The organism is Streptomyces sp. NPDC041068, from assembly GCF_040647455.1.
Classification (GTDB): Bacteria; Actinomycetota; Actinomycetes; order Streptomycetales; family Streptomycetaceae; genus Streptomyces.
On record NZ_JBEZCG010000010.1, the window covers coordinates 284,468 to 395,894 of the forward strand.

Consider the following 111,427-nt stretch of genomic DNA (forward strand, 5'->3'; position numbering starts at 1 on the left):
ACCCGCAGTGCGAAGGTCGCGATGACGATCGAGCCGATGACGACGAGCACGCCGGCCGCGGAGGCCAGGCCGTTCTCGTGGGCCTGGTAGAAGCTCTGGTACACGGTGTAGGGCAGGTTGGCGGTGCCGAGGCCGCCCGAGGTGATGGTGAAGACGGCGTCGAAGTTCTGCACGATGTAGATCGAGCCGAGCAGGGCGCCCAGTTCGAGGTAGCGGCGCAGATGCGGAAGCGTCAGATGGCGGAAGACCTGCCAGTTGCCCGCGCCGTCCATGCGGGCCGCCTCGACGAGTTCGGGGTCACGGCTCTGCAGCCCCGCGAGCAGGATCAGCATCATGAAGGGCGTCCACTGCCACACCAGGGAGGCCTCGACGGCAAGGAGCGGGGTGTTGGAGACCCAGTCGGGCTGGGCCGCGGAGTCCCCGCCGATCCAGTGCAGCAGGCCGTTGAAGAGCCCGTACTCGGGGTTGTAGAGCACGTGCTTCCACAGCAGCGCGGCGGCCACGGGGACCAGCAGGAACGGCGCGATGAGGAGGGTGCGCACCAGTCCGCGCCCCCGGAACTTCCGGTTCAGGAGCAGCGCGAGGCCGAGGCCGAGCACCAGGCTCGCGAGCACCACGGAGACGGTGAGCAGGATCGTGGTCAGCACGGACTTGCGCAGGTCCGGGTCGGTGAGGACCTCGGTGTAGTTGGCGAATCCCGCGAAGCTGCGGGCGTCCGGGTAGAGGGCGTTCCAGTCGAAGAAGGAGATCACCAGAGTGGCCACGAACGGCAGTTGGGTCACGGCGATCATGAAGACGAGGGCGGGCAGCAACGGCGCCCTGGTGGCCCAGGTGCGCAGTCGTCCCGGCGTTCCCGGTGACCCCGGCTTGTGGGCGTCGGGCACGCGCGTGTGCCCGACGGCGGTGGTGCTCGCGGTGGCGGTCATCGTCCCTCGTACTCCTCGGAGATCTTCTCGGCGAGCCGCTGCGACTTCTCCAGGGCCGATTCGACGGACTGCCGTCCGGCGATGGCCGCGCTGATCTCCTGGGAGACCTTGGTGCCGAGGTCGGTGAACTCGGGGATGCCGACGAACTGGATGCCGGGCGCGGGCCGCTCCTGTACACCCGGGTCGCGGGGCCTCGCCCCTTCGACGGCGGCGCGGGTGACGTCCTGGAAGGCGGCGGCTTCCTTGCGGTAGTCGGGGTTCGCGTAGGTGGAGGCGCGCTTGCCCGCGGGCACGTTCGCCCAGCCGATCTTCTCGCCGACGAGCTCCTCGTACTCCTTGCTCGACGCCCAGGAGATGAACTCCCAGGCCTTGTCCGGGTTCCGCGAGGCCTTCTGCAGGCCCCACGCCCAGGTGTAGAGCCATCCGGAGCTCTTGGTCCGCGCCACGGGGGCGGACACGTAGCCGATCTTTCCCTTGACCGGGGACTTGGCGGACTCCAGCGAGCCCGCGGCGGCCGTCGCGTCGTACCACATGGCGGTCTTGCCCTGGGTGAGGTTGTTGAGGCACTCGGCGTAGCCGGACTGAGCGGCACCGGACTCGCCGTGCTTGCGAACGAGGTCTACGTAGAAGCGAGTTGCCTTTTCGAACTCGGGGGAGTCCAGGCGGGCCTTCCAATCCTTGTCGAACCAGGTGCCTCCGAAGGTGTTCACCACGGTCGTCAGCGGCGCCATCACCTCGCCCCAGCCGGGCAGGCCGCGCAGACAGATGCCCTTCATCCCCCGTTGCCTGCCGTCCACTTGGGCGGCGAGCTCCGCCACCTGTTGCCAGGTGGGGTGCTCGGGCATGGTCAGGCCCGCCTTCTTGAAGACGTCCTTGCGGTACATCAGGAAGGACGACTCTCCGTAGAAGGGCTGTCCGTAGAGCTTGCCGTCGTCGCCGGTGAGGGACTGGCGCATGGGCGGCAGGACGTCCTTCTCGTCGTACGCCTTGTCCTCGCGGGCGTACGAACCGACCTCGTGGAGCCAGCCGTTGCGGGCGTAGATCGGTATCTCGTAGTTGCTGAGCGTCGCGACGTCGTACTGCCCCGCCTGGTTGGCGAAGTCCTGGCTGATCTTGTCGCGGACGTCGTTCTCCGGCAGGACGGTGAAGTTCACCTCGATGCCGGTCTTCTTGGTGAAGTGGGCGGCGGTGAGCTTCTGCAACTCCACCATCTGCGGGTTGTTCACCATGAGGACGTTGATGGAGTCACCGCCTGAACCGGTCCCACCGGCACCGGCCCAGCAGCCGGCGAGCAGCGGGGCGAGCAGCGTCCCTGCGGCGGCCGCGACGAGCGCGCGCGGCCTCCGTCGGCTCGGGGTTCGCATGAATCGCTCCTGAACATAGGGGTCTTTTGGGGACGTTCGGGGCACGTCAGGGCATGCGGAAGCCCGGGACGTACGCAGAGGAGATCGAAGGACGGAGAGGGAGCGGGGGGGGAGAGAGGGGGAGGGAGCGGGGGGGGAGGGGGCGGGGAGGGAGAAGAGGCGCGTCAGGCGCGGATGACCTGCGGGCCGAGGAGTGAGTAGCGGTGCGCCTCGGACGCGGGCAGGCGGTTGCTCGTGACGATCGCGTCCAGGTCGCAGATCCCTGCGAACCGGCAGAAACTGCTCGCCCCGAACTTGGTGTGCACGCCCAGGAACACGGTGCGCCGCGAGGCCCTGATGGCCTGCGCCTTCACCTCGCTGACCGCGGGGTCCGGCGTCGTCAGGCCGTGCTCGCGGGAGATGCCGTTGGCGCCGATGTACGCCAGGTCGATGACGAAGCCGGCCAGCATGCGGGTGGTCCAGTGGTCGACGGTGGCGAGCGTGCCGGGGCGCAGGCGGCCGCCGAGCAGCAGCACGGTGATGTTGTCGGCTTCGGCGAGAACGCCCGCGGTGGCCAGCGAGGCGGTGACCACGGTCAGCGCGCGGCCCGCCGCGGCCTCGGGCAGCGCCTCGGCGATCAGCTGGGGCGTGAACCCCTCGTCGACGAAGACGGTCTCGGCGTCGCCGAGCAGCTCGGCCGCGGCGGCCGCGATGCGCCGCTTCTCCGGGACGTGCATGGTCGTACGGAAGGCGAGGGTGGTCTCGAAGCCCGCGCTCTCCACGGGGTAGGCGCCGCCATGGGTGCGGCGGACCAGGCCGTGGTCCTCCAGGGCCCGCAGATCGCGGCGGACGGTCTCCTTGGCGACGCCGAGCTGGGCGGCGAGCGCCGTCACGTCGACGGAACCGGAGTGGCGGGCCGCGTTGACGATCCGCCGCTGACGTTCTTCCGCGGTCATCGGCGCCACCTTCTTCCCCTGGGTCGTGCGGTGCCCGTTCGGGCTCTCTGGGGAAGTTCTACAGCCAGGGCAGGGGCGTGACCAGGCTCGCAGCGGGCACGATGCTGCCCGTATGTGCCCGCTTGGCGGGGCGACTGCCTGTGCCGCGGGGTGCGGGCGTGCCCGTTTCAGGGGTGCGGAGTGCCCGTTCCGTGCCCGAACGGGTCGGTGCGTCAGTAGGGCCACACCGGAGGGTTGGCGCAGAAGTGCCCACCCAGGTGTGCGTGGTCCGGGTTCGCCGGGTCCAGCTCGCCCTGTTCGGCGACGAGCTTCTCCGCGTACTGCTCGGAGTCGTCCTGGGGGTCGTAGCCGAGCGCACGCGCGGAGGAGAGGTCCCACCACAGGCGGGTGTTGGCGGACGAGCCGTAGGCGACGGTGTGCCGCACGTCCTGTGCCGTGAGCGCCGCGTGGAAGAGACGGGCCCCGTCGCCGGGGCTCAGCCAGACCGACAGCATCCGCACGCTGGAGGGCTCCATGAAGCAGGACCCGATGCGGACCGAGACGGTCTCGATGCCGTGCTTGTCCCAGTAGAGCTGCGCGAGGTCCTCGCCGAAGGACTTCGACAGGCCGTAGAAGGTGTCGGGGCGGCGCGGGGTGTCGACCGGGATCAGCGGGTCGTCGCCCTGGGGGCGCGGGGTGAAACCCACCGCGTGGTTGGAGGAGGCGAAGACGACGCGCCGCACGCCCTCCTCGCGGGCCGCCTCGTAGAGGTTGTACGTGCCTTCGATGTTGGCCCTGAGGATCTTGTCGAAGGTGGACTCCAGGGAGATGCCCGCGAGATGGAGGACGGCGTCGACCCCGCGCACGGCCTCGCGCAGCGCCTCCTTGTCGGCGAGGTCGGCCGTGACGGCGTCCGGCTCGCCCGCCACGGGGCGCATGTCGAGCAGGCGCAGGTCGTATCCGTAGGCGGGCAGGAGTCCGCGCATCAGGGTGCCGAGACCGCCTGCGGCGCCGGTGAGCAGGACGGTGCGGGGAGCGGGCATGCGGGGTCTCCTCGGGCGGAGTGGCGGGCATGGCTGTGCGGTTGTGTGGCTCGTCAGTCGTACTCATTCGCGTACAGAATTCACATCCGTGGACAAGCTAGGGATCCCGACCGCGCCGCGTCAAGAGCGCCGCGGAGGCGGTAAATCCGCTCCTGGGTGGGGAGTTCACCGGCTTGACCGGGTCCAAGAGGGCACCTTAGCGTGGTCGTGTTCAGGGATATGGACATGAATCAGAAACGTGCACGCCTAGGGAGAGCCCGTGACGTCAGCCCCTCTCGCTTCCCGACTCCGCGTCCCCAGCGGGCCGCTGTTCTTCCCGGTCACCGCGTACGGACCCGACGGCGCGCTCGATCCCGACACCTTCCGCGCCCATGTGCGCGCCGGCATCGAGGCCGGGGCGGCGGCCGTGTTCGCCTGCTGCGGCACGGGCGAGTTCCACGCCCTGACACCCGAGGAGTTCCAGGAGTGCGTCGCCGCCGCCGTCGACGAGGCGGCGGGGCGGGTGCCGGTGGTCGCGGGCGCCGGGTACGGCACCGCGCTCGCCGTGCGGTACGCGCGCCTGGCCGAGGCGGCGGGGGCCGACGGGTTGCTCGCCATGCCGCCCTATCTCGTCGTCGCCGGGCAGGAGGGGCTGATCCGGCACTACACCGAACTGGCCGCGGCCACCTCCCTGGACGTCATCGTCTACCAGCGCGACAACGCCGTGTTCACCCCGGAGACCGTCGTCGAACTCGCCCGTGCCGACGGCGTCATCGGCTTCAAGGACGGCCTCGGCGACATGGACCTGATGCAGCGCACCGTCAGTGCCGTGCGCACCGAAGTGCCGGGCGACTTCCTGTACTTCAACGGCCTGCCGACCGCCGAGCTGACCGGCCTCGCCTACCGCGGCATCGGCGTGAGCCTCTACTCCTCGGCCGTCTTCTGTTTCGCGCCCGACATCGCGCTGGCCTTCCACCGGGCGTTCAACGCCGGGACGCCGCAGGGCGATGCCGTCGTGAACCGCCTCGTCGACGGCTTCTACCGGCCCTTTGTGGAACTGCGCGCCCTCGGCCGCGGCTACGCCGTCTCCCTCGTCAAGGCGGGCGTGCGGCTCGGCGGCCTTGAGGTGGGCACCGTGCGGCCGCCGCTGCACGAACCTGCCGACGAACACGTCAAGCGCCTGGCCGAACTGCTCGAACGCGGGCGGGAGTTGCTCGGGGACGCCCACATGGGAGGAGGCGACACCACCCACCTGGGGGCGGGTGACATCCATCCGGGAGCGGGCGACATCCGCCCGGGAGCGGGCGACATCGGCCCGGGAGCGGACGCGTGAAGGCCGCCGCGTTCCTCTACCCCTGGGACGTCGTCGGCGACCCCGAAGCGCCCGCCCGCCTCGTCGCCCTCGGCATCCGGCAGGTCACCCTCGCCTCCGCCTACCACTCCACGCGCGCCCTGACCCCGCGCCACCCGCGCCACCGCGTCGTGACGGCCGAGCACGCCGCCGTGCTCTACCCGCCGGGCGAGCGGTGGCGAGGGCGCGTGCCACGGCCGTACGCCGCCGGGGAGTGGGCGCCGGGCGATGCCTACGGAGAGGCGGCACAGGCCCTGGGCGACGCAGGGATCGCCGTGCACAGCTGGGTCGTCCTCGCCCACAACTCCCGCATGGGCGCCGAACATCCGGCCACCTCCGTGGTCAACGCCTACGGAGACCGCTACCCCTGGGCGCCCTGCGTCGCGCAGCCCGCCACGCGCGCGTACCTCGTCGACCTCGCCGCGGAGGCCGCCGTGCGCCCCGGGACCGGCACGCGCGGGGCCGAACTGGAGTCGTGCGGCTGGTACGGCCTCGCGCATCTGCACGCCCACGACAAGACCGCGGGCGTCGCCCTCGGCGAGGCGGGCCAGTACCTGATGTCGCTCTGCTTCTGCGCCTCCTGCCGTGAGGGGTACGCCGAACAAGGCCTCGACCCCGACACGTTGACGGCCGCAGTGCGGCGCGCCCTGGAGCCCGTGTGGCGCGGGGAGGAGCCCGCGGGCGGGTGGGAGGCCGTAGAGAAGCTCCTCGGCGCCGAGATGGCGGCCGCCACGCGCGCGTGGCGCGAGCAGACGGCCCGCACCCTCCAGGAGGCCGCCGTCGCCGCCGTACGGAAGTCCGCCGCAAGGGAGCGCGCCGTACCGAAGCCCGCCGCAAGAGAGCGCACCGTACCGAAGTCCGCCGCAATAGAGTCCGCCGCAAGAGAGCACGCCGTAAGAGAGCCCGCCCCGCAGGACTTCCGCGTCCTGCTCCACGCCGACCCGCTGCCCTACCGCTGCGGCGCGAACGTCGGCGTCGACCCGGCGCACATTCTCTCCGTGGCCGACGGCGTGGTCGTGCCCTGCACCGGCGGCGCACAAGCACTCGCCCCGTTCCACGCGCACCGCTCCCCGGGTGCCGTGCTCGCCGCCAACTTCACTGTCGTGTCCGGCATGGGCGGCCGCCCCGCCGCGCTGGCCGACGACGCCGCCCGCGCGGCCGCGCTCGGGGCGGACGAACTGCGCCTCTACCACGCGGGACTGGCCTCCGACGCCGACCTCGCGCACGTCGCCGCGGCCCTGTCACGCGTGGAGTGATCGCCGATACGATCCGCGCACCACAAGCGTCGCTCCCGGTACCAGGTGACCGCCGCGTACCAGGGGACAGAGGGAGGCAAGGTGCGCAACAAGGGGATATCCGCGCTGGTCTGCGCCGGGCTCATGGCGGGTGCCGCGGTGCTCGGAGGCACGGTGCCCGCCGCCGCGCAGGGGGCGGCGGGCACCGCGCCCCGGGGCCAGGACATCCGTGAACGGCTCGAGCGGATACCGGGGATGACGGTCGTCTCCGTCGCCGACAAGGAGGGCTTCCCCCTCTACACGCTCACGTACGAACAGCCGGTCGACCACCGCAAGCCGGGCGGCGCCACCTTCACGCAGCGCGCCACGCTCTGGCACAAGGCCACGGACAAGCCGACCGTCCTCTACACCGGCGGCTACACCCTCGCCGGTGGCACCACCGCCGTCACCAAGCTGATCGACGGCAACCAAATCAGCCTGGAACACCGCTACTTCGGGAAGTCGCGGCCCACCGGGGCGGCGGGCGACGACTGGTCCAAGATGACGGTCGAGCAGGAGGCCGCCGACGAGCACCGGCTCACCCGGGCCCTGCGGGCCATCGAGAAGGGCAAGTGGCTGGGCACCGGCGCCAGCAAGGGCGGCATGACGGCGACGTACCACGAGCGCCTCTACCCCGAGGACCTCGACGCGGTCGTCGCGTTCGTCGCGCCCAACGATGCGAACAACCGCGACGACAGGGGGTACGAGCGCTTCTTCGCCAACGTCGGCACGAAGGAGTGCAGGGAGGGCCTGAACGCCGTGCAGCGCGAGATGCTCGTGCGCCGCGACGCACTGCTCCCCAGGTTCGAGGCGGATGCCGTGAACAACGGCGACACCTTCGAGGAGACCCTCGAAACCACCGACCGTGCCTATGAGTTCGCGGTCCTCGACCAGGTGTGGAACTTCTGGCAGAGCGGCACCGAGGCCGACTGCGGATCCGTCCCCGACGCGAAGAAGGCCACCGACACCGAGCTCTACGACTGGTCCAAGGAGCACGGTTTCAGCGTCTACCGCGACGAGGACCTCGGCATCAACGGCCTGGGCCCCTACTACCGGCAGGCCGCCACCCAACTCGGCTGGGCCGACCTGAAGTTCAAGCACCTCAAGGGCGTGCGCCACTACCCCGACCTCTACCAGCCCAACTCGGTGCTGCCCGCCGGTATGCGCGGCACGTACGACAACAGGACCATCGCCGACGTCGACCGCTGGGTGAAGACCCGCGGCGAGCGGATGATGTTCGTCTACGGCGAGAACGACCCGTGGAGCGCCGAGCGGTTCACGCCGAGCCACCGCGACTCCTACCGCCATGTGGTGCCGGGCTCCAACCACGGCGCCTCCATCGCCAAGCTGCCCGCCGCCGAGCAGGCACAGGCCGTCGCGACCATCAAGCGCTGGGCCGACGTGAAGTAGCCAGCGCCTCGGGCCGCAGCAGGGGTACGGCGATCAGCAGCCGTACCCCCGCGAGGACCGGGAGCAGCACACGGATGTCGACGCTCTCCACGAGGGCGGCGCCGGCCGCGATGCCGATCGCGGTCGGCGCGAACATCAGCGTGTTCGCGGTCGCCGCCACCCGCCCGACCAGCGCGTCCGGCGTCTCGCGCTGCACCGCCGTGAGGCCCGCGATCAGCGCGCAGGGCAGCCCGACGCCGTTCGCGAAGCTCCCCGCGAGGACAGCGGCGTCGTTCGGCACCGCGGTCAGCACCAGGGACACACCCGTAAGGACGATCCCCGCGGCCCCGAACCTCCGCGCGCCGAGCCGTCGCAGCAGCGTTCCCGACGTCACACCCACCGCCACCGAGCCGGTGCCCTGCACCACGTACATCGCACCCGCGTACGACGGCGCGTGGCCGAGCCCCTCGACGACCGCGTAGAGCGTCGCGCCGCTGATGCCCGACGTCAGCATCGTCAGACCGCCCGCCACCACCAGCGGCCGCAGCCGCCCGTGCCCCCACAAGTACCGCACGCCCTCGGCCGTCCGGTCCCGCAGCGACGCCTTCTCCCGCACCGGCACGGCCTCCCGCACCCGCAGCATCGCGAACATCCCCGCGGCGAGTACGAACGTCATGGCGTCCAGGAGCGCCACCTCGGGGCCCCCGTACGCGGCGAACAGGCCCGCCCCCGCGAGCGGCGCCACCAGCTTCATGCCCTCGTTCGCGGACATCCGCAGGCCGTTGAAGTCGCCGAGCAGCTCCTTGTCCACGGCCGTCGCGACCAGGGCCGCCTCCGCCGCGTCGGTGACGACGCCGCCCGCCCCGTACACCACGAGCACCGCGAAGAGGATCCAGAGGCGGCCCGCGGTGTCGACGGTGAACAGGGACAGGAGCAGCGCGCCGAGCGCGAGGTTGACGGCCACGAGGAGGGGCCTGCGGCGCGTGCGGTCGGCGAGCGTGCCGAGCAGCGGGCCGATGAGGGTGGGCGCCCACAGCGCGAACTGGCAGAGCGCGGCGAGCCCGTCGGACCCGGTGAGCTCCTTCACCCAGATCCCGGAGACCAGCCACAGCGCGGAGGTCCCGAAGCCCGAGACCACCACCGCCCCCAGATAGAGACCCGCGTTGCGGTCCCGCAGGACGCGCCCGATCGTCGATGTCATGCCAGGTGATGCTGGTTTCTAAGGCCCCTGCGGCGGAATCGGGCGGATTCCCTAAGGACCGGCGATGAATTCGCGACGCGGCCGGGGTCTACAGGGGGGACGTACCGACACCGCTGCCTTAGTGGAGGCCCCCATGCCCGACGACATCCTCGACCTCGGCCCGCAGGCCCGCCTCGTGGCGCGCGTCGCCGAAGGCATCACGGACGAGCACCTCGCGGCGCCCACGCCCTGCCCCGCGTACGCGGTACGGAACCTGCTCGGGCATGTGATCGGCCTCGCCGAGGCCTTCCGGCTGGCCGCGCACAAGGAGTTCGGGCCGACGCTCGACACGTCACCCGGCAGTCTCGCCCCGGACGTCACCCCCGGATGGCGCGGTGAGCTGCCGAAGGCCTTGGACGCGCTCGCCGAGGCATGGCGGGACCCGGCGGCCTGGCAGGGCATGACCCGCGCGGGCGGCATCGACCTGCCGGGTGAGGTGGCGGGCCTCGTCGCCCTCGACGAACTGGTCGTCCACGGCTGGGACTTGGCGCGGGCCACAGGTCAGGAGTACGCGCCCGACGAGGCGAGCCTGGAGGCGGCGCGGGCGCTCCTGACGCCCACCGGAGAGGCGGACGGGGAGTCCGGAGGCCTGTTCGGCGAGCCTGTTCCGGTGCCGGACGGCGCGCCGCTGCTCGACCGGGTGATCGGCCTGAGCGGCCGCGATCCGGGGTGGCGGGCCGAGGGCTGAGAACCCCGGATCAGGTATCGATCGGGTAAAGGGTCTCCCCACGGTCTCCCCAGGCGCGGGTTGATGCGCGTAGACAAGCCATGACCTGCCCGAACCCTGAATGCGAGACGCACCCTATGCGGAAGTCCCTACGCGTGGCCGGCCTGGCCACCGCCTGTACCGTCGCCGGCGCCGCCCTGTACGCGACCGGTGTCGCCAGTGCCGACCAGGACCGCCCCCGCGCCACCAAGGAGCCGCACAACATCGGCCTCCTCGTCGGTGAGATCGATGCCTACTACGGCGCGACCAAGGGCGCCGACGGCGTGTGGAAGTCCTCGCCCGACAGCCCGTACGCCAAGGACCTGGCCCGCATCCAGGCCAAGGCGAAGAAGGACATCAAGAAGGCCGCGCACCACGGCAAGCACGGCAAGAAGAAGCCCGCGATCGTCCTCGACGTCGACGACACCGCGCTGCTCAGCTTCGACTACGAGAAGTCCACCAACTTCACGTACAACAACGACACGTGGGACGCCTACGTCAAGGCGGCCAAGCGGCCTGCCGTCTTCGGCATGCCCGAGCTCGTGAAGTACGCCAAGAGCAAGGGCGTCGAGGTCTTCTTCCTCACCGGCCTCGCCGAGTCGCAGCGCGAGGGCGCGGTGGCCAACCTCGCCAGGGCGGGCTACGACACGCAGCTCGACCGCACCCACGTCTTCACCAAGAACAAGACGAACCCGCCGGCGTACCTGAGCCACTGCGCCACGCCCGCCGCCTGGAAGTGCGACACCGTCCAGTTCAAGGAGGGCACCCGCAAGTACATCGAGTCGACCGGCTACGACATCGTCGGCAGCTTCGGCGACCAGACGTCCGACCTCGCGGGCGGGTACGCCGACAAGACGTACAAGCTCCCGAACCCGACGTACTACGTGGGCTGAGCCGCGTACTACGTGGGCTGAGCCGCGCGAGCCGGGCGCCGGGCACTCTGGGAGTCGGCATCGCGAGATAGGTTGCATTCCTGACTAGGTCGCCATACGGTCTAGGTAGCTCAGACGCTCAGGGGCCGCGCGGCATGCGTTCGCATGCGCCGCGCGGCTCCTTCGGGACAGGGGGACCCCATGACCATCTCGCCGGACTTCTCGGCCGCTTCGACGGCGGTCACCGCCGTGCTCGCCGCCTATCTGCTGCTCGGCGAGCCCTTCGTGGGCCGACGCGTGTACGGCTCGCTGGCCCGCCGCAGGGACACCGAACCCCGCGCCCTGGTTCGTTACTTCGGCCTCACGATCACGCTGTGGTGGGCCTTCGCCGGACTCGCCGTCGCGGCCCTGCTGCTCTCGCCGGGCCTCGACGCCGCCGACCTCGGCATCACGGCGCCCGAAAGGCCCGGCTACACCGTGGCCTTGATCTGCGTGTTCACGGCGATCGCCGTGGCGACGGGGCGCAACTTCCGCGGCCTCGCCGAGCAGGGCAAGAACGTGCCGGGGCTCTCCTCCATCGAGGCCATGCTGCCGCGCACCACCGAGGAGCGCAGGCTCGCCGTCGCCCTCGCCGTGACCGACGGCATCTGTGCCGAACTGGTCTACCGCGGCCTGCTCATCGCCTTCGGCGTCGGCGCCCTCGGGCTCAACCTCTATCTGGCCGTGGGCCTTTCGGCCCTCGTCCACGCGGCCGCCGGGTTCTACCAGGGCCGCCAGGGCATGGCTCTCTTCGGCCTGTTCGGCGCGGTGTTCGGCGGCCTCTACGTCGCCACGGGCAGCCTGCTGCTTCCCGTCGTGGCGCACGTCGCCCTCTCCGTGCGCGACCTGACGCTGCCCGCGCCGGACAAGCTCCGCGCCGTGCCCGCCGCCTGACCGCAGACCGTGCCGAAGAAAGGCGATCCCCAGTGACCGACCGCCGCGCCAGCTGGTTCAAGGGCGTACTCGACCTCCTCGTGCTCGCCAGCCTCACCGACGGCGAGAGCTACGGCTACGAGATCGCCAAGCTGCTCGGCGCCGCGGGCTTCGGCCAGATCAAGGGCGGCACGCTCTACCCCGTGCTCAACCGCCTGGAGGAGGCGGGCCTGGTCGCCGCCGAGTTCCGCGCCACCGAGAAGGGGCCGGGGCGGCGCTACTACCGGCTCACCGACGAGGGCCGCGAGACCCTCGGCGAACAGGGCGGCCTGTGGCTCGCCTTCGACGCATCCGTACGAGAGGTCCTGTCGAAGGCGGGAGTGGAGACACGATGAACTCGGCGGACGCCACGAACGCGCAGTACGAGCAGGACGGTTACCTCCTCGACCTCGCCGATCTGCTGCGGGCGCACGGACTGCCCGCCGATCGGATCGAGGCGACCGTCGCGGACCTGTCCGCGCACCTGGACGAGGCGGGCGGCGACCCGTCGCAGGAGTTCGGCCCGGTCGACGAGTTCGCCCGGCAGCTGGTGCCCGCCACGGGGGAGCGGGCACCGCGGGTTCCGGCCGCAGCCGACGCGGAGACGTGGCGCTGGACCGCCGACACCTACGTCGACGAGGAGCTCCTGAACCGCTTCGGCGACGAGGGCTGGGAGGTGGAGCGGGTCGACGCGCTCGGCCGCTTCGTCAGCCGCCGTGACACCGAACGGCCGCAGCGCTGGGAGTACCGGCGGGAGCTGGTCACGCGCGGGCGCGAGGGCCTGGACGAACGCCTGGCGCCCGACGGGTGGGAGGCGTGCGGGACCTGGATCGTTTACACGTGGTTCAAGCGGCCGAAGGCGGCGAGCCTCGGCCCGGCGGCGGAGCTGTCCGCCGCGCCGCCGGTGCCGGAGCGCTCCCGCTTCTTCAGCCGCAAGTTCTACGCGCTGCTCGCCGCCCTCGCCGTGGCCCTCACCGCGGCGGGCGTCTCGGCGGCCAGGGAGGACGGCGACGCGGGCTCGGGCCTGGGCTTCGTGGTGGGCCTGCTGGCGGGCGCCGCCGCGATGGTGGCACTGGCCTGGGCACTCCAGTGGCGGCAGTCCCGCCGCAGGTAGGGGGCGCGGGTCCGCGACACATGCGGCTCCGTCGCGCGGGCGCGACCAGCCACGAACCACCCGCGGCCGATGGAGCTGGGCCCGGACAAGCCTCAGCCCTTCAAAGCCGCGGCCATCATCGCCTTCGCGATGGGCGCGGCAAGGCCGTTTCCGCTGACCTCGTCCCGTGCCGCGCTGGAGGACTCGATCATCACGGCGACGGCGACCTCCTTGCCGTCGCTGCCCTTGGCGTAGGACGTGAACCACGCGTACGGCGTCTTGCTGTTGTTCTCGCCGTGCTGCGCCGTACCCGTCTTGCCGCCGACCGTCGCGCCGTCGATCTGCGCGTTCGACCCCGTGCCCTTCTCGACGACCGTCTGCATCGCGGACTGCAGGCCTTCGGCGGTGGACGAGCTCATCACCCGCTGGGAGTCGCCGTCGTCGTACTTCTCCAGGACGTCGCCGTTGGAGTCGGTGACCTGCGAGACCATGTGCGGCTTGGCCAGCTCGCCGCCGTTGGCGATGGCCGCCGACACCATCGACATCTGCAGCGGCGTGGCCGTCACGTCGAACTGGCCGATGCCCGAAAGGCCCGTCTGCGCCTTGTCCATGTCGGAGGGGTACACGCTCTTGGAGGCGCGCACCGGCACGTCCAGCTTGTCCGCGTTGAAGCCCATCTTCTCCGCCATCGCCTCGACCTTGTCCTGGCCCAGGTCGACGGCCATCTTCGCGAAGACGTTGTTGCAGGAGTACTGCAGGCCGGTGCGGATCGTCGCGTTTTCACAGGGCGCCGACTGGTTCTCGTTCTTCAGGACCGTCGCCGTGCCGGGGAGGGTGTAGGGGTTCGGGCTGTCCGTCTTCGTGTCCACGGAGTTGTAGAGCCCGTCCTCCAGGGCGGCCGCCGCGACGACCAGCTTGAAGGTCGAACCGGGCGGCAGCGGCTGGCGCAGCGCGCGGTTGACCATCGGCTTGTCCTCGTCGTCGGTCAGCTCCTTCCATGCCTTGGAGTCCCTGGAGCCGCTGATCTTCGACGGGTCGTACGACGGGGTCGAGACCATGCCGAGGATCTTGCCGGTCTTCGGGTCGATGGCGACAGCGGCGCCCTTCTTGTCACCGAGCGCCTTGTACCCGGCCTTCTGTACCGCCGGATCGATCGTCGTCACCACGTCGCCGGGGTCGGCCTTCTTGTTGGTGACCGTGTCGAGCGGGTTCTTCAGGCGGTTGTCGGTGCCGTCGAGGACGTCCTTGTAGATGCCCTCCAGCTGTGTGGCGCCGTACACCTGCGAGCTGTAGCCCGTCACGGGTGAGTACAGCTCGCCGTTCTTGTAGGTGCGTTTGTACGCGAGGTCACCGCCGTTCGTCCGCGCGGAGCCGGTGATGGCCTCACCGCCCACGATGATGTCGCCCAGCGGGTTCGCGTACTGCTCGATCACGTTGCGCCGGTTCAGCTTGTCGTCCGCGAGCGCCTTCGAGTCGTAGAACTGCACCCACGTCGCCCGCACGAGCAGGGCGAGCACGAGTATCAGCGTGAAGACCGAGGCGTGCCTGATCGTCTTGTTCATCCCACGAAAGGACGAACGGAGCCGAAGGTTTCGTTCCCTTCTGGTCCGGTTGTGACCGTTTTCTCAGAAAGTCCTCATGAACCGCGAGCGCCTCGGCGGCGAGGTTCGGGCGGCCTCTCGGTGGCGGGCTCAGGCGGCCTCCATGAAGCCCGCCTCGTACGCCGCGATCACCGCCTGCGTGCGGTCCCGCGCCCCCGTCTTGGCGAGCACGGACGCCACATGCGTCTTGACCGTCGCCGCGCCCACGCCCATCCGCCCGGCGATCTCCGCGTTGGTCAGACCGCCGGCCATCAGCCGGAGCACCTCGCTCTCGCGGCCGGTGAGCCGCGCCACCCAGGCGGGCGGCGCGGGCTTGGCCCTGCCGTGCTCGGCGGCCAGGGCGCGCACGGCCGCGGGGAAGAGCAGCGAGTCGCTGTGCGCGACGATCCGCACCGCCTGGACGAGTTCGTCGGCGTCCGCCCGCTTGAGCAGGAACCCGGAGGCCCCCGCGCGCAGCGCCTCGTACACGTACGCGTCGTTCTCGAAGGTCGTCACGACCACGATGCGCGGCGGCTCCGGCATCGTCTGCAGGATCTGCTCGGTGGCGCGGATGCCGTCGATCTCCGGCATGCGGACGTCCATCAGGACCACGTCGGGCCGCAGCTCCCGCACCACGGACACCGCCTCCGCGCCGGTCGCGGCCTCGCCGACGACCTCGATGCCCGCCTCGGCGGAGAGGATCGCGCGCAGCGCGGTGCGCACCATGCGCTCGTCGTCCGCGAGGACGATCCTGATGCCGTTCGCCGTCATGCGTGTCCCTTCAGGGTCATGGCTGTGCCTTCAGAGGAAGTCGTACGTCCAGTCGCCACGTCCCGTCCACGGCACCCGCGTCCGCCGTGCCGCCCAGGAGCCGGGCCCGGTCCGCGATGCCGCGCAGGCCGTGGCCGCCGCCGGGGCGGGTGCCCGGGGAGTGGGGCGGCAACGGGTTCTGAGCCGTGACGGCCAGGTCCGGCCCCTCGCAGACGATGCGCAGGGTGACCGAGGTGCCCTCGCCGCCGTGCCGCAGCGCGTTGCTCAGGGCCTCCTGCACGATGCGGTAGGCCTCGCGGGAGACCAGCGGGGGCAGGGCCTCCGGGTCCATGTCGACGGTGGCGTCCACGCGCAGGCCGCCCGCCCCGGTGCGGCGCAGCAGGCCGTCGAGGTCGGCGGCGAGCGTGGGCGCGGGCGCCGTGGAGCGGGCGTCGTCGGCTTCCCTCAACACGCCGAGTACCGCGTCGAGTTCGCCCACCGTGCGGCGCGTGGTGTCCTCGATGGCGGCCAGCGCCTCGCGCACGAACTCCGGGTCGCGGTCGAGGACGCGCCGTGCCGCGCTCGCCTGGAGCGTGACGGCGCTCAGCGCGTGGCCCACCGAGTCGTGCAGCTCGCGCGCGAGGCGGTTGCGCACGGCGAGGTCGGCGGCGCGCTGCTCGGCGGCCGCGAGCCGGTCGGCCGGTGTCGGCCCGAGCAGTTCGGGCGCCCAGCGCGCGAGCAGCCCGCCCGCCGCGGCCGCGCACGCCGCGAGCGCCGCCAGCGCGGCGAGGCCCACGAACGGCGCGAGCGCGAGCCACCAGGTTTCGTGGAAGAACGCGGGCGCCCCGCTGCTGTCGTCCCGCAGCGAAGGGAAGAACGGCAGCGCGATCAGGAAGACCGCGAACGGCGGCAGCGCGAGCGACATCCCGCTGATGACCCCGCCGAAACCGAGGTGCAGCGTGAACCACGCGACGGTGCGCCCCCGCGCGGCCCTGCTCCGCGCGGGCCCCTCGGCGAGGGACTCGTCCGGCACCGCGCACAGCGCCCGCACGGCGGCCACCGACATCGGCCGGGTCAGCGGGAACAGCGCGGTGATCGCGGCGAGCGGCAACCCGACCGCGAACGCGCTGAGTTGGGCGGTGATCGAGCCGAAGAACCGGGTGTCGCCGATCAGCGGCCCGACGATCACGGAGCCGACGAAGACGTACGGCATGGCGAGGGCGCCGCCGAGGATCAGATGGATCCACCGGCGGCGCGTCCGTCGCCCGAACAGGGCCGTGCCCAGCGCTCTCACCTCGGGGACACCGCCCGCTCCCGGAAGAAGCGCACCCCTGCGCTGGCGACGAGCAACCCGATGATCATCTGCACAGAGTAGGTCAGAAGCATCGTGGTGGTGGGCCGGTCGGCCAGGTCGTCGGCGGGGCCGAGCAGCGAGGCGAGCAGGAGCCAGCCGCCCCAGCAGGCCACCGCGCCCGAGCCCGCCCAGGCCAGCGCGAGCGGCACCTTCACCGGCAGCGCGGGCAGCCGCCGGAAGGCGAGCACCAGGGCGCCCGCGACGGCGGCCACGACGTAGAGGACGTCCAGGGCCTCCAGGAGGTGGAAGTCGGCCGTGCGGCCCTCGGCCCGCCCCGGGGAGAGTCCCGCGGTGGACCCCGCCGCCCACAGCGCGTGCGTCGTGACGGGGACGAGCGCGAGCAGCGCGGCGACGACCGCGGCGATCCGCGGGCCGCGGGCGGCGGAGGGCGCCAGGTCCCGGATCCGGCCGCGCCACAGGTGGCCCCAGCGGTCCCGCGCGTACAGCGCGAAGAGGGAGCCGAGCGCGATGCCCTGCAGGATGAAGCCGCAGTACACGACGCCGAAGACCCAGTCGTCGAGGAACGGCTCGTCCGCGCCGCCCGTCGAGGGGCCCTCGCCTCCGGTGCCGAACGCCTTGAGCGCCAGCTGCAGCGGGTACCCGGCCATGATCGGCGCCAGCAGTCCCGTGGCGACCCACATCGGCACCGCGAGCAGCCAGGCCGGGGCCCGCAGGCCCCACGGCCGGGTCAGGACCAGCACGAGCACGAGGACGGTGGCGTCCATCAGGACGGTCAGGCCGTTGGCGAACGCCATCAGCGCGCGGTGGTCGAGGAGCGGGCTGCCCTCGGGGATCCCGATGCGACTCCCGCAGATCCAGGCGACCTTGAGGGAGAGATACGGGACGCTGGCGAGGCCCGCGACGAGCCGCAGCGCCCGCCGGGTGCGGCTGAGGGAGGGCGGCGCGACGGGCGTGGGGCCGCTGTGCGCGGTCGGCGGGGCGGAGGACAGTGTCTGCGTCATGCCTCCACGTTCCCGCCGGCGCGCTCGCCGCACCTCCTGCGCCGCGACGATCCGCCTCCGCCGCGCGGCGGAGGCGGCAGGCGTGTGCGGGTGGAGCCAGATGTGTGCCGGTGGAGCCGGGTGTGTGCCGGTGGAGCCACCAGACGTGTGCCGGTCGGCTCAGGTGTCGGCCAGGACGAGTACCACCTCGTCGATCTCCGCCCCGCGCGCGGGCGCGAAGCCCCGCCCCCGCGCGGACTCACGGAACCCGCACTTCTCCAGGACCCGGAGCGATGCCGCGTTGTCCGCGGCCGCGCGGGCGTACAGCGGGCGCTCCGGGATCAGCGCGAGGAGCTCGCGCAGCGCGGCGGTGGCCAGGCCCCGACCCCAGTACGCGCGGTCGATCCAGTAGGTGACCTCGCGCTCGCCCGGCTCCCCGTACACCGCGGCGTTGCCCACCACGTCGCCGTCGGCGAGGACCGTGCGCACGTCGACGGTGTCGTCGCGGCGCATCTTCGTCCATTGCGCGTCGAAGCGGTCCCGGTCGGCCGGGTCCTCGGGCGTGAAGGCGGCCATGCGGCTGGACTCGGGGTCGTTCAACTGCCGGAAGAAGACGGGCAGATCACTGTCGTGCACTTCGCGCAGGCTGACATCCATGGGTCAGAGCCTACGAGTTGCCAGTGTCAGTCGGTCCCGCGCGTCGAACAGCGCGTCCTTCACCATCTGTTCGTGCGCGGGCGTGAGCCGCGCCACCGGCACCGAGCAGCTGATCGCGTCCCGCGCCGGGGTGCGGTAGGGGATCGCCACGCCGAAGCAGCGGAGCCCGAGCGTGTTCTCCTCGCGGTCCACCGCGAAGCCCTGCTCGCGCACTGTGTGCAGCTCCTCGATGAGCTTCTCGCGGTCGGTGATGGTGTTCTCCGTGAGCGCGGGCAGCGTCTGCGGCAGCAGCTTGCGGACCTGCTCGTCGGTGTGCGTGGCGAGCAGCGCCTTGCCCAGCGAGGTGGAGTGCGCGGGCAGCCTGCGGCCCACGCGCGTGAAGGGGCGCAGATAGTGCTGCGACTGGCGGGTGGCCAGGTAGACGACGTTCGTGCCGTCGAGGCGGGCGAGGTGGATGGTCTCCGTGGTGTCGTCGGAGAGCCGGTCCAGGGTCGGCCGCGCGGCGGCCACGACCTCGTCGCCGTCGATGTACGAGGTGCCGACGAGCAGGGCGCGTACGCCGATGCCGTACCGCGTACCGGTCGCGTCCGTCTCGACCCAGCCGAGCTCGACCAGGGTGCGCAGCAGCATGTAGAGGCTCGACTTGGGGTAGCCGACGGCTTCCTGGACCGCGGCCAGGGAGTGCATTCCGGGACGGCCCGCGAAGTACTCGAGCAATTCCACCGTCCGCACCGCGGACTTGACCTGCGCACCGCCTCCGGTCTCGCCAGCCGACATCGCCCTTGACCCCTTAGATCGCCGAGAAATAGTCTCCGAAGTCCCCGCTCATTCACCAGTGGAGACAACGTTCAGCATATCGAACGACCCTGGTGAGTGACGGCTGTCCGGCAAGACCCGGCAAGACCCGGCAGCACCTCTGGCAGTTCCGGCAGCACCTCTGGAAGCAGTACCTCTGGAAAGGGAATCCGCGGTGGCAGCAGCACCAGTCTGGAGTGTCGACCCCCGAACCGGGAAGCAGCGCGAGCAGGTTGCGGTGGAGGCCACAGCCGACGAGATCGACCGCGCGGTCCGCGCCGCCGGGGACGCGGTCGCCGCGCTCGCCGACCGCGCCGTACGCGCCGCCTTCCTGCGCACCGCGGCCGACCTCCTCGAAGAGGCGGAGGGCCACCTGGTGGAGGCCGCCGACGCGGAGACCGCGCTCGGCCCGGTCCGGCTCACCGGTGAACTCGCCCGCACCTGCTACCAGTTGCGGTCCTGCGCGGACATCGTCGACGAGGGCGCCTTCCTCGGCGTCGTCATCGACCACCCCGACGCCACCGCGACGCCGCCCGTCCCCGACCTGCGCCGCTACAAGATCCCGCTGGGCGTCGTCGCCGTCTACGCCGCGTCCAACTTCCCCTTCGCCTTCTCCGTGCCCGGCGGCGACACCGCGAGCGCGCTCGCCGCGGGCTGCCCCGTCGTGGTCAAGGCCCACCCCGACCACCCGGCCACCTCCGAACTGGTCGCGTCGGTGCTGCGCAGGGCGGCCGCACGGCACGGCGTCCCCGAGGGCGTCGTCGGCCTGGTGCACGGCTTCGACGCGGGCGTGGAGCTGGTGAAGCACCCGCTGGTGTCCGGTGCCGGCTTCACCGGCTCCGTCCGCGGCGGGCGCGCCCTCTTCGACGCGGCCGCCGCCCGGCCCGTGCCGATCCCCTTCCACGGCGAACTCGGCTCCCTCAACCCCGTCGTCGTCACCGAGGCCGCGGCCGCCGAGCGCGGCGAGCGGATCGGCACCGGGCTCGCGGGCTCGATGACGCTCGGCGTCGGCCAGTTCTGCGTCAAGCCCGGCCTGGTGCTCGCCCCCGAGGGCGCGGGCGGCGACCGGCTCGTGAAGTCGCTGACCGAGGCGGTCAGCGACACCGAGGCCGGGGTGCTCCTGGACCACCGCATGCGGGACAACTTCGTCGCGGGGGTGCGCGAGCGCGCCGAACTCCCGGACGTGGAGAGCCCGGTGACCCCCGGCGCGGGCGGCGAGCACACCGTCAGCGCGGGCTTCCTGACGGTCCCGGCGGCGCGCCTGGCCGAGGCGGGGGCGTACGACCTGCTCCTGGAGGAGTGCTTCGGCCCGGTCACCGTCGTCGCGCGCTACGCCGACGACGTGGAGATCACCGCCGTCCTCTCGCGCCTGCCGGGCAACCTCACCGCCACCGTCCAGTTGTCGACCGCGGAGGCGGCGGGGGAGAGCGGCCGGGGCGCCGAGCTGCTCGCCGAACTCACGCCGCTCGCCGGGCGCGTCCTGGTCGACGGCTGGCCCACCGGTGTCGCCGTCGCGCCCGCCCAGCACCACGGCGGCCCCTACCCCGCGGCCACGTCGACCTCGACCTCGGTGGGCGGCACGGCGGTCGAGCGCTGGCTGCGCCCGGTCGCGTACCAGAACACCCCCGAGCCGCTGCTCCCGCCCGAGCTGCGCGACGCCAACCCGCTGGGCCTGCCGCGGCGTTACGACGGGCGGCTCGAACAGGGGAACCCGGAGAGCTGAGCGTCCTGGCGCCTGGAACACTGACGCCATGGACGTCACCATCCCCGAACTGCCCTTTCCGCTGCGCACCTACGGACCCGACGGCCACTGGTCGCACGAGGACGGCGTGCTCTCCGGCTGGGCGGGGGCTCGCCAGGACCGCTTCGTGCCGCCGACGGGCGAGGCGCTGGAGCCCGCATCCGACGCGCCCCGCCTGCTCGGCGCGCCCGAGGGCGACTTCCAGCTGATCGCCCGCGTCACGGTGGGCTTCGCCGCCGCCTTCGACGCGGGCGTGCTCTATCTGCACGTGGGCGAGCGCGAGTGGGCCAAGCTCTGCCTGGAGCGCTCCCCGGACGAGCCCACGATCTGCACGGTCGTCACCCGCGGCCGCTCCGACGACGCCAACGCCTTCGTGGTGGACGGGAGCAGCGCCTGGCTGCGCATCAGCCGTACGGGTACGGCTTTCGCCTTCCACGCCTCGACGGACGGCGAGCACTGGACCTTCGTACGGATCTTCTCGCTCGGCGACGAGCGCGCGGCGGGCGCGGCCCTCGTCGGCTTCATGGCGCAGTCGCCCGTGGGGGAGGGCTGTGTGGTGACGTTCGACCACGTCGAGTTCCGCCCCAACTGGCCGAAGGGGCTGAGGGACGGCTCCTGAGGCGCGCTCCCCGGGCACGGCCCTCAGAGCGTGACCCGCGTGCCGGTCGAGGCCGAGCGCTCGATGGCGTCGAGCAGCCGCTGGCGCCGGACGGCGTGCTCGAAGTCCGGTGCCGACACGCTGCCCCCGGTGAGATCGGCGAGCACCTGGGCGTACTGCACCCCTACGTTGTACGAGGGGAGTCCGCGTACGTCGTCGAGCTCGGGCACGTCGAAGTAGCGGACGGGCACCGGGAGTTCGGCCACCGACGTGTCCGTGCCCCGGCCGCCCCGCACGGTGAGCGCGGCCTGCTGCAGATGCCCGGAGTCCCCGGTGATCACCAGGTCGCCCTCGGTGCCGTTGATCTCCCAGTGGAAGTCCGTGCCCCGCGAGAGCCCGGCCCGGAAGTGTGCCGAGACGACGGCCCCCGAGCCGAGTCGCCCGCTCACCGCGATCTGGTCGTCGACGGTCATGGCGGCCGGGCGGCCTGTGCCCTCCTCGTGCACGACGGGGCGCCGCACGGCCAGGGTCGAGGAGACCTCGGTGAACTCGCCGAGCGCCATGGTGACGGCGTCGATGGTGTGCCCGAAGGGGATGGTCAGCATGGTCCCGCCGTTCCGCTTGTCCAGGAGGTACTCCCCGGACGGCTCGAAGACGGGACCCCAGCGCCGCCCCGACGCGACGAGGCTGCTGGACAGGACCTCGCCCACGTAACCGTCGGCGACGAGATCGCGGACGAACCGCACGGCGGGCGCCGAGCGGGCCTGCAGCCCCGCGAACGTCCGCACGCCGGCCCGCGCGGCGGCGCCCGCGAGCTCCTCGGCCTCGGCGAGGCCGTTGCCGAGCGGCCACTCGCAGAGCACCGCCTTGCCCGCGCCGAGCGCCGCCAGGATCACCTCGCGGTGCAGCGGCACGCGCACGCTCACCACGACGAGGTCGACCTCGTCGCTGCGGACGAGCTCCTCGGTGGAGCCGAAGGCCAGTGGCACCCCGTACTTCTCGCCCGCGGCCCGCGCGGAGGCGTCGCCGGACGCCGACAGGGCGCGCAGGTCGTACCCCTTGAGGCGGGTCAGCGCGGGGAGGTGGGACTGGGGCGCCCAGCCGCCGCGGGCGGAGAGCCCGACGAGGCCGACGCGGACGGGGGCGGAAGCAGTGGGAAAGTCCATGATCGGCACAGTAGGAGGGAGGGCCTGATCACCCGCAAGGGCCATAGCTATATTTTGGAAACCATGACTGGTCAGAGCCGCAAGGACAGCCACGACAACCTCAGCAGGCACGACATCTACGGCCTGCTCTGCCCCGGCCGCGCGGTCTTCGAGCTCCTCGTCAACAAGTGGACGGGCCTCGCCATCACCGCCCTGGAGGACGGCCCGCGCCGCTTCGGCGAACTGCGCCGCAAGCTGGAGGGCGTCAGCCCCAAGGTGCTCACCCAGACCCTGCGGCGCCTGGAGGAGAACGGCCTGGTCGTGCGCACGGTCTACGCCGAGGTGCCGCCCCGCGTCGAGTACGGACTGACCGAGCTCGGCCGCGGCGCCCTGGAGCCCCTGGCCCAGCTGCGGACCTGGATCAGGACGAACACGGGAAAGTTCACGGCGGTGGAATGAGCTGTCGGGGAATGAGGCGCTTTGCCCGTACGTTGACGGACTGAGCGGAGGCACCCTCCGCACCGACTGCTTCGTACCGTACGACCTGGAAAGAGCCACACATGCGCGTCGAGATCTGGAGCGACATCGCCTGCCCCTGGTGCTACGTGGGCAAGGCCCGCTTCGAGAAGGCCCTCGCCGCCTTCCCGCACCGCGACGGCGTCGAGGTCGTGCACCGCTCCTTCGAGCTGGACCCCACCCGTGCCAAGGGCGACACCGGCCTGGTGATCCCGATGCTCATGCAGAAGTACGGCATGACCGAGGAGCAGGCCCGCGAGGGCGAGCGGCGGCTCGGCGAGAACGCCGCCGCCGAGGGCCTCGCCTACCTCACCGAGGGCCGTGACCACGGCAACACCTTCGACATGCACCGCCTGCTGCACTTCGCCAAGGAGCAGGGCAGGCAGGACGAGCTGATCGGTCTGCTCTACCGCGCGAACTTCGCCGAGGAGCGGTCGGTCTTCACCGGCGACGCGCGCGTCGTGGAGCTCGCCGTCGAGGCCGGCCTCGACGCGGACGAGGTGCGGGCCGTCCTCGACGACCCCGACGCGTACGCGGACGCGGTGCGCGCCGACGAGCGCGAGGCCGCCGAACTGGGCGCGAACGGCGTGCCGTTCTTCGTCCTCGACCGCAAGTACGGCGTCTCCGGCGCCCAGCCCGCCGAGGTCTTCTCCCAGGCCCTGGAGCAGGCGTGGGGCGAGCGCTCGCCGCTGACCAGCCTCGCGCAGGCCGACGGCGGCGACGCGTGCGGGCCCGACGGATGCGCGGTTCCGCAGGCCTGAACGGCCGCCTAGGTTGATCCCCATGACCTTCATGGGGATCAGCGACCGCATCCGCCACGGCGGCGAGTTCGCGCCGACGACGACGTACCTCAACACCGCGACCTACGGTCTGCCGCCGCGCCGCGCCGTCGAGGCGGTGCGGGCCCTGGCGGCGGAGCTCGGCACGGGCGAGCGCGGCGGCTCGGGCGACTTCGGGAAGATCGAGGAGGCGCGCGACTCCTTCGCGCGGCTCGTCGGCGTGGACTCCGCGCGGGTGGCGGCCGGCGGCTCGGTCGCCGTGCACGTCGGCCTGATCGCGGCGTCCGTCCCCGCGGGCGCCGAAGTCCTGTTCCCCGAAGGGGACTTCTCGTCCTTGCTCAACCCCTTCGTGCTGCGCGGCGACCTGAAGCTGCGGTACGCGCCGCTGGAGGGGCTCGCCGACGCGGTCGGGCCGCAGACCGCGCTGGTCGCGTTCTCCACCGTGCAGTCCGCCGACGGCCGCACCGCCGACTGCGCGGCGATCCGTGCCGCCGCGGCGGCCGTCGGCGCGCGCACCCTTGCCGACGCCACGCAGTCGGCGGGCTGGCTGCCGTTCGACGCGGGTGCGTACGACTACACCGTGACGGGCGCCTTCAAGTGGCTGCTCTGCCCGCGCGGCACGTCCTTCCTCACGGTGGGCGAGGCGGCGCAGGAGTCCCTGGTGCCGCTGCACGGCGGCTGGCTGGCCGCGGCCGACAGCTGGCACTCGACGTACGGCCCGATCGGTGAACTCGCCCCGGACGCCCGCAGGTTCGACGAGCCGACCGCCTTCCTCGCCTACCACGGGGCCGCGGCGGCGCTGCCCTTCGTCGAGGAGCTGGGCATTGAGGCGATCCACGCCCACGACACCGCGCTCGCCGCCCGCTACCGCGCGGGCCTCGCCGAGCTCGGGCACACCCCGGTGCCGGGCACCTCGCCCATCGTCTCCGTGCCCGGACTGGGCGAGCGCGAGCCGGAGTTGCACCGCGCGGGCATCCGTGTGGCGGCGCGGGCGGGACATCTGCGCGCCACGTTCCATCTGTACAACACGGAGGCGGACGTGGACCGGCTCCTCGACGTGCTGTCCTGCTGAGGCCTGGCGCGGCGGGCCCCGGGGCGCCAGGCTTGGCAGGACGAGGTGGCCGCGCGAGGTGGTGGTGCCGGTGGAGCCGTCCGCCGACAGGTCAGACAAGCAGGACCGGCCGGGCGCGCAGGGTGCGCCGGGCATGCCGGACGGCCCCGACAGGCCGCCGGTCGACGCCGACCTGCACCGCCGTCTCGTCTACGGCGAGGAAGCGGCCCTGGCCGAGGCCTATGCTGCGTACGGCTCGCTGGTGCACCGCGTCGCGGTGCGCGTCACCCGCAGTCACGTCGCCGCGGAGGACGTGGCGCAGGAGGTCTTCGCCCACCTGTGGACCAGGCCGTACGCCTTCGACGTACGCCGCGGCAGCCTGCGCACCTGGCTCTCCATGCTCGCCCACCGGCGCGCGGTGGACTGGGTGCGCGGTGAGGAACGGCACCGCAAGGCGGTCCATGCCGACGAGACGGCCCTGCGGACGGTACCGGCACCGGGCCCGTCCCCCGACGAGGCTGTCCTGGAGCAGGAGCGCTCCCTGCTCCTGCACTCGGCCCTGGCCCGACTCCCGCTGCCCCAACGGCAGGTGGTGCACCTGGCCTACTTCGCGGGCCGCAGCTACCGCCAGGCGGCGGTCGAACTGGGGATCCCCGAAGGCACGGCGAAGACCCGCCTGAGAACGGCCCTGCGCACCCTGGCGGAAACCTTGGCGGACCCCCCTCTGAGAGGCGAACTCCCGTGACGGCGAACGGCACTCCCGGCGACGACGAACGGCAACCTCGGTGACGACGAACGGCAACCCCCGTGACGACGAACGGCACCCCCAGTGACGACGGACGGTGAACTCCGGTGACCACCAAGCACGAAGCGGTGCCTGAGCCGCTGGGGCGCGGGCGTGTGAGGGTTTCTCGGGCGGGTGCGCGCCGCTGCCGTGGTGTCTCTTTCCGCTGCTGCGCGTGGAGTGTGCCCGGTGCGACGGGCGAGGAGGGCGGGTTGTCGTGACCACCGATCACGAAGCAGTCCGTGAGTTGCTGGGTGCCTGGGCCGTGGGGGCTCTCATGGTGGGGGACGAAAGGGGCGTCGAGCGGCATCTGGTGGACTGTGCCGAGTGCGCCGCCGAGGCCGCTCGGCTGCGGGCCACCGTGCGGCACCTGGACGGGCCCGCCCTGCCCGAAGCGGCGCCCGGCGGGAACCCGGGGGCGCACGGGCTCTCCCTCGCGCTGCGGACCCGCGCCCCCGCCCTGCGCACCGCCCCGCACGCCGCGCCCTACGCCGCCGCGGTCGCCGGACTCCAGGCGCTCCTCGGGGAGTTGGACGGCCAAGGCCTCTGGGAGACACCCGTGGTGCACGACTGGGACGTGCACGACACCGTCGCCCATCTGATCGCCGCCGACGAGCCGCTCGCCCTGCGCCTCGGCCTGCACGCGCGCGTGCCCACCTCGCGCGCCCCGGACGGCATGCCATGGCGTACGGCATGGGAGGCGCGTACCAAGGAAGTGATCCGTCACGAGCGGCGCCGCACCCCGGCGCAGACCCTGGCCGCCTGGCGGGCCCAGGCCGCGGGGCTGCTCTCCGCACCGGCCGCCCACAACTCCGAACTGGCCGCCCGCGCCACGGTGTTGATGGGCGCACGCCTTCCCGTCGCCGACCACTTCCTGGCCCGCGCCTTCGAGACCTGGGTGCACGCCGACGACATCGGCAGGGCCCTCGAACGCGTCGTGCCCCCGCCGCCCTCGCCGCACCTGTGGCAGCTCGTGCGCCTCGCCGTACGCATCCTCGGCCGGGCCCTCGGCACCCAGGCCCCGCCCGTCGCGCTCACCGTCGCCGGGGACGGCGGCGAGACCGAGTGGGTGCTGGGCAGCGCCGACGAGCCGGTGCGGGCCGAACTGGTCCTGGATCCCGTCGACTTCTGCCTGCTGATGGGCGGCCGTCGCACGCCGGACGAGGTGCCGCGCGGCACGGCGGGCGACGCGTCCGCGGCCCGGCGGGTCCTGACGCGGGCGGCTTCACTGGCCTGGCTGTAGCTGTAGCTGTAGCTGTAGCTGTAGTTGCGGCCCGGCCCGGCGGCTCCGCCGGGCCGGGCCGCGAAGCCCTGCCGGTCCTGCCCGCGCGGCCAAGTGCGCTCGCTCAGGGCGCCACTACCACAGTCACATGGACCGCGGTGGGATTCCTGCGCGGCCGGGCACGGACATCGGCGTTTCACGGCGGGCCGCCACCTTGATGAGGTAGGCAGGGGGTAGCACTCAGGTCCCGGCTGGTACGGCCGGGGCGGCATGATCACCCTCCTCCGCTCGCAGCGGAGGGGGGGCGGTGCGTGGGCCGTGCGGTGAGGACGCCGCGCTTCGACGAGCGCCTCGAACGCCCTCGCCGGGAGCCGTAGCGCCCGCCAATTGGGACGTGCGCACGTCAAGCGCCCCTGGACGCGCCTTTGCAAGCCCGGCGCGGCGGACCAGGCTCTTCAGGGCAAGCCGCCGTCGGCGTGTTCTTCCGCAACTCCCGCACCGGCAGGGTGGGTTCGGCTCCCGCCCAGGCCTGCCCGCTCGCGGCACATCCACCGACCCCCCACCCATTTCCTTGCTCGTTGAGCTGCTCGCTGAGCCCGCTGGATTCGTATCGGCCGTGCTTGCCCTGGTTCCTGGCGATAAGGAAGTGCCCGATGAGTACTCCTCCGCGCGACCTCCCCACCCCGACGGATCTGGCCGATCCGTCCGGCACGTCGGACAAGGACATCCCGTACGGAACGCAGAGTTCTCCGCGTCCGGGCAGAGGGCCACGTCACGTCGCGTTCATAGTGGACGGCAACCGCCGCTGGGCGCAGGCCCACGGCCACCCCGTCGAGCAGGGCCACAAGGAAGGCGCGGACAACGTCTGCCGGGCCGTTCACTGGTGCGAGGCCGTAGGCATAGAGACCACCACGTGGTGGCTGCTCTCCACCGACAACCTCAACCGCGCCGCGGGCGAGCTCCACAAGCTCCTGGACATCATCTGCGAACTGACCGACCAGCTGGCGTCGGCCGGACACTGGCGCATGCGCCACCTCGGGGACCCTCGGCTGCTTCCCGGCTCTGTGGCGACCGCGCTGCGCGAGGCGGAGACCGCCACCTGCCGCAATCAGGGCCCTCAGATCAACTTCGCGGTCGGCTACAGCGGCCGGGAGGACATCCTCGCCGCGGCGCGGCTCATGGCCCACCAGGCGGTCGAGTCCGCGGGCTTCTCCGTGTCCGAAAGGTCGTTCGCCCAGGCTCTGTCCACCAGCGGGTTGCCCGACCCGGACCTGGTGATCCGCACCTCCGGTGAACAACGCCTCTCCGGATTCATGCTCTGGCAGGCGGCCCTCTCGGAACTCTATTTCTGCCCTGTCCTGTGGCCCGACTTCACCCAGTCCGATCTGCACCGCGCCCTGGCCTTCTACGGCAACCGTCAGCGGCGTTTCGGCAAGTAGACGTTTCGGCACGTAGAGCGGGAAGGAACTCTCAGCATGCTCCAGAGGCCTCTTCTGTTCCCCGACCCCAAGACGCCCGGCCCCAAGGCGCCTAGCCCCAGGACGCCCGATCCCAAGGCGCCCGATCCCAAGGTGCCCGGCCCCAAGGCGACGGACGACATCCCCGGCTTCTATCGCCCCCTCAAGCCCTGGCTGCTCGCCCATCTGGGAAAGGGGCGTGAGACCTACCCCGCCCACCCGTGGACCGACCAACTCGAGTCCGCCGTTCTCGCCTGGGCGGCAGACCTGGGAATGAGTAAGGAGCACATCAAGGTAACGGCCCAGGCGACCCCCGGACATCTGGTCGGGCTCTTCGCCCCGCAAGCCCCGTGGAACGTGCTGTTCCCCCTGGCCAAGCTGCAGATGATCCTGTTCTGGCTGAACACCGTCGACCTGGGCAGCGATCAGCCGGTCGGTCGTCTCGTGGAGCCCGTGAGGGAAACCCTGGAGAGGGGGCATGTGCCGTCCGGCGGGCCGGAGATCCTCAGGCCGCTGGCCAGTCTCCGCGACGACGTCGTCGCGGCGGGAGGGGCCGAACTGATCGCCGGCTTCACGGACCTGCTGCTGGGATTCCTGCACGAGTACACGGCTCGGCAGGCGTGGGAGAGCGGGGAACCTCTCCCCAGCCTGGACCGGTACCTGAGGCACAGGACGCGTACGGCGGGAATCGTTCTCGGCATGTGGATCCAGCGTCTTCAGCCGGGCCTCGTAGGGCCGGGCGAGAAGCTTCCCGAGCCACTGCTCCAACTCATGAAACAGGGAAGCCTCCTCGTCGGTCTCGACAACGACCTGCACAGTTGCCATGTGGCCGCCGAATCGGGAGAACGGCTCAGCCTGATCGGCGTCATATGTCAGGAGTACGGAATATCCGTGGACGCGGCCTTCTCCTGCGCGCTCACCCTCAACGCGGCCATGCGCTACGAGAACGCCAACACCGCCGCCGCGATCGCTGCGGACACCTCCCTGCCCGCCGCGGTCAGGAAGCACGCCCAGGCGATCTTCTACTGGGTCGACTCCGTCTACACGTGGTCACTGGAGACGCCCCGCTACGGCTTGCGGAGCACCGATGCCCAAGTGCCCGCGCCTCGTTCGCGTCCGGCGGGGGAGTGAGCGGCCATGACGAGCCCGCGTTCGGTCCCCGTCGCCCCCAAGGCACTTCCCCTCGTCGGCCATCTGATCCCGATGCTGCGGAATCCGCTGGAGTTCATCAACTCCCTTCCCGCGCACGGGGAGCTCGTCCGCATTCAGGTGGGCCCCTTCACGCTGGTGATGATCTGTGATCCGGAACTGACCCGGCAGGCCCTGGTCGACGACCGCGTCTTCGACAAAGGCGGCCCGATCTTCGACCGGGTACGGGAGGTCGTGGGTGACGACGGTCTTGCCAGCTGTCCGTACAGCACGCACCGGCGGCTGCGCCGACTGGCCCAGCCCGCCTTCCACCCGGCACGGTTCCCCGGCTACGCGAAGGCCATGAGCACCTGCATCGAGGACGTGACCGGGTCCTGGCACGCCGGGCAGATCCTGGACGTGCCCACCGAGATGATGACCATCACGTCGAGGATCACGGCCGCCACCCTGTTCTCCGGCGCGCTGCCTCCCGGCGAACTCGGCCCGGTCCTCGACGACGTGAAGACCTTCTTCGACGGCTTCTACCAGCGCATGTTCATGGTCCCCCCGCTGGACCGGCTGCCCACCTCGGGCAACCGCTCCCACGTGCGTGCGCGCACCCGCCTGCGCGCGGCCTTCGACCAGATCATCGCCCGGCGCCGTGCCGAGGGCGTCGACCACGACGACCTGCTCTCGGCGCTGCTCGCGGCCCACGACGCCGGAGGTGACGGTCACGGCATGACCGACGCGGAGATCAGCGACACGGTCGTCACCTTCTTCCTCGCCGGTACGGAGACCACGGCCGCCCTCCTGGCCTGGGCCCTGGACCTGCTGGCCCGGCACCCCGGGATCGAGCGGCGGCTGCATGCCGAGGTCGACGCCGTCCTGGACGGGGGCAGGGCCACCCACGCCGACCTGCCACGCCTGGAACTGACGCACCGGATCATCACCGAGACCCTCCGGCTCCGCCCGCCGGGCTGGATCTTCACTCGTACCGTCACCGCCGACACCCGCCTGGGCGGGCACCTGCTGCCCGCCGGGAGCAGCGTCGTCTACAGCCCCTACCTCATCCACCACCGGCAGGACCTCTACGACGACCCCGAGGCCTTCGACCCCGACCGCTGGGATCCGAAGCGCCCCCAGCCGCCGCGCCATGCCCTCCTGCCCTTCGCCTCCGGCGCCCGCAAATGCATCGGCGACACCTTCGGCATGACGGAGGCCGTTCTCGCCCTCGCGACCATCACCGCCCGATGGCGCCTGGAGCACCGGCCCGGCCACCAACGGGTCCGCCCCGCTCTGGGGTTGGCGTTGCGGCCCCGCAGTCTGGACATGCGGGCGGAGCCCCGCGGCCGCGCGGACTGAAAAGACAGGGGGGGCGTCGGGGCCGGGCTGTCACCAGATGTCAGAGCTGGGCAGCCCGGCCCTGCCGCTCCGGGCAGTCCGCCGTCTCCGTGCAGAGGTTCGTCTCGACCTTGGCGAGGAGTCTGGCGAGGTCCGCCCGCTCGGCCTCGTCGAGCCCGGCGAGCGTATGCCCCTCCAACTCGCCCCAGGCGCGCTCCACTTGGGTCAGCAGCCCACAGCTTGCGTTGCTCGCCTCGACCAGGACCGCCCGCCGGTCGGACGGGTCGGGGCGGCGGCGCACGTGCCCGGCCTGCTCCAGGCGCTGCAGCATCTTCGTGACCGTCGAGGGGTCCAGGTCGACCGCCTTGATCAGCTCGGACTGCCGCACCGGGCCCGCGTCCCACAGGTGCATCATCACGAACTCCTGGCCGGGGTAGAGGCCGAGCCCCTTCAGGAGCTTGCCCGCGGCGATGCGGTGCAGCCTCGCCACCCGGCTGACGGCGAGGCTGACGGGCCCCGCCTCGGCGACGCCGGACGCCCCGGGCCTACAGACGGGGTCGACGGGGGCGGCCTGTGCGGTGTCGGCCTTCATCACGAGCTCCTGCTGGTAGCGACCTGGATGTCTTCCGGAAGATTACCTTGGTCGGCCAAGGAATGGGTTACAGTGGCATCCGGCGCACTTCATTGGCCGACCACATAAATTCCGTCCGGGAGTCCTGATGACCACCGCTTTCGAATCGATCGACCTGTCCGGCACCCAGCTCGGCAACCGCATCGCCATGGCCCCCATGACGCGAAGCCGCGCAGGTGAGGGCGGTGTCGCCACGGATCTGACCGCCGAGTACTACGCCCAGCGGGCCTCCGCGGGCCTGATCATCACCGAGGGCATCCAGCCTTCTGTGGTCGGCCAGGGATACCCGGACACCCCGGGCCTGCACAGCGCGGAGCAGGTCGCCGCCTGGCGCAAGGTCACCGACGCCGTGCACGCGGCCGGCGGCCGGATCTTCGCCCAGATCATGCACACGGGCCGCATCGGCCACCCCACCCTGCTCCCCGAGGGCCTGGTCAACGTCGGGGCCTCGCCCGTCGCCGCCAAGGGCCAGGTCTACACCGCCGAGGGCCCCAAGGACTTCGTCGCCCCGCGCGAGCTGACCGGCGCCGAAGTCCGCGCCACCATCGCCGACTTCGTCACCGCCGCCCGCAACGCGATCGACGCGGGCTTCGACGGCGTCGAGCTGCACGGCGCCAACGGCTACCTCATCCACCAGTTCCTCGCGCCCGGCTCCAACCGGCGCACCGACGAGTGGGGCGGCTCGGTCGAGAACCGCATCCGCTTCGCCGTCGAGGTCGCCAAGGCCGTCACCGCGGAGATCGGCGCCGCCCGCACCGGCTTCCGCATCTCGCCCGGGAACCCCTTCAACGACATCTCCGAGCCCGACCCGGAGGCGACGTACACCGCCCTGGTCAAGGAGCTGGCCGCGCTCGACCTCGCGTACCTGCACGTCATGGAGGTCGGCGACATCCGCGAGCTCTCCACCCGGCTGCGCCAGGACTTCGGCGGCACGTTCGTCCTGAACCCGCAGACCGAGGGCCCTACCGGCCATGACGCGCTCGCCCTGATCGAGGACGGCACCGCGGACGTCATCGCCTTCGGCGCGCTGTTCCTCGCCAACCCCGACCTGCCGGCCCGCCTGAGGACCGAGGGCCCGTACAACACCCCCGACCAGTCGACCTTCTACGGCGGCACGGAGAAGGGCTACACGGACTACCCGACGCGCTGAGCACATGACGACGAGTCGGCCCGGCACCCACAGGGGTGCCGGGCCGACTCGCGTACGCGTTACCTCACTTGACCGGAGTGAAGTCCCGCGCCCCGATGTACTCCGGGCGCCGCACCGGCGCCGCGAACGGCTCCACCGCGGCGTTCTCCACGCTGTTGAACACGATGAAGACGTTCGACCGGGGGAACGGGGTGATGTTGTCGCCCGAGCCGTGCATGGCGTTGCAGTCGAACCAGGTGGCCGAGCCCGCCTCGCCGGTGAACAGGCGGATGCCGTAGTCCGACGCGAGATGCGTCAGCGTCCCGTTCGACGGGATGCCCGCGTCCTGCATCTGCAGCGACCGCTTGTAGTTGTCCTTCGGCGTCGCGCCCGCACAGCCGAGGAACGTCTTGTGCGACCCCGGCATGATCATGAGGCCGCCGTTGGTGTCGTGGTTCTTCGTCAGCGCGATCGACACCGAGACGGTCCGCATGTTCGGCAGGCCGTCCTCCGCGTGCCAGGTCTCGAAGTCCGAGTGCCAGTAGAAGCCGGAGGCGCCGAAGCCGGGCTTCACGTTGATCCGCGACTGGTGGACGTAGACGTCCGAGCCCAGGATCTGCCGGGCCCGGCCCACCACGCGCGGGTCGGCCGCCAGCTTCGCGAAGAGCTCGCTGATCCGGTGCACCTCGAAGATCGACCGGATCTCCTGGGAGCGCGGCTCCACGATGGAGCGCTCGTTCTCCCGCATCGCGGGATCATTGATCAGCCGCTCCAACTCGCCGTGGTAGACGGCCACTTCGTCCGGGGTGATCAGCTGGTCGATGGCCAGGAAACCGTCCCGCTCGAACCCCGCCAGATCCCCGGCCCCGATCGGCCCCTCGGCACCCGGCTCGGACCACACCACGGGGTCCTTGCGTTCGATGAGCACCTCCTCGGCGCCTCGGGTCGGGTACAGGTCAGTGGTGCGTTCGGGTGCGGTGGTCATGGTGTTGCCTGCCTCTCCTCTCGTACGGCCCTGTTCGGGATGCAGTCGGCGATCAGCCGGTGATCAGTCGGTGATCAGTCCGCGTCCGGCTCCGTGAGCAGCGGGTACACGCCGTTCTCGTCGTGGTCCTCGCGGCCCGTGACGGGCGGGTTGAAGACGCACAGGCAGTGGAAGTCTTCCTTGATCCGCATGGTGTGCTTCTCGTGCCCGTCGAGCAGGTACATGGTGCCGGGCGTGATCGTGTACTTCTCGCCGGTCGTGTCGTCGGTCAGCTCGGCCTCGCCCTTGGTGCAGACGACAGCCTCGATGTGGTTGGCGTACCACATGGACGTCTCCGTCCCCGCGTACAGGATGGTCTCGTGCAGCGAGAATCCCACGCGCTCCTTGGCGAGGACGATGCGCTTGCTCTCCCAGGTACCGGATGCGGCCTTCACATGCCGGTCGGTGCCTTCAATGTCCTTGAACGAACGGACGATCACGGTGAGTCGGTTCCTTTTCTCTTACGTTGCCGAGGACTGGGCGGTGCGCTCGCTCAGGCGGTCTCGCGTACCGCGCGGGCGAGCGTGCGCAGCCCCTCGTCCAGCTCGTCGGGCGTGATCGTCAGCGCCGGAAGGAGCTTGACGACCTCGCCCTCGGGGCCGGAGGTCTCGATGAGCAGGCCCAGTTCGAAGGCCCGCTTCGCCACGGCGCCCGCGCGGTCCTTGTCGTGGAACTCGACGCCCCACACCAGGCCGCGGCCGCGGTACTCCTTGATCGCGTCACGGTTCTCGTCGACGATCGCGACCAGCGCCTGCTCCACCTGCTCGCCGCGGGCGCGGGTCTGCTTCTCCATCGCGGGGCCGTCGGTCCAGTACGTCTCCAGGGCGGCGGCGGCGGTCACGAACGCGGGGTTGTTGCCGCGGAACGTGCCGTTGTGCTCGCCCGGCTCCCACACGTCGAGCTCCGGCTTGAACAGGCAGAGCGACATGGGCAGGCCGTAGCCGCTGATGGACTTCGACACCGTCACGATGTCCGGCGTGATGCCCGCTTCCTCGAAGGAGAAGAAGGCGCCGGTGCGGCCGCAGCCCATCTGGATGTCGTCGACGATCAGGAGCATGTCCCAGCGCTCGCACACCTCGGCCAGCTTGCGCAGCCACTCGGCGCGGGCCACGTTGATGCCGCCCTCGCCCTGCACCGTCTCGACGATCACGGCGGCGGGCTGGTTGAGGCCCGAGCCCTGGTCCTCGAGGAGGCGCTCGAACCAGATGAAGTCGGGGGTCCTGCCGTCGAGGTAGTGGTCGAACGGCATCGGCGTGCCGTGCACCAGCGGGATGCCGGCGCCCGCACGCTTGAACGCGTTTCCGGTCACGGCGAGCGAGCCGAGCGACATGCCGTGGAAGGCGTTCGTGAACGACACGATCGACTCACGGCCCTTGACCTTGCGGGCCAGCTTCAGCGCCGACTCCACGGCGTTGGTGCCCGTCGGGCCCGGGAACATGACCTTGTACGGCAGGTCGCGCGGGCGCAGGATGATGTTCTGGAACGACTCCAGGAAGGCGCGCTTCGCGGTCGTCGACATGTCGAGGCCGTGCGTGACGCCGTCGCGCTCCAGGTAGTCGATGAGGGCGCGTTTCAACACGGGGTTGTTGTGGCCGTAGTTGAGGGAACCGGCACCGGCGAAGAAGTCGAGGTATTCGTGGCCGTCCTCGTCGAACATGCGGCTGCCCTGCGCGCGGTCGAAGACCGTAGGCCAACCGCGGCAGTAGCTGCGCACCTCCGACTCCAGGGTCTCGAAGACGCTCAGGTCGGGCTGGGTGATGGTCACAGCGAATCTCCTGGGAGATGAAGAAGTGCGAGGGAGGTGGGGGGTGTTGAGGGAAGACCGGGATACGGCGGGTGTCCGCCGCCCGCCGTCCGCCGTCGCTCAGCGCGGCAGCGGCTCGGTGACGCTCAGTGCGGCAGTGGCTCGATGACGTAGAGCACCTCTGGCTCGTGCCCGTCGTCGGGGAACAGACCCGCGTCGAACAGGACCGTGCGCGCGACCGATGCGCCGTGCCGCCTCGCGTACGAAGTGAAGAGCGCGTCGGACGCCGTGTTGTCGGGCGAGATGGTCGTCTCCAGGGAGTCGATCACGTGCCCGGCGGCCACCTTCGCGGTCAGCCCGTCGAGGAGGGCGGCCGCGAGTCCCTTGCCACGGTGCGGGTGGTCGACGGCCACCTGCCAGACCATCAGGGTGCGGGGCCGGTCGGGCCGGATGTAGCCGGTGATGAAGCCGGCCACCTCGCCGTCGGCGTCCCGCGCCACGACGGAGGTGCGCGCGAAGTCGCGACACCACAGCAGATAGCTGTACGAGGAGTTGAGGTCGAGCACCTTGGAGTCGCGGGCGATCCGCCAGATCGCGGCGCCGTCGGCGACGGCGGGGCTGTCGAGTCGCAGCCCCTCCGGCATTTTCAGGAATTTCGCTTGCAGGTCGGTCGGTAGATCGGCTTGTGCAGCGGTCATGCGGATTGAATTTACCGAGCAATTCCTGGGATTGCATCGGGGGAAGGGGTTACGCCAAAGCGTGTCGTGTGTTATCACGCGGGGGTGCGCGCCCGCATGAGGCCCCTTGGATTTATGGTGATTTGCCCAGCCCATAGCGCACATATCGGGCGCGATGTGGAGTACGTCACAGAGCCGTAACTCCGGCGAGACGTGCCCGAATTACGTGGTTTGGTGCTGTCGAAATCTTTGTGTTTAGGTCCCGGGAAAGCGGGCAGAAGAATACGGGAAGCTGTGCTGATAAAGACGCCGATAAAGAATTCGTGAGAATGCGCCGAGAAAAGGCGGGGAGGTGCTCGAAGGGCGCCGTGAACGCCACATTGGATTCACGTTCCGGTTACGCCGTCGATACGCTCCCGCAAGAGATCCGCATGGCCGTTGTGGCGCGCGTACTCCTCGATGAGATGGATCAGGATCCAGCGGAGGCTGACCACGTCGTCGCCCGTGACCGCCGCCTCCTCGGGGCCGAGCCGACCCGTCTCGTTCGGCGAACGGCCCGCGCAGATCTCGCGGTTCACCGCGACCTCCCGCTCCCACACCGCGAGGACCTCGGCGAACGTCCGCGTCCGGTCCAGGGTGTAACCGCTCCGGTCGCCGTAGAGCGGTGGGACGTCCCGCCCGGCGAACACGCGCTGGACCCAGTTCCGCTCCACCTCGGCGAGGTGCTGCACGAGGCCGAACAGCGTCAGCGAGGACGGTTCGGCGCTCGCGCGCAGCGTCTGCTCGTCGTCGAGGCCCGCGCACTTCAGCGCCAGCGTGGCGCGGTGCATGTCGAGCCAACTCGCCAGCATGGCGGGCTCGTCGGCGGTCAGGGGCGGGATGGTGCGGCCGTCCGGAAGTGTCGTCATGGCGGGCACGCTGCCATGACGAGGGGACGTCCGCAGGGGTTCAGCCGGCGGCGAACCGGCGGCCGGCGAGGGCTGCGGGCCGACTTCCGCCCGGGGCCGCGAACCGGCCGACTTCAGGAGCGGCGGGTGTGCCGCTGTCGTGGACTGTTTCAGGAGCGGGGGTGTGTCGCTGTCGTGGACTGTTTCAGGAGCGGGGGTGTGCCGCTGTCGTGGACTGTTTCAGGAGCCGGGGATGCGTCGCCGTCGCGGGCTGAGCGGGCTTGGGGAAGCCCGCTGCGGTTCGCCCGTGCCCCGAAGGGGCGCGGGGCTCCGACCCATGCCGCTCCGCCGCGCGGGCGCGACCGGCCACGACGCGCCCGTGGACGTCCGACGGCGGGACGTGGCATCCCCGGCGGAGCGCTCAGCGCCAGGCGTCCGTCACCGCGCGGCGGGCCGCCTCCAGGTCCACCGAGAGCCCCGCCTCGCCCATCGCGGCGCCCAGGGCGGCGAGGGAGGCGTGCACGACGCCACGGGTCGCGTCCGGGCCGTAGTGGTTGACCCGGATCATCTCCTTGGCCAGCGCGCCGCCCCCGGTGACCAGCGGAAGCACGGGGTCGGCCGCGAGCGCCTTGGCGACGAGCTCCGAGGCGTCGACGTCCGAGGGCGCCCGCAGGGTCGTGGCGACCGGGGCCGCGTCCTTCGCCTCGTACACGTACGGCTCCAGGCCCCCGCCGAGCGCCAGCGCGCCCGCGCGGGTCGCGGCGGCGGCGGTGGCGTGCCGCGCCATCAGGGCGTCGAGGCCCTCCGTCTCGATGCGCTCCACGCACGCCTCGAGCGCCAGCATCTCCAGCTGGGCGGGCGCGTGAAGCAGGGCCTTGCGGCCGCCGTCGATCCAGCGCTCCTTCCAGTCCAGGAGGGAGAGGTAGGAGCGGCGCGGCGCCTGCGGGTTGGCGGCGATGCGCTGCCAGGCCCGCTCGCTCACGGACACCGCGGAGACGCCCGCGGGGCCGCCCATCGCCTTCTGTGCGCCGATCACGCACAGGTCCACGCCCCACGCGTCCGGCAGCAGCGGCTCGGCGGCCACCGAAGCGACGGCGTCCAGCATGAACAGCGCGCCGTGTTCGCGCACCACCTCGCCGATCTCCGCGACGGGGTTGGTGTTGCCGGTCGCCGCCTCCGCGTGCACCAGCGAGACGAAGTCGATCTCCGGGTGCTCGGCGAAGGCCTGGCGCACCTGGTCGGCGGTGACGGCGGTGTGGAACGGCACGGCGAGGTCGATCACCGTCGCGCCGCAGTCCCGCAGCCAGTTGCCGAAGGTCTGGCCGTACGGTCCCGTGATCACGTTCAGCGCGGTCGTGCCCGGCCGCGCGGCGCCCCGGATGCACCCCTCCAGGGGCAGCAGGGCCTCACCCTGCATGATCACGACGTCCTGCTCGGTGTCGAGCAGCCGGGCCACCTGCGCCTCGATGGCGGCGAAGTGCTGGGCGCTCAGCGGCGCCAGGTCCAGAAAGGGGTGCGTCACAGTACTGCTCACGTCACTGCTCACTTCGCTCACGAGTTCGTTCGGGCTGCGCTACCGAGCGTACCGGCCGCCTTTTAGGCTGCTGCTCATGAGCGATCACGCGGTGCTGCACGTGAAGGGGCGGGTGCTCGTCGGGCCCGAGGACGTACGGGACGAACTGTGGGTGGTCGGGGGGAGGGTGACGTACGACCGCCCGGTCGCCCCGGCGACGGAGACGGTCACCGTGACGGGCTGGGTGCTGCCCGGTCTGGTCGACGCCCACTGCCACGTCGGCCTGGACGGGCACGGCCCCGTCGACGCCGCCACCGCCGAGAAGCAGGCCCTCACCGACCGGGAGATCGGTGCCCTCCTGATCCGCGACGCGGGCTCGCCGTCCGACACCCGCTGGATCGACGACCGCGAGGACCTCCCGAAGATCATCCGCGCGGGCCGCCACATCGCGCGCACGCGCCGCTACATCCGCAACTACGCCCATGAGATCGAGCCCGAAGACCTGGTCGCGTACGTCGCCCAGGAGGCGCGCCGCGGCGACGGCTGGGTCAAGCTCGTCGGCGACTGGATCGACCGCGAGGTCGGCGACCTGACGGCGTGCTGGCCCCGCGAGGCGGTTCGGGCGGCGATCGCGGAGGCGCACCGTCTGGGTGCCCGCGTCACGGCCCACTGCTTCGCCGAGGACTCGCTGCGGGATCTGGTCGAGGCGGGCATCGACTGCATCGAGCACGCCACGGGGCTCACGGAGGAGACCATCCCGCTCTTCGCCGAGCGGGGCGTCGCGATCGTCCCGACCCTGGTCAACATCGCCACGTTCCCGGACCTCGCGGCAGGTGGCGAGGCGAAGTTCCCGCGCTGGTCGCAGCACATGCGGCGGCTGCACGAGCGCCGCTACGACACGGTGCGGGCCGCGTACGACGCGGGCGTTCCGGTCTACGCGGGCACGGACGCGGGAGGTTCCCTCGCACACGGCCTGGTGGCCGCGGAGGTCGCCGAGCTGACTCTCGCGGGCATCCCCGCGGTGGACGCCCTCTCGGCGACGACGTGGGGTGCGCGGGAGTGGCTGGGGCGGCCGGGGCTTGTCGAGGGGGCGCCGGCGGACCTCGTGGTGTACGAGGCGGATCCGCGGGAGGACGTGCGGGTGCTCGCGGCGCCGCGGAGGGTGGTGCTGAACGGGCGGGTGATGGGTTGACGTGCGCGTAACGGGGGGTTGGTGTCGGTCGTTGAATCTCGCCCGATTCGTTCGTGCGTCAACGGCCGCATTCGACAAGGGGAGTTGTCAGGGGGGTAAGAGGGAACGCATGTGCCGGAGGATTCGAAAGCAGGGGCGGAAACCTCCCGTTGGAGTGAACTCACGCCAGGTTGCTGTCCGTTCACTCTGAGTGCGTAAAGATTCCCGCGTCGCCCTCCGTCGAGGGAGGGCGACGCCTTCGGTGCGCACGCGATGTCCCCATGTGGCGTGCGCCGCCGGTGGCTCCGTTTCTCTTGTGGGGGTTCCACCACTTTGAACAGCAACACGTTCCGCATGCCCGCGCGCCGCCTCTCCGTCGTCGCGATCGCCACCGCCCTGGCCGCCGGTCCCGCGGCCCTCGTCGGCGCCGGGTCCGCGCAGGCGACCGGGGGCGGCGGTGACGGTGCGCGCGGCGGACGCGCGGACGCCGTCGTGCTGCGGACCGGGCTCGACGTCTCCCTGCTCAACAAGACCGTGAACGTTCCGCTCAAGGTCGCCCTGAACGAGGTGCAGGCCCCCGCGAGTGCCGAGAAGACGGCGCTGACCGCTCGGTTGGACGGGGTCGACGGCGGGCGGCCGTTCAGCGTGCTGCGGGCCGACGTGGCCACGGCCAGGGCGACCGTGGAGGGCGGCAGGGCGGAGGGGTACAGCAACATCGCGCGGGCCGAGGTGCATGTGCCGGGACTGCCGCTGCTGTCCCTCGTCGAGGTCGGCCAGGTGACGTCGAAGGCGGTCTGCGAGGCGGGGAAGCGGCCGGTCGCCGAATCGAATCTGCTGGGCGGGGTGACGGTGCTCGGCAAGAAGGTCACGTTGACCGCGGGCGGGACGAGCGAGGTGAAGGTGCCGGGGGTCGGCGATGTGAGCCTCGCCCTGTCGAAGACGCGGACGACCTCGCGCACGGCTGCGGCGTCCGCGCTGGAGCTGAAGGTGTCCGTGAACCCCCTGAAGCTGAACGTGGCGGAGGTCGAGGGCACGGTGACGCTGGCGGGGGCGGGGTGCGAGACCCCGGCCAAGGAGAGCGGGACGAAGCCGAAGCCGCAGGGGGAGCGGTCGGAGCCGGTGGAGTCCAGGACGGAGCCGAAGACCGCCCCGAAGGAACCGAAGGCCACGGAGGCCAACCTCGCGGAAACGGGCGGCAATTCACTGACGCCGTACATCGCGGGCGGCGCGGTGGCCCTGCTGGCGGCGGGCGGCGGAGCGGTGGCGCTGGCGCGTCGTAGCCGGGGCTAGTCTCGGCCGGCGGGGGGAGGCAGCCACGCCGCCTCCCCCCCCCGTCCACCGGCTCCTGCTGCTACGGGCGAGTCCGCGGTCTCCCTGGTCCACCGGCTCCTGGCTCCTGCGAGCACGAGTCCACGGCCTTCTCGCCCGCCCGCTCCTGGCTCCTGCGGGCGTGAGTCCATGGTCTTCCCGGTCTACCGGCTCCTGGCTCCTGCGGGCGTGAGCGCATGGTCTTCCCGGTCTACCGGCTCCTGGCTCCTGCGGGCGTGAGCGCATGGTCTTCCCGGTCTACCGGCTCCTGGCTCCTGCGGGCGTGAGTCCATGGTCTTCCCGGTCTACCGGCTCCTGGCTCCTGCGGGCGCAAGTCCGCGGTCTTCCCGGTCCACCGGCCCCTGCTCCTACGCGCACGAGTCCACGGTCTTCTCGCCCGCCCGCCCCTGCTCCTACTCGCACGAATCCACCGCAGGGCAAACGGGCGGGTGGGTGGGAGACATCCGCCGCGGAGCGGCGGGCAAGGGGATACCGCCGGGCAACCGATACACCAGACCCCGCCCCGCCCCCGCTACGGCAACAACACCTCCGTCAACGTGGACAAGAAGCGGTCGGACGTGCCGCGGTCCCTGACCGCCAGGCGGATCCAGTCAGGCCCCAGGCCAGGAAACGTATCGCCACGCCGCACCGCGAACCCCCGCTCCCGAAGCCGCTCCCGGACCACCGCGGCCCCCGGCACCCGCACCAGCAGAAAGGGCCCCTCCGCCGGGGTCACCACCGACACCCCCGCATCCGCCAACTCCCCCAACCCCGCAAGGAGATGCCCCCGATCCGCGGCGATGCGATGCGCCGCATGCCCCGCCTCCGCCACCGCCCGCGGCCCCACACACGCCCCCGCCGCCACCAACGCCGGCGTCGACACCGGCCACAACGGCTGCGCCTGAGAGAGAGCGGAAATCACGTCCGGGGCGGCGAGGACGTAGCCGATCCGCAGGCCCGCAAGCCCCCACGTCTTCGTGAGGCTCCGCAGGACCACAAGGCCCGGCACGTCCGTCCGCCCCGCCAACGCCTCCCGCTCACCGGGCACCGCGTCCATGAACGCCTCGTCCACCACCAAGACCCGTCCGGGCCGCGCCAGTTCGGCGATCGACGCCGCCGGGTGCAGCACGGACGTCGGGTTGGTCGGATTGCCGATCACCACCAGATCGGCCTCCTCCGGCACCGCCGCCGGGTCCAGACGAAACCCGTCCTCCGGCCTCAGCAGCACCCGCCCCACCTCATGCCCGGCATCCCGCAAGGCCGCCTCGGGCTCCGTGAACTGCGGGTGCACGACATAGGGATGACGTACCTTCAGCGCCCGCGCCAACAGTACGAACGCCTCCGCCGCCCCCGACGTCAGCAACACCCGGTCCGGTGTCACCCCGTGCCGCTCCGCCACCGCCGCCCGCGCGGCCCGCCCGTCCGGATACGCCGCAAGACCGTCGAGGGACGTGGCGATCACCTCCTTGAGCCAGGCCGGTGGCGTGTTTGCCCGTACGTTCACCGCCAGGTCGGTGAGCTCCGCGCCGTCGTCCCGCACCTCCGCGTCCCCGTGGTGCCGCAGGTCGTGACCCCCGGCATCCGCCCGAGGCCGGCTCGCGACCGCGCACGTAGCCATCGGCGGCCGCCCCGCCGGCGCCGACTTCCGCTTGGGCACGAGGAGTTCACCGCCCGCCCGCAACGCCGCCGCCTCCGCCACGGACGGCGTCCCCACGGCCGCACGGGACCGCGCGGACGGATTCGGCACCGTCACCCGCGCGAGCTCCGCCGCCGGATACGCCACCAGCGGCACCCCGAGCCGCGCCGCCGCCCCCACGATCCCCGGCTCCCCGGCCTTCACGTCGACCGTCGCCAGCTCGGCCACCGCCTCCTCGGGAAAGCCCGCCTCGCGGACCGCGTCCCGTACGAGCCCGAGCACCTCCTCCACAGGAGCGTCCTCACAGGCGCCGACACCGACGACGAGAACGGCGTCCTTGGCGAACGGCACCTTTCCGGCATCGGATGCGGCCATGGGGAGGGTCCTTTCGTACGAGATGGGGGAGAGGGAGGTGGATGTGCGCGGCAGGGGGTCAATCGGTTAGCAAGGGCCCATGGCGGTGTTCGTGGCGCTTGGCGCCTTCCTCATGACCCTGGTGGGCGGCTGGACGGCCCAGCGGGTCACCGACCGGCGCCACCTCGTCCTGGGGCTCGCGGGCGGCCTGATGCTGGGCGTCGTCGGCCTCGACCTGCTGCCGGAGGCGCTGGACGCCGCGGGCGGGCCCGTCTTCGGCGTCCCCGCGGCCCTGCTCCTGTTCGTGGCCGGGTTCCTCGTCGCTCATCTGGTGGAACGCCTCCTCGCGGGCCGCCGCGCCGCGCACGGCGCCGACGAGCACGACCACGGCAGAGTCCCCGAGGTGGGGCTCACGGCCGCCGCCGCTATGGTCGGGCACAGCGTCATGGACGGCGTCGCGATCGGCGCCGCCTTCCAGGTGGGCGGCGGCATGGGCGTGGCCGTGGCGCTGGCCGTCATCGCGCACGACTTCGCGGACGGCTTCAACACGTACACGCTCACCAGCCTGTACGGGAACGCCCGCCGCAAGGCCATCGCGATGCTGTTCGCGGACGCGGCGGCCCCGGTGGTGGGCGCCGCGTCGACCCTGCTCTTCACCATTCCGGAGCAACTGCTCGGCGGATATCTGGGCTTCTTCGGCGGCGCGCTGCTCTACCTCGCGGCGGCCGAGATCCTGCCCGAGGCCCACCACGACCATCCGGCACGCTCGACCCTGCTGTGCACGGTGGCGGGCGCGGCGTTCATCTGGCTCGTGGTGGGCATCGCCGACTGAGCCGACTCGGTCGACTGAGCCGACTCGGTCGACTGAGCAGACTCGGCCGACCGAGCCGACTCGGCCGGCCGAGCCGCGGCTCGTGCTCACGGCGTGCATCGCTCGACGAAGCGGCGCGCGACGCCCGGCTCCGCCGCCCAGTGCGTGTGCAGATAGCTGGCGTGCACGTTCCGCTGAACGAAGCCCTCGACGCGCCGCTCGGGCTTGTGCAGCCCCCAGGCGGGCGCGGACCCGGCCCCCGGCTCGACGACCGTGCGGTGGAACTCGTGCCCCCGCATCCGTGTCCCCGCCGCCGCGAGCACGCTGTCCGACACGGCGACGGCCTCGCGGTACCCGAGCGTCAGCCGCTCCGACATCCGCGCCCCGGCGTCGAGCACCCCGCACATCGGCTTCCCGTCCAGCTCCCGCGAGAGATACAGCAGCCCCGCGCACTCGGCGGCCACGGGCGCCCCGGAAAGGGCGAGCTCGGCCACGGCCTTGCGCAGCTGCTCATTGGCGGACAGCTCAGGCGCGTACACCTCGGGAAACCCGCCCCCGATGACCAACCCGGCGGTCCCGTCGGGCAGTTGCTCGTCGCGGAGGGGGTCGAACGGCACGACCTCGGCCCCGGCCGCGGCGAGCAGTTCGGCGTGCTCGGCGTAGGAGAAGGTGAAAGCGGCACCGCCGGCGACGGCGATGACGGCCCGTCCGGCGTTCGAGGACGAACTCGGCGAAGCCGGTGATCGACCGAGCCCCGTGCGAGGGTCCCACGCCTCACCCGGCAGGGACGGCGCACTGCGCGCCAGCGCGAGAAGCCCCTCCAGGTCACACCCTTCCCGCACCCGCGAGGCCAACGCTGCCACCGACTCCACCGCGTCGCCCCGCCGCTCGGCAACCGGCACAAGTCCCAAGTGCCGTGAAGGGGCCTGCACTTGAGCGGCACGGCGCAGCGCACCGAGCACCGGCACCCCCGCCTCGTCCAACGCCTCCCGCAGCAGCGCCTCATGCCGATCGGACCCGACCTTGTTGAGGATGACGCCCGCCACCCGCACCTCGGGGTCCCACGAGGCGAAGCCATGCACCAGCGCCGCCACCGACCGCGACTGCGACGACGCGTCGACGACCAGCACGACCGGCGCCCGCAGCAGCTTCGCGACATGTGCCGTGGACGCCAACTCGCCCTGCCCCGCCGCCCCGTCGTACATCCCCATCACGCCCTCGACCACGGCGAGATCGCACCCGGCGGCCCCGTGCGCGAACAGCGGCGCGATCAGGTCGGGCCCGCACAGATACGCGTCGAGGTTGCGACCGGGGCGCCCGGTCGCGAGCGCATGGTAGCCGGGGTCGATGTAGTCGGGCCCGACCTTGTGCGGGGAGACGGCGAGCCCGGCCGCCGCGAAGGCGGCCATCAGGCCCGTCGCGACGGTCGTCTTGCCGCTGCCCGACGACGGCGCCGCGATGACGAGGCGAGCTACCACTCGATGCCCCTCTGGCCCTTCTGTCCGGCGTCCATCGGGTGCTTGACCTTGGACATGTCGGTGACCAGGTCGGCGAAGTCGATCAGCTTCTGCGGGGCGTTCCGCCCGGTGATGACCACGTGCTGCGTACCGGGACGGTTCCGCAGCACCTCCACGACCTCGTCGGTGTCGATCCAGCCCCAGTGCATCGGGTAGGCGAACTCGTCGAGGACATACAGCTTGTACGTCTCCTCCGCGAGGTCGCGCTTGACCTGCTCCCAGCCCTCGCGCGCCTTGTCCTCGTTGGTCAACTCGCCCTCGGCGGGGGCGCGTTGGATCCAGGACCAGCCCTCGCCCATCTTGTGCCAGGCGACCGTGCCACCCTCGCCGGAGGCGCCGAGCACCTTCAGCGCGTTCTCCTCGCCGACCTTCCACTTCGCCGACTTCACGAACTGGAAGACCCCGATCGGCCACCCCTGATTCCAGGCCCGCAGCGCGAGCCCGAACGCGGCGGTCGACTTGCCCTTGCCGATGCCCGTGTGGACGAAGACGAGCGGGCGGTTGCGGCGCTGGCGCGTCGTGAGCCCGTCGTCCGGTACGACACTCGGCTGTCCCTGCGGCATTTAAGCGGCCCTCCTCGAAGCCGAACCTGCATGCGTTCCCTGTACGTCCTTGACGAGGCCGGCGATGGAGTCCGCCCGCAGTTCGTCGAGGGTCACGGCCGTCCCGCCGAGCTCGCCCGCCAACTGCCGGGCCAGACCGAGCCGTACGTGGCCCGTCTCGCAGTCGACGACGACCGAGGCGACGCCTTCGGCCGCGAACAGCCGCGCCGCGCGCCCGGCGCGGGCCACGGGCTCGACGCCTCCCGTGGCGCGCCCGTCGGTCACGACGACCACCAGCGGGCGCCGCGCGGCATCGCGCAGCCGCTCGATCCGCAGCACGTCGTGCGCCTTCAGCAGGCCCGCGGCCAGCGGCGTACGGCCGCCGGTCGGCAGCGATTCGAGCCGGGCCGCGGCCGCGTCCACCGACGACGTCGGCGGCAGCGCCACCTCGGCCTGAGAGCCCCGGAACGTCACGAGCCCCACCTTGTCGCGCCGCTGGTAGGCGTCGAGGAGGAGCGAGAGCACGGCGCCCTTGACGGCGCTCATCCGCTGCCGCGCCGCCATCGAACCCGAGGCGTCCACGACGAACAGCACGAGGTTGCCCTCACGGCCCTCGCGCGTCGCCTGCCGCAGGTCGTCACGGCGTACGACGAGCCCGGCGCCGGAGCGCCCGCGCGCCTTCTGGTGCGGGGCGGCGGCCTGCACCGTCGCAGCCAAGTGCAGCTTGGTCAGGGCGCCTTGGGGGCGCCGCGAACCCGTCGTGCGGCCGTGCTCGGTGCGGGCCCGCGAGCGCCGCCCGGCCGCGCCCTCGCCGATGCCGGGCACGCTCAGCATCTTCGTACGGAAGGGCTCGGCGGCGCGCACGGCCTGCTGCTCACCCGCGCCGCCGGTCGCGGGGGCGGGCGCGGGCGCGGGCTCCTGCGGGGCCGGTGCCTCGTCGGTGCCCGAACCCTGGTTCTGCGACGGCAGTTCGGGGGAGTCGGGTCCTTCCCCGGCCGGGGGCTGTCCGCCGCCTCCGTCGGGACCTCCGTCCGGACCGCCGCCGTCCGGGTCGTCGTCGCCCTCGGGCGGCTCGGGGGTCTCGTCCTCGCGCGCCTCCTCCAGCGTCTCGTCGAGCTTGTCCTCGTCGAGGCCCGGCGCGTCGAAGGGGTTGCGGCGCCTGCGGTGCGGCAGTGCGAGCAGCGCGGCCTGGCGCACGTCCTCGCTCTGGACGTCGGTGCGGCCCGCCCACGCGGCCAGCGCCGTCGCCGTGCGCGCCATCACGATGTCCGCGCGCATGCCGTCGACCTCGAACGCCGCGCAGGTCGCCGCGATCTGCCGCAACGCCCCGTCGCCGAGGACGACCTGGGGGAGCAGCGCCCGCGCGGCCACGACGCGCGCCCGCAGCGCGGACTCGTCGTCGGCCCAGCGCCCCGCGAAGCCCTCGGGGTCGTCGTCGTAGGCGAGCCTGCGCCGCACGACCTCGACGCGCTGGTCGGTCTCGCGCGACGCGGCCACCTCGACGGTGAGGCCGAACCGGTCGAGCAACTGCGGCCGCAGCTCGCCCTCTTCGGGGTTCATGGTGCCGACGAGCAGGAAGCGCGCGGCGTGCCGCACGGACACACCCTCGCGTTCCACGTACGAGGCGCCCATCGCGGCGGCGTCCAGGAGCAGGTCGACCAGGTGGTCGTGGAGGAGGTTGACCTCGTCGACGTACAGGATCCCGCGGTGCGCGTCGGCGAGCAGTCCGGGCTCGAAGGCCTTCACGCCCTCCGCGAGCGCCCGTTCGATGTCGAGGGCACCGACGAGCCGGTCCTCGGACGCGCCGACGGGCAGCTCCACCATGCGGGCGGGCCGCGCGGTGTCGCCGCCCGACTCGTGCGGCCCGTCGGGGCAGCCCGGGTCGGCGGCCGCGGGGTCGCACGAGAAGCGGCACCCGGCGACGACCGGCACCTCCGGGAGCAGCGCCGAAAGGGCGCGTACGGCGGTGGACTTGGCGGTGCCCTTCTCACCCCGCACGAGGACGCCGCCGACGGCGGGCGAGACGGCGTTCAGCAAGAGCGCGAGCCGCAGGTCGTCCTGCCCGACGAGGGCGGTGAACGGGTACGGGGTACTCACAGGGCCTCCTTGGCACGTTCTGGTGCTGCCGACGGCGCGGGCGGCGCTCCGGGCGCGATGAACGGCAGGCCCCCCGGCACGCCGTTCTCGATCAAGCCCAACAGCGCGTCCGTGTCCGCGTGTTCTTCGATCAGGTCGCCGAGCAGGTCGAGCTGCTCCTCGCGCAGCACGCCGAAGCTGGTGTCGGGCGCGGGCACGAAGCGCCGCCCGGCCGCGCGCGCCACCTCGGTCAGGAACCGGCGCCGGAACGCGTCGCTCTCCAGCGACCCGTGCCAGTGCGTGCCCCACACCTCGCCGACCCGGCACCCGTCCAAGAAGGCTTCCCCACCGGCGACTTCGGCCACGCCATGGTGGATCTCGTATCCCTCGACGCGCTCCCCGAGTGCTTCACCCACCGGCCGCGCGAGGGTCTTCTCGCGCGCGAACCGCACCCGCACCGGCAGCAGTCCGAGCCCGTCCACGGACCCCGCCCGCGACTCGACCTCGTCCTCGATGTGCTCGCCGAGGACCTGGAATCCGCCGCAGATCCCGAGCACGGGCCGCCCCTCGGCGGCCCTGCGCGCCAGCGCGTCCGCGAGCCCGCGCTCGCGCAGCCACCGCAGGGCGCGGACGGTTCCCCGAGTCCCGGGTACGACCACGAGGTCGGCGTCGACGAGCTCCTCGGCCCGGTCCACGAACCGCACGACGACACCCGGCTCGGCGGCCAGCGCGTCCACGTCCGTGAAGTTGGACATCAGCGGTACGGCGCACACGGCGACCCGCAGCACGTCCTCGCCGACGGGCGGCGCGACGACGGACTCCCGTACGGCGCCCCGCAGGGACACCCGCAGCCCGTCCTCCTCGTCGATCCCGAGCCCGTGCTGGAACGGCAGCACACCGAACGTGCGCCGCCCGGTGAGCCCGTGCAGCATGTCAAGGCCGGGTTCGAGCAGCGACACGTCGCCGCGGAACTTGTTCACCAAGTACCCGGCGACCAGCTCCTGGTCCTCGGCACTGAGCAGCGCGGTCGTCCCGAAGAACGAGGCGAAGACCCCGCCCCGGTCGATGTCCCCGACCACGAGCACGGGAAAGCGGGCGGCGCGCGCGATGCCCATGTTCACGATGTCGGTACGCCGCAGATTGATCTCGGCGGGACTGCCCGCTCCCTCACAGATCACGGCGTCATAGCTGCCCCGAAGCTCCTCCAGGCATCCCACGACGGTGTCGAGCAGCGCCGCCTGACGCCCCCCGTGATAGCCGCGCGCGCTCATCTCGCCCACGGGCTTCCCCATGAGCACGACCTGACTCGACCGGTCGCTGCCGGGCTTGAGCAGTACGGGGTTCATCAGCGCGCTCGGCTCGACACGGGCGGCCTGCGCCTGCATGGCCTGCGCCCGCCCGATCTCGGCACCTTCGCGCGTGACGAAGGAATTGAGGGACATGTTCTGCGCCTTGAAGGGCGCGACGGACACACCCTTGCGCACCAACCACCGGCAGATCCCGGCGGTGACGACACTCTTCCCGGCATCGGAGGTGGTCCCAGCAACAAGCAGCCCACCACTCATGAATATCTCCCAGACTGACGCGACTGTCCTGGTCCTGGCTGTGCTGGTCCTGGCTGTCCGGACCACTCTGGCCGCTCTGGCCGTCCTGGCCGCCCCGGCTGTGCCCACCCGTTCCGCAGGGCGGAACGGGTGGGCACAGCCCCAACCGCCGGGCGCCGTGTCAGCCGAGCAGCAACCGCGACTCCGAGAGCCAGCCAGCTCACCCGCCGAGAAAGCTTCACAGCCCGCTCGATGTCCTCGACCCGCACATCGCGCCCGTCCCCATTCAGAACAGGCCGATGCTCAACCCGACCCCCATAAGAAAGCGTCCCCCCGAGCCGAACCCCCAGCGCCCCCGCGAAAGACGCCTCGACGGGCCCGGCATTGGGACTCGGATGCTTCGCCGCATCCGCCCGCCAGGACCGCAGGGCCCCCCGCGGCGAGTCCCCGGCGGCAGCCGCCAGCACCGCGGTGAGCCGCGCCCCCGGCCACCCGAGAACATCGTCCAGCCGGGCGGCAGCCCACCCGTACCGCCGATACCGCGCCGACTTGTGCCCCACCATGGCGTCCAACGTGTTCACGGCCCGGAACCCGACAAGCCCGGGAACCCCGCCCACCGCACCCCACACCAACGCCCCGACCACCGCGTCGGACGTGTTCTCGGCGACGGACTCGACCACGGCCCGCGCGATCCCGTCCGCGTCCAGGGCCTGCGGATCCCGCCCGCACAGATGCGGCAGCCGCTCCCGGGCGACCTCGATGTCCCCGGCCTCAAGGGCCCCGCCGATGGCCCGCGCCTCACGCCCGAGGGAGGTCCCGCCGACCACGGACCAGGTCGCGGCGGCGGTCAGCGCGACGGATCCGGCGCGTGAACGGCGTACGAGAGAAGAAGCGAGGGCGGCGGCACCCGCCGCGCCTCCGGCGCACACCACGGCGTGCAGCGCGCCCCACCCGCGGTGGTCACGCCACAGCACCCGCTCGACGGCACCCGCGGCACGCCCGAACGCGGCGACCGGATGCCCCCGGCGGGGATCGCCGAGCAGCAGGTCGCCGATGAGGCCGGCGGCGGCGCCGTACGCGAAGTCGCGATCGGCACTCACGGGCTCAGCCCGCAGCCGTACTGAGGAGAGAACTCGTACTCAGGAAGGGAACCGGCACCGGGCGGCCGAGCATGGCGATATGTCCTCACTCAGGGTGTCCGCGCCCTGGTTCGACGTGATGCGGCGGCGAGAGTTCCTGGCTTGCGGGGAGCGTCTCCCCGATGACAGTGGCGGGACCGCGCCGGATTCGCACCGGCTTCCTCTTCTGCCGCCGTAGTTGGCCCCGGCAGTCCACCACGCCCCGCGAACGCCCGTCAACTCGCCGTTGACCTGCGGCGGGAGAGTGTGTTGGGACCCACACGGGACCGGATTGCCTCTGGCCGATCGGATCCGCCCGCCCTAGTCTGAAAACGAGAATCGGAGAGCGGCAGAAGCACGGCAGCTGCCTGGTTTCGGACATGTGAGGCCGTTCGTCCCGGCGCCCTGTGCTGCGGTGTGTGACGGCGCTAGGGTCGTCGGTCACGGTGGGACGCCCCAGTGGACGCCGCCTCTCGATCTGAGGAGGTATGCGTGGTCGACGGGGGCCCATCCGCGCAGCAGTGGCGCACGAGCAGTCGCTCGGAGAATGGGAACGAGTGCGTGGCCGTGCGTTTCGCCGGGGAGGGGGTGATGGTTCGTGACTCCAAGGATCCGGATGCGGCAAGGCTTGCCTTCTCCCGCGGCGCGTGGCGCGGCCTGCTCACCGCTCTCAAGTCCGGGAGTTTCCACGGCGCATAGCGTCCGGGCCTGAACGGGGGAGAGGTCGATGAGCGTCGGTGAAGGGAGGGGAACGCCGCATCTCGACGGCGCCTCTCCTTGGGGGTACTCCCTGCTGTGCGGCTTGTTGGCGAATGTCGTGGGGGCGGCGGCCTCGCTGCTGGTGGACGGATCCCGCGGCAAACTCGTCGTATGGCTGGTGACGGCGGCTGTGGTCGCCCTGGCCATCGGACTGTGGTCGGCGGGGTACGGCCCGGTCAGGGCGTACCGCGCGGAGTCCGTTCGTCTGGTGAGCCAGGGGCGTCGCCGGGAGCGGGACCACGGTTGAGCCGGGTGGCGGCACGGCCACGGAGGAACGCTCCGAGTCGCCGCCCTGCCCAGGTGAGCAGGGCGGCGCCGACGATGCTGAGGGGCATCCACACGCCCTTGGGAAGACTGACCCGCACGCCACGTGCGGCGTGGACGAGCAGGGCGAGGGCGAGGATCACGAGGACCACGGCGCAGCCACCCCAGAGCATCGCGACCTTGAACCGGGCTATCGCGTTGTCTGAGTGCGCCTTTTCCATGCCCATCTCAAGCTCCTGCTCGGCAGCCAACAGCTTGAGGTAGCGATCGGTGGTCTCCTCCTCCTTGATCACCAGGCCCCGCAGGTCGTTGTCCGACAGCGCAGGCGGACGATCGTCCTCCGCCACCTCCGCCCCCTGGAAGACCGTGCGGAACCAGTCCCGTACGGCACTCCAACCGCTCGGTCCGGTGGGCGGCATCGTCCCTCCCTGCGTGCCTGGCAGCTCCCTGCTCCCAGGCCTAACTGGTGGCGAAGTCCTCGGCGGCGACCCGGTCGATGAAGCGGATCGCGTCGTCATCGCTGAGCGCGAGGTCGTTGATGGTGCCGAAGCACTCCTGGTACCGGGCCAGGAGCGCGTGATCGTCGCGAATGGCGAGCGAGCCCGCCGCGTGCTCCACCCACAGCAGGTCGTCGTCGTCCTTGAAGCCGAGGAGGACGAAGCTGCCCAGGGTGCTGTAGTGCGCGCCTGCGGAGAAAGGGAGGATCTGGACGGTCACTCGGGGGAGCTCCATCATCTCCTTGAGGTGCTGGAGCTGATGGCGCATCACCGCGGGTGTGCCGATGCGACGTCGCAGGGCCGCCTCGTCCACGATCAGGAACGTCTCGGGGGTGTCGTCGCCTTCGAAGAGGCGCTCCTGGCGGGCCGTCCGCAGTTCGACCACGCGCCGGGCGCGCTCCTCGGGGACGCGGGGCGCGAGCAGCGCCTCGGCGTAGTCCTCCGTCTGCAGATAGCCGGGCATCACGATCGGGTGGTAGGTGCGGATGGAGTTGGCGGCGCTCTCATACCCCAGGTACTGCGTGAAGGTCGGGTTGAGGACGTCGGAGAAGTCCGTCCACCAGCTCTGCCCCTTCGATCCTCGGGCCGCCTCCTCCAGTTCGGCGACGAGTTCGGGGGAGTCCACGCGGTAGTGCTGCAGCAGTGCGCGCAGATCGGTCACGGAGACACTGACGGTGCCCGCCTCGATACGAATGATCTTGGAAAGGGACCACTCCAAGGCGTCGGATGCCTCGCGCTGGGTCAGTCCGGCCTTCTCGCGGGCCTTGCGCAACTCGATTCGGAGCCTGCGTCGATTGAGACTCGGGTCAACAGCCCTGGGCATCCTGCTCCTTCTTCCGTCGAACGGGGTCCTGTAGTAAGCCTGGCGATACGCCATATGCTTACGGACCCTATCAGGAAGCCGTCAGCAGTATGCTATGCGCTCTCCGCCCAGAGCCAAGAGCTCACACCAATCTGACATGTGTCGTTTCTCTGGAGTCACGGGAGCGCCGGGAGACGCAGAACGCGCGCGGGGCCGGGAAGCGATGTGCTTCCCGGCCCCGCGCGCGTTGCGCGTTTTTGCTGTGAGCCCGTGCCGGGCCCTCGTCAGGCGACGATCAGATAGATCCCGTACGCGACGGCCGCCGCGCACAGCGCGAAGCAGGCGTACGCGCCGGTGCGGGCCAGGGCCGCGGAGCCGCCGCCGGAGGCCGACGCCGTCTCCTGCTTGGAGAGGCCGACGATGCCGAGGGTGAACAGGCCCACCAGGGCCACCGTCACCGCGAGGCTGACTCCGAAGACGGAGCCGAGAGCTGCCCAGTCGATGCTCATGCTGATCTGTCCTTACACCGTCGCGGGCCTGGCGGGGTCCGCCATGGCGCCGGTCGTGGTCGTGGTCGGGGCCGTGGCGGCCTTGACCGGGTCGTCGGAGGAGGCGCCCGCGGTCGCCATCGCGCCCGCCGGGGGCGGCGTCACGGCGGCGATGGCGGTGGTCACGACGCCCGCGGGCTCGGCGCCCTTGGTGTCGTCGTGGCGGATCTCGTCGTCGGTGACGTTGGTGTGGTCGATCGCGTTGCGCCGCGAGAGGGCGTAGATCACGGCGGAGCCGCCGACCAGGATCGCGGCGGTGACCGCGATGCCCCAGGTGCCCTGCTTGGTGAGGAACTCGGCGCCCGCGCCGACCAGGCCGGCGGCCGGCAGGGTCAGACCCCACGCGACGAACATCCGGGTCGCGGTCGACCAGCGGACCACGCCGCCCTTGCGGCCGAGGCCCGCGCCCATCACGGCGCCGGAGCAGGACTGGGTGGTGGAGAGCGAGAAGCCCAGGTGCGAGGAGGCCAGGATGACCGTCGCGGCGCTGGTCTGGGCGGCGAAGCCCTGCTGCGGCTGGAGGTCGGTGAGGCCCTTGCCCATGGTGCGGATGATGCGCCAGCCGCCGAGGTAGGTGCCGAGCGCGATGGCCACACCGGCGGAGACGATGACCCACATCGGGGGGTTCGCGCCGGGGTTGAGGACACCGCCGGTGACCAGGGCGAGCGTGATGATGCCCATGGTCTTCTGCGCGTCGTTCGTGCCGTGGGCGAGCGAGACGAGCCCGGCGGAGGCGATCTGGCCCGCGCGGTAGCCCTTGGCGGTCGCCTTGGTGTCGGTGTTGCGGCCGATGCGGTACGTCAGGCGCGTGGCCACCATCGCGGCGAGACCCGCCACGAGCGGCGCGGCGAGCGCCGGGATCAGGATCTTGGTGACGACGGTGCCGCCGTTGATCGACGACCAGCCCATCGACATGACCGCGGCGCCGATGAGGCCGCCGAAGAGAGCGTGGGAGGAGCTGGAGGGCAGGCCCACCAGCCAGGTCAGCAGATTCCAGAGGATCGCGCCGACGAGCGCGGCGAAGATGACCTCTGTCTTGAGGCCGTCCTCGTTGACGATGCCGCCGGAGATCGTCTTGGCGACTTCCACGGAGAGGAAGGCGCCGACGAGGTTGAGCACGGCGGACATGGCCACCGCCGTCTTGGGCTTCAGAGCGCCGGTCGAGATGGTCGTCGCCATCGCGTTGGCAGTGTCGTGGAAACCGTTCGTGAAATCGAACACGAGAGCGGTGACGATCACGATCCCGAGGAGAAGCGTGATGTGTTCCATTTACCCAGGCTTCTGTTGGACGTCAGTGGCATGTGGAACGTAGGCAATCTGGGTGAACGGAAAGTGAACTCGGTCGGGCCGTGCAGTGACCCGAAGTGGAGTGCCGTCACCCCGTACTTGCCAGGTGCCCGACGAAGATCGTACGGAGTGACGGCGCGAGGCCCGAAATCTGGGCGGAGTGTCGCCTTCCGCCCTCCTCCGGCTACCCCCGGGCGAACCGCTTCAACTGGTTCGTCGAGCCGTTGAAGAGATTCTGATCACCCGGCAGGCTGCCGCTGTTGTCGTACTGCCAGAACGTCCAGTACGCCCAGCCCCTGGGCAGCGATCCGGCCGACTGCGACCAGCGTGCGAGCCACAGGGCGTGGTTCGACGCGAAGGCCCGGCTGCCGCCGGTGCAGTCGTTCCACCACTTGGTGGTCGTGTAGATCACCGGGCGGCGGCCCGTCTGCCGCTTGACCTCGTCGCTGAAGGACCGGATCCAGTTCACCGTCCTGGTCTTGCTGAGCCCGTAGCACTTCTTCCTGCCGTACGGGTTGTGCTCGATGTCCAGCGCGGGCGGCAGCGTCCAGCCGTCCGCGCGCCACCGGCCCCCGTGGTTCATGAAGTACTCGGCCTGGGCCCTGCCGGAGGACTTGTGCGGCAGGGCGAAGTGGTACGCGCCGCGGATCAGGCCGGCGTTGCGGGAGCCGTTGTACTGCTGGGTGAAGTACGGGTTGCGGTAGGTATGGGACTCGGTCGCCTTCACGTAGACGAACCGCGCGCCCTTGCTCTTGGCCTTCTGCCAGTTGACGTTCTTCTGGTGCGAGGACACGTCGTGCCCCCGCGGCTTGCCCGCGGCCGAAACCGGAATCTCGGCGAGGGCGGTCCCCCCGATGGCCACGGCCGCCACGGATGCCGTGATGAAGCGGCTGCGACGACGGGACGGTTTGTGATCACGAGCCATGGTTCCCCCCGGAGATGGCGACGTGCACGGCAAATCTCCCAGAGGGTACTGGAAGATCAGCCGATGCCCGTCGATCGCCAGCCAATCATTGCCAGAGGGGGATGTATGCCCATATGCGGCCCTGCGGACTCCCTCTGTACGGACTCCCGGGCACAGGTTCCGGCTGGCAGGATCACCGCATGACTGAGCAGCGGGGCAGGGAGCGGGACGCGATCGGGCAGGCCTGGCGGGAGCTGGTCGACGCGGCGTGCAGGACGGTGAAGGACGGCCTGGTCGTCGGCACCTCGGGCAATGTCTCGGTACGGGTCGGCGACACGATCCTGGTCACTCCGAGCGGAGTCCCCTACGACCGGCTGCGGCCCGAGGACGTGGTCGGCGTCGACATCGAGGGCCGGCGGACCATCGGCGAGCTCTCGCCGACCAGCGAACTGCCCATGCACCTGGCGATCTACCGCGCCACGGACGCGGGGGCGGTGGTCCACACCCACGCGGTGCACGCCACGGCGGTCTCGATGCTGGTCAGGGAGCTCCCGGCGGTCCACTACATGACGGGTGTCCTCGGCGGCCCGCCCCGGGTCGCGCCGTACGCCCTGTACGGCACCGAGGAGTTGGCCGAGAACATGCTCAGGGCCCTGCGGGACCGCACGGGATGCCTCCTCCAGAACCACGGAACGGTCACATACGGAGACACCCTGTCCCAGGCGTACGACCGTACGGCCCAACTGGAATGGATGTGCCACCTCTGGCTCACGTCGAGCAAGGTCCCGGGCCACACCCCGACCCTCCTGTCCCCGGCCCAACTGAGGGAAGCGGAACAAAAACTCCGGGGCTACGGCCAGAAGCGGGACTGACCCCCTGCCCCAGCGCGTCCTGTTCGTGGGCAGGCGTTCCGCACGACGCTTCCCACTTCCGGGGGCCTCGGTCCGCCCCGTTTGTGGCCAGGCGTTCCGTACGGCGCTTCCCACGCTCCCCGGGGCTTCAGACCCCCCGTTCGTGGGCAGGCGTTCCGCACGGCGAGTGGGGTCTCCCCTGCTCGAGCGGAGCCGAGAGCTTGGGGAAGGGTGGGCACAAGCGCCCACGGCCTGCGGACGAACAGGGGTCCGGGGCGAAGCCCCGAAGTGCGGCGCCGGATCACTCCACAGCCCCGGCCCACTGGCCTACTTCGCCCCGCCCCCGGACACTGGACCCGTGCGCCCAGCCAAAGTGACGGCAGCAGCCGTAACCGTAGCCACCGGAGTCACCGCTGCTCTCGGCGCGGCCGCAGTCGCGGCGGGCCGATTCGCCAGCGACGTCGCCCTCAAGGCCCCCGCGGGCCGCCCCCTGCCGACGGAGCCCCGCCTCACCGTCCACGCCACGGCCGCAGGCCAGATCACCCTGACCCGCGCCCTCGCCAGCCTCCGCCCCGGCACCTACGGCCTCAGCGGCAACGGCACCCACGCGATCGTCGGCCCCGTCCTGGACTCCGCCCCGCACGAGGCCGACACCGTCGTACGCCGCCTGGAGGCCGTCACCCACGGCTCCATGGACCCCGGCGCCCGCGTCTGGCTCACCCCGCAGGTCCACATCGGCGACCCGCACGCCGCCCTCGGCATCGACCACGCCGACGTCGACATCCCGGGCGAACTCGGCGCCCTGCCCGCCTGGTTCGTGCCCGGCGCGAGGGACACCTGGGTGATCACCGTGCACGGCCTGGGCACGACCCGCGAACACCCCATGGTCGTCATGGACTTCCTGCACCGCCTCCAGCTCCCGATCCTCGACCTCGCCTACCGCGGCGACCTCGGCGCGCCCCGATCCCCGGACGGCCTCGGCCACCTCGGCGAGACGGAGTGGCGCGACCTGGACGCCGCCATCCGCTACGCCGTGCGCTACGGCGCCGAGCGCGTCATCCTGCACGGCTGGTCCACCGGCGCGGCCATGGCCCTGCACGCCGCCGCGCACTCCGCGCTGCGCGACCGCGTCAGCGGCCTCGTCCTCGACTCCCCGGTGCTCAACTGGGAGACCACCCTGCGCGCCCTCGCCGCCGCCCGCCGCACCCCGGGACCGCTCCTTCCGCTTGCGGTCCGTGCGGCCCAGGGGCGCACCGGGCTGCGCGGCGACCGCATCCTGGAGGCCGCGGACCCCGACGTACTGAAGGTCCCGACCCTCCTGGTGCACGGACCCGACGACGTCGTCGCGCCCTGGTCCCTCTCCCGTCGACTGGCCGAACAGCGCCCGGAACTGGTCACGTTGCACCCCGTCCACGACGCGCCGCACGGCGCCATGTGGAACGCCGACCCGGCGGGGTACGAAGAGGCGCTGCGCCGCTTCCTCACCCCTTTGATGTGACCGTTCGGGACCCCTCTCGTACGCCCCGCACGCCCCTCGCACACGGCACCCCGCAGGCCCCCGCCGTCATTCCGTTTGGGTTTTCGGACCGTCAACAGGAAGACTGCTCCCGTGACGTCCCGTACCCCGCGCGACTCCAGGCTCCGACTTGTCCGCGCGCCCCACCCGAGGGCCGAAAAGCGAGGAGAGACCCAGCGCGACCCAGCGCGACCGCTGTCCGCAGCCCCCGGCGCGGTGAGCAACCGCCGCGCGCGCCGGTCCGCGCCCCGTCCCCCCGAGGGCACGCCCGCGCCCGCGGAGCTGGCCAGGGGAGCGCGTGCCGGCCTCGCCGACGCCGTACGGGTGGCCCGCTGGGCCGACGACGCCCTGCGCCCCGGCCCCGGCCGCACCGGCGCGTCGCCCGACGGCAAGGGCACACTCTCCGACGCCACCGCCGAACGGGCCGCCGCCGAGCTGGGACTGACCCCCGGTCAGGTCCGCGCCGACTGGGACACCGCACGCCTCGCGGGCCTCATCGAGGTGCACGGCGACAGCGCACGCCCCGGCTGGCGGCTGCGCGCCTGGAACCGCGACGACACCGCCGTCCTGCGCGGCTGGGTCGCCCTCTTCGACGCCTGGTCGCTGGCCCACCCCGCGCCCGACACCCTCGCACCCGCGGCGGTCGCCGAGGTCGTCGAGGCCATGCCGCAGGTCCTCTCCTTCCTGCAGCTGTCGGCGGGCCCCGTCCCCGTGCCGCAACTGCTCGACCTCCTGGACCAGCGCGTCACGGAACTGCGCACCGAACGCTGCGAGATCCCCTACAACCCCCAGCCGGAGCCGGCCCCCGCCGCCGACTGCTTGGAGGACGCGGCCCCGCTCCCCGACCTCCTCGACTGGGCCCTGCACGGCCTCGCCGCCGTCGGCGCGCTGACCTACGCCGAGGGACAGGCCACGCTCACCCCACTCGGCAGCTGGGCGGTCTGGGTCAAGCTGGAGCAGATCTGCGTCGCCGCGCAGAGCCCCGCGGGGCACTTCGAGCAGTCCGCCGAGGACATGCTGCGCGGCTGCGCCCGCCTGCGGCCCAACGCGGCCCGCGCCGAGTACCGCGCCTGGCTCGCCGCCCGCCCCGTCGGCAGCGCCGTCACCGACCTCCTGGCCGCCGCCCGGGGCGAGGACGCCCTGCTGCGCGGCCTCGCCTTCGAGGCCCTGCGCGTGGTCGGCGCCCCGGCCGAGGCGGAGGTCAGGGCCGTCGTCGACGAGGCGTCCCTGCGTCCCTACGCCCTGCTGTGGCTCGCCGAGCAGGAGGGCACCGACCCCGAGGACGTCCACTACGTACTGACGCGGGAGGAGTCCACCTGGCTGTGGATCGACACCGCGGCGGCCGTCGCGGACCACGGGGAGGCCCAACTCCTCGTCCGGCACCTGGAGTCGGCGGTCCAGCCCACCGTGCCCGCCCTGCTCGACGAGGTGCGGCGCGCGGGGCACCCCCGCACCGTCCAGGTCCTGGTGGCCCTCGCGGCGGCCCACCCCGACCCGGCGCTCGCCAAGGCCGTGCGCCGCGCGGCCTTCCAGGTGCACACCGGCGGGGAGTGACGGAACACCGAAGGGACCCGGGCCCCGCCCGCGGGGCTCAGGTCCTTATCTCGGGGGCGTACGTGCCGAAACTCCATACGTTGCCCTCGGCATCCCGTGCCATGTAGTCCCGCGAGCCGTAGTCCTGGTCGGTCGGGGGCATCAGGATCTCCGCGCCGTGCTCCTTGGCGCGCTGGTGGTGGGCGTCCACGTCGTCCACGACGATGTACACCCCGCACGGCCCGGCGTCCTTCATCGCCTGGTCGTAGGCGCTGCCCGTGCCCTTGGAGCCGAGCATCACCGCGCCGTTCCCCTGGGCGAGTTCGGCGTGCACGATGCTGCCGTCCTCGCCCTCGTACACACTCACCTCGGTGAAGCCGAAGGCCTCCGTCAGCTGCTGGACCGCGGCTTTCGCGTCCGCGTACAGCAGCGTCGGGAAGACGCTCGGCCGTCCTCCGTCGTCGCCTGCCATGCCGATCACCCCGATCAGATCCGTGACGTGCCGTGCCGAGACGTGGAATGTGACCTGCTCCACATCTGCTCCCAGTCTGGCACCGGGGTCCGACAACGCCCGGCCGAAGCCCGCGACCGCTCAGCGGAAGGTGTTGCACTGCCCCATGTCGCCGGTGCGATAGCCCTGGTAGAACCACTGCTGGCGCTGTTCGGCCGAGCCGTGCGTCCAGGACTCGGGGGTGACCCGGCCCTGGAACTTCTCCTGGATCCGGTCGTCGCCCACCGCTGCCGCCGCGTCCAGGCCCTCCCGGATGTCGGCCTCGTCGAGGCTGCTGATCAGCGGCTTGCCCGTGCGGTCGTCCGGACTGCGGGTGGCGTGCCGCGCCCAGACCCCGGCGTAGCAGTCGGCCTGCAGCTCGACCTTCACCGCGTTGCTGTCGCGGCCCGTGCGCCCGTCCTGGGAGCGCCGCAGGGTCCCCATCAGGTTCTGCACGTGGTGCCCGTACTCGTGGGCCACGACGTACGCCTGCGCGAAGGGCCCGCCTGAGGAGCCGAAATTCGTCCGCAGCTCGTCGAAGAACCCCAGGTCCAGATAGACCTTCCGGTCGCCGGGGCAGTAGAAGGGGCCGACAGCCGACGTCGCCGCGCCGCAGGCGGTGCCCACCCGGTCGGTGAACAGGACGGTCTGCGCGGGGGAGTACGAGGCCTGCCTGCGCTGGAACTCGGGGCGCCAGAAGTCCTGGACGCTGTTGACCACCGCCACGATGCGGCAGTCGTCCTTGGTGTTCGCGTCCCGCCCCTTGCGACAGCTCTGCTGGACCTGTGCGAGGGACGAGGACGAGGCGGCGGGCTCCTCGTTGCCGGAGGAGAGCCCCAGTTGCTCGGGGCCCACTCCGAAGAAGAGGCCGAGGAGCAGCGCGATCAGGCCGGCGATGCCACCGCCGACGGTCGCCCTGCCGCCGGGGATCCGACTGCCGCGCACATCCTGCACCTCCGAGGTGTCCAGGTCGGCGTCGTCGTCGAACTGCATGGGCGCACCCCTCTGCCTGGCATCCGGGACGGCACGTGTCGCCCCGCACCGAGCTGTCGTTCCCTTCATCCTGATATGGCCGCCCCCACCGGGCGCCGGACGGAGGTCCGAACGGGGGACGCGGACCGCTCCCCGCGCCGTGTCGCCCCGTCACGCGGCGACCGCCCCGACCCCCGCGGCTACGCTCTGCGCCTGATCCGTGGGCCCGTGGTACCGAAGGGGGGCGTCATGTCCACTCACCCGCTCCAGACGACCGCTCACCCGCTCCCGGCGACCGCTCACCCGCTCCCGGCGACCGCTCACCCGCTCCCGGCGACCGCCCTGCCGCCCGGGACGGCGGCCGCTCCGCCCGTCGCGACCGTCCGGCGCGGCACCCGGATCGCGCTCCCCTTGGCCCTCGCCCTGCTCGCGCTGCCGCTCATCACCGCCGCCCACCACTCGCGGCCCGCCCCCTACGGAGACCACCTCACCGTCCACGCGCGCGTGGCGGCCGCGGGCCCCGCCGCGGACCCAGGGCTGCGCACGAAGGGCCGGGCCGTGGAGGCGTACGACAGCAAGAGCGGCACCCCGCGCTGGACGTACACGCGCGAAGGGCGGCGCCCCGTCACGCTCCTGCCCGCACCCGGGCACGCCTTCACGCTCTGGAGCGACGGCCTGGTCACCGACACCGCGCGCGCCGACGGCAGCTCCGTGCGCTGGCACCGCGCCATCCCGGCGAGCGCCGACTGGCTGCGCACCCCGGCGGCCCGCGACGGCGCCGGAGTCCTCCAGCCGCTCACCCCGGGCGCCCGCATGCTGGCCGTCGTCACTCCGCACCGCATCGCCGCCTACCGCACCGCGGACGGCGACCTGCGCTGGGTACTGCCCGCCCGCCCCGGCTGCGCGTTCGAACCCGCACGCTCCGTGCGCCGCGGCGGGGCCCTCCTGGTCGCGCAGCCCTGCGCGGGCCCGGCCACCCCCTGGACCGCCCAGGTCATCGCGGTCGACGACTACGGACGAATCGTTCCCGGCCGCACTCCACTGGGCAACGGGGACACCGAGCACGGCGCCCGGCGCGGCGGCGCCCAGAAAAACTAGTTGCGGTGGCCCGTTAGACTGGCTGCCATGGCAGCTCCTCTTCTCAGTTGGACGGCATAGACACCGGTCCCGAGCACCTCAGTCGTCCCTCTCGCCGTCCACTCTGTCTCAGGAGTACCCCGTGATCACCGCTTCCGGCATCGAGCTGCGCGCCGGCGCCCGCATCCTCATCGAGAACGCCACCTTCCGTATCGCGAAGGGCGACCGCATCGGCCTCGTCGGCCGCAATGGCGCGGGCAAGACCACCCTCACCAAGTGCCTGGCGGGCGAGGGCATGCCCGCCGCCGGCACGATCGCCCGCTCCGGAGAGGTCGGTTACCTCCCGCAGGACCCCCGCACCGGTGACCTCGACGTGCTCGCCCGCGACCGCATCCTCTCCGCGCGCGGCCTCGACGTACTGATCCGCAAGATGCGGGAGAACGAAGAGCGCATCGCTTCCGGCAAGGGCTCCACCCGCGAGAAGGCCCTCAAGCAGTACGAGCGCCAGGAGACGGAGTTCCTCACCAAGGGTGGGTACGCCGCCGAGGCCGAGGCCGCCACCATCGCCGCCGCGCTCAACCTCCCCGACCGTGTGCTCGGCCAGCCCCTGCACACGCTCTCCGGTGGTCAGCGCCGCCGCATCGAGCTGGCCCGCATCCTCTTCTCGGACGCCGACACGCTCCTCCTGGACGAGCCGACCAACCACCTCGACGCCGACTCGATCGTCTGGCTGCGGGACTACCTGAAGACGTACCGCGGCGGCTTCATCGTGATCTCCCACGACGTCGACCTCGTCGAGACGGTCGTCAACAAGGTCTTCTACCTGGACGCCAACCGCTCCGCGATCGACGTCTACAACATGGGCTGGAAGCTCTACCAGCAGCAGCGCGAGTCCGACGAGAAGCGCCGCAAGCGCGAGCGTCAGAACGCCGAGAAGAAGGCCGCGGCGCTGCACTCGCAGGCCGACAAGATGCGGGCCAAGGCCACCAAGACCGTCGCCGCGCAGAACATGGCGCGCCGCGCCGACAAGCTCCTCGCGGGCCTGGAGGAGGTGCGCCAGAGCGACAAGGTCGCCAAGCTGCGCTTCCCCGAGCCCTCGCCGTGCGGCAAGACGCCGCTCATGGCCGAGGGGCTCTCGAAGTCGTACGGCTCCCTGGAGATCTTCACCGACGTCGACCTGGCCATCGACAAGGGCTCGCGCGTCGTCATCCTCGGCCTCAACGGCGCGGGCAAGACCACCCTGCTGCGGCTCCTCGGCGGCGCCGAGAAGCCCGACACCGGCCAGGTCATCGAGGGCCACGGCCTCAAGCTCGGCTACTACGCCCAGGAGCACGAGACCCTCGACCCCGAGCGCACGGTCCTGGAGAACATGCGCTCGGCCGCCCCCGACCTCGACCTCGTCGAGGTCCGCAAGACGCTCGGCTCGTTCCTCTTCTCCGGAGACGACGTCGACAAGCCGGCGGGTGTGCTCTCCGGCGGTGAGAAGACCCGGCTCGCGCTCGCGACCCTGGTCGTCTCCTCGGCCAACGTCCTCCTGCTCGACGAGCCCACCAACAACCTCGACCCGGCGAGCCGCGAGGAGATCCTCGGCGCCCTGCGCACCTACAAGGGCGCGGTCGTCCTCGTCACGCACGACGAGGGCGCGGTCGAGGCCCTCCAGCCGGAGCGGATCATCCTGCTGCCGGACGGCGTCGAGGACCTGTGGGGCCAGGACTACGCCGATCTCGTCGCGCTCGCCTGAGGCCAGGGACCGCCCGGGACCGCCGGGCGGGAACGGCGGCGGTGACGTCCATGTTGCTTGATCGAACCACTGATCCACTGCGTATGGATCATTCGGCCGATCCGTGATCCCTCATCTGTGTGAGCTGTCCTCGTACCGAGGTGTGTCATACACGGATTTTGGCGCCGAGCTGCGATGAGGCTTGCCTCATCGCCCGCCACGGCGCTGACCTGGCACTTCGTCGCGCAACCCGTTCGGCCGTATGTAAATCCGCGTGCGGAATCGTTAATTCCGCTCGTGATGGCCGCTTCTGGAGAGGCAAACCCAGTCGTACGGACCTTGCCGAATGGGTGGCCAGGAAGCCCATGAGGGGTGATCATGAGAAGTCCAGAGCGCACTTCCCATGAGGAGGCACGGGTGGCCGAGACTCTGAAGAAGGGCAGCCGGGTTACCGGCGCCGCGCGCGACAAGCTCGCGGCAGACCTGAAGAAGAAGTACGACGGCGGTGCGAGCATCCGGGCGTTGGCCGAAGAGACCGGCCGCTCGTACGGTTTTGTGCACCGGATGCTCAGCGAGTCCGGAGTCACGCTGCGGGGACGCGGCGGGGCGACGCGCGGCAAGAAGGCCGCCGCCGGCTGACAGCAGGCGGCACGCTGTCCAGTGGGTCCGATGGTGACCACCCGGTCGGAAGGCTGATCGGCCGGGTGGTTACTGTGCAGTCACTTACGGGCGCTTCCATGCGTCCGGTCCGACTGCATCCCATCGGAGGCACCCATGGCTTCGTCCGACAGCGAGCTCGCACCGGTTCTCGACAAGGACGGCGTACGCCTCACCATCGACGAGGCCGTCGCCACGGTGACGCTGACCAATCCGGCCAAGCGCAACGCCCAATCTCCCGCGCTGTGGAGGGCGTTGACCGAGGCAGGCCAGCTGTTGCCCGGCAGTGTCCGCGTCGTGGTGCTGCGCGGTGAGGGCAAGTCCTTCTCCGCGGGCCTCGACCGGCAGGCGTTCACGCCCGAGGGCTTCGACGGCGAGCCGTCCTTCATCGATTTGGCACGCGGCGAGGACGACGTTCTCGACGCGACCATCGCCGAGTACCAAGCGGCGTTCACCTGGTGGCGGCGCAGCGACATCGTGTCCGTCGCCGCCGTCCAGGGCCATGCCATCGGTGCGGGGTTCCAGCTCGCGTTGGCCTGTGATCTGCGGATCGCCGCCGACGACGTGCAGTTCGCCATGCGCGAGACCAGCCTGGGCCTGGTCCCCGACCTCACCGGCACGCATCCGCTCGTGGGGCTCGTCGGCTACGCCCGCGCGCTGGAGATCTGCGCCACCGGGCGCTTCGTCCACGCGGACGAGGCCGAGCGTGTGGGCCTCGCCAACCTCGTCGTGCCCACGGACCAACTCGACGCCGCCGCCAAGGACTTGGCCGCCGCGCTCGTCGCCGCGCCCCGAGACGCGGTCATCGAGACCAAGGCGCTGCTCCAGGGCGCCACGGGCCGTTCCTACGAAGACCAGCGCGTCGCCGAGCGCGCCGCCCAGGGCCGACGCCTGCGCGACCTCGCGGGGCTCGGCGACTGACGTACGGGAAAGACCCTCGGCGACCGACGTACGGGAAAGATCTAGTCCAGCGCGGTGACGAGCACGGCCACCGAAGGGTGGTCCCGCAGGGCGTCACCGACCGCCGCGCGGACCGCGAGCGCCACGTCCAGGGTGCGGTGCCCGCGGTCCGCCGCGAGCTCCACGCGCGCGTGGCGGCGCGGCAGCGTGTCCGTCGCCGGATGCCGCTCGATGTGTACGGCCCGGCCGAGTACCCCGGTCAGCCGGGTCACACCCGGCACCGACAGGGCGGCCCGCGCGGCGCGCGCCTCGTCGTCGTCGCCCTCGGGCGTCTCTGCCGCCTCCGCCTCCTGCGTGCGGCTTTCCCCCGGGTGGACGTCCTTGAGGGCTTCGCCCTCGTCGAGCAGGGCCGTCACCCGCAGGTCCACGTCGTCGACCACGAGGCCGAGCCGGACCGCGGCGCCCACCAGCGCGGCGCGCAGCCGGTCCGCCGCCGCGGGCAGCGGCTCGGTGGTGGCGGCCTCGAAGCCCGCGGTGATCCGCAGCGGTCCGGGCGGCAGCGCGCTCGGCGGTGCCGGCACGGCCGCGACGTACATCCCCTCGGGATCGGCCAGGGCGATGCGCACCGTGCCCAGGCGCACGCCGGTGAGCTGTCGCACCGCATGGCGCAACGCTGTGTCCGCCGCCGACTCCGTCACCCATGTGCCGTCTCCCGCGCCGCCCAGTGGCAGCACCCGCCCCAGGCCGAGCTGTCGGCGCACCGCCTGGGTCCAACCCTCACCCGTCATGGCTCCAGCCTGCCGCATCCCTGGCGCGCTGCCGAGCAACCGCACTTAGTGTGGGCAAAGGAGCAGCTCCTCTCGAAGGAGAAGATCCCCTTTCGAAAGGCACGGGACGGCGATGACCGACACCGGACAGCGGAAGACGTCTCAGACGCTGGAGAAGGAGTCCCCGGACGAGACCGCGGCGAAGACCGCGACCCGGCGGGGCGGCGGTGACCCCGGGAGCCGGGGCCGCACCACCATCGCGGACGGCGTGGTCGAGAAGATCGCAGGGCTCGCCGCACGCGACGTCGTCGGCGTGCACGCCATGGGCGGCGGCCTCGCGCGGACCTTCGGCGCCGTGCGCGACCGGGTCCCCGGCGGCTCGAAGTCCGTGACGCGCGGCGTGAAGGCCGAGGTCGGCGAGGTGCAGACCGCGCTCGACCTGGAGATCGTCGTCGAGTACGGCGTGTCGATCGCCGATGTCACGCAGGACGTACGGGAAAACGTGATCGCGGCCGTCGAGCGCATGACCGGGCTCGAGGTCGTCGAGGTCAACATCGCCGTGAGCGATGTGAAACTGCCCGACGAGGACGACGACGAGCCTCAGGGACGCCTCCAGTAGGACGTCTCGCCAAAGCGCTAAGGAGCGCACGATGAGCATGGCCGTGATCGGCATGGTGGCCGGAATGGCACTTGGCTTCGCCGGATACTTCGGTGGATTCGGGGCGTTCCTGCTGGTGGCCGCCCTGGGCGCCATCGGTTTCGTGGCCGGCAGGTTCCTCGAGGGGGACCTGGAACCCGGCGACTTCTTCCGCGCCCGCGGCGACCGGCGGCGGTGAGCGGTGGCGGCACAGGTCGCGCCCGGGGAGCGCGGCGCGACCCGGATCGCCGACCGGGTCGTCGCGAAGATCGCCGCACGGGCGGCGCGCGAGGCCGTGGCGGCCGTGCCGGTCGACGGCTCCCCGCCGCACGCCACCGTCTCCGTCCACCATGAGACCGCCCGCGTCCGCATCAGCCTGGAGCTCGACTACCCCTGCGACATCGGCGGCCAGTGCGGCGCCGTGCGTCGCCATGTCGCCCAGCGGGTAAAGGCGTTGGCGGGGATGGACGTGCCCGAGGTGGCCGTCCAGGTGGAGCGGCTGCACTCGGCGCAGGTACGCGCCGCGGCACAGGGGAGGACACGGTGAGCGAACCCCAAGGGGGCGGCGGCACCCAACCGCTGCCGGTCATCGAACAGGCGGAGAGCGAGTTCGGTCAGTCGGCCTCCGCGGCCGCCTACCAGCCGTTGCCCACTCTGACGCAGGACGACGACAAGTCCGGCCGCTTCTGGTCGCCGCGCCGCGTACCGGCGGCGCTCATCTCACTGGTGGTCCTCGGCGGCGCGGGACTTCTGCTGTACGACGTCGTCGCCGTGCGCGCCGACCACCCCGCGATGCGGTGGCGGCGCGAACTGGCCCACCAGCTCGGCGAGCGGCCCCTCGACGACACCGCCGTCCTCGCGGGAGCGGCCGTCGCCGCCCTCGCCGGGGTGTGGCTCCTCGTGCTCGCCGCGACGCCCGGACAGCGCGCGATCCTGCCCATGCGGCGCACCCACTCCGACGTACGCGCCGGTCTGCACCGGGGCGCCGCCGCCATGGTGCTGCGCGACCGGGCCATGGACGTGTCCGGAGTGCAGTCCGTAAGGGTCCGCATGACGCGCTCCAAGGTGGACGTGCGTGCCGTGTCCCACTTCCGTGAACTCGACGACGTACGCGGCGACCTGGACGCGACGCTGGCCGACGGCATCCGCGATCTGGGCCTCGCCCGCGCCCCCGGACTCTCGGTCCATGTGGCGCGGCCGGGGAAGAAGGGGTGAGCGCGATGCTGCGGACCGTGAACCGCGTGGTGCTCGGCCTGGCGGGGCTCGCGCTGCTCGTCCTCGGCGGTTCGGTGCTCGCCGTCGGGCTCGGTGTCTCCCCGCCCTCGTGGTGGATCCACGACGGGCGGCACGACGTGCTGGTCAGCGCCGCGGACCGGGCGCGCCGGCGCGACGACGGATGGTTCTGGCCGACCGTCATCGGCGGCCTCGCCGTGACCGTACTGCTCGCGCTGTGGTGGCTCTCCGCGCAGCTGCGCAGGCGCCGCCTCACCGAGGTCCTGGTGGAGACCGGGGACGGCGAGGGCGCGTTGCTGCGCGGGCGCGCCATGGAGAACGTACTGACCGGCGAGGCCGAGACGCTGGAGGGCGTCGAGCGCGCCCAGGTCGTCCTGACCGGACGGCGCAGCACGCCGCAGGCGCGCGTGGAGCTCGTCCTCGAACCCCACGCCACGCCGTCCGACGCGCTGCACCGGCTCTCCGCGGAGGCCCTCGCGCACGCCCGTGACTCGGCGGGCCTGGCGAGCCTGCCCGCCACGGTGCGGCTGCGCGGGGTCAAGCACCGCGCCGAACGCGTGAGTTGAGCCGTGCCGCCGAGGCCTGCGGTGGCGTCAGAAGCCGCCGCGCGCCCCGCCGTCCACCGGCACCATGATCCCCGTCAGGTACGAGGCCGCGGGCGAGAGCAGGAACGCGGCCGTGCGGCCGAACTCCTCCGGCGTGCCGTAGCGGCGCAGCGGAATGCCGGCCTCGTTGGCGGCGCGGGTGGCGTCCGGGTCGGGGGAGAGGCCGTCCAGCTGGCGCATGCGGTCGGTGCCGATCCGGCCGGGGAGCACGCCGAGCACGCGGATGCCGCGCGGGCCGAGCTCGTCCGCGAGGGACTTGGCGAACCCGGCGAGGCCGGGCCGCAGGCCGTTCGAGATCGTCAGGCCCGCGATCGGCTCGTAGACCGAACCGGAGAGCACGAAGCCGATGACGCCGCCCTCGCCGAGCTCGGCGGCGGCGGAGCGGGCGAGCCGCACGGCGCCGAGGAACACCGACTCGAAGGCCGACTGCCACTGCTCGTCGGTGTTGTCCGCGACGAAGCCGGGGGCGGGCCCGCCGACGCTGATCAGTACGCCGTCGAAGCCGCCGAAGTGCTCGCGCGCCGCGGCGATCAGCCGGTCCGCGACGGCCGGGTCGGCGTTGTCGGCGGCGACGCCCACCGCGTTCGGCCCGAGCTCGGCGGCCGCCTCGGCGACGGTCTTCTCGTCGCGGCCCGTGACCACGACCTTCGCGCCGTCCGCGACCAGCTCGCGGGCGGTGGCGTTGCCGAGGCCACGGGTGGCGCCGGTGACTACGTAGACACGGTCTTTCAGTCCAAGATCCATGGCCCCTATCCTCCCGCGTCCGTGCCGAAGAGCGCGAGGGCGGTATTGACCAGCCCGATATGGCTGAATGCCTGCGGGAAGTTGCCCAGCTGGCGTTCGGCCACGGCGTCGTACTCCTCCGCGAGCAGCCCCACGTCGTTGCGCAGCTCGACCAGGCGCTCGAACAGCTCGCGCGCCTCCTTCGTGCGGCCCGTCATGTGCAGGGCGTCCGCCAGCCAGAACGAGCAGACGACGAAGGTGCCCTCCTGTCCCGGCAGGCCGTCGATCTCCCTCTCGTCCCCGCTGTAGCGGCGCAGGAATCCATGGCGGCCGAGGTCGGCGCGGACCGCGTCGATCGTGCCGATGACGCGCGGGTCGTCGGGCGGCAGGAAGCCCAGGCGCGGGATGAGCAGCAGCGAGGCGTCCAGTTCGGTGGAGCCGTAGGACTGCGTGAAGGTGTTGCGCTCCGCGTCGTAGCCGCGCTCGCACACCTCGCGGTGGACCTCGTCCCGCAGCTCGCGCCAGCGCTCCACGTCGCCGCCCAGCTCAGGGTCCGCCTCCAGGGAGCGCACGGTGCGGTCGGCGGCGACCCACACCATCACCTTCGAGTACACGAAGTGGCGGCGCCCGCCGCGCACCTCCCACAGGCCCTGGTCCGGCTCCTGCCACTTCTTGCGCAGGAACTCCAGCAGGCACAGCTGGAGGTTCCAGGCGTGCGGGCGGCGGGCGAGGCCCGAACGGTGCGCGAGGGCAAGGGAGTCGACGACCTCGCCGTACACGTCGAGCTGCAGCTGTTCCACGGCTTCGTTGCCGACGCGGACCGGAGCGGAGTCCGCGTAGCCGGACAGCCACGGAAGCTCGTGCTCGGCGAGGCGCCGCTCTCCGGAGAGGCCGTACACGATCTGGAGGTCGTCCGGGTTGCCCGCGACCGCGCGCAGCAGCCAGTCGCGCCACGCCTCGGCCTCCGCCAGATACCCGGCCGAGACCAGCGCGCCCAGGGTGAGCGTGGCGTCCCGCAGCCAGCAGTAGCGGTAGTCCCAGTTGCGTACGCCGCCGATCTCCTCCGGCAGCGAGGTGGTGGGGGCGGCCACGATGCCGCCGGTCGGGGCGTAGGTGAGGGCCTTGAGGGTGATGAGGGAGCGGACGACCGCGTCGCGGTGCGGCCCTTCGTAGGTGCAGTGGGCCGCCCAGGCGCGCCAGTCCGCCACGCTGTCGCGCAGCGAGTCGTACGGGTCGACGAGCGGAGGGCGCGGCTCGTGCGAGGGGTGCCAGGTGAGGACGAACGCGACCTTCTCGCCCTCCTCGACGGTGAACTCGGAGTGGGTGCCGAAGGCATGGCCCCAGGTGTGCACCTGTGGCTCGCTCCGCAGCCAGACGGAGTCGGGGCCCGCGACGGCGACCCGGTGGCCGTCCTGTCTGCGCATCCAGGGCACGACCGAGCCGTAGTCGAAGCGGAGCCTGAGCGTGCTGCGGACGGTGACGCTGCCCTTGAGGCCTTCGACGATGCGTACGACGTCGGGGGTGCGGTCACGCTGCGGCATGAAGTCGGTGACGCGGACGGAGCCGTTCTCGGTGTCCCACTCGGAGTCGAGGACGAGGGTGTCGGGGCGGTAGGCGCGGCGGGTGCAGGGGCCCGCGTCCGTGGGGGCGACGCGCCAGTGGCCGTTCTCCTCGTCGCCGAGCAGCGCGGCGAAGCAGGCCGCGGAGTCGAACCGGGGCAGACAGAGCCAGTCCAGGGAGCCGTCCCTGCCGATCAGGGCGGCGGTCTGGTGGTCGCCGATGAGGGCGTAGTCCTCGATGGGGTGGTGATGCACGGTGGACGGGTTCCCGGAGTGGGACTTCGTCAATCGGGCCCCCGTCAGGCCGCTGCCGGCGCTGCTTCCTGCTCGGGCGCCTTCGCCGCCTCCGCCCGGTCGCGGACCTCCCTGCGGACCAGGACCACCCAGCCGATCGGCACCCCCGCGGCGAACAGCCACCACTGCACGGCGTACGCCATGTGGGCGCCGATGCCGCTGTGGTCGGGCTCGCCGATGAGTTCGGGGGAGTCGCTCTCGGGCGAGGTCAGCTCGATGTAGCCGCCGAGGACCTGCTTGCCGAGGGCGTCGGCCTGCTGGCCGCTGCTGATCAGCATGATCTGACGGTCGGGCAGGCCGCGGACGTCCTTGATGCCGCTGGCCGCGGACGTCTCGTCGGCCATCAGACGGCCGGTGACGGTGACTTCGCCCTTCGGGGGCGCGGGGATCTTCGGGAAGGCGGTCTGCGGGCCGTCCGCGGGGATCCAGCCGCGGTTGACGAGCAGGACCTTGCCGTCGTCGAGGACGAAGGGGGTCAGGACGTGGAAGCCGACCTCGTCGTCGGAGTTGGTGCGGCGCCGCACGACGACCTCGTCCTTGGTGTCGAACGTCCCCTTGGCGCTCACCCGGCGGTACAGATCCGTCCTCGGCACCTCGTGGCCGGGCGAGGTGAGCTTCTCGGCCGGGACGGGGGGCGCGGCCAGCGCGTCGGAGATCCGCTGGTTCTGCGCGACACGGTGCTGATGGCGATGCAGCTGCCAGAAACCCAGCTCGACCATCACGGGGATGAGAACGAGGCCGATGAGGGTGAGGATCACCCACTGCCGGGTCAACAGGAAGCGGTACACCCCACGACGGTACAACTAGGGCCGTGGGGTGTCCGAGGGTGGGGTCGGGTGAGCGAGCGGATCGAGTCGGACCTGGTCGCAGGGCCGGGCCGGAGCCGGTCGCCGGGCCCGGGCAGACCGTGTCGCCGGGCCGGGTCAGACCTTGTCGACGATGCCCACCCGCCCCTCCGCGCGCGAGCAGTGGGCGCCGCAGTACCAGTGCCCCTCGACCTCGACGCCCTGGCCGATGATGCGGCACCGGCAGTGCTCGCAGATGGGCGCCATGCGGTGGATGGCGCAGGAGAAGCAGTCGAAGACGTGCACCGCGCCCTGCGCGTGCACCTCGAAGGACATGCCGTAGTCGTTTCCGCAGACCTCGCAACGTGCCATGCGCCACAGGGTGGGACGCCGCGGCGGTGCGGGGCGAGCGGGCGGCGGGCGAGTCGTGCGGCAATCACCCGTCTGACGGTTACGACTCCGTCGACGGTTACGACTCCGTGGCCGGTGCCACGTCCTGGAGGAGCTGCCCGAAGGCCGCCTCGTCGATGACCGGGGTGCCGAACGAGCGCGCCTTGACGGTCTTGGACGTGCCGGAGTCCGGGTCGTTCGTGACGAGGAGGCTGGTGAGGCGGGACACGCTCGTCGCGATGTGCAGCCCGGCCTCCATGGCCCGGTCCTCCAGGAGCTCCCGCTCCACGGAGGTGTCTCCGGAGAACGCGACGCGCATGCCCTGCTTGAGCGGTTTGCCCGGTTCGTAACGCCCCGGGTTCGGGTACGGGCACGCGGGGCGCTTGCGCGAGGGGCGCCAACTCCCCGGCCGGTACGAGGCGGCGGGCGTCGGGCCCGTCGGCTGGCGGACGATGCGGGGCGCGCCGTCCGACCACTCGGTGAGGGGGCGGCACTCCAGGAGCGGCAGGCGGACGTTGCCCCCGGCCGCCGCGTGCAGGCTGGGGCGGAAGGCCTCGGCGAGCACGCGCGCGTCGTCCAGGGCGTTGTGCGCGTGGCGCTGCTCGACGCCGAAGTGCGCGGCCAGGGACTCCAGCTTGTGGTTGGGCAGCGGCAGGTCGAGCTCCTTGGAGAGCGCGATGGTGCACAGGCGCTGGCGGACGGGAGCGGTGCGCTCCGCGCGTGCGTACTCCCTGGCGATCATCGACCAGTCGAAGACGGCGTTGTGCGCGACGAGGACGCGGCCGTCGAGGCGGCTCGCGAACTCCTCGGCGATGTCCTTGAACAGCGGCGCGTCCGCGAGCATCTCGGTGGTGAGGCCGTGGATCCAGACCGGTCCGGGGTCGCGCTGGGGGTTGACCAGCGTGTACCAGTGGTCCTCGATCTCGCCCTGGGCGTCCACGCGGTAGACGGCGGCCGACACTATGCGGTCGTCGCGGGCCAGGCCGGTGGTCTCCACGTCGACGACCGCGTACCCCGTTGGATACGCGGCCGGCCAGGGGGCTGCGGACGCTGCGGTCGTGCGGTCTTCGAGCATGGTCCATGAGGATACGGGCCGCGACTGACAGTCATGTCCCTGGGCCGAGTGACAGTCATGTCCCCGGGCCGAGAAGGCCGGAAACCAGCGCCTTGACAGAGGTGGTGAAGACGGCGTCCGCGTCGACGGGTCTGGCCAGTGCGCGGGCGAGCGCCGGGTCCTGCTCGGCGTTCCGCGCCGTCCACAGCTCGTCCTCGGCGGGACGCTGCGCGGGCGCGCGCTCGCGGTTGCGCTCGACCAGGACATGGCCGACGACATGCACCTGGACGGCGCGCACGGCGTCGGCCGCGCGGGCGCCGCGCAGGCCCGCCGCGTGCACCTCGTGCACCAGGGCCAGCTGGGCGGGCAGGAACATCCGTTCCGTGAGGCCCCGTTCGTGGACCATCGCGACGAGGTGGGGATGGTCCCGCAGCTGGCGGCGCAGGGCGCGGGCCACGGAGACCACGCGCTGCGCGGGGGTGCTTCCGGTGGCGCGGATCTCGCCGAGGTCGGCGACAGTGCGCTCGACCAGGGCGTCCAGAAGCGACTCGCGGTTGCCGACGTGCCAGTAGATGGAGGTCACCGCGGTGCCGAGCTCGGCGGCGAGCTTGCGCATCGTCAGGGCCTGCGGGCCGTGCTGCTTGACGAGGCCCGCCGCGGCGTCGAGGACCTGCTCCCGGTCCAGATGCGTACGCGTCTCTTTACCCTTCACGGGTCCTGTTGTAACTGTGTTACAGAACCGCCGCAAGTCCCGGCCGCGGACCCCGCTCCGCGCTGACGAAGGGTGGTACGACATGGCACGCGTACGCTACGGAGCGCGCTCCGATGCGGAGATCACCGCCGCACGCTCCGCGAGTTCCAAGCTCCCCGACATCTGGTCCACGGGCGTGGTGGCCGTCTGGGAGACCGATCCGGACGCGGTCGCGGCGGTGCTTCCGCCGCCGCTGAAACCCACCGGGCGGCCCCTGGTGCGGGCGAACATCAGCAAGGTCGACCTGCCGGGCTATCCGCTGGGCGCGGGCTCGGTCGCCGTCGCCGCCGAGCACGGGGGAGTGACGGGCTGGTATCCGCTGGTGATGCCGATGACCCACGAGCGGGCGTTGATCGGCGGGCGCGAGGTCTTCGGGGAGCCCAAGAAGCTCGGCGAGGTCGAGGTGGAGCGCGACGGGCTTGTGGTGTCGGCCCGCCTCGCCCGGCACGGCATCGCCTTCGTGGAGGTGCGCGGCGCGGTCAGCGGCACCCTGCCGCTGCCGGAGCCGACGCGGAAGACCGACTTCTACTTCAAGTTTCTTCCCGCGGTCGACGGTTCGGGCTTCGACGCGGACCCGGTGCTCGTGCACTGCGTACGCAACGAGAAGGTGCGCAAGCTGGAGGCCGTCACCGGGGACGTGGTCCTGCGCGAGTCGATGTACGACCCCGTGGCCGATCTTCCGGTGCACGCCCTCGTCGAGATCACCATCGGCGAGAAGACCACCGACCAGCAGGGCCGCGTCGTCGAGCGCGTCAGCGCGCAGGCCCTGCTGCCCTACATCCACCAGCGCTACGACGACCCCGCGCAGATCCTCGACGGGCCGCCCGAGGGGAGCGTCTGAGATGGAGCTGCGCGAAGGGCAGGTCGCCGTCGTCACGGGCGCGGCGAGCGGCATCGGACTGGCCATGGCGCGACGCTTCGCGGCGGACGGCCTGAAGGTGGTCCTCGCCGACGTCGAGGAGGGCGCCCTGGAGAAGGCGGCCGCCTCGCTGCGCGAGGACGGGGCGACGGTGCACGCGCGCGTGGTCGACGTCGGCGCGCGCGAGCAGGTCTTCGCCCTTGCCGAGGAGACGTACGAGAAGTTCGGCGCCGTCCATGTGCTGTGCAACAACGCGGGCGTCGGCTCGGGCGCCGAGGGCCGGATGTGGGAGCACGAGCCGAACGACTGGAAGTGGGCCTTCGAGGTCAACGTCTGGGGCGTCTTCCACGGCATCCAGGCCTTCGTGCCCCGGATGATCGCGGGCGGCGGCCCGGGGCACGTCGTCAACACCTCCTCCTCGGACGGCGGCATCGCGCCGCTGCCCACCGCCTCCGTGTACGCGGTCACCAAGGCGGCCGTGGTGACGATGACCGAGTCCCTGTACGCCCATCTGAAGGCGGAGCACGCGCGCGTGGGCGCCTCCGTGCTCTTCCCCGGGCCCCACATGCTGCGCACCGGGCTGTGGGAGTCGCACCGCAACCGCCCCGAGCGGTACGCCAAGTCCCGCCCCCGCAGAACCCCTTACCGCAGCCTCGACCAGTGGGAGGCCGCGATGAAGGAGGCGGGGCAGGAGGTGGAGTTCACGCCCGTCGAGCAGGTGGCGGACTTCGTGGCCGAGGGCATCGCGGCAGGCCGCTTCTGGCTGCTTCCTCCGGGCGAGCACAGCGACCGGCAGATCGAGGCGAGGTCGCGCTCGATGCTGGAGCGGTCCGACCCGGCGTACCTCGAGAACTTCATCCTGGACTGAAGGGAGCCCATCGATGACCGCCCAGGACGACCCCTACCTGATCATCTCCTCCGACTGCCACGCCGGGCTCCCCACCGAGGAGTACCGGCCCTACCTCGACAGCCGTTTCCACCGGGCCTTCGACGACTTCCTCGGCGAGCGCGGCGCCCGCCGCGAGGAGGCGACCCGGCTCGGCATCCGCAACGACGCGTTCGCCGCCAAGTGGTTCCAGGACAACGAGGAGGGGCTGCGCGGCGGTTGGGACACCGCACAGCGCCTCAAGGAGCTGGACGGCGACGGAGTGGCCGCCGAGGTGGTCTTCCCCGACGCGGACGCCGTGGACAGCCGGACGGCCGCGCCCTTCGGCGTGGGCCTCGGCCTCTCCGGCGACCAGGACCCGGACCTCGGCATGGCGGGCGCGCAGGCGCACAACCGCTGGCTCGCCGACTTCGTGTCCGAGCGCCCCGAACGGCACTGCGGCGTCGCCCTGTTGCCCATCACGGGCGAGGTCGACCGCGTCGTCGCCGAGGTGCACCGCGCCAAGGCGTCGGGGCTCGGCGCGCTGATGATCCCCTCCATGTGGGTCGACAAGGCGCCCTACCACGACCGGCGTTACGACCCCGTGTGGGCGGCGGCGGCCGAGTGCGCGATGCCGGTGGTCACCCACTCCGGAGCGGCGCCCCGCCACGAGTACGGCGACCACCTCGGGATCTACGTCTCCGAAGTGACGTGGTGGCCCGCGCGGCCGCTGTGGTTCATGCTTTGGTCCGGTGTCTTCGAGCGCCACCCGGGGCTGAGGTTCGGCGTCGCGGAGTCGGGCTGCTGGTGGCTGCCGAACCTCCTGTGGTTCATGGACCGCCTCTATCTGGGCGCGCACGGCGGCAAGAAGCTCTCCCCGTTCGAGGAGCTGAAGCGCCCGCCGCACGAGTACCTGGACCGGCAGATCTTCGTCTGCGCCACCAACACCAAGCGCCGCGAGCTCGCCCAGCGCTACGAGATCGGCGTCGACAACATCCTGTGGGGAAGCGACTTCCCGCACCCCGAGGGCACCTGGCCCGACACGCGCGCGTGGCTGAAGAAGACCTTCCACGACATCCCCGTGGCGGAGACCCGCCGCATGCTGGGCCTCGCCGCAGCCGAGGTCTTCGGTTTCGACACGGAGAAGCTCGCGCCGCTGGCCCGTCGCATCGGCCCCGCGCCGGCCGACCTCGGCCAGGACGCCGACCAGACCGCCGTGGAGGCCTCCTGGGCGCGCTCGCGCGAGGTGGGCCGCCACTGGCTGACCGACCACGACTTCCCGACGCTAGGGGTGACCCCATGACAGAGGACCGCTACACCGTCATCTCCGCGGACTGCCACGCGGGCGCCGATCTCCTGGACTACAAGCCCTACTTGGAGTCCCGCCACCACGACGCGTTCGACGCGTGGGCCGCCACCTACGTCAATCCGTACGAGGACCTCCTCGCCGACACCGCCGACCGCAACTGGAACTCGGACCGCCGCGTCGCCGAGCTCGAAGAGGACGGCATCGTCGCCGAGGTCGTCTTCCCGAACACCATCCCGCCGTTCTTCCCCTCGGCCTCGCTGATGGCCCCGGCGCCGACCCGCGAGGAGTTCGAGCAGCGCTGGGCGGGGCTGCGCGCCCACAACCGCTGGCTCGCCGACTTCTGCGCGGCGGCTCCCGGACGCAGGGCGGGTGTCTTCCAGATCCTCCTGAACGACATCGACCAGGCCGTCGGCGAGATCCGCTGGGCGGCGAAGGCGGGCCTGACGGGCGGTCTCATGCTGCCCGGCACACCGCCGGGCTCGGGCCTTCCCGAGCTCTACTCGTCGGCGTACGACCCGATCTGGGCGGCCTGCGCCGAGCTGGGCGTGCCGGTCAACCACCACGCGGGTTCGGCCTCGCCGCCGCTGGGCGAGGAGCCGGCCGCGCGCGCGGTGTTCATGGTCGAGACGACGTGGTTCTCGCACCGCGCGCTGTGGCACCTCGTCTTCGGCGGGGCCTTCCGCCGCCACCCGGACCTGAAGCTGGTCCTCACCGAGCAGGGCTCGGGCTGGATCCCCGGGGTGCTCGACATGCTGGACTACTACCACGGGCGCCTGGTCGCGGCGGCGACGCAGAAGGACGCCGCGGGGACGGCCGAGTCGAAGTTCGGCGCGGGCCTCGCCGAGGCGATGGGCAAGGGCCCCTCCCAGGTGTGGCGGGACAACTGCTTCGTGGGCGCCAGTTTCATGCGCCCCCACGAGGCGGCCCTGCGCGAGCGCATCGGCCTCGACAAGATCATGTGGGGCAGCGACTACCCGCACGACGAAGGCACCCACCCCTACTCGCGCGAAGGCCTGCGCATCGCCTACGCGGGCCTGCCCAGGGACGAGATCGCGGCCATGGTCGGCGGCAACGCGGCCCGCGTCTACGGCTTCGACCTGGAGCGGCTCGGGCAGATCGCCGCGCGCGTGGGACCCACGGTCCAGGAACTGGACGAACCCCTCAAGGAGGCACCCGCCGGCGCCACGAGCCCGGTGTTCGCGCCGGGAGGGTCGGTCCGCGTCTGGTGACTTCCGCGGTGCGATGCTCCCTGCGTGACTGAAGCGACACATGACGAAACCGAAGCGACGCACGACGAAGCGCACGGCGGCGCCCTCGGCTCCCGGCTCAACTGGCTGCGGGCCGCCGTGCTCGGGGCCAACGACGGCATCGTGTCCACCGCGGGCCTCGTCGTCGGTGTCGCGGGTGCCACGGGCGACCGCAGCACCCTGCTGACGGCGGGCCTGGCCGGGCTGCTCGCCGGGTCCATGTCCATGGCGGCCGGCGAGTACGTCTCCGTGTCGACGCAGCGCGACTCGGAGAAGGCCGCCCTGGCCATGGAGAGGCGCGAGCTGCGCGAGCAGCCCGAGGCGGAACTGGCCGAGCTGACCGACCTGTTGGAGGAGCGCGGGCTCAGCCGCGAGGTGGCCCGCGAGGCCGCCGAACAGCTCACCGAGCGGGACGCGCTGCGGGCCCATGCGCGCGTGGAGCTCGGTATCGACCCGGACGACCTGACCAACCCCTGGCACGCCGCCTGGGCCAGCTTCGTCGCGTTCACCGTCGGCGCGCTCCTGCCGCTCCTCGCGATCGTGCTGCCGCCCGCCGACTGGCGGCTCGGCGTCACGGTCGTGTCCGTCCTCGGGGCCCTCGCCCTCACGGGCTGGAGCAGCGCCCGCCTGGGCGCGGCGGACGTGCGCCGTGCCGTGGTGCGGAACATGGCGGGCGGCGCGCTCGCGATGGCGGTGACGTACGGGGCGGGCGCGTTGCTGGGGGCGGTTGGTGTTTGACGCCGGGTCTTTGGCGAGGATCACCAACAACTGCTCCCGTACCCCGGGTAATACTTGTCGGTAACAACCCCTAGTCGCGGGCGACCTGCCGTTCTACGGTGCACGCATGTCCCCGAACCTGCCCGATGTCGTGCTGTGGTCCATCCCGGCGTTCGTGCTGCTCACCGTCGTCGAGATCGTGAGCCACCGGATCCATCCCGACGAGGACGCCGCGGGGTACGAGACCAAGGACGCCGCCACCAGCATCACCATGGGGCTCGGCAGCCTCGTCTTCGACTTCCTGTGGAAGATCCCCATCGTCGCGATCTACTCGGGCGTCTATGCGCTGACGCCGCTGCGCGTGCCCGTCCTGTGGTGGACGATCCCGCTGATGCTCCTCGCGCAGGACTTCTTCTACTACTGGTCGCACCGGGGCCACCACGTCATCCGCATCCTGTGGGCCTGCCACGTGGTGCACCACTCCAGCCGCAAGTTCAACCTCACCACGGCGCTGCGCCAGCCCTGGACGAGCCTCACGGTGTGGCCGTTCTACCTGCCGCTCATCGCCTGCGGCGTGCACCCGGCGGCACTCGCGTTCTGCTCGGCGACCAACCTGGTCTACCAGTTCTGGATCCACACCGAACGCATCGGGAAGCTGCCCCGCCCCTTCGAGTACGTCTTCAACACGCCCTCGCACCACCGCGTGCACCACGCCTCCCAGGGCGGCTACCTGGACCGCAACTTCGGCGGCATCCTCATCATCTGGGACCGCATGTTCGGCTCCTGGGTCGCCGAGACCGACCGGCCCGTGTACGGCCTGACGAAGAACATCAGCACGTACAACCCGCTGCGCGTGGCCACCCATGAGTACGCCGCCATCGCCAAGGACCTGAGGGCGGCCGCCAGTTGGCGCGAGCGCGCCGGACGCGTCTTCCGCGGCCCGGGGTGGCAGCCGCAGGCCCCCGAGGCGTCCACGGCACCCACGGCGCCCGTGCGGGCCTCGGACGCGACGGTCCCGGAGCGGGCGGCATGACGGGGTCGGGCGGCACGACGAGGCGGCCGTCCCCGAGGCTGCTCCTCGGCGCCTTCGGCGTCGCCGCACTCGGCGACCTGGTCGCGCTCCTCGCGGACTCCGGGCCCGGCCACGCCGTCTTCAAGCCGCTGCTCATGCCGCTCCTCGCGGCGTACGTCGCCACGCGGCGGGGTCCGCGGCTGCTGATCGCCGCCCTCCTCTTCGGCTGGGGCGGCGACACCTTCCTGCTCTTCGACGCCGAACTCGCCTTCCTCGCGGGGATGGGCTCCTTCGCGGTGGGGCACGTCTGCTACCTCGTGCTCTTCAAGCGGTACGGGGACACCAACAGGTACGCGCGCGTGGGTGGTTCCCCACGCGCGCGGGGGACCGCCCTCGTCGCCGTGTACGCTCTCGCGCTCGCCGTCACCGTGGCGCTGCTCTGGCCGGACCTGCCGGCCGACATGCGGGGCCCCGTCGCGGGCTACAGCCTGCTGCTCACCACCATGGCGTTCGGCGCGACCACGCTCGGCCTCACGGCGGCCGCCGGAGGCGCGCTGTTCCTGCTGTCGGACACCCTCATCGCGACCGGAGTCGCCGAGTGGCCGCAGCTGCCGAGGCCCGACTTCGCGGTCATGCTCACCTACATCGCGGCGCAGTTCCTGCTGGCCAAGGGCGTGCTGGCGACGGCCGACGCGCAGCCGGAGCCCGCTCGCACCACGGCGCCGGAGGTCACCAGCGGATCGGCACCGGCACCGCGGTGAGCAGCGCCGAGACCACCACGACGAGGCCCAGCGCGATCACTTCCCCGCGCGCGGGAACGTACGCCGAGACGCGGTCCCCCGTACCGCGCAGCCGACGGCGAGCCTGCAGCGCGAGCACCGCGACGACGGCCACGAGCAGCACCTTGGCCACCAGGGTGCGGCCGTAGGCCGTCTCGGTGAGCTGGTCGAGCACCGTGCTCGGCGGCATCCGGCGCAGCGTGCTGAGCGTTCCGGTCACCGTGATCGCGGCGAACAGGACGGCGGCCACGCGCGCGTAGAGCCCCAGTACGGCGGCGCCCTCCTCCGGAGAGGACGTCCGCCACCGCCGCAGCATGCGCAGGACGGCCAGCAGCCCGCCCGCCCACAATGCCCCGCACGTCAGATGCACCAGCGTGAGACCGCTGCCGACGAGCGGGGAGTCCTCCACCGGAGGGTGGGCCCGCAGCGCCTCCGCGACGATCACCGCGGCCAGCGGGAGCACGGCGGACGCCGGGCGCCGCGAGCGCGCGCACAGGGCCGCCACGATGAAGGCGTTGACCTCCAGGAGGGCGAGCCGGCCGTCCCGGGTGTCGTACAGCCGCCCGATGTCCAGATCGGAGAGCTCCTGCGGGACCAGGTTGCCGTTCGCCACGACCGCGGCGAGCGCCAGCGCGGCGACGCACCCCGCCCATGCCGCGTACGCCGCCCAACTGCGCGGCGTCCGGTCAAGGGGCGCCCCCGGCACCCGGCGGGCGAGCCGGGTGGCGAACACCTCGCCCAACTGCACGCACAGCGCGGCGAACACGACCGCGCGCAGGGCCGTGATGCCGGCCGTGCCGGGCGCCTGGGCCTCACCGGTGCCGCGCAGCGCGGCCGACGGGCCGAGCAGCGGGATCAGCGCGGCGACGGCCACGAGGACGAGGACGGCCACCGCGCGTCCCACGGGCGGACGGCGGCGCGGGGCGCGGTGCGAGACGGGGGCGGTGGTCGGTATGCCGGTCGTGGCATCGCCTCCGGGCTCTGCGGACGGTCTCATGGAGCTCACCACAAGATCTTCACCAGGGCGTCCCGATACGGGCAAGTCCTGGTGGACAACTGGCGCAAAGGCGTTCCGATCGGACTGACCCGCTCAATATCGGTCGTCAATACCGGTCGTCGATACCGGTTGTTCCGCTCGGACCGATCCGCTCGGCATCGGTCGTTCCGGCAGCCCGATCGCCTCAGCGCCACACCGGCGAGTCGGTGCCCCACCGTCCGGGCGGGGACGCCCAGTTGACGGGCCCGTCGGCGAAGGAGACCGGCGGCAGGGCATGCCGGAGGCGGCCGAGGGGACTGTCCGTCTCGGCGAGCCAGGGCGAGGGATCGGCGTACGCCTCCCCGACGTCGTACGCCTTCTCGACGTCGTACGCCTTCTCGACGCCGTACGCCTCCCCGACGTCGTACGCCTTCTCGACGCCGTACGTCTCCTTGACGTCGTACGCCTTCTCGACGTTGTACGTCTCCTCGACGTCGTACGTCTCCGCGCCCCGGGCACCGTCTTCGGCCCCGATCCCGTCCGTCAGCCACGCCGCCGTCCGCGCCAGGGCGAGCCGCACGTGCCCGGTCCCGCCCCGCTCCGCCCGCTCGGTCAGCGTGCGCAGGACGGCCGCGGCCAGCAGATAGCCGGTGCCGTGGTCCAGCGCCTGCGCGGGCAGCGCGCCCGGCCGCTCGGGCGCCCCCTCGACGGCGGCGATCCCGGTGGCGACCTGCACCAGGCTGTCGAAGCCCCGCCGCTGAGCCCACGGTCCGTGGTCGCCCCACGCCGACAGCTGGGCCAGGACGACGCCGGGCCTGCGCTCGGCCAGCGCCTCGGCGCCGAGGCCGAACCGGTCGAGGGCGCCCGGCCGGTAGCCGGTGACGACCACGTCGGCGAGGTCGAGGAGCGCGTCGAAGGCACGCCGGTCCGCGCGGTCGTCGAGGTCCAGCGCGGCGGACCGCTTCCCGAAGCCCGTGTCCGTGTGCTGGTCGGTGATCTCCGGCAGTCGGGGCGAGTCGACCCGCAGCACGTCCGCGCCGAGCAGCGCCAGGGTCCGGGTCGCGACCGGGCCCGCGATGACCCGGGTCAGATCGAGGACGCGCAGCCCTTCGGCGGGCCGCGACGGACTTCCGGTGAGCGGCGGCAGCGGTCGCCCGGAAGGCCCGTCGGCACCGATCCGCTCGCGCCGCACCAGCGGCCGCGCGGCGACCGCGGCGCCCTGCGGATGCGCGGCCCACTCCTCGGGCGAGCGCAGCGCGACGGCGAGCCCTCCGGCCGCGTACACCGCGTCCTCCACGTCCGGGGCGGACCGCTCGGCGAGGCGCGCGGCCACGGAGTCGACGGACGCGTCCGCGGGGAGCCCCAGGGAGGCCGTCAACGCGGCCCGGTGGTGCGGGTAGTTGGCGTGTGTGCGCACCCAGCCGTCCGCGGTGCGCCAGAAGCGGGACAGCGGCGCGAAGGCGACCGGCGCGCGCCCGTCCACCAGCAGGTGCCGCTCGCTGGTGAAGGCGGTCGCCACGGCCCCGTCGTCGACCCGCACCCGGGGCACATCGCGCCCGGTGCGCGCCGTGGCGAGCTCCGCCGCGGCCAGCGCGCAGACACCCACGCAGGAGCGGGCGAGCCCGATCACAGGCAGCCGGGCGGGCAGGGCGTCCTCGCGCACGACGGACGAGACGCGGGAGAGCAGCGCGGGGTCGCCGCCGAGCGCGGCCCAGGCGGCACGTGCGGCGTTCACGAGGACGCCGTGTGATCGGGGGCCGACGCCGCGGACCACCAGAGTCTGACCGACTCACCCGGAGTGGAGGGCCGCAGCTCCCACCCCCGGTCGGCCGCCGCCCGGACGACGTAGTGCCCGCCGCAGCCGCGGTAGTCGCGCCGGAAGATCTCGCACTCGGTGGGCGGCAGCGGCTTCTTTGGCACGCGCGGCGCCGACGCCCGCTCCGTCCACCGGGCGAGTTCCTTGTCGACCCGCGCGCGGTAGTAGTCGGCGTCCCCTTCGTGCCGCATCTCGGCCCAGAGCACGCACCAGCGGGGGAGTGTGGTGATCCGGCGCATCGCCCCGTCCATGAACTCGTCGAAGGCCTTCTCGTACGAGGAACTCACCGCGGCGATCACCTCGGTGACCAGGCCGATGGCGAGGGTGCCGAGGAAGACGGCGATCCCGAAGACGATCCAGAACGGCATGAACAGCACCGTGAGGACGAACCGGATCACCAGCTGCCACCGGGGCCGGGCGGGCCACGCCACCCACTGCTCCGTGCCGGAGACGACGAACTCGGAGTTTCTGTACTCGTACATGACACGGGATCCTCTCGCGCGCCGACGGGAAAGGGCCGGGCGGCCCCCAAGCCGCCCGGCCCAACCCACCGCATTTCGGTGCTACTTGCGCACGGCGTCGCTACTTGTGCACGACGTCGCTACTTGCGCACGGCGTCCAGCGCGTCGGCCATGCCCACGCCGTAGAAGCCGTTCCTGTTCTTGCCGCCCTCGCAGACCGCGTCGACCTTGCCGTCACCGTCGAAGTCGTACGGATCGGTGCACGCCATCGCGTCCGCCTGGCGGTACAGGAGCGCCTTGATCCGCGCCGGCGAGGCGTGCGGGTGCGTCGACTTGAGCAGTGCGGCCACGCCCGCGGCGTGCGGCGACGCCATCGACGTACCGCCCTTGTAGCCGAACTTGCCGCCCGGCAGCGTCGACAGGATCCTGCCGTCCTCGGCCGGCGCTTCGGGCGCCTGGTACTTGGTGGAGTCGCCGCCCGGCGCCGCGATGTCGATGACGCCGTTGCCGTAGTTCGAGTACGACGCCTTGATGCCCTTCGCCCCGGTCGCGGAGACCGTCACGACACCCGGCAGCTGCGACGGAAGGTCGAGGCAGTCCTTGGTGTTGATGGTCCGCGGCACCGGAGTGGTGTCGTTCGGGCTCGACTCGTCGAGGATCTCGTCCTGGGCGAGGTCGGTCTTCGCGTTGCCCGCGGCCGCGACGTTCACCGCGCCCTTGCGCTCCGCGTACCTCGCGGCCCGCCCGACGGCGTCGACGAGCGCCTTCTGGTCGTCGTCCGTCGTGCAGGCGAACAGCCACGGGTCGGTGTAGTAGCTGTTGTTGGTGACGTCGACGCCGTGGTCGGCCGCCCACACGAAGCCGCAGACCACGGCCTCCGCGTAGTACATGCGGCTCTTGGGCTCGGCCACCTTCAGGCTCGCCACCTTCACGCCGGGCGCGACGCCCGTGACACCGGTGCCGTTCTTCGCGGCGGCGATCGTGCCCGCCACGTGCATGCCGTGGTCGCTCTCGCCGGCCACCGGACGCCACGCGTTGTCCTTCTGGACGGGCACGCCGCCCACACAGCTCGCGGACGCCTCGCGGTCGAAGTTCGGCGCGATGTCGGGGTGCGTGTCGTCGACCCCGGAGTCCAGGACGCCGACGGTGACTTTGCGGCTGCCGAGCGAGATCTCGTGCGCCTTGTCCGCCTTCATGGCGGGCAGGTCCCACTGCAGCGGCTCCAGCTCGTCCTGGCCGGCCGACGCCTTGCCCGCCGCGGCCTTCGCCTCGGCGGCGGTCAGCGGCCGCTCGGACTCCAGGGCGTCGTCGGCCTGCGCGGACAGCGGGGCCGTCCGTGTCGCGCCCGCCGACTGGACGCCCTTCACCTTGCGGATCGTCTTCGCGAAGTCGGGGTTCGCCGAGTGGACGACGATGACGCCGATCTTGTCGTACGCGATGACGACATCGCCGCCCGCCTTGGTGATGGCCTTCTTCGCGTACGCCGAACTCCCCTTGCCGGGGCGGACGTTCACGACGTAGCTCATGGAGGCGGCATCCGACGCGGACGCCGACGCCGGGGCGTCGGGCACCGCGGCGGGCCGCGCCGACGCCGTCCCCGGAAGGAACGCGACGGCCGAGACCAGCGCGACGCCGAGCGGCAGGGCGAGCACCCGGCGGGAGCGCAGGAAGCCGGCGGCAGTTCTGTGGTGCTTGGTCACGTTCGGTCTCCCCGTCACTTCTTCTTCACGGCGTCGAGCGCGTCGACGAGCCCGCTGCCGTAGAAGCCGTTCTTGTCCTTGCCGCCGCTCTGGCACACCGCGTCGACGTCGCCGTCACCGTCGGGGTCGTAAGGACCGTCCGGGCACTCCAGGCGGTCGGCCTGCTTCTTCAGGAGCCGCTGCAGCTCGGCGGGGCCCGCCTTGGGGTGCGTGGACTTGAGCAGCGCGGCGACGCCCGAGGCGTGCGGCGCGGCCATCGACGTACCGCGCAGCCAGCCGTACTCGCCGCCCGGCATGGTGGAGAGGATGTTGCCGTTCTTCGACGGGGTGTCGGTCGGCAGCTGGTACTTGTCGCCGCCCGGCGCGGTCACGTCGACGACGCCCTTGCCGTAGCTGGAGTACGACGACTTGAGGTTCTTGACGCCCGTCGCGCTGGTGGTCACGACACCCGGCAACTGGGTCGGCACGTCGAGGCACTCGTGCGGGTCGATGGTACGGGTCACCGGCGTGGAGTCGTCCGGGCTGGAGTCGTCGACGATCGCGTCCGAGTCCAGGTCGTGGTTGGAGTTGCCCGCCGATGCGATGTTGAGGGTGCCCTTGCGCTGGGCGTACAGCTGAGCGCGGTTGACCGCGTCGAGGATCGCCCGCTGGTCCGGGTCGTCCTTGCAGTTGTACAGCCACGGGTCCACGTAGTAGCTGTTGTTGGTGATCTCGACGCTGTGCTCGGCGGCGAACACGAAGGCGCAGACCACGTTCTCCGGGTAGAACAGCTCGTCGACCGGGTCGGCCACCTTGATGCCCGCGATCTTCACGCCGGGCGCCACGCCCGCGACGCCGACGCCGTTGCGCGCGGCACCGATCTCACCGGCCACGTGCGTGCCGTGGTAATGGTCCTTCTTGGCCGGACGCCAGGCCCCGTCGGAGGTGTCCGCCTTGCCGCCGACACAGCTCGCGGACTGCGCGGGCGAGAAGTTGGGGGCGAGGTCCGGGTGGGTGTCGTCGACGCCGGTGTCGATCACGGCGACGGTGACCTTCTTGCTGCCCGGGTTGATCTTCGCGGCCTTGTCGGCGCCGATCGCCCGCAGGTCCCACTGGTCGGCCTCCATCGGCTCGGCGCCCGGAGCGGCGCTCTGCTCCAGGGACTTGGCCTCTGCCTTGGAGAGCGGCTCCGCCTTGCCGTCGTCGGTGGTGGCGGCCGACTTCAGCGGCGCGGTGTGGGACGCGCCGGCGGACTGGACGCCGCGGACCTTGCGTATCTGCTTGCCGAAGTCCGGATCCGCCGAGTGGGCGACGATGACGCCGATCTTCTTGTGCGTGACGACGACGGAGCCGCCGGCCTTGGCTATCGCCTTCTCGACGGACGCGATCGTCTTGTGGTCCGTACGGGTATTGACGACGAACGCGAAGACGGGGGCGTCCTTCGCGGTCTGCGCCGACACGGGGGCGGGCGACTCGTTCGGGGCCGCGGTGGCGGCGCCCGGCACGAAGCCGACCGAGGCGGCGAGCGCGATGCCGAGCGGCACGATGAGCGCCGTACGGCGTCTGGAACGCAGATGAGCCATGGGATCTCCACATCATCCGGAGACGGAAACCGCACGCGGAATCGCATACGGAACTGCCCGAACACAAGTGGTGCTCGGGCAGGTACATGACGGGCCGTTCAGGGTGAAGCTAACCCTGAAACTCCCAGGCCAGCAATGAAATCCCGAAGAAAGCGGGGAGTTGGGCGACGACGGGCGTGCCGTCGTGACGTTGAGCAGACAACGGAAGCAACATCAACCCCCTGTCGGATCACGTCCCGTGGCCTTAGCATCGCCAACCGTGGTTCACGTGATCCGCATCACGCCGGAATACGAGACCAGAGAGCCCCATGGAACAACTGTCTGTCCCCACCCCACCCGCACCACGAGGAGACTCCGTGGCCACCGACGCACCGCCCCCTTCGAAGGGTGGCGCAGGAGCAGCACCCGATTCCCAAGCGCCCTCCACGGAGGAGTTCATCCAGGTGCAGGAGAGCGCGGAGTTCGGTGAACTGCGCCGCGCGCACCGCTCGTTCGCCTTCCCGCTCACCGTCGCCTTCATCGCCTGGTACCTCGTGTACGTCCTGCTCTCCAACTACGCGGGCGACTTCATGGGCACCAAGCTCTTCGGCAACATCAACGTCGCCCTGGTGCTCGGCCTCGGGCAGTTCCTGACCACCTTCCTGATCGCCTGGTTCTACTCGCGCCACGCCGCGGCGAAGCTCGACCCGAAGGCCGAGGCGATCAAGGCCCGCATGGAGACCCGCATGGAGACCCGCACGGAGGGCGACGCATGAGCCCCGCGCACACCGCCGTCATCGACCTGGCGGCCGCGTCCGACGCCTCCGAGCACCGGACGCTGATCATCAGCCTCTTCGCGGCCTTCGTCGTCGCGACGCTCTTCATCACCGTCTGGGCCGGGCGGCAGACCAAGAGCGCCGCCGACTTCTACGCGGGCGGCCGCCAGTTCACCGGCTTCCAGAACGGCCTGGCGATCTCCGGCGACTACATGTCCGCCGCGTCCTTCCTCGGCATCGCGGGCGCCATCGCCCTCTTCGGGTACGACGGCTTCCTCTACTCCATCGGCTTCCTGGTCGCCTGGCTGGTGGCGCTGCTCCTGGTCGCCGAGCCGCTGCGCAACTCCGGCCGGTACACGATGGGCGACGTCCTCGCGTACCGCATGCGCCAGCGCCCGGTCCGCACGGCCGCGGGCACCTCCACCATCGTCGTCTCGATCTTCTACCTGCTCGCGCAGATGGCGGGCGCGGGCGTGCTGGTCTCGCTGCTCCTCGGCATCACCTCCGACGCGGGCAAGATCCTCATCGTCGCCCTCGTCGGCGTCCTGATGATCGTCTACGTCACCATCGGCGGCATGAAGGGCACCACGTGGGTGCAGATGGTCAAGGCCGTCCTGCTCATCGCGGGCACGGTGCTCATCACCTTCCTGATCCTGCTGAAGTTCAACTTCAACGTCTCCGACCTGCTCGGCACCGCCGCCTCCAACAGCGGCAAGGGCTCGGCGTTCCTGGAGCCCGGCCTCAAGTACGGCGCGAGCGGCACGTCGAAGCTGGACTTCATCTCGCTCGGCATCGCCCTGGTCCTCGGCACCGCGGGACTGCCGCACATTCTGATCCGCTTCTACACCGTGCCCACGGCCAAGGCCGCCCGTAAGTCCGTGAACTGGGCGATCGGCATCATCGGCGCCTTCTACCTGATGACGATCGTGCTCGGCTTCGGCGCAGCCGCCCTGCTCAAGCCCGGCGACATCATCGCCTCCAACAAGGCGGGCAACACGGCGGCACCGCTCGCCGCCCTGGAGATCGGCGGCGGTGGCGACTCGACCGGCGGCGCGATCCTGCTCGCGGTGATCTCCGCGGTCGCCTTCGCCACGATCCTCGCGGTCGTCGCGGGCCTCACCCTGGCCTCGTCGTCGTCGTTCGCCCACGACATCTACGCGAACGTGATCCGCAAGGGCAAGGCCACCGAGAAGGAGGAGATGAAGGCGGCCCGCTGGGCGACCGTCTTCATCGGCATCGTCTCCATCGCGCTCGGCGCCCTGGCCCGCGACCTGAACGTGGCCGGCCTGGTCGCCCTCGCCTTCGCGGTCGCGGCCTCCGCGAACCTGCCGACGATCCTGTACAGCCTCTTCTGGAAGAGGTTCACCACCCAGGGCGCCCTGTGGTCCATCTACGGCGGTCTGGCCGCGGCCGTCGGCCTGGTGCTGTTCTCGCCGGTGGTCTCCGGCAAGCCCACCTCGATGTTCCCCGACGCGAACTTCGACTTCTTCCCGCTGGAGAATCCGGGCCTCATCTCCATCCCGCTGGGCTTCCTGCTCGGCTGGCTCGGCTCGATCCTCTCCAAGGAGGAGCCGGACAAGGACAAGTACGCCGAGCTCGAGGTCAAGTCCCTCACCGGCGTCGGAGCCCACTGACCGGGAAACGTTCACACGCCTGTAGCGGCCGCGTCGTAGAGTCCTACGACGCGGCCGCGGTGTTCCTCGTGGCAAATGGCCCATGGCGTTGTCAGACGTCTGACGTAAGGTCGAAAGCAGTCGGGAACATCCAGCCGGGAACATCAACACCCAATCGCCGGGGAGGGGCCGCAGTGCTCATCGACACCTATGGCCGTGTAGCCACTGACCTGCGCGTATCACTGACCGACCGCTGCAATCTGCGCTGCACGTACTGCATGCCGGAAGAGGGCCTGCAGTGGCTGGCCAAGCCGGACCTGCTGACCGACGACGAGATCGTCCGCCTCGTGCGCATCGCCGTCACCCGGCTCGGCGTCACCGAGGTCCGCTTCACCGGCGGCGAGCCGCTCCTGCGCCCCGGCCTCGTCGGGATCGTCGAGCGCTGCGCCCAGCTGGAGCCGCGCCCGAAGATGTCCCTGACGACGAACGGCATCGGCCTCAAGCGCACCGCTCAGGCCCTCAAGGCGGCAGGCCTCGACCGGGTCAACGTCTCCCTGGACACCCTCCGCCCCGACGTCTTCAAGACGCTCACGCGCCGTGACCGCCACAAGGACGTCCTCGAAGGCCTCGAGGCGGCACGCGACGCGGGCCTGACCCCGGTCAAGGTCAACACCGTCCTGATGCCGGGCCTGAACGACGACGAGGCCCCGGACCTGCTGGCCTGGGCCGTCGAGAACGACTACGAACTGCGTTTCATCGAGCAGATGCCCCTGGACGCCCAGCACGGCTGGAAGCGCGACGGCATGATCACCGCCGGTGACATCCTGCAGTCCCTGCGTACGCGCTTCGAGCTCACCGAGGAGGGCTCCGGCGAGCGCGGCTCGGCACCCGCCGAGCGCTGGATCGTCGACGGCGGCCCGCACCGCGTCGGCGTCATCGCCTCCGTCACCCGCCCGTTCTGCTCGGCCTGCGACCGTACGAGGCTGACGGCCGACGGCCAGGTGCGCACCTGCCTGTTCGCCACCGAGGAGACCGACCTGCGCGGCGCCCTGCGCGCGGCCCCCGAGGACAGCACGGACGGCTCGGACGAGGCCATCGCCCGCATATGGAAGCTCGCGATGTGGGGCAAGAAGGCGGGCTCGGGCCTGGACGACCCCTCGTTCCTCCAGCCGGACCGCCCGATGTCGGCGATCGGCGGCTGAGGTCCTGCGGACTGCCCGGCAGAGGCAATGACAATGACGCGGAGGAGTTAACCCGAGGCGCCGTGCGCTGTAGTATTCCCCCGTCGTGGACCGGTATTCACCGCCCACGACGAAGGGCCCCGCTCCGGCAAGAGCGAGACCCTTCGCGCAGTAGTCACGAGCCCGGTCGTCTATGACTCGACCGGGCTCGCTGCGTGCGCAGCGCCGGTCACGACCGTCTCATGGGTGGGCGCCCTACTGGACGAACTGTCCCACGCATCCGGTGATCGCTACGAGTAGGCCGAGCAATCCGATCAAGACCTGCCACTTCTCGGGGCCGGTCCAGCGCTTGCGCGACTGCCGTTGGCGATCATTCATTTATCCACCCCCTTCACCTCACCGCGGGGACGCTCCGGCGGGGGTTGCGGAGCGCGATCGGCAGTATGGCACGAGGGACCCGGAGCGGTGCACCGGAACTGCACGATTGATCTGAGCTTTTCTTGAGCTTCCCCAACTGGCCCTGCATGGAGGGGAGTTGGAGGGAGCGCAGGGCGTCAGCGGTGCTCCGCCGCGCCGCCGTCGCGGCCATTCCACTCGGTCAGTGTCACGACTTCCTTCAACATGCCGCGTACGCCGAGGAATTGAGAGAGGTGCTCGCGATGTTCACCGCATGCGAGCCACGTCTTGCGTCGCTCCGGGGTATGGATCTTCGGGTTGTTCCAGGCGAGCACCCAGACGGCGTCGACGCGGCAGCCCTTGGCGGAACAGATCGGCGTTTCGTCACTCACGGTCGCGTCCAAGTGCCTTCGCGGTTGTGCCCAAGTGGTCGCAGAACAAGGCGACGCCGAGCAGCCACGGGGGGAGCTGCCCGGCGTCGGTCTGTCGCTCCGACGGGGGATGCGGAGCGCGTACGAAGTATGTCATGGGGGACCCGGTGACTGGCACCGGAACTACATGATTGATCTGAGGTTTTCTTGAGCTTGGCGGAACGTCGACGGTCGGCTCCGCTAGCGCGAACCGCCGCGCCGCTGGTCGTACGAGGACCCCAGGGGATCTTCCGGGACGGATTCCGCCGGTCCCGCCGGGGCGGGCGGCGCGAGCATTGGCCGAGAAGGGGCGGGTACGAAGGTCGACGGAAGCGAGGGGTTGCTCTCCCGGCCGGCGTTGGCGATGACCACGGAGATGTACGGCAGGAGAACTCCGAGCACCAGTGCGACGAGCGCGACGTGCCGCTCCACGTTCCACAACACGGCGGCGGCCACGACCGACACCGTCCTGACCGACATCGAGATCACATAGCGTCGCTGCCTGCCACGCACGTCCTCGGCGAGACCCTGCCGGGCCCCCGTGATCCGGAAGACCTGGCCGCTGCTCTGCTTCCGCATCACGTTCCACCACCCTGTCCGCTGTGCCGGACTCTCCCTGATATCTGCCCCGGTCCGACCCGCTCCACGTTACGCCGCGGCTGCGCAGCCTACGAGACCGGGGCAGGCATCGACTCGGTGTCCCACCTGCGCTGTGCCACGTATGGGGGCGCCCGACATGCGCCGTATGGCGGACAGGCCGACACTGACCGTAACGCTCATGTGGAGCCGTACGAGGAGGCAGCTATGGGCTGGTTGTGGGCGATCATCGTCGGATTCGTGCTGGGGCTGATTGCCAAGGCGATCCTGCCCGGGAAGCAGCACAGTCCGCTCTGGCTCACCACGGTGTTCGGCATCATCGGAGCCGTCGTGGGCAACTCGCTCGCCGCGGCGATGGGTATCGACGAGACCAAGGGCATCGACTGGGGCAGGCACGCCCTGCAGATCGTGGCGGCGCTGATCATCGTCGGCGTCGGTGACATGGCGTACAAGGCGATCAAGGGCAACAAACAGTCGGCGTAGGCGCATCGCGCGCGGGCATGCGTTGAGGGGCCGGTCCGCACGGACCGGCCCCTCTCGCGTTCGTGCGGGTCAGGCCGCCGTGACCTCGACCGCGGCCAGGTTCTTCTTGCCGCGGCGCAGCACCAGCCAGCGCCCGTGCAGCAGATCCTCACGGGCCGGCACGGCGTCCTCGGCGGCGACCTTGACGTTGTTCACGTAGGCACCGCCTTCCTTGACCGTGCGCCGGGCGGCGGACTTGCTCGCCACCAGGCCGACCTCGGCGAGCAGGTCCACGACCGGACCGAGCTCGGCGACCTGGATGTGCGGCAGCTCGGAGAGCGCCGCGGCCAGCGTCGCCTCGTCCAGCTCGGCGAGGTCGCCCTGGCCGAAGAGCGCCTTGGACGCGGCGATGACCGCGGCGCACTGGTCGGCGCCGTGCACCAGCGTCGTCAGCTCCTCGGCGAGCGCACGCTGCGCGGCACGCGCCTGCGGACGCTCCTCGGTCTGCTTCTCGATCTCCTCGAGCTCCTCGCGGGACTTGAAGCTGAGGATGCGCATGTACGTCGAGATGTCCCGGTCGTCCACGTTCAGCCAGAACTGGTAGAACGCGTACGGCGTGGTCATCTCCGGGTCGAGCCAGACGGCCCCGCCCTCGGTCTTGCCGAACTTGGTGCCGTCCGCCTTGACCATGAGCGGCGTCGCCAGGCAGTGCGCCGACGCCTCCGGCTCCAGGCGGTGGATCAGGTCGAGCCCCGCGGTGAGGTTGCCCCACTGGTCGGAACCGCCCAGCTGCAGGGTGCACCCATGGCGCCGGTAGAGCTCCAGGAAGTCCATGCCCTGCAGGAGCTGGTAGCTGAACTCCGTGTAACTGATGCCCTCCTGGGACTCCAGGCGCCGGGCCACGGAGTCCTTGGTCAGCATCTTGTTGACGCGGAAGTGCTTGCCGATCTCGCGCAGGAACTCGATGGCCGACATCGGGGCCGTCCAGTCCAGGTTGTTCACCATGACCGCGGCGTTCTCGCCGTCGAAGGTCAGGAACGGCTCGATCTGCCCGCGCAGCCGGGACACCCAGTTCGCGATCGTCTCAGGCGAGTTCAGGGTGCGCTCGGCCGTCGGGCGCGGGTCGCCGATCTGGCCCGTCGCGCCGCCGACCAGGGCGAGCGGGCGGTGGCCCGCTCGCTGGAGGCGGCGCATGGTCAGGACCTGCACCAGGTGGCCGACGTGCAGCGAGGCCGCGGTCGGGTCGAAGCCGATATAAAACGTGACAGGACCGTCCGCGAGCGTCTTGCGCAATGCGTCCTCGTCAGTGGACTGGGCGAACAGCCCGCGCCACTTCAGCTCGTCGACGATGTCCGTCACGGTTCTGTGTCTCCTCGTACGTACCTGGTGATCGGTCCCTGCCAGTCTATGGGCGTCACACGCCCTGGCTGACCGAGCTCATGTTGAAGTCCGGCACCCGCAGGGCCGGCATGGCAGCTCTAGTGAACCAGTCGCCCCACTCGCGCGGCAGCGTCTTTTCCGTGCGCCCGGCCTCCGTGGCCCGGCCCAGCAGGTCCACCGGCGACTCGTTGAACCGGAAGTTGTTCACCTCGCCCACGACCTCGCCGTTCTCGACGAGATAGACGCCGTCGCGGGTCAGGCCCGTCAGGAGCAGCGTGGCCGGGTCGACCTCGCGGATGTACCAGAGGCAGGTGAGCAGCAGCCCGCGCTCGGTGGCCGCGACCATCTCCTCCAGGGAGCGGTCGCCGCCGCCGTCCAGGACGAGGTTGTCGACGGCGGGCGTCACCGGGAGCCCGGTCAGGGCGGCGCTGTGCCGGGTGGTGGCCAGGTGAGCGAGCTCACCCGCGCGGATCCACTCGGTGGCGGTGAGCGGCAGGCCGTTGTCGAAGACGGACGCGTCGCCGCCGGAGGCGTGGGCCAGCACGAACGGCGCCGACTCCAGGCCCGGCTCGTGCGGATCGCTGCGCAGCGTCAGCGGCAGCTCGGCGAGCTTCTCGCCCAGCCGGGTCGCGCCGCCCGGCTTGGAGAACACCGTGCGGCCCTCGGCGGCGTCGCGGGCCGAGGACGACCACAGCTGGTAGATCAGCAGGTCCGCGACGGCGGTCGGCGGCAGCAGCGTCTCGTACCGCCCGGCCGGCAGGTCGATGCGGCGCTGCGCCCACCCGAGGCGCTGGGCGAGCTCGGCGTCCAGCGCCGCGGGGTCGACGTCCTTGAAGTCACGGGTGGCCCGCCCCGCCCACGCGGACTTGGTGCGGTCCGGGGACTTGGCGTTGAGTTCGAGGGTGCCGTTGGGCTGGTCGTGCCGCAGCCGGAGCCCCGTCGACGTCCCCAGATAGCTGGTCACGAACTCGTGGTTCGCGAAGCCGTACAGCTCGCGTCCGCCCGCGCGGGCCCTGGCGAACGCCTCGCCGAGCGCGGGGGCGAAGTCCGCGAACACCGCGGAGGACGTCTCCACGGGGGCCTCGGTGAAGTCGGGGGAGGCCGCGGTGCCGGTGACCAGCGGCTGCGCGTCCTCGGCGGGACCGGCCCCGCGCGCGGCCTCCTCGGCGGCCCGCACCAGCGGCTCCAGGTCGTCCGCGGTCACGGCCGAGCGCGAGACCACTCCGGACGCGGTGCCCTCCTTGCCGTCGACGGTCGCGACGACGGTGAGGGTGCGGCCGCGGGTGACGCCGTTGGTGGTGAGCGCGTTGCCGGCCCAGCGCAGGTTCGCCGACGACTCCTCGTCGGCGATCACGACGCAGCCGTCGGCGGTGGACAGTTCGAGGGCCCGCTCGACGATCTCGTGCGGCTTGGTGGCGCTGCGGCTCATCGACCGGCCTCCTGCGTGGTGTTCAGAATGTTCACGCCCCGGAACAGGGCGGACGGGCAGCCGTGCGAGACGGCGGCGACCTGGCCGGGCTGGGCCTTGCCGCAGTTGAACGCGCCGCCCAGGACATACGTCTGCGGGCCGCCGACCGCGGCCATCGAGCCCCAGAAGTCGGTGGTCGTCGCCTGGTAGGCGACGTCGCGCAGCTGACCGGCGAGCCGCCCGTTCTCGATCCGGTAGAAGCGCTGGCCCGTGAACTGGAAGTTGTAGCGCTGCATGTCGATCGACCAGGACCGGTCGCCGACCACGTAGATGCCGCGGTCGACGCCCGCGATCAGGTCCTCGGTGGAGAGCCCGCCCGGGTCCGGCTGCAGCGACACGTTCGCCATGCGCTGCACCGGCACATGGCCGGGGGAGTCCGCGTACGCGCAGCCGTTGGACCGCTCGAAGCCGGTGAGCTTCGCGATGCGCCGGTCCAGTTGATAGCCGACCAGGGTGCCGTCCTTGACCAGGTCCCAGGACTGCCCGGCGACGCCCTCGTCGTCGTACCCGATGGTCGCGAGCCCGTGCTCGGCGGTCCTGTCGCCCGTCACGTTCATCAGCGAGGAGCCGTAGGCGAGCTTGCCGAGCTGGTCGAAGGTGGCGAACGACGTGCCCGCGTACGCCGCCTCGTAGCCGAGGGCGCGGTCCAGCTCGGTGGCGTGGCCGATGGACTCGTGGATGGTCAGCCAGAGGTTCGACGGGTCGACGACGAGGTCGTACGAGCCCGCCTGAACGCTGGGCGCCCGCATCTTCTCGGCCAATAGCTCGGGAATCCGCGCGAGCTCGCTCTCCCAGTCCCAGCCGGTCCCGGTGAGGTACTCCCAGCCCCGCCCGACCGGCGGCGCGATCGTCCGCATCGAGTCGAACTCACCGCTCGATCCGTCGACGGCGACCGCGGTCAGCTGCGGGTGCAGACGGACCCGCTGCTGCGTGGTCACCGTCCCCGCCGTGTCGGCGTAGAACTTGTTCTCGTGCACCGTGAGCAGCGAGGCGTCCACGTGCGCGACGCCGTCCGCCGCGAGCAGCCGCGCGCTCCAGTCGGCGAGCAGCCCCGCCTTCTCCTCGTCCGGCACGGAGAAGGGATCGATCTCGTACGAGGAGACCCACGTCTTGTCCGCGTGCACTGGCTCGTCGGCGAGCTCCACCCTCCCCCACTGCCCGAAAGGCGTGGGAGGTGCCCCCTCGTTCGACCCCGCGGCCTTGATGACCTGCGCCGACAGCTTCGCCATCGCCACGGCTTGGGACGCGACCTTCGCCGCCGCGTCCATCGTCATGTCCACACCCGAGGCGAAGCCCCACGTACCTCCGTGCACCACACGGACCGCGTACCCGAGGTCCGTGGTGTCCGTGCTGCCGGCCGGCTTGGCGTCGCGCAGCAGCCAGGACGCGCTGCGCACCCGCTCCAGGCGGAAGTCCGCGTGGTCCGCGCCGAGCGCACGCGCGCGGGCGAGCGCGGCGTCGGCGAGAGCCCGCAGCGGCAGCGCCGTGAAGGCTTCATCGATGGAATGAGGCACGGATGTCTCCCTGCTGTCGGCACCGGTCAGTCCCGATCATGTCCTGAGCGACGGCTCCGGTGCCAGACCTTTCCGCGGGGCCTTTCTGTAGGGACCCGACAGCGAGTCCTCTGCGCCACTGTCGGTCGCCGATTCTCCGTATCGCGGAAGGTACCGATAGGTTTCCGAGGTACCAGACCGCTATCGAAAGGGTGATCCGTTGAGCCGCTCGGTTCTCGTCACCGGAGGAAACCGGGGCATCGGCCTCGCCATCGCCCGCGCCTTCGCCGACGCCGGCGACAAGGTCGCGATCACCTACCGCTCGGGTGAGCCGCCGCAGGCCCTCACCGACGCCGGGGTCCTCGCCGTCAAGTGCGACATCACGGACGCCGAGCAGGTGGAGCAGGCCTACAAGGAGATCGAGGACAAGCACGGGAACGTCGAGGTCCTCGTCGCCAACGCGGGCATCACCAAGGACCAGCTCCTGATGCGGATGTCCGAGGAGGACTTCACGTCCGTCCTGGACACCAACCTCACCGGCACCTTCCGTGTCGTCAAGCGCGCCAACCGCGGCATGCTGCGCGCCAGGAAGGGCCGCGTCGTGCTGATCTCCTCGGTCGTGGGTCTCATGGGCGGCCCGGGGCAGGCGAACTACGCCGCCTCCAAGGCGGGTCTGGTCGGCTTCGCGCGCTCGCTCGCCCGCGAGCTCGGGTCGCGCAATCTCACCTTCAACGTCGTCGCCCCCGGTTTTGTCGACACCGACATGACCAAGGTGCTCTCGGACGAGCAGCGCGGGAGCATCGTCTCCCAGGTGCCGCTCGGCCGTTACGCGCAGCCCGAGGAGATCGCCGCAGCGGTGAAGTTCCTCGCGTCCGACGACGCCTCGTACATCACTGGAGCCGTCATCCCCGTTGACGGCGGATTGGGCATGGGTCACTGATCACCATGAGCGGAATTCTCGACGGCAAGCGCATCCTCGTCACCGGTGTGCTGACGGAGGCCTCCATCGCCTTCCACGCGGCCAAGGTCGCCCAGGAGCAGGGCGCCGAGGTCATCCTGACCGCGTTCCCGCGGCCCACGCTCACCGAGCGCATCGCCAAGAAGCTCCCCAAGCCCGCCAAGGTCATCGAGCTCGACGTGACCAACCAGGAGCACCTGGACGGTCTCGCGGGCGTCGTGAAGGAGGAGCTCGGCGGCCTCGACGGCATCGTGCACTCCATCGGCTTCGCGCCGCAGGGCGCCTTCAACTTCCTCGAGGCGAGTTTCGAGGACGTCTCGACGGCGATGCACGTCTCCGCGTACTCCCTGAAGTCGCTCACCATGGCCTGCCGCCCGCTGTTCGAGGGCGGCGCCTCGGTCGTCGGCCTCACCTTCGACGCGCAGTACGCCTGGCCCAAGTACGACTGGATGGGCCCGGCCAAGGCCGCCCTGGAGGCCACCAGCCGTTACCTCGCCCGTGACCTGGGCAAGGAGGACATCCGCTGCAACCTCATCTCCGCGGGCCCGCTCGGCTCCATGGCGGCCAAGTCCATCCCGGGCTTCGAAGAGCTCGCGGACGTCTGGAACTCCCGCTCCCCGCTGGAGTGGGACATGGGGGACCCGGAGCCCGCGGGCCGCGGCATCGTCGCGCTGCTCTCGGACTTCTTCCCGAAGACCACCGGCGAGATCATCCACGTCGACGGCGGCGTGCACATGATGGGTGCCTGACCAGGTATTTCGTACGTTGCTTCGTACGCCTTCGAGGCCCCGTCCCCCGCACAGTGCGGGAGGCGGGGCCTCGCCCGTTCGGCCCCCTTGCCGGGCGGCGGCGGGGCAGTACCGCGCACCCTGAAGTGTGCGTCTTACCGGTGCGGTGCTCGTCGCTCTCGCTCTTGTGGTCGTCGCGCCGAGCGGCGTGCCGCAGGAAACCCCGCACGCGCGCGTGAAGGCGGAAGAGCCCCGGCCGTTCGGCTCGGAGTGCCGTACCGAGGTCGCAGGATCGCGGGCGGTCGCGCACTGCCACAACCCCTATCCCGAGACCGACCGGGTCCGCCTCCACGTGGAGTGCGACCGGTGGTGGGACATCGACGTCGACGGCGCTCCCGTCGAGGCGGGGCCCGCCCAGACCGTGCGGCTCACCGGGCGGTGCTGGAAAGAGATCCGCTCGGTCTGGGTCAGCCACGAGAAGTGACGTGCCGGGAAGCGGGCGCGGGCCCGGCGGCGGTAGGGGGCCTCAGCCCCGGCCGCGGGCCTCGGTGAACCGCTCCGGGCGGCACATGAAGGGGTAGCCCGCCGCCTCGGCCGCGGCCGCCTCCGCGTCCCCCGCGCGGATCGCGTCGACGAGCCGGGTGTGGTCCATGTGCGACTCGGGGGTCAGGTCCTTGCCGATGTCCTCGCGCAGCCAGTCGCGCAGGACCTCGCCGAGATCCGCGTACATCGCCGTCATGACGTCGTTGTGCGACGCGGCGACGACGGCCATGTGGAACGTCGCGTCGGCGCTCACGAAGGCCTCCGCGTCCCCGGAGGCCCAGGCCTCCTCGCGGCGCGCCAGCAGGGCGTCGAGCTGCTTGAGGTCCCGCTCGGTGCGGCGCTGGGCGGCGAGCTTCGCCGCGCTCGACTCCAGGGTGCTGCGCAGCTCCGCGATGTGCCGGGGCTCGGCGTCGGCGAACCTGCGCTGCATCACGCCCGCGAGCTCGCTGGTCGCCACCACGTAGGTGCCCGAGCCCTGCCGGATGTCGAGCAGGCCGTTGTGCGCGAGGGCGCGCACGGCCTCCCTGACCGTGTTCCTGGCCACACCCAGCTGCTCGACCAGCTCGGGCTCGGTGGGGATGCGGGAGCCGACCGGCCACTCGCCCGAAGAGATCTGGTTGCGCAGCTCGGAGATGACCTGTTCGGAGAGGGCCGAACGGCGAGGAGTGGTCAGCGGCATGACGTTCCTTCGTGCGTGTCATGGGGGCGGGCGGCGGTGGTGCGGGCCGGGTCGTGTGCCTGAGTGTGACGCAATCGGATTGGACAGCCAATCATCCCATGATTCTATGATGGCTCCATGGCTAGTGAGGAAACCGGGACGATGACACCGACAGCGACACCCCCCGTCCGTAGCGAGACCGCGGAGAAACAGGCCCCCACGCGCGCGTGGGCGACGCGGCTCGTCATCGTCGGCATCGTCCTCGCGGCCCTCAACCTCCGCCCGGCCATCACCAGCCTCGGCGCCCTCCTCGAAGAGGTGCGCGACGGACTCGGCATGAGCGGCACCCTCGCGGGGCTGCTCACCTCCGTGCCGCCGCTCTGCTTCGCCGTCTTCGGCGTGATGGCACCGCGCTTCGCCCGCCGCTTCGGCCCCAGCGCGGTGGTCTGCGTCGGGATGGCCGCGATCGCCGCGGGCCTGGTGATCCGCCCCTTCGTCGGCGGTACGGCCGGCTTCCTCGCCGCCACCGCGCTCGCCCTCATGGGCATCGCGGTCAGCAACGTCCTGATGCCGGTGATCGTCAAGCGCTGGTTCCCCGACCGCGTCGGCTCGATGACCGGCCTGTACTCGATGGCGCTCGCGCTCGGCACCTCCCTCGCCGCGGCCCTCACGGTCCCGATGACCGACGCGCTCGGCGGGCGCTGGCAGACCGGGCTCGCCGTGTGGGCCGCGCTCGCCGTCGTCGCCGTGGTGCCGTGGATCCCGCTCGTCCGTGACCGGGGGACCGCCACCGCCGCTGCGCCCGAGCACGTCAGCACCGCCGTGCGGCAGGAGGACGACGCGCTCCGCATCACCCGCAGCCGCACCGCCTGGGCGCTCGCCGTGTTCTTCGGGCTCCAGGCCACGGCCGCGTACATCACGATGGGCTGGATGCCGCAGATCTTCCGCGACGCGGGCGTTCCCGCGAGCGAGGCCGGTGTGCTGCTCGCCGTCACGATGGCCATGGGCGTGCCGCTCGCGTTCGTGATCCCGAGGGTCGCCACGCGCCTGACCAACCAGGGCCCCGTCGTGATCGTCCTCGGCGCGTGCGGCCTCATGGGGTACGCGGGTCTCTACCTCGCCCCGGCCGCCGGCGCGTGGGCCTGGGCGCTGCTGCTCGGCATCTCCAACTGCGCCTTCCCGCTCGCCCTCACGATGGTCGGGATGCGGGCCAAGAGCAGCGTGGGCGTGGCCAAGCTGTCCGCCTTCGCGCAGAGCACCGGCTATCTGATCTCGATCCCGGGACCGCTCCTGGTGGGTGTGCTCTACCAGCACAGCGGTGGCTGGGGGCTGCCGATCGCGCTCATGGCGGGCCTGATGGTGCCGCAGATCGTCATCGGCACCCTGGCGGGCCGCAACCGCACGATCGAGGACGAGGTGGCGGCGAAGGCCGAGACGGCCTGACCCCGCCGGAGGGGGGACGGGTAAAGGGTGCGAGACTGGCCGTATGCCCGTCCTCGACCCGAACCCCCAGAACGGCCAGAAGAAGCTGCTCATCGTGCTCGGCGCGATGCTGGCCATCACCGTGATCATCGGCATCGTCGCCTCCGTCGCCTCGCCGTGACCCCGTCGTGAACCGGTCCCCGGCGGTGCGTCGGCGGGGCGTCGGTGGGGCTAGCCCCCCTATCCCCTAGGGGGCCAGTGTCAGGGTCAAGTGGGTGGATCTCCGGATGGGTTGAGGGTCGCCGATCACCTAACTTCGAGTTGTGCCCGCGAAGACGCGGCGCGGATGGCTCGAGGACCACGGAGGCGGCATGTCGGCCCGAACGCACACCCGGCGAGACCCGGCGGACTCGGGCAGCGTCGAGATCCAGCTCCCGTGGTGGGCCATCGCCCTCCCCGCCGTCGCCTTCGCGGCCCTGCTCCTGCTGATCATGAACCCCGTGGACGCGCACGCCGCGACCAGCGAGCCCGTCATCACCAACCTCCTGGAGCACATACGGGCGATCGTCCTGCGCACGGCCCCGTGAGCCCCTCTCCGCCGATGCCGTCACCCGTGCCGGGGGACCACGCCAACTCCCAGCGCCCAATGGCGCGTTTCGTGCGAAGCTGGGATGCATGAGCGTCGCAGAACCCCGCAGGATTGTCCTCTTCCGGCATGCGAAGGCCGACTGGCCGCAGGTGTCCGACCACGAGCGGCCACTCGCGGAGCGAGGCCGCAGGGACGCCCCGGTCGCCGGGCGCAAGCTGGCCGACAGCGGTATCCCCTTCGACCTGGCCCTCTGCTCGACCGCGGCCCGGACCCGCGAGACCTGGAAGCTCGCCGTCCAGGAGCTCCCGCAGCGGCCGAAGACCGTCTACGAGGAGCGGTTGTACGAAGCCTCTCCCGGCGAGCTGATCGCCGTGCTCAACGAAACCCCGGACGACGTGCGCAACCTCGTCCTGATCGGCCACAACCCCGGAGTCCAGGGCCTGACCGACGTCCTCGCAGGCGAGGACGAGGGGGACGCGCGGGTACGGCTGAACCGCCGCGGCTTCCCGACCGCGACCTTCGCCGTCCTGACGTACTCCGGCTCGTGGAAGGCGCTCGAGCCGGGCGTTGCCACCCTCGTCGACTACTGGGCGCCGTCCGAGTAGCCCTTCTTCCGTCCATCGTGAGGGGGCCCGGCACCGAAGCGGTGCCGGGCCCCCTCGACGTATGTGACGTGTGCGACGTACGCGTGGTGTGCGGTGCCGTCAGTCGGTGTGGGTGTCCGCCGCCTCGACCTCTTCGCGGGTGATGCCGAGGAGATACAGGACGGTGTCCAGGAAGGGGACGTTGACCGCGGTGTGCGCGGCCTCGCGGACCACGGGCTTGGCGTTGAAGGCCACGCCGAGGCCTGCCGCGTTCAGCATGTCGAGGTCGTTCGCGCCGTCGCCGATCGCGACGGTCTGCTCCAGCGGGACCCCGGCCTCCGCGGCGAAGCGGCGCAGGAGACGCGCCTTGCCCGCGCGGTCGACGATCTCGCCGGTCACCTTGCCGGTGAGCCTGCCGTCGGCGATCTCCAGGGTGTTGGCGTGGGCGAAGTCGAGGCCGAGACGTTCCTTCAGGTCGTCGGTGACCTGAGTGAACCCGCCCGATACGACGCCCACTTGATAGCCGAGGCGCTTGAGGGTACGGATCAGGGTGCGGGCGCCCGGGGTGAGCCTGACCTCGGAGCGGACCTTGTCCACGACCGATGCGTCCAGGCCCGCCAGGAGCTCGACGCGCGCGTGCAGCGACTGCTCGAAGTCCAGCTCGCCGCGCATCGCGGCCGCCGTCACCTCGGCGACCTTGTCCTCGCAACCGGCGTGCGCGGCGAAGAGTTCGATGACCTCGTCCTGGATGAGCGTCGAGTCGACGTCCATCACGACCAGGCGCTGGGCGCGGCGGTGCAGGCCCGCGGCGACGACGGCGACGTCCACGCCGAGCCGTGCGGCCTCTATGGCGAGGGCGGTGCGCAGCGGCTCCGTCTCGGTGCCGGACACCGCGAACTCGACGGCGGTGACCGGGTACTTGGCGAGCCGGAAGATGCGGTCGATGTTGCCGCCGGTGGCGGTGATGCTGGCGGCGATCGCGGCCGTCGACTCCGAGGTCAGAGGGTGGCCGAGCACGGTCACGAGCGAACGCCCGAGGCCGCGGGGCCGGTTGTCGCCGATGCCGGAGATGATCTCGGCCTGCATCTTCATGGAGTCCGCCCAGCTGTGGACGGTGGAACGCAGGTCGCCCTCCAGGCCGGCGGGCGGCTCGGTCACGAGCGCGCACAGCACGATCCGGCCACGGGTGACGACCTGCTCGATGTCGACGACGTCGACGGAGTAGGCGGCGAGGGTGTCGAAGAGCCCGGCGGTGATGCCGGGGCGGTCCTTGCCGAAGATCTTGACGAGGAGCGTCGGGATGTCGGCGGGCTGAGGGGGCTGCGAAGCACTCATGGTGCCGCTTACGGTATCCGGCGCCGCCGGGTGGGTGCCGGGGCGGTCCGCGTGGCGGACACCTTTGCCGCCGCTTCGCGGCGATCTTCTCCCACCCACCCGCCCGATTGCCCTGCGGTGGCAAGGCGAGGCAGGGGCCCTGCTGTCCCGTCGTCCTCCCTGTCGTGGGCAGGCGTTCCGCACGGCGGAACGGGTGGGCACGACCCGTGGCTGCCGGGGCACCGTTCAAAGAGGCATCACTTCAGCGAGGCCGACGGGGAGGCCCCTTCTCCGGAGGAGGCGGCGGAGGGGGCGGCGGGGGAGGCCAGTCGCCCGAGCGGGAGCCGGGCCGCAGCCGCGGCGGCACCACCGGCCCCGCCACGGTCGGCGCTCCGGAGACATCCCGCGGTGCCTTCCGCTCCGTATCCCTCGGCTCCCTCGGCGGCGGCCGCAGATAAGGATTCGTGTCGGGATTCGGCGGCCGGTACGGCACCCCCGGCTCGTACGGCCCCGCCCCGGAGGGGTCACCGACCTCGGCCGAAGCCTCCGTCCCGCCGCCACCGCCCCGCGCGAACGGCGAAGCCGAGCCCCCCGCCGCCCCCGAAGCCACGGCAAGCAACGCTCCCACGACCCCCGCCCCGAACCCCCACCCGGCCCCCAGCAGCACCGCCATCCCCAGCTGCCCGTGCAGCTCGATGCCCGCCCCGAACGCATCGAAGCCGAAGACGGAGAGCGACGCGTCGGCGGACACCCCGGTCAGCCACACCAGCAGCGGAAGTCCCAGCGCCGTCACGCCCCCGAGCCGCACCCCGCACCGCCCCGCGAACCCGATGACGGACACCGCATCACGTACAAAAGGAGTCCGTACGGCGGCCAGCACCCCTGCGAACAGCATCATCACCACAGCCGCGACACCCAACAGCCAGACCCTGCCGTCGAGTTCCGCGAGCCGCCCGAGCGTGAGCGGTTTGTCGGACGACCCCGCGAGCAGGTCGTCCACAGGATCCGGCAGGAACCGCGTGAGCGCTCCCGTGGCCTTGCCGTCGAACGGCACGAAGAGCCCGACGGGTATCCCGAGCCACACACCGTTCGGCGCCCCGAGCAGCGCGGCACCCGCGATCCGCCGGGGGTGCTCGTCGCCGACCATCGCGTACGCCGCCGCGGCGAGCCCCGCGACGACCGCCATCAGGACGACCGCGACCAGTGAGGAGGCGGCGGGCCGCACCACCCGGTGCGCGGCGTCGAGCGCGCGCGGCAGCGGCGTGCGCCGCGATGCGAGCAGCGCGACGACCAGGACGCCGGCCACCCAGACCGTCCCGCCGAGCAGCGTCGGCGCGGTGTCCACCGTGAAGCCGACCGAGGCCTTCGCCTCCACCAGGTCGCCGAGCCGGTCGGGCAGGAGCCCGCCGATGTCCCCGATCCCGCCGGGGAGCTTGTCGCCGATGCCGCCCGGCAGCTGGTCGAGCCCTTCCTCGATGCCCTTGTCGATGCCGAGCTGCTCGCCGTCGATCGTGATGACGTCGTGCCCCACCCAGGCGAGCCCCGCGAGCATCGCGAGGAAGAGGGCGATCACCGCGCCCGCGCGCGCGACGAGTTCGGCGGCCCCGATGACAACTCCCGCCCCGCGCAAGGAGCGGAGGAAGAAGTGGGCGAGCAGCAACGCGCCCACGAGGGCGACACCGAGTGGCGCGATGTCGATCGCGGTGGTCGCCTCGGCTCCCTCCAGGCCGAACGCCGAGACGTCGCCGGACGGCGTGACCGACCCACCCACGCCGAGCGCGACCGTCGCCGCCGTCATCGGTCCGAGCGAGCCCACCGCGTCCGCGTCCAGCAGATGCAGTCCGAGTGCGGCGGTCCCCGCCATGCCGATCAGTGCCCAGCTCACCGCGGCGATCGCGGAGAGCAGCACGTCACCCCATCGCACGCCGCGACGTTCGCCGTTGAATTCGTCGGCCTCCATGAGGACCCCCCGAGCCGCAGCGCTTTGCCCCAAAAAGCACCCAATGCAATGAACACGCACATTGTGATCAATGAGATCGATGAGATGAATGCGACCAATGAGCGTGATCCGTATGCACTGATGGGTGCTTACTACTCTCCGGGGCGGTTTCTTCCGCGTCAACGGGGCAACCCTTCACCCCCGTACGCAGTCTTCACAAGGCCCGACTTTCGGTCAGAGCCCTCCGCCTGAAATAGTTCCTCCCGATGTTCGACATCCCTAGACTCCCCATCGATGGGGGCTAGCTCGGGGGACAACTCAGTGGGGCATGGAGTGCCGGAACTCGTACTGGAATTGAATGGCAGGACCTGGACGCTGGACGCGTCCAGGCCGTACACCCTCGGACGTGATCCGCAGGGGGATATCTCGCTCGACGACGCCAGGGTGTCCTGGCGGCACGCGACGATCAGCTGGAGCGGGCGCAGTTGGGTCATTGAGGACCACGGCAGCACCAATGGCACCTTCGTGCAGGGCCAGCGGATCCACCAGATGGAAATCGGCCCCGGTTCGGCCGTGCACCTCGGCAACGCGACCGACGGTCCGCTGCTGAACGTGTCCGGCAGCGCCGCGGGCGCGGCCGCCGCGGCGGTCTCCGCGCCGCAGCAGCACGCCCAGCAGCAGGCCGCGCCGCAGCACGCGCCTCAGCAGCCCCAGCAGGAGGCGCCGGGCTGGGCCGCACAGGCCCCGCACCAGCAGGCACCCCAGCAGCAGGCCCCGTACCAGGCGCAGCAGCAGGGCTGGCAGCAACAGCAGCCCCAGCAGCACCAGCCGCACGTGCCCCCGCAGCAGGGCGGCCCGTCCGAGCAGTACGTGCAGAAGGCTCCGGGTTCCGGCGGCGTCGCGGGGGCCCCGCCGGTCTACGGCGATCGCAGCCCGACGACGTTCCACCAGCTGGCGCTCGGCCGCAAGATGCGGATCGGTCGTGCCCTGGAGAACGAGCTGGTCGTCTCCGACCTGCAGGTCTCGCGCCACCACGCGGAGTTCACGGCGACGCCCGACGGGCGCTTCGAGATCCACGACCTCGGCTCGCACAACGGCACGTACGTCAACGGTCAGCCGATCGCGAAGTCCTCGACGGTGCTGATCGGCCCGAACGACATCGTCGGCGTCGGTCACTCCACCTTCCGCCTGGTCGGCGGGCAGCTCGAGGAGTTCGTCGACACCGGTGACGTCTCCTTCTCGGCCCGTCACCTCACGGTCACGGTCGACGGCGGCAAGCAGATCCTCAAGGACGTCTCCTTCGGCGTCCCGGAGAAGTCGCTCATCGCGGTCATCGGCCCCTCGGGCTCCGGAAAGTCCACCCTGCTCAAGGCGCTCACCGGTTACCGGCCCGCCAACCAGGGCGACGTCCTCTACGACAACCGGAACCTGTACAAGCAGTTCGCCGAGCTGCGCCAGCGCATCGGTCTGGTCCCGCAGGACGACATCCTGCACAAGGAGCTGACCGTCAAGAAGGCCCTCAAGTACGCGGCCAAGCTCCGCTTCCCCGCGGACACCACGGAGGCCGAGCGCGAGTCCCGTATCGACGAGGTCCTGCGCGAGCTCAAGCTGGACATCCACAAGGAGAAGAAGGTCACCTCCCTCTCCGGTGGCCAGCGCAAGCGCGTCTCGGTGGCCCTCGAGCTCCTGACCAAGCCCTCGCTGATCTTCCTGGACGAGCCGACCTCCGGCCTCGACCCGGGCATGGACCGCGACGTCATGCAGCTCCTGCGCGGCCTCGCCGACGACGGCCGCACGGTCCTCGTCGTCACGCACTCGGTCGCCGAGCTGGCGATCTGCGACAAGCTCCTGGTCATGGCGCCGGGCGGCTCGGTGGCGTACTTCGGCCCGCCGGAGGAAGCGCTCAACTTCTTCGGCTACAGCACCTGGGCCGACGTCTTCTCGGCGTTCGAGAACTACCGCGACTACGACTGGGCGGGCCGCTGGAAGGGCTCGCAGCACTACCAGATGTACGCCGCGGACATCGACGCCGTCGCCGCGCAGTCCGTACAGATGCCGCCGCCGCAGGCGGTCAGGCCGCCGAAACCGCAGGGCTGGGGCTCCCAGCTGTGGACCCTGATCCGCCGCTATGTGTCGGTGATCGCCTCCGACAAGGGCTTCATGGGTCTGATGGTGATCCTGCCCGCGGTCCTCGGCGTCGTCAGCGTCGTGATCCCGGCCGACTTCGGCCTCGCGCCACCGAAACCGCCGGTCAAGTTCAACGGCGACGCCGGCACGATCATGCTGATCCTCGCGGTCGGCATGTGCTTCTCGGGCGCCGCCAACTCCGTACGTGAGTTGATCAAGGAACGGGTCATCTACGAACGGGAACGGGCGACCGGCCTGTCCCGCTCGGCGTACCTGATGTCCAAGGTCATCGTCCTCGGCGTCATCACGGCCATCCAGGGCGTCATCATCTGCGCCATCGGCTTCGCCCCGCGCGACCTGCCGAAGGAGGGCCTGATCATGCCGCCCGCCGCGGAGATCTGCCTGACGATCATCGCGCTCGGCTTCACGTCGATGATGTTCGGCCTGGTCATCTCCTCGCTGGTGAAGACCTCCGAGAAGACCATGCCGCTCCTGGTGATGTTCGCGATCGTCCAGGTCGTCTTCACCGGCGTCCTCTTCCAGGTCTACGGCTCGCCGGGCCTGGAGCAGTTCGCCTGGCTGATGCCGTCCCGCTGGGCCATCGCCGGCGCGGGCTCCACGCTGGACCTCGCGCACCTGATGCCGCCGTGGGACCCGAAGAACCCCACCGACCTGGACCCGCTGTGGGAGCACTCGGCGAGCCAGTGGGGCATCAACATCACGGTTCTGCTCGCGCTCGGCGTCATCTGCGGCATCGCCGTCGCGCGCCTGCTGCGCCGGCACGAGCCCGAGGTCATGCGCAAGTGACCCCTGTGCCTCCGGGCACACGAGAAGGGCGGCACCCCGCACGGGGTGCCGCCCTTCGGCGTCTGTGGGCCTTGCCTTCGGCTGAAGAGGTCCGTTGATCAGGCGATCAAGGCTCAGTAGGCGCCGTTCACGTTGTCCATCGAGCCGTACTTGTCGGCAGCGTAGTTGGCCGCGGCGACGATGTTGGCGACCGGGTCGTAGATGTTCGTCGAGGTGCCCTCGACGTGGTAAGCGTCGAACGTCGGCTGGATGACCTGGAGCAGGCCGATCGACGGGGTGCCGTTCTGGGCGTTGATGTCCCAGCCGTTCATGGCGTTCGGGTTGCCCGTGGACTCGCGCATGATGTTGCGGTGCAGGCCCTCGTAGGAACCGGGGATGCCCTTGGACTTCATGATGTCCAGGGACTGGCGGATCCAGCCGTCGAGGTTGTTGGCGTAGACGGGCTTGCGGGCGGCGGCGCGGCTGGCGGCCTCCTTGGCCTTGCGCTCGTCCTCGGCCTTCTTCTTCGCGGCGGCCTCGTCGGCGGCCTTCTTGTCGGCGGCGGCCTTCGCGGCGGCGTCCTTGGCCTGCTTGTCGGCGTTGGACTGCTGCTTGGTGACGCTCGCGTGGACCGCCTGCTGCGCGTCGGCGGACGCGGCGAAGGCCACGGGGGAGACGTCGGCGGCCTGGGAGGTGGCCTCGGTGCCCGGCACGAGGGAGAACGCGAGGGCGGCGGCACCGAGCGTGGCGACACCGGCGATCGAGAACTTCTGGGTCTTGGTCAGAGCGTTGCGACTATGACCAGGGGTGCTGTGCTTGGACATGCGAGTGGACCTCTTCGAATAGCGGAGGTCGCTCTGGTCCGGCGGGGACAGGTTGCTTCTCCGGCACAAACGCCGCGGTGCGAGGACCGCGGCGCCGAGCGACGGGAGCAATTCTTAGCGGCAGCAAAATTCCGTGGCAAAGGTGTGACGTACGATCCCGGGTAGTGGATCAGGGGGTGAGCAGACGCCTGATACGGCCGCGCACCCCCCGTACATAAAGGGATTCTTTATCCACTAGGGACCTTCGTACGTGATGTGCGTCCTATGCGCGGGCTCACATCGGACGCGTAACAGTCTCACCAACAGTTGCCTCAGCAACGCTCTCAGTGAGGAGAGTCCTCCCGGAGGATGAGGTGGACGTCGCCGAACTCGTGCCACAGGTAGAGATGGCGTACCGCCTCCGCATAACCCCGCTCGACCGCCGCACGGCCCGCGACTGCCTCCAGCATCAGCAGATGCGAGGCCTGCGGCTCATGGAGCCCGGTCAGCAGCCCGTCCACCACCCGCACCCCGCGCTCCGGCGTCACCACGAGATCGGTCCTGCCGGACGCCGCCCGCACCACGCCGTCGGCCCCCGTGGCGGACTCGACCGCCCGCACGGCCGTCGTACCGACCGCGACGACCCGGCCGCCCCCTGCCCGTGCGGCGTTGATCAGCCGCGCCGACGTCTCCGGCACCTCGAAGAGCTCCGGGTACGGCGGCTCGTGCGCCTCCTGCGAGGCGACACCGGTGTGCAGCGTGACGGGCGCGAACTGCACCCCCCTGCTCACCAGCTCCGCCACCATCGCCGCCGTGAACGGCCGCCCCGCGCTCGGCATCTCCGCACTGCCCGCTCCATCCGCCGACGGCAGCGCGAACACGGTCTGGTGCGCGGAGAGCGGCTGGTCCCTCTCTGTATAGGGGTAACGAATGGGACGCCCGTGCCGCCGCAGCAGCTCCGGCACATCCACCGACACCCGCACCCACCACAGCCGCGGGCTCTCCGGTGCCATCGGCTCCTCATATACGAGGCGTACGTTTCCGGGGAGCCGCACGACGGAACTGGCGGGGCCACCGGCACGCGCGCGCGTGGTGCCCTTCCCGTCCGGATCGCGCAGCTCGACCGTCCAGCGTCCGTCCTCGCCCCGTGTGGAGAAGTGCACCACCACGCGCGCGTGCCCGAGCCGCCCGTCCACCGCCGCGGGCAGCGTCCGCGACGTATTGACGACGAGCAGGTCGCCGGCCCGCAGCAGGGCGGGCAGCTCCATGAACGCGTGGTGCGCGACCTCGGTGCCGTGCGACACGAGCAGCCGCACGGCGTCCCTGCCGAGCCCGGGGCCCCGCTGCTCGACGGGCACCCGGGCGGTCAGCGAGTCCGGCACGCACAGCCGCGTGCCGAGAACGCTCACCGGGCGTCCCGGGTGTCCTGGGCGTCGCGGGCGTCCTGAAGAAGAGCGGGTGCCGTGTAGCGGCCACTGGCGGGCCGCTCGGCGAGCATCCGCAGGAACGCGGGCACCACGGTCTCCGGCAGCGGCCGCCCCGACACGTCGTCCAAGGGCACGGCCGCCTGATACAGATCCGTCCGCATGTCCCCGGGATCGACGGCCCACACCCGGATCCCCGGCTCCTCCTCGGCGAGGACCGCGGAGAGGTGGTCGAGGGCGGCCTTCGAAGCGCCGTACCCGCCCCATGTCTCGTACGCCTCGACGGCCGCGTCGGA

The 111,427-nt window shown here is 71.5% G+C and carries 109 protein-coding genes and 1 riboswitch (2 of these 110 cut by a window edge); of the genes, 54 read left to right on the forward strand and 55 right to left on the reverse strand.

Features of this window, described 5'->3' with window-relative positions:
• The 4 genes from AB0B50_RS24280 to AB0B50_RS24295 all read right to left on the reverse strand — a co-directional run.
• On the reverse strand, positions 1 to 926 hold the 5' portion of the coding sequence (locus AB0B50_RS24280) for a sugar ABC transporter permease (protein ID WP_362335526.1). It extends 37 nt beyond the left edge of the window; 926 of the gene's 963 nt are visible here — the first part of the coding sequence; its start codon is at positions 924 to 926; the stop codon falls past the left edge of the window.
• On the reverse strand, positions 923 to 2,290 hold the full coding sequence (locus tag AB0B50_RS24285; RefSeq protein WP_362335528.1) for a sugar ABC transporter substrate-binding protein: 1,368 nt from the start codon (positions 2,288 to 2,290) through the stop codon (positions 923 to 925). Before AB0B50_RS24285 ends, AB0B50_RS24280 begins: the two co-directional genes overlap by 4 nt.
• Positions 2,291 to 2,454: 164 nt before the next feature.
• Positions 2,455 to 3,225, reverse strand: a complete 771-nt coding sequence (locus AB0B50_RS24290) for a DeoR/GlpR family DNA-binding transcription regulator (protein WP_362335531.1) — start codon at positions 3,223 to 3,225, stop codon at positions 2,455 to 2,457.
• A 212-nt stretch (positions 3,226 to 3,437) separates the two neighbouring features.
• Entirely contained in the window at positions 3,438 to 4,247 is an 810-nt protein-coding gene (locus AB0B50_RS24295) for an NAD(P)-dependent oxidoreductase (RefSeq protein ID WP_362335534.1), read from the reverse strand.
• Between the two features lie 259 nt (positions 4,248 to 4,506).
• Between AB0B50_RS24295 and AB0B50_RS24300 the strand changes: the two genes are divergently transcribed.
• The 3 genes from AB0B50_RS24300 (at position 4,507) to AB0B50_RS24310 (ending at position 8,261) form a co-directional block, all read left to right on the forward strand.
• Positions 4,507 to 5,559: a 5-dehydro-4-deoxyglucarate dehydratase gene (locus tag AB0B50_RS24300; protein WP_362335537.1), complete on the forward strand. Its 1,053-nt coding sequence runs from the start codon at positions 4,507 to 4,509 to the stop codon at positions 5,557 to 5,559.
• Positions 5,556 to 6,833, forward strand: coding sequence for a hypothetical protein (locus AB0B50_RS24305; protein WP_362335540.1), 1,278 nt, complete (start codon positions 5,556 to 5,558; stop codon positions 6,831 to 6,833). The genes AB0B50_RS24300 and AB0B50_RS24305 overlap by 4 nt, the downstream gene beginning before the upstream one ends.
• 81 nt (positions 6,834 to 6,914) lie before the next feature.
• Positions 6,915 to 8,261, forward strand: coding sequence for a S28 family serine protease (locus tag AB0B50_RS24310; RefSeq protein ID WP_362335543.1), 1,347 nt, complete (start codon positions 6,915 to 6,917; stop codon positions 8,259 to 8,261).
• On the opposite strand, the gene AB0B50_RS24315 is transcribed toward AB0B50_RS24310, so the two are convergent.
• Complete coding sequence (locus AB0B50_RS24315) at positions 8,236 to 9,441, reverse strand: MFS transporter (protein ID WP_362335546.1); 1,206 nt, start codon at positions 9,439 to 9,441, stop codon at positions 8,236 to 8,238. The two genes, AB0B50_RS24310 and AB0B50_RS24315, sit on opposite strands and share 26 nt — an antisense overlap.
• 133 nt (positions 9,442 to 9,574) lie before the next feature.
• Between AB0B50_RS24315 and AB0B50_RS24320 the strand changes: the two genes are divergently transcribed.
• The 5 genes from AB0B50_RS24320 (at position 9,575) to AB0B50_RS24340 (ending at position 13,123) form a co-directional block, all read left to right on the forward strand.
• Complete coding sequence (locus AB0B50_RS24320; RefSeq protein WP_362335549.1) at positions 9,575 to 10,168, forward strand: TIGR03086 family metal-binding protein; 594 nt, start codon at positions 9,575 to 9,577, stop codon at positions 10,166 to 10,168.
• Positions 10,169 to 10,284: 116 nt separating this feature from the next.
• On the forward strand, positions 10,285 to 11,079 hold the full coding sequence (locus AB0B50_RS24325; protein WP_362335550.1) for an HAD family acid phosphatase: 795 nt from the start codon (positions 10,285 to 10,287) through the stop codon (positions 11,077 to 11,079).
• 180 nt (positions 11,080 to 11,259) lie between these two features.
• The gene (locus tag AB0B50_RS24330) at positions 11,260 to 11,991 is read left to right on the forward strand and encodes a CPBP family intramembrane glutamic endopeptidase (protein ID WP_362335553.1); all 732 of its coding nucleotides are present in this window, start codon (positions 11,260 to 11,262) and stop codon (positions 11,989 to 11,991) included.
• 32 nt (positions 11,992 to 12,023) lie between these two features.
• Positions 12,024 to 12,365, forward strand: coding sequence for a PadR family transcriptional regulator (locus AB0B50_RS24335; RefSeq protein WP_362335556.1), 342 nt, complete (start codon positions 12,024 to 12,026; stop codon positions 12,363 to 12,365).
• Positions 12,362 to 13,123 (forward strand): hypothetical protein, encoded by a 762-nt coding sequence (locus AB0B50_RS24340; RefSeq protein ID WP_362335559.1) that lies wholly within the window; start codon positions 12,362 to 12,364, stop codon positions 13,121 to 13,123. The genes AB0B50_RS24335 and AB0B50_RS24340 overlap by 4 nt, the downstream gene beginning before the upstream one ends.
• Positions 13,124 to 13,215: 92 nt before the next feature.
• Here AB0B50_RS24340 and AB0B50_RS24345 read toward each other — a convergent pair whose 3' ends face one another.
• The 6 genes from AB0B50_RS24345 to AB0B50_RS24370 form a co-directional block, all read right to left on the reverse strand.
• Positions 13,216 to 14,664 carry a penicillin-binding transpeptidase domain-containing protein gene (locus tag AB0B50_RS24345; RefSeq protein ID WP_362335561.1) on the reverse strand — a complete coding sequence of 483 codons (1,449 nt, stop codon included), beginning with the start codon at positions 14,662 to 14,664 and terminating at the stop codon, positions 13,216 to 13,218.
• Positions 14,665 to 14,793: 129 nt separating this feature from the next.
• Positions 14,794 to 15,453, reverse strand: a complete 660-nt coding sequence (locus AB0B50_RS24350; protein ID WP_362335564.1) for a response regulator transcription factor — start codon at positions 15,451 to 15,453, stop codon at positions 14,794 to 14,796.
• 16 nt (positions 15,454 to 15,469) lie between these two features.
• Positions 15,470 to 16,726, reverse strand: coding sequence for a histidine kinase (locus tag AB0B50_RS24355; protein WP_362335567.1), 1,257 nt, complete (start codon positions 16,724 to 16,726; stop codon positions 15,470 to 15,472).
• Positions 16,723 to 17,748: a hypothetical protein gene (locus AB0B50_RS24360; protein ID WP_362335569.1), complete on the reverse strand. Its 1,026-nt coding sequence runs from the start codon at positions 17,746 to 17,748 to the stop codon at positions 16,723 to 16,725. Before AB0B50_RS24360 ends, AB0B50_RS24355 begins: the two co-directional genes overlap by 4 nt.
• Before the next feature lie 159 nt (positions 17,749 to 17,907).
• The gene (locus AB0B50_RS24365) at positions 17,908 to 18,384 is read right to left on the reverse strand and encodes a GNAT family N-acetyltransferase (RefSeq protein ID WP_362335572.1); all 477 of its coding nucleotides are present in this window, start codon (positions 18,382 to 18,384) and stop codon (positions 17,908 to 17,910) included.
• Between the two features lie 3 nt (positions 18,385 to 18,387).
• A complete protein-coding gene (locus AB0B50_RS24370; RefSeq protein WP_362335575.1) occupies positions 18,388 to 19,161 on the reverse strand; it encodes an IclR family transcriptional regulator in 774 nt (257 codons plus the stop codon).
• A gap of 193 nt (positions 19,162 to 19,354) precedes the next feature.
• Here AB0B50_RS24370 and AB0B50_RS24375 point away from each other — a divergent pair, with 193 nt between their 5' ends.
• Positions 19,355 to 20,902, forward strand: a complete 1,548-nt coding sequence (locus tag AB0B50_RS24375) for an aldehyde dehydrogenase (NADP(+)) (protein ID WP_362335578.1) — start codon at positions 19,355 to 19,357, stop codon at positions 20,900 to 20,902.
• A gap of 28 nt (positions 20,903 to 20,930) precedes the next feature.
• Complete coding sequence (locus AB0B50_RS24380) at positions 20,931 to 21,539, forward strand: DUF1349 domain-containing protein (protein WP_362335581.1); 609 nt, start codon at positions 20,931 to 20,933, stop codon at positions 21,537 to 21,539.
• A 23-nt stretch (positions 21,540 to 21,562) separates the two neighbouring features.
• Here AB0B50_RS24380 and AB0B50_RS24385 read toward each other — a convergent pair whose 3' ends face one another.
• Complete coding sequence (locus AB0B50_RS24385) at positions 21,563 to 22,684, reverse strand: Gfo/Idh/MocA family oxidoreductase (protein WP_362335583.1); 1,122 nt, start codon at positions 22,682 to 22,684, stop codon at positions 21,563 to 21,565.
• A 63-nt stretch (positions 22,685 to 22,747) separates the two neighbouring features.
• Here AB0B50_RS24385 and AB0B50_RS24390 point away from each other — a divergent pair, with 63 nt between their 5' ends.
• The 8 genes from AB0B50_RS24390 (at position 22,748) to AB0B50_RS24425 (ending at position 30,962) form a co-directional block, all read left to right on the forward strand.
• Positions 22,748 to 23,122, forward strand: a complete 375-nt coding sequence (locus AB0B50_RS24390; protein ID WP_362335586.1) for a helix-turn-helix domain-containing protein — start codon at positions 22,748 to 22,750, stop codon at positions 23,120 to 23,122.
• Positions 23,123 to 23,223: 101 nt separating this feature from the next.
• The gene (locus tag AB0B50_RS24395; protein WP_362335589.1) at positions 23,224 to 23,940 is read left to right on the forward strand and encodes a DsbA family oxidoreductase; all 717 of its coding nucleotides are present in this window, start codon (positions 23,224 to 23,226) and stop codon (positions 23,938 to 23,940) included.
• A 31-nt stretch (positions 23,941 to 23,971) separates the two neighbouring features.
• On the forward strand, positions 23,972 to 25,030 hold the full coding sequence (locus AB0B50_RS24400; RefSeq protein WP_362335887.1) for an aminotransferase class V-fold PLP-dependent enzyme: 1,059 nt from the start codon (positions 23,972 to 23,974) through the stop codon (positions 25,028 to 25,030).
• Positions 25,031 to 25,163: 133 nt separating this feature from the next.
• On the forward strand, positions 25,164 to 25,754 hold the full coding sequence (locus tag AB0B50_RS24405; RefSeq protein WP_362335890.1) for a sigma-70 family RNA polymerase sigma factor: 591 nt from the start codon (positions 25,164 to 25,166) through the stop codon (positions 25,752 to 25,754).
• A gap of 256 nt (positions 25,755 to 26,010) precedes the next feature.
• Positions 26,011 to 27,036 (forward strand): maleylpyruvate isomerase family mycothiol-dependent enzyme, encoded by a 1,026-nt coding sequence (locus AB0B50_RS24410; RefSeq protein ID WP_362335592.1) that lies wholly within the window; start codon positions 26,011 to 26,013, stop codon positions 27,034 to 27,036.
• Between the two features lie 632 nt (positions 27,037 to 27,668).
• A complete protein-coding gene (gene uppS / locus AB0B50_RS24415) occupies positions 27,669 to 28,454 on the forward strand; it encodes a polyprenyl diphosphate synthase (protein ID WP_362335595.1) in 786 nt (261 codons plus the stop codon).
• A 36-nt stretch (positions 28,455 to 28,490) separates the two neighbouring features.
• A complete protein-coding gene (locus AB0B50_RS24420) occupies positions 28,491 to 29,603 on the forward strand; it encodes a terpene synthase family protein (protein ID WP_362335597.1) in 1,113 nt (370 codons plus the stop codon).
• Positions 29,604 to 29,609: 6 nt separating this feature from the next.
• Entirely contained in the window at positions 29,610 to 30,962 is a 1,353-nt protein-coding gene (locus AB0B50_RS24425) for a cytochrome P450 (RefSeq protein WP_362335600.1), read from the forward strand.
• Positions 30,963 to 31,002: 40 nt separating this feature from the next.
• On the opposite strand, the gene AB0B50_RS24430 is transcribed toward AB0B50_RS24425, so the two are convergent.
• Positions 31,003 to 31,533 carry a MarR family winged helix-turn-helix transcriptional regulator gene (locus AB0B50_RS24430; protein WP_362335603.1) on the reverse strand — a complete coding sequence of 177 codons (531 nt, stop codon included), beginning with the start codon at positions 31,531 to 31,533 and terminating at the stop codon, positions 31,003 to 31,005.
• A 127-nt stretch (positions 31,534 to 31,660) separates the two neighbouring features.
• Here AB0B50_RS24430 and AB0B50_RS24435 point away from each other — a divergent pair, with 127 nt between their 5' ends.
• The gene (locus tag AB0B50_RS24435) at positions 31,661 to 32,722 is read left to right on the forward strand and encodes an alkene reductase (RefSeq protein ID WP_362335606.1); all 1,062 of its coding nucleotides are present in this window, start codon (positions 31,661 to 31,663) and stop codon (positions 32,720 to 32,722) included.
• A 64-nt stretch (positions 32,723 to 32,786) separates the two neighbouring features.
• Here AB0B50_RS24435 and thpD read toward each other — a convergent pair whose 3' ends face one another.
• From thpD to AB0B50_RS24465, 6 genes are all read right to left on the reverse strand, one after another.
• Complete coding sequence (gene thpD / locus AB0B50_RS24440; protein ID WP_362335609.1) at positions 32,787 to 33,686, reverse strand: ectoine hydroxylase; 900 nt, start codon at positions 33,684 to 33,686, stop codon at positions 32,787 to 32,789.
• Between the two features lie 74 nt (positions 33,687 to 33,760).
• Positions 33,761 to 34,165 (reverse strand): ectoine synthase, encoded by a 405-nt coding sequence (locus AB0B50_RS24445; RefSeq protein WP_362335612.1) that lies wholly within the window; start codon positions 34,163 to 34,165, stop codon positions 33,761 to 33,763.
• 53 nt (positions 34,166 to 34,218) lie between these two features.
• Positions 34,219 to 35,490 carry a diaminobutyrate--2-oxoglutarate transaminase gene (gene ectB, locus AB0B50_RS24450; protein WP_362335614.1) on the reverse strand — a complete coding sequence of 424 codons (1,272 nt, stop codon included), beginning with the start codon at positions 35,488 to 35,490 and terminating at the stop codon, positions 34,219 to 34,221.
• Between the two features lie 125 nt (positions 35,491 to 35,615).
• Positions 35,616 to 36,167 (reverse strand): diaminobutyrate acetyltransferase, encoded by a 552-nt coding sequence (gene ectA / locus AB0B50_RS24455; protein ID WP_362335617.1) that lies wholly within the window; start codon positions 36,165 to 36,167, stop codon positions 35,616 to 35,618.
• Between the two features lie 365 nt (positions 36,168 to 36,532).
• Positions 36,533 to 37,054, reverse strand: a complete 522-nt coding sequence (locus tag AB0B50_RS24460) for a DinB family protein (RefSeq protein WP_362335620.1) — start codon at positions 37,052 to 37,054, stop codon at positions 36,533 to 36,535.
• Between the two features lie 400 nt (positions 37,055 to 37,454).
• On the reverse strand, positions 37,455 to 38,555 hold the full coding sequence (locus tag AB0B50_RS24465; RefSeq protein ID WP_362335894.1) for an aminotransferase class V-fold PLP-dependent enzyme: 1,101 nt from the start codon (positions 38,553 to 38,555) through the stop codon (positions 37,455 to 37,457).
• An 88-nt stretch (positions 38,556 to 38,643) separates the two neighbouring features.
• On the opposite strand from AB0B50_RS24465, the gene AB0B50_RS24470 reads away from it, so the two are divergent.
• Both AB0B50_RS24470 and AB0B50_RS24475 read left to right on the forward strand, forming a co-directional pair.
• Positions 38,644 to 39,738: an amidohydrolase family protein gene (locus tag AB0B50_RS24470; protein WP_362335623.1), complete on the forward strand. Its 1,095-nt coding sequence runs from the start codon at positions 38,644 to 38,646 to the stop codon at positions 39,736 to 39,738.
• 312 nt (positions 39,739 to 40,050) lie between these two features.
• Positions 40,051 to 41,007, forward strand: coding sequence for an SCO1860 family LAETG-anchored protein (locus tag AB0B50_RS24475; protein WP_362335626.1), 957 nt, complete (start codon positions 40,051 to 40,053; stop codon positions 41,005 to 41,007).
• Between the two features lie 550 nt (positions 41,008 to 41,557).
• On the opposite strand, the gene cobC is transcribed toward AB0B50_RS24475, so the two are convergent.
• Positions 41,558 to 43,036, reverse strand: coding sequence for an Rv2231c family pyridoxal phosphate-dependent protein CobC (gene cobC / locus AB0B50_RS24480; protein WP_362335629.1), 1,479 nt, complete (start codon positions 43,034 to 43,036; stop codon positions 41,558 to 41,560).
• 79 nt (positions 43,037 to 43,115) lie between these two features.
• Between cobC and AB0B50_RS24485 the strand changes: the two genes are divergently transcribed.
• A complete protein-coding gene (locus tag AB0B50_RS24485; RefSeq protein WP_362335632.1) occupies positions 43,116 to 43,847 on the forward strand; it encodes a ZIP family metal transporter in 732 nt (243 codons plus the stop codon).
• Between the two features lie 86 nt (positions 43,848 to 43,933).
• On the opposite strand, the gene AB0B50_RS24490 is transcribed toward AB0B50_RS24485, so the two are convergent.
• Genes AB0B50_RS24490 through AB0B50_RS24510 form a run of 5 tightly spaced genes read right to left on the reverse strand, consistent with a single transcriptional unit; the run spans position 43,934 to position 50,605 of the window.
• Positions 43,934 to 45,304, reverse strand: coding sequence for a cobyrinate a,c-diamide synthase (locus tag AB0B50_RS24490; RefSeq protein WP_362335635.1), 1,371 nt, complete (start codon positions 45,302 to 45,304; stop codon positions 43,934 to 43,936).
• Complete coding sequence (cobO, locus tag AB0B50_RS24495; RefSeq protein WP_362335638.1) at positions 45,298 to 45,906, reverse strand: cob(I)yrinic acid a,c-diamide adenosyltransferase; 609 nt, start codon at positions 45,904 to 45,906, stop codon at positions 45,298 to 45,300. Before cobO ends, AB0B50_RS24490 begins: the two co-directional genes overlap by 7 nt.
• Entirely contained in the window at positions 45,907 to 47,982 is a 2,076-nt protein-coding gene (locus AB0B50_RS24500; RefSeq protein WP_362335641.1) for a putative cobaltochelatase, read from the reverse strand.
• Positions 47,979 to 49,526 carry a cobyric acid synthase gene (locus tag AB0B50_RS24505; protein ID WP_362335644.1) on the reverse strand — a complete coding sequence of 516 codons (1,548 nt, stop codon included), beginning with the start codon at positions 49,524 to 49,526 and terminating at the stop codon, positions 47,979 to 47,981. The genes AB0B50_RS24500 and AB0B50_RS24505 overlap by 4 nt, the downstream gene beginning before the upstream one ends.
• On the reverse strand, positions 49,523 to 50,605 hold the full coding sequence (locus AB0B50_RS24510; protein ID WP_362335647.1) for a cobalamin biosynthesis protein: 1,083 nt from the start codon (positions 50,603 to 50,605) through the stop codon (positions 49,523 to 49,525). Before AB0B50_RS24510 ends, AB0B50_RS24505 begins: the two co-directional genes overlap by 4 nt.
• A gap of 110 nt (positions 50,606 to 50,715) precedes the next feature.
• Positions 50,716 to 50,848, reverse strand: a riboswitch (cobalamin riboswitch).
• A 267-nt stretch (positions 50,849 to 51,115) separates the two neighbouring features.
• Here AB0B50_RS24510 and AB0B50_RS24515 point away from each other — a divergent pair.
• On the forward strand, positions 51,116 to 51,322 hold the full coding sequence (locus AB0B50_RS24515; protein WP_362335650.1) for a DUF397 domain-containing protein: 207 nt from the start codon (positions 51,116 to 51,118) through the stop codon (positions 51,320 to 51,322).
• A gap of 236 nt (positions 51,323 to 51,558) precedes the next feature.
• On the opposite strand, the gene AB0B50_RS24520 is transcribed toward AB0B50_RS24515, so the two are convergent.
• The 5 genes from AB0B50_RS24520 to AB0B50_RS24540 form a co-directional block, all read right to left on the reverse strand.
• On the reverse strand, positions 51,559 to 52,065 hold the full coding sequence (locus tag AB0B50_RS24520) for a hypothetical protein (RefSeq protein WP_362335653.1): 507 nt from the start codon (positions 52,063 to 52,065) through the stop codon (positions 51,559 to 51,561).
• 40 nt (positions 52,066 to 52,105) lie between these two features.
• Positions 52,106 to 52,966 carry a helix-turn-helix transcriptional regulator gene (locus AB0B50_RS24525; protein ID WP_362335656.1) on the reverse strand — a complete coding sequence of 287 codons (861 nt, stop codon included), beginning with the start codon at positions 52,964 to 52,966 and terminating at the stop codon, positions 52,106 to 52,108.
• Between the two features lie 263 nt (positions 52,967 to 53,229).
• Entirely contained in the window at positions 53,230 to 53,454 is a 225-nt protein-coding gene (locus AB0B50_RS24530; RefSeq protein ID WP_362335659.1) for a hypothetical protein, read from the reverse strand.
• A gap of 12 nt (positions 53,455 to 53,466) precedes the next feature.
• Positions 53,467 to 54,762, reverse strand: a complete 1,296-nt coding sequence (locus tag AB0B50_RS24535) for an inorganic phosphate transporter (RefSeq protein ID WP_362335662.1) — start codon at positions 54,760 to 54,762, stop codon at positions 53,467 to 53,469.
• A gap of 202 nt (positions 54,763 to 54,964) precedes the next feature.
• Positions 54,965 to 55,705: a lysozyme gene (locus AB0B50_RS24540; RefSeq protein ID WP_362335665.1), complete on the reverse strand. Its 741-nt coding sequence runs from the start codon at positions 55,703 to 55,705 to the stop codon at positions 54,965 to 54,967.
• 179 nt (positions 55,706 to 55,884) lie between these two features.
• On the opposite strand from AB0B50_RS24540, the gene AB0B50_RS24545 reads away from it, so the two are divergent.
• From AB0B50_RS24545 to AB0B50_RS24555, 3 genes are all read left to right on the forward strand, one after another.
• Positions 55,885 to 56,556 carry a class II aldolase/adducin family protein gene (locus tag AB0B50_RS24545; protein WP_362335668.1) on the forward strand — a complete coding sequence of 224 codons (672 nt, stop codon included), beginning with the start codon at positions 55,885 to 55,887 and terminating at the stop codon, positions 56,554 to 56,556.
• A gap of 337 nt (positions 56,557 to 56,893) precedes the next feature.
• The gene (locus AB0B50_RS24550; RefSeq protein WP_362335671.1) at positions 56,894 to 58,033 is read left to right on the forward strand and encodes a hypothetical protein; all 1,140 of its coding nucleotides are present in this window, start codon (positions 56,894 to 56,896) and stop codon (positions 58,031 to 58,033) included.
• A gap of 111 nt (positions 58,034 to 58,144) precedes the next feature.
• A complete protein-coding gene (locus AB0B50_RS24555; RefSeq protein WP_362335674.1) occupies positions 58,145 to 59,605 on the forward strand; it encodes a hypothetical protein in 1,461 nt (486 codons plus the stop codon).
• Between the two features lie 37 nt (positions 59,606 to 59,642).
• On the opposite strand, the gene AB0B50_RS24560 is transcribed toward AB0B50_RS24555, so the two are convergent.
• Together AB0B50_RS24560 and AB0B50_RS24565 are read right to left on the reverse strand one after the other, a co-directional pair.
• Complete coding sequence (locus AB0B50_RS24560; protein ID WP_362335897.1) at positions 59,643 to 60,056, reverse strand: VOC family protein; 414 nt, start codon at positions 60,054 to 60,056, stop codon at positions 59,643 to 59,645.
• Positions 60,057 to 60,176: 120 nt separating this feature from the next.
• Entirely contained in the window at positions 60,177 to 61,067 is an 891-nt protein-coding gene (locus AB0B50_RS24565; protein ID WP_362335677.1) for a neutral zinc metallopeptidase, read from the reverse strand.
• A 228-nt stretch (positions 61,068 to 61,295) separates the two neighbouring features.
• Between AB0B50_RS24565 and AB0B50_RS24570 the strand changes: the two genes are divergently transcribed.
• The 4 genes from AB0B50_RS24570 to AB0B50_RS24585 all read left to right on the forward strand — a co-directional run bounded on the left by AB0B50_RS24570 (position 61,296) and on the right by AB0B50_RS24585 (position 65,421).
• Positions 61,296 to 62,144 carry a hypothetical protein gene (locus AB0B50_RS24570; protein WP_362335680.1) on the forward strand — a complete coding sequence of 283 codons (849 nt, stop codon included), beginning with the start codon at positions 61,296 to 61,298 and terminating at the stop codon, positions 62,142 to 62,144.
• A 121-nt stretch (positions 62,145 to 62,265) separates the two neighbouring features.
• On the forward strand, positions 62,266 to 63,864 hold the full coding sequence (locus tag AB0B50_RS24575; RefSeq protein WP_362335683.1) for an ABC-F family ATP-binding cassette domain-containing protein: 1,599 nt from the start codon (positions 62,266 to 62,268) through the stop codon (positions 63,862 to 63,864).
• Positions 63,865 to 64,260: 396 nt separating this feature from the next.
• Positions 64,261 to 64,482 carry a helix-turn-helix domain-containing protein gene (locus AB0B50_RS24580; protein ID WP_055550175.1) on the forward strand — a complete coding sequence of 74 codons (222 nt, stop codon included), beginning with the start codon at positions 64,261 to 64,263 and terminating at the stop codon, positions 64,480 to 64,482.
• A gap of 135 nt (positions 64,483 to 64,617) precedes the next feature.
• Positions 64,618 to 65,421, forward strand: coding sequence for an enoyl-CoA hydratase/isomerase family protein (locus AB0B50_RS24585; protein WP_362335686.1), 804 nt, complete (start codon positions 64,618 to 64,620; stop codon positions 65,419 to 65,421).
• A 41-nt stretch (positions 65,422 to 65,462) separates the two neighbouring features.
• On the opposite strand, the gene AB0B50_RS24590 is transcribed toward AB0B50_RS24585, so the two are convergent.
• On the reverse strand, positions 65,463 to 66,188 hold the full coding sequence (locus AB0B50_RS24590) for a nucleopolyhedrovirus P10 family protein (protein WP_362335689.1): 726 nt from the start codon (positions 66,186 to 66,188) through the stop codon (positions 65,463 to 65,465).
• A 112-nt stretch (positions 66,189 to 66,300) separates the two neighbouring features.
• Here AB0B50_RS24590 and AB0B50_RS24595 point away from each other — a divergent pair, with 112 nt between their 5' ends.
• The 5 genes from AB0B50_RS24595 to amaP are packed head-to-tail and all read left to right on the forward strand — an operon-like array spanning position 66,301 to position 68,603.
• Positions 66,301 to 66,786 (forward strand): Asp23/Gls24 family envelope stress response protein, encoded by a 486-nt coding sequence (locus AB0B50_RS24595; RefSeq protein ID WP_362335692.1) that lies wholly within the window; start codon positions 66,301 to 66,303, stop codon positions 66,784 to 66,786.
• Positions 66,787 to 66,817: 31 nt separating this feature from the next.
• A complete protein-coding gene (locus AB0B50_RS24600) occupies positions 66,818 to 67,003 on the forward strand; it encodes a hypothetical protein (protein ID WP_055702375.1) in 186 nt (61 codons plus the stop codon).
• Between the two features lie 3 nt (positions 67,004 to 67,006).
• Positions 67,007 to 67,351 carry a hypothetical protein gene (locus AB0B50_RS24605; RefSeq protein WP_362335695.1) on the forward strand — a complete coding sequence of 115 codons (345 nt, stop codon included), beginning with the start codon at positions 67,007 to 67,009 and terminating at the stop codon, positions 67,349 to 67,351.
• Complete coding sequence (locus AB0B50_RS24610; protein WP_362335698.1) at positions 67,348 to 68,019, forward strand: DUF6286 domain-containing protein; 672 nt, start codon at positions 67,348 to 67,350, stop codon at positions 68,017 to 68,019. Before AB0B50_RS24605 ends, AB0B50_RS24610 begins: the two co-directional genes overlap by 4 nt.
• Before the next feature lie 5 nt (positions 68,020 to 68,024).
• The gene (gene amaP, locus AB0B50_RS24615) at positions 68,025 to 68,603 is read left to right on the forward strand and encodes an alkaline shock response membrane anchor protein AmaP (RefSeq protein ID WP_362335701.1); all 579 of its coding nucleotides are present in this window, start codon (positions 68,025 to 68,027) and stop codon (positions 68,601 to 68,603) included.
• A 27-nt stretch (positions 68,604 to 68,630) separates the two neighbouring features.
• Here amaP and AB0B50_RS24620 read toward each other — a convergent pair whose 3' ends face one another.
• The 6 genes from AB0B50_RS24620 to AB0B50_RS24645 all read right to left on the reverse strand — a co-directional run bounded on the left by AB0B50_RS24620 (position 68,631) and on the right by AB0B50_RS24645 (position 74,159).
• Positions 68,631 to 69,386 carry an SDR family oxidoreductase gene (locus AB0B50_RS24620; protein ID WP_362335704.1) on the reverse strand — a complete coding sequence of 252 codons (756 nt, stop codon included), beginning with the start codon at positions 69,384 to 69,386 and terminating at the stop codon, positions 68,631 to 68,633.
• A gap of 5 nt (positions 69,387 to 69,391) precedes the next feature.
• A complete protein-coding gene (locus tag AB0B50_RS24625) occupies positions 69,392 to 71,179 on the reverse strand; it encodes a glycoside hydrolase family 15 protein (protein WP_362335707.1) in 1,788 nt (595 codons plus the stop codon).
• Between the two features lie 44 nt (positions 71,180 to 71,223).
• Positions 71,224 to 72,006 (reverse strand): SURF1 family protein, encoded by a 783-nt coding sequence (locus AB0B50_RS24630; protein ID WP_362335710.1) that lies wholly within the window; start codon positions 72,004 to 72,006, stop codon positions 71,224 to 71,226.
• 135 nt (positions 72,007 to 72,141) lie between these two features.
• Entirely contained in the window at positions 72,142 to 72,375 is a 234-nt protein-coding gene (locus AB0B50_RS24635; RefSeq protein WP_055702389.1) for a hypothetical protein, read from the reverse strand.
• A gap of 97 nt (positions 72,376 to 72,472) precedes the next feature.
• Positions 72,473 to 73,468, reverse strand: a complete 996-nt coding sequence (locus tag AB0B50_RS24640) for a DEDDh family exonuclease (protein WP_362335713.1) — start codon at positions 73,466 to 73,468, stop codon at positions 72,473 to 72,475.
• A 55-nt stretch (positions 73,469 to 73,523) separates the two neighbouring features.
• Positions 73,524 to 74,159, reverse strand: coding sequence for a TetR family transcriptional regulator (locus tag AB0B50_RS24645; RefSeq protein ID WP_362335716.1), 636 nt, complete (start codon positions 74,157 to 74,159; stop codon positions 73,524 to 73,526).
• A gap of 82 nt (positions 74,160 to 74,241) precedes the next feature.
• On the opposite strand from AB0B50_RS24645, the gene AB0B50_RS24650 reads away from it, so the two are divergent.
• The 7 genes from AB0B50_RS24650 (at position 74,242) to AB0B50_RS24680 (ending at position 80,968) form a co-directional block, all read left to right on the forward strand.
• On the forward strand, positions 74,242 to 75,039 hold the full coding sequence (locus tag AB0B50_RS24650) for an acetoacetate decarboxylase family protein (RefSeq protein ID WP_362335719.1): 798 nt from the start codon (positions 74,242 to 74,244) through the stop codon (positions 75,037 to 75,039).
• Between the two features lies 1 nt (position 75,040).
• Positions 75,041 to 75,925: an SDR family NAD(P)-dependent oxidoreductase gene (locus AB0B50_RS24655; RefSeq protein WP_362335722.1), complete on the forward strand. Its 885-nt coding sequence runs from the start codon at positions 75,041 to 75,043 to the stop codon at positions 75,923 to 75,925.
• A 13-nt stretch (positions 75,926 to 75,938) separates the two neighbouring features.
• Positions 75,939 to 77,225 (forward strand): amidohydrolase family protein, encoded by a 1,287-nt coding sequence (locus tag AB0B50_RS24660; RefSeq protein ID WP_362335725.1) that lies wholly within the window; start codon positions 75,939 to 75,941, stop codon positions 77,223 to 77,225.
• Positions 77,222 to 78,460, forward strand: coding sequence for an amidohydrolase family protein (locus AB0B50_RS24665; RefSeq protein ID WP_362335728.1), 1,239 nt, complete (start codon positions 77,222 to 77,224; stop codon positions 78,458 to 78,460). The genes AB0B50_RS24660 and AB0B50_RS24665 overlap by 4 nt, the downstream gene beginning before the upstream one ends.
• A gap of 24 nt (positions 78,461 to 78,484) precedes the next feature.
• Positions 78,485 to 79,216, forward strand: a complete 732-nt coding sequence (locus AB0B50_RS24670) for a VIT family protein (RefSeq protein WP_362335732.1) — start codon at positions 78,485 to 78,487, stop codon at positions 79,214 to 79,216.
• 106 nt (positions 79,217 to 79,322) lie between these two features.
• A complete protein-coding gene (locus AB0B50_RS24675) occupies positions 79,323 to 80,228 on the forward strand; it encodes a sterol desaturase family protein (protein ID WP_362335735.1) in 906 nt (301 codons plus the stop codon).
• Entirely contained in the window at positions 80,225 to 80,968 is a 744-nt protein-coding gene (locus tag AB0B50_RS24680) for a lysoplasmalogenase (RefSeq protein WP_362335737.1), read from the forward strand. The genes AB0B50_RS24675 and AB0B50_RS24680 overlap by 4 nt, the downstream gene beginning before the upstream one ends.
• Here AB0B50_RS24680 and AB0B50_RS24685 read toward each other — a convergent pair.
• From AB0B50_RS24685 to AB0B50_RS24705, 5 genes are all read right to left on the reverse strand, one after another.
• Positions 80,937 to 81,992, reverse strand: a complete 1,056-nt coding sequence (locus AB0B50_RS24685) for a CopD family protein (protein WP_362335740.1) — start codon at positions 81,990 to 81,992, stop codon at positions 80,937 to 80,939. The two genes, AB0B50_RS24680 and AB0B50_RS24685, sit on opposite strands and share 32 nt — an antisense overlap.
• Positions 81,993 to 82,167: 175 nt before the next feature.
• Entirely contained in the window at positions 82,168 to 83,697 is a 1,530-nt protein-coding gene (locus AB0B50_RS24690) for a CoA transferase (protein WP_362335743.1), read from the reverse strand.
• A complete protein-coding gene (locus tag AB0B50_RS24695) occupies positions 83,694 to 84,260 on the reverse strand; it encodes a hypothetical protein (protein ID WP_362335746.1) in 567 nt (188 codons plus the stop codon). Before AB0B50_RS24695 ends, AB0B50_RS24690 begins: the two co-directional genes overlap by 4 nt.
• A 119-nt stretch (positions 84,261 to 84,379) precedes the next feature.
• Positions 84,380 to 85,939, reverse strand: a complete 1,560-nt coding sequence (locus AB0B50_RS24700; protein ID WP_362335749.1) for a S8 family serine peptidase — start codon at positions 85,937 to 85,939, stop codon at positions 84,380 to 84,382.
• A 14-nt stretch (positions 85,940 to 85,953) separates the two neighbouring features.
• Positions 85,954 to 87,501 carry a S8 family serine peptidase gene (locus AB0B50_RS24705; RefSeq protein WP_362335752.1) on the reverse strand — a complete coding sequence of 516 codons (1,548 nt, stop codon included), beginning with the start codon at positions 87,499 to 87,501 and terminating at the stop codon, positions 85,954 to 85,956.
• A gap of 356 nt (positions 87,502 to 87,857) precedes the next feature.
• Between AB0B50_RS24705 and AB0B50_RS24710 the strand changes: the two genes are divergently transcribed.
• The 3 genes from AB0B50_RS24710 (at position 87,858) to moaA (ending at position 91,071) form a co-directional block, all read left to right on the forward strand.
• On the forward strand, positions 87,858 to 88,256 hold the full coding sequence (locus AB0B50_RS24710) for a DUF485 domain-containing protein (RefSeq protein WP_362335755.1): 399 nt from the start codon (positions 87,858 to 87,860) through the stop codon (positions 88,254 to 88,256).
• Positions 88,253 to 89,890 (forward strand): cation acetate symporter, encoded by a 1,638-nt coding sequence (locus AB0B50_RS24715; RefSeq protein WP_362335757.1) that lies wholly within the window; start codon positions 88,253 to 88,255, stop codon positions 89,888 to 89,890. Before AB0B50_RS24710 ends, AB0B50_RS24715 begins: the two co-directional genes overlap by 4 nt.
• Before the next feature lie 173 nt (positions 89,891 to 90,063).
• Positions 90,064 to 91,071, forward strand: a complete 1,008-nt coding sequence (gene moaA / locus AB0B50_RS24720; RefSeq protein ID WP_362335760.1) for a GTP 3',8-cyclase MoaA — start codon at positions 90,064 to 90,066, stop codon at positions 91,069 to 91,071.
• Positions 91,072 to 91,604: 533 nt separating this feature from the next.
• On the opposite strand, the gene AB0B50_RS24725 is transcribed toward moaA, so the two are convergent.
• Positions 91,605 to 91,838 (reverse strand): hypothetical protein, encoded by a 234-nt coding sequence (locus tag AB0B50_RS24725; RefSeq protein WP_362335763.1) that lies wholly within the window; start codon positions 91,836 to 91,838, stop codon positions 91,605 to 91,607.
• A gap of 219 nt (positions 91,839 to 92,057) precedes the next feature.
• Positions 92,058 to 92,435 (reverse strand): DUF3099 domain-containing protein, encoded by a 378-nt coding sequence (locus tag AB0B50_RS24730; RefSeq protein WP_362335766.1) that lies wholly within the window; start codon positions 92,433 to 92,435, stop codon positions 92,058 to 92,060.
• A gap of 225 nt (positions 92,436 to 92,660) precedes the next feature.
• Here AB0B50_RS24730 and AB0B50_RS24735 point away from each other — a divergent pair, with 225 nt between their 5' ends.
• Complete coding sequence (locus AB0B50_RS24735; protein ID WP_362335768.1) at positions 92,661 to 92,936, forward strand: GlsB/YeaQ/YmgE family stress response membrane protein; 276 nt, start codon at positions 92,661 to 92,663, stop codon at positions 92,934 to 92,936.
• Positions 92,937 to 93,005: 69 nt separating this feature from the next.
• Here AB0B50_RS24735 and tyrS read toward each other — a convergent pair whose 3' ends face one another.
• From tyrS to AB0B50_RS24750, 3 genes are read right to left on the reverse strand one after another with little or no spacing between them, the layout of a single operon-like run.
• Entirely contained in the window at positions 93,006 to 94,274 is a 1,269-nt protein-coding gene (gene tyrS, locus AB0B50_RS24740) for a tyrosine--tRNA ligase (RefSeq protein ID WP_362335771.1), read from the reverse strand.
• A 55-nt stretch (positions 94,275 to 94,329) separates the two neighbouring features.
• Positions 94,330 to 95,724, reverse strand: a complete 1,395-nt coding sequence (locus tag AB0B50_RS24745; protein WP_362335774.1) for a metallopeptidase TldD-related protein — start codon at positions 95,722 to 95,724, stop codon at positions 94,330 to 94,332.
• Positions 95,721 to 97,277, reverse strand: coding sequence for a TldD/PmbA family protein (locus AB0B50_RS24750; protein WP_362335777.1), 1,557 nt, complete (start codon positions 97,275 to 97,277; stop codon positions 95,721 to 95,723). The genes AB0B50_RS24745 and AB0B50_RS24750 overlap by 4 nt, the downstream gene beginning before the upstream one ends.
• A 199-nt stretch (positions 97,278 to 97,476) precedes the next feature.
• On the opposite strand from AB0B50_RS24750, the gene fabG reads away from it, so the two are divergent.
• The 3 genes from fabG (at position 97,477) to AB0B50_RS24765 (ending at position 99,426) form a co-directional block, all read left to right on the forward strand.
• A complete protein-coding gene (gene fabG / locus AB0B50_RS24755) occupies positions 97,477 to 98,196 on the forward strand; it encodes a 3-oxoacyl-[acyl-carrier-protein] reductase (protein ID WP_362335780.1) in 720 nt (239 codons plus the stop codon).
• 5 nt (positions 98,197 to 98,201) lie between these two features.
• Positions 98,202 to 98,963, forward strand: coding sequence for an enoyl-ACP reductase FabI (fabI, locus tag AB0B50_RS24760; RefSeq protein WP_362335783.1), 762 nt, complete (start codon positions 98,202 to 98,204; stop codon positions 98,961 to 98,963).
• 187 nt (positions 98,964 to 99,150) lie between these two features.
• Complete coding sequence (locus tag AB0B50_RS24765) at positions 99,151 to 99,426, forward strand: hypothetical protein (protein WP_362335900.1); 276 nt, start codon at positions 99,151 to 99,153, stop codon at positions 99,424 to 99,426.
• A gap of 42 nt (positions 99,427 to 99,468) precedes the next feature.
• Here the strand turns inward: AB0B50_RS24765 and AB0B50_RS24770 are convergent, their stop codons facing one another.
• Positions 99,469 to 100,164, reverse strand: a complete 696-nt coding sequence (locus AB0B50_RS24770; RefSeq protein WP_362335786.1) for a FadR/GntR family transcriptional regulator — start codon at positions 100,162 to 100,164, stop codon at positions 99,469 to 99,471.
• A 117-nt stretch (positions 100,165 to 100,281) separates the two neighbouring features.
• Between AB0B50_RS24770 and AB0B50_RS24775 the strand changes: the two genes are divergently transcribed.
• The 4 genes from AB0B50_RS24775 (at position 100,282) to AB0B50_RS24790 (ending at position 102,759) form a co-directional block, all read left to right on the forward strand.
• Entirely contained in the window at positions 100,282 to 101,586 is a 1,305-nt protein-coding gene (locus AB0B50_RS24775; RefSeq protein WP_362335788.1) for an MFS transporter, read from the forward strand.
• Positions 101,587 to 101,629: 43 nt separating this feature from the next.
• Positions 101,630 to 101,746 (forward strand): SGM_5486 family transporter-associated protein, encoded by a 117-nt coding sequence (locus AB0B50_RS24780; protein ID WP_107102012.1) that lies wholly within the window; start codon positions 101,630 to 101,632, stop codon positions 101,744 to 101,746.
• Between the two features lie 190 nt (positions 101,747 to 101,936).
• Positions 101,937 to 102,152 carry a hypothetical protein gene (locus AB0B50_RS24785; RefSeq protein WP_362335791.1) on the forward strand — a complete coding sequence of 72 codons (216 nt, stop codon included), beginning with the start codon at positions 101,937 to 101,939 and terminating at the stop codon, positions 102,150 to 102,152.
• Between the two features lie 88 nt (positions 102,153 to 102,240).
• Positions 102,241 to 102,759: a histidine phosphatase family protein gene (locus AB0B50_RS24790; RefSeq protein WP_362335794.1), complete on the forward strand. Its 519-nt coding sequence runs from the start codon at positions 102,241 to 102,243 to the stop codon at positions 102,757 to 102,759.
• Positions 102,760 to 102,858: 99 nt separating this feature from the next.
• Here AB0B50_RS24790 and serB read toward each other — a convergent pair whose 3' ends face one another.
• Positions 102,859 to 104,073 carry a phosphoserine phosphatase SerB gene (gene serB / locus AB0B50_RS24795; protein WP_362335797.1) on the reverse strand — a complete coding sequence of 405 codons (1,215 nt, stop codon included), beginning with the start codon at positions 104,071 to 104,073 and terminating at the stop codon, positions 102,859 to 102,861.
• A 241-nt stretch (positions 104,074 to 104,314) separates the two neighbouring features.
• A complete protein-coding gene (locus AB0B50_RS24800; RefSeq protein ID WP_362335800.1) occupies positions 104,315 to 106,012 on the reverse strand; it encodes a streptophobe family protein in 1,698 nt (565 codons plus the stop codon).
• Positions 106,013 to 106,324: 312 nt separating this feature from the next.
• On the opposite strand from AB0B50_RS24800, the gene AB0B50_RS24805 reads away from it, so the two are divergent.
• The gene (locus tag AB0B50_RS24805; protein ID WP_362335803.1) at positions 106,325 to 108,925 is read left to right on the forward strand and encodes an FHA domain-containing protein; all 2,601 of its coding nucleotides are present in this window, start codon (positions 106,325 to 106,327) and stop codon (positions 108,923 to 108,925) included.
• A gap of 113 nt (positions 108,926 to 109,038) precedes the next feature.
• On the opposite strand, the gene AB0B50_RS24810 is transcribed toward AB0B50_RS24805, so the two are convergent.
• The 3 genes from AB0B50_RS24810 to AB0B50_RS24820 form a co-directional block, all read right to left on the reverse strand.
• A complete protein-coding gene (locus AB0B50_RS24810) occupies positions 109,039 to 109,728 on the reverse strand; it encodes a transglycosylase SLT domain-containing protein (protein ID WP_362335806.1) in 690 nt (229 codons plus the stop codon).
• A gap of 323 nt (positions 109,729 to 110,051) precedes the next feature.
• Positions 110,052 to 111,116, reverse strand: a complete 1,065-nt coding sequence (locus AB0B50_RS24815; RefSeq protein ID WP_362335808.1) for an S-adenosylmethionine:tRNA ribosyltransferase-isomerase — start codon at positions 111,114 to 111,116, stop codon at positions 110,052 to 110,054.
• Positions 111,113 to 111,427 carry the 3' end of an SDR family NAD(P)-dependent oxidoreductase gene (locus tag AB0B50_RS24820; RefSeq protein ID WP_362335810.1) on the reverse strand. It continues 411 nt past the right edge of the window, so 315 of the gene's 726 nt are visible here — the last part of the coding sequence; its start codon lies off the right edge, out of view; the stop codon is at positions 111,113 to 111,115. The genes AB0B50_RS24815 and AB0B50_RS24820 overlap by 4 nt, the downstream gene beginning before the upstream one ends.

Excerpts from the sequence above, each read along its gene's own strand:
- AB0B50_RS24285 (WP_362335528.1), bottom strand. The coding sequence starts at position 2,290 with ATGCGAACCCCGAGCCGACGGAGGCCGCGCGCGCTCGTCGCGGCCGCC.
- AB0B50_RS24290 (WP_362335531.1), bottom strand. The coding sequence starts at position 3,225 with ATGACCGCGGAAGAACGTCAGCGGCGGATCGTCAACGCGGCCCGCCAC.
- AB0B50_RS24295 (WP_362335534.1), bottom strand. The coding sequence starts at position 4,247 with ATGCCCGCTCCCCGCACCGTCCTGCTCACCGGCGCCGCAGGCGGTCTC.
- AB0B50_RS24315 (WP_362335546.1), bottom strand. The coding sequence starts at position 9,441 with ATGACATCGACGATCGGGCGCGTCCTGCGGGACCGCAACGCGGGTCTC.
- AB0B50_RS24320 (WP_362335549.1), top strand. The coding sequence starts at position 9,575 with ATGCCCGACGACATCCTCGACCTCGGCCCGCAGGCCCGCCTCGTGGCG.
- AB0B50_RS24325 (WP_362335550.1), top strand. The coding sequence starts at position 10,285 with ATGCGGAAGTCCCTACGCGTGGCCGGCCTGGCCACCGCCTGTACCGTC.
- AB0B50_RS24330 (WP_362335553.1), top strand. The coding sequence starts at position 11,260 with ATGACCATCTCGCCGGACTTCTCGGCCGCTTCGACGGCGGTCACCGCC.
- AB0B50_RS24340 (WP_362335559.1), top strand. The coding sequence starts at position 12,362 with ATGAACTCGGCGGACGCCACGAACGCGCAGTACGAGCAGGACGGTTAC.
- AB0B50_RS24345 (WP_362335561.1), bottom strand. The coding sequence starts at position 14,664 with ATGAACAAGACGATCAGGCACGCCTCGGTCTTCACGCTGATACTCGTG.
- AB0B50_RS24350 (WP_362335564.1), bottom strand. The coding sequence starts at position 15,453 with ATGACGGCGAACGGCATCAGGATCGTCCTCGCGGACGACGAGCGCATG.
- AB0B50_RS24360 (WP_362335569.1), bottom strand. The coding sequence starts at position 17,748 with ATGACGCAGACACTGTCCTCCGCCCCGCCGACCGCGCACAGCGGCCCC.
- AB0B50_RS24365 (WP_362335572.1), bottom strand. The coding sequence starts at position 18,384 with ATGGATGTCAGCCTGCGCGAAGTGCACGACAGTGATCTGCCCGTCTTC.
- AB0B50_RS24370 (WP_362335575.1), bottom strand. The coding sequence starts at position 19,161 with ATGTCGGCTGGCGAGACCGGAGGCGGTGCGCAGGTCAAGTCCGCGGTG.
- AB0B50_RS24380 (WP_362335581.1), top strand. The coding sequence starts at position 20,931 with ATGGACGTCACCATCCCCGAACTGCCCTTTCCGCTGCGCACCTACGGA.
- AB0B50_RS24385 (WP_362335583.1), bottom strand. The coding sequence starts at position 22,684 with ATGGACTTTCCCACTGCTTCCGCCCCCGTCCGCGTCGGCCTCGTCGGG.
- AB0B50_RS24390 (WP_362335586.1), top strand. The coding sequence starts at position 22,748 with ATGACTGGTCAGAGCCGCAAGGACAGCCACGACAACCTCAGCAGGCAC.
- AB0B50_RS24395 (WP_362335589.1), top strand. The coding sequence starts at position 23,224 with ATGCGCGTCGAGATCTGGAGCGACATCGCCTGCCCCTGGTGCTACGTG.
- AB0B50_RS24400 (WP_362335887.1), top strand. The coding sequence starts at position 23,972 with ATGGGGATCAGCGACCGCATCCGCCACGGCGGCGAGTTCGCGCCGACG.
- AB0B50_RS24405 (WP_362335890.1), top strand. The coding sequence starts at position 25,164 with ATGCCGGACGGCCCCGACAGGCCGCCGGTCGACGCCGACCTGCACCGC.
- uppS (WP_362335595.1), top strand. The coding sequence starts at position 27,669 with ATGAGTACTCCTCCGCGCGACCTCCCCACCCCGACGGATCTGGCCGAT.
- AB0B50_RS24420 (WP_362335597.1), top strand. The coding sequence starts at position 28,491 with ATGCTCCAGAGGCCTCTTCTGTTCCCCGACCCCAAGACGCCCGGCCCC.
- AB0B50_RS24425 (WP_362335600.1), top strand. The coding sequence starts at position 29,610 with ATGACGAGCCCGCGTTCGGTCCCCGTCGCCCCCAAGGCACTTCCCCTC.
- AB0B50_RS24430 (WP_362335603.1), bottom strand. The coding sequence starts at position 31,533 with ATGAAGGCCGACACCGCACAGGCCGCCCCCGTCGACCCCGTCTGTAGG.
- AB0B50_RS24435 (WP_362335606.1), top strand. The coding sequence starts at position 31,661 with ATGACCACCGCTTTCGAATCGATCGACCTGTCCGGCACCCAGCTCGGC.
- thpD (WP_362335609.1), bottom strand. The coding sequence starts at position 33,686 with ATGACCACCGCACCCGAACGCACCACTGACCTGTACCCGACCCGAGGC.
- ectA (WP_362335617.1), bottom strand. The coding sequence starts at position 36,167 with ATGACCGCTGCACAAGCCGATCTACCGACCGACCTGCAAGCGAAATTC.
- AB0B50_RS24460 (WP_362335620.1), bottom strand. The coding sequence starts at position 37,054 with ATGACGACACTTCCGGACGGCCGCACCATCCCGCCCCTGACCGCCGAC.
- AB0B50_RS24470 (WP_362335623.1), top strand. The coding sequence starts at position 38,644 with ATGAGCGATCACGCGGTGCTGCACGTGAAGGGGCGGGTGCTCGTCGGG.
- cobC (WP_362335629.1), bottom strand. The coding sequence starts at position 43,036 with ATGGCCGCATCCGATGCCGGAAAGGTGCCGTTCGCCAAGGACGCCGTT.
- AB0B50_RS24485 (WP_362335632.1), top strand. The coding sequence starts at position 43,116 with ATGGCGGTGTTCGTGGCGCTTGGCGCCTTCCTCATGACCCTGGTGGGC.
- cobO (WP_362335638.1), bottom strand. The coding sequence starts at position 45,906 with ATGCCGCAGGGACAGCCGAGTGTCGTACCGGACGACGGGCTCACGACG.
- AB0B50_RS24505 (WP_362335644.1), bottom strand. The coding sequence starts at position 49,526 with ATGAGTGGTGGGCTGCTTGTTGCTGGGACCACCTCCGATGCCGGGAAG.
- AB0B50_RS24520 (WP_362335653.1), bottom strand. The coding sequence starts at position 52,065 with ATGCCGCCCACCGGACCGAGCGGTTGGAGTGCCGTACGGGACTGGTTC.
- AB0B50_RS24525 (WP_362335656.1), bottom strand. The coding sequence starts at position 52,966 with ATGCCCAGGGCTGTTGACCCGAGTCTCAATCGACGCAGGCTCCGAATC.
- AB0B50_RS24530 (WP_362335659.1), bottom strand. The coding sequence starts at position 53,454 with ATGAGCATCGACTGGGCAGCTCTCGGCTCCGTCTTCGGAGTCAGCCTC.
- AB0B50_RS24535 (WP_362335662.1), bottom strand. The coding sequence starts at position 54,762 with ATGGAACACATCACGCTTCTCCTCGGGATCGTGATCGTCACCGCTCTC.
- AB0B50_RS24540 (WP_362335665.1), bottom strand. The coding sequence starts at position 55,705 with ATGGCTCGTGATCACAAACCGTCCCGTCGTCGCAGCCGCTTCATCACG.
- AB0B50_RS24545 (WP_362335668.1), top strand. The coding sequence starts at position 55,885 with ATGACTGAGCAGCGGGGCAGGGAGCGGGACGCGATCGGGCAGGCCTGG.
- AB0B50_RS24560 (WP_362335897.1), bottom strand. The coding sequence starts at position 60,056 with ATGGCAGGCGACGACGGAGGACGGCCGAGCGTCTTCCCGACGCTGCTG.
- AB0B50_RS24565 (WP_362335677.1), bottom strand. The coding sequence starts at position 61,067 with ATGCAGTTCGACGACGACGCCGACCTGGACACCTCGGAGGTGCAGGAT.
- AB0B50_RS24570 (WP_362335680.1), top strand. The coding sequence starts at position 61,296 with ATGTCCACTCACCCGCTCCAGACGACCGCTCACCCGCTCCCGGCGACC.
- AB0B50_RS24585 (WP_362335686.1), top strand. The coding sequence starts at position 64,618 with ATGGCTTCGTCCGACAGCGAGCTCGCACCGGTTCTCGACAAGGACGGC.
- AB0B50_RS24590 (WP_362335689.1), bottom strand. The coding sequence starts at position 66,188 with ATGACGGGTGAGGGTTGGACCCAGGCGGTGCGCCGACAGCTCGGCCTG.
- AB0B50_RS24595 (WP_362335692.1), top strand. The coding sequence starts at position 66,301 with ATGACCGACACCGGACAGCGGAAGACGTCTCAGACGCTGGAGAAGGAG.
- AB0B50_RS24600 (WP_055702375.1), top strand. The coding sequence starts at position 66,818 with ATGAGCATGGCCGTGATCGGCATGGTGGCCGGAATGGCACTTGGCTTC.
- amaP (WP_362335701.1), top strand. The coding sequence starts at position 68,025 with ATGCTGCGGACCGTGAACCGCGTGGTGCTCGGCCTGGCGGGGCTCGCG.
- AB0B50_RS24620 (WP_362335704.1), bottom strand. The coding sequence starts at position 69,386 with ATGGATCTTGGACTGAAAGACCGTGTCTACGTAGTCACCGGCGCCACC.
- AB0B50_RS24635 (WP_055702389.1), bottom strand. The coding sequence starts at position 72,375 with ATGGCACGTTGCGAGGTCTGCGGAAACGACTACGGCATGTCCTTCGAG.
- AB0B50_RS24640 (WP_362335713.1), bottom strand. The coding sequence starts at position 73,468 with ATGCTCGAAGACCGCACGACCGCAGCGTCCGCAGCCCCCTGGCCGGCC.
- AB0B50_RS24650 (WP_362335719.1), top strand. The coding sequence starts at position 74,242 with ATGGCACGCGTACGCTACGGAGCGCGCTCCGATGCGGAGATCACCGCC.
- AB0B50_RS24655 (WP_362335722.1), top strand. The coding sequence starts at position 75,041 with ATGGAGCTGCGCGAAGGGCAGGTCGCCGTCGTCACGGGCGCGGCGAGC.
- AB0B50_RS24660 (WP_362335725.1), top strand. The coding sequence starts at position 75,939 with ATGACCGCCCAGGACGACCCCTACCTGATCATCTCCTCCGACTGCCAC.
- AB0B50_RS24665 (WP_362335728.1), top strand. The coding sequence starts at position 77,222 with ATGACAGAGGACCGCTACACCGTCATCTCCGCGGACTGCCACGCGGGC.
- AB0B50_RS24675 (WP_362335735.1), top strand. The coding sequence starts at position 79,323 with ATGTCCCCGAACCTGCCCGATGTCGTGCTGTGGTCCATCCCGGCGTTC.
- AB0B50_RS24680 (WP_362335737.1), top strand. The coding sequence starts at position 80,225 with ATGACGGGGTCGGGCGGCACGACGAGGCGGCCGTCCCCGAGGCTGCTC.
- AB0B50_RS24695 (WP_362335746.1), bottom strand. The coding sequence starts at position 84,260 with ATGTACGAGTACAGAAACTCCGAGTTCGTCGTCTCCGGCACGGAGCAG.
- AB0B50_RS24705 (WP_362335752.1), bottom strand. The coding sequence starts at position 87,501 with ATGGCTCATCTGCGTTCCAGACGCCGTACGGCGCTCATCGTGCCGCTC.
- AB0B50_RS24715 (WP_362335757.1), top strand. The coding sequence starts at position 88,253 with ATGAGCCCCGCGCACACCGCCGTCATCGACCTGGCGGCCGCGTCCGAC.
- AB0B50_RS24730 (WP_362335766.1), bottom strand. The coding sequence starts at position 92,435 with ATGCGGAAGCAGAGCAGCGGCCAGGTCTTCCGGATCACGGGGGCCCGG.
- AB0B50_RS24735 (WP_362335768.1), top strand. The coding sequence starts at position 92,661 with ATGGGCTGGTTGTGGGCGATCATCGTCGGATTCGTGCTGGGGCTGATT.
- AB0B50_RS24745 (WP_362335774.1), bottom strand. The coding sequence starts at position 95,724 with ATGAGCCGCAGCGCCACCAAGCCGCACGAGATCGTCGAGCGGGCCCTC.
- fabI (WP_362335783.1), top strand. The coding sequence starts at position 98,202 with ATGAGCGGAATTCTCGACGGCAAGCGCATCCTCGTCACCGGTGTGCTG.
- AB0B50_RS24770 (WP_362335786.1), bottom strand. The coding sequence starts at position 100,164 with ATGCCGCTGACCACTCCTCGCCGTTCGGCCCTCTCCGAACAGGTCATC.
- AB0B50_RS24775 (WP_362335788.1), top strand. The coding sequence starts at position 100,282 with ATGGCTAGTGAGGAAACCGGGACGATGACACCGACAGCGACACCCCCC.
- AB0B50_RS24780 (WP_107102012.1), top strand. The coding sequence starts at position 101,630 with ATGCCCGTCCTCGACCCGAACCCCCAGAACGGCCAGAAGAAGCTGCTC.
- AB0B50_RS24785 (WP_362335791.1), top strand. The coding sequence starts at position 101,937 with ATGTCGGCCCGAACGCACACCCGGCGAGACCCGGCGGACTCGGGCAGC.
- AB0B50_RS24790 (WP_362335794.1), top strand. The coding sequence starts at position 102,241 with ATGAGCGTCGCAGAACCCCGCAGGATTGTCCTCTTCCGGCATGCGAAG.
- serB (WP_362335797.1), bottom strand. The coding sequence starts at position 104,073 with ATGAGTGCTTCGCAGCCCCCTCAGCCCGCCGACATCCCGACGCTCCTC.
- AB0B50_RS24800 (WP_362335800.1), bottom strand. The coding sequence starts at position 106,012 with ATGGAGGCCGACGAATTCAACGGCGAACGTCGCGGCGTGCGATGGGGT.
- AB0B50_RS24810 (WP_362335806.1), bottom strand. The coding sequence starts at position 109,728 with ATGTCCAAGCACAGCACCCCTGGTCATAGTCGCAACGCTCTGACCAAG.